General features: G+C 68.6%; 94 protein-coding genes and 6 pseudogenes. 66 read left to right on the plus strand and 34 right to left on the minus strand.

Annotated features, from left to right (window positions below; all coding sequences use genetic code 11):
- From A5709_RS09450 to rplO, 13 genes are all read left to right on the plus strand, one after another.
- The coding region (locus A5709_RS09450; RefSeq protein WP_197520107.1) for an HNH endonuclease signature motif containing protein at nucleotides 1-537 on the plus strand (537 nt) is incomplete at its 5' end.
- A 177-nt stretch (nucleotides 538-714) separates the two neighbouring features.
- On the plus strand, nucleotides 715-1,005 hold the full coding sequence (locus A5709_RS09455; RefSeq protein ID WP_068119631.1) for a hypothetical protein: 291 nt from the start codon (nucleotides 715-717) through the stop codon (nucleotides 1,003-1,005).
- A 71-nt stretch (nucleotides 1,006-1,076) separates the two neighbouring features.
- Nucleotides 1,077-1,613, plus strand: coding sequence for a DinB family protein (locus A5709_RS09460; RefSeq protein ID WP_068010934.1), 537 nt, complete (start codon nucleotides 1,077-1,079; stop codon nucleotides 1,611-1,613).
- A 200-nt stretch (nucleotides 1,614-1,813) separates the two neighbouring features.
- Nucleotides 1,814-2,182: a 50S ribosomal protein L14 gene (gene rplN, locus A5709_RS09465; protein WP_003403649.1), complete on the plus strand. Its 369-nt coding sequence runs from the start codon at nucleotides 1,814-1,816 to the stop codon at nucleotides 2,180-2,182.
- Nucleotides 2,183-2,500, plus strand: coding sequence for a 50S ribosomal protein L24 (rplX, locus tag A5709_RS09470; protein ID WP_066945894.1), 318 nt, complete (start codon nucleotides 2,183-2,185; stop codon nucleotides 2,498-2,500).
- Nucleotides 2,500-3,063 carry a 50S ribosomal protein L5 gene (gene rplE / locus A5709_RS09475; RefSeq protein ID WP_067943625.1) on the plus strand — a complete coding sequence of 188 codons (564 nt, stop codon included), beginning with the start codon at nucleotides 2,500-2,502 and terminating at the stop codon, nucleotides 3,061-3,063. The genes rplX and rplE overlap by 1 nt, the downstream gene beginning before the upstream one ends.
- A gap of 4 nt (nucleotides 3,064-3,067) precedes the next feature.
- Entirely contained in the window at nucleotides 3,068-3,253 is a 186-nt protein-coding gene (locus A5709_RS09480) for a type Z 30S ribosomal protein S14 (RefSeq protein WP_007167851.1), read from the plus strand.
- 134 nt (nucleotides 3,254-3,387) lie between these two features.
- On the plus strand, nucleotides 3,388-3,786 hold the full coding sequence (gene rpsH, locus A5709_RS09485) for a 30S ribosomal protein S8 (RefSeq protein ID WP_008260619.1): 399 nt from the start codon (nucleotides 3,388-3,390) through the stop codon (nucleotides 3,784-3,786).
- A gap of 10 nt (nucleotides 3,787-3,796) precedes the next feature.
- Nucleotides 3,797-4,336, plus strand: a complete 540-nt coding sequence (rplF, locus tag A5709_RS09490; protein WP_067943622.1) for a 50S ribosomal protein L6 — start codon at nucleotides 3,797-3,799, stop codon at nucleotides 4,334-4,336.
- Between the two features lie 41 nt (nucleotides 4,337-4,377).
- A complete protein-coding gene (rplR, locus tag A5709_RS09495) occupies nucleotides 4,378-4,746 on the plus strand; it encodes a 50S ribosomal protein L18 (RefSeq protein ID WP_082948339.1) in 369 nt (122 codons plus the stop codon).
- A 38-nt stretch (nucleotides 4,747-4,784) separates the two neighbouring features.
- On the plus strand, nucleotides 4,785-5,459 hold the full coding sequence (rpsE, locus tag A5709_RS09500) for a 30S ribosomal protein S5 (protein ID WP_066945871.1): 675 nt from the start codon (nucleotides 4,785-4,787) through the stop codon (nucleotides 5,457-5,459).
- Complete coding sequence (rpmD, locus tag A5709_RS09505) at nucleotides 5,456-5,638, plus strand: 50S ribosomal protein L30 (RefSeq protein ID WP_067754267.1); 183 nt, start codon at nucleotides 5,456-5,458, stop codon at nucleotides 5,636-5,638. Before rpsE ends, rpmD begins: the two co-directional genes overlap by 4 nt.
- Complete coding sequence (gene rplO, locus A5709_RS09510; RefSeq protein ID WP_067950619.1) at nucleotides 5,635-6,075, plus strand: 50S ribosomal protein L15; 441 nt, start codon at nucleotides 5,635-5,637, stop codon at nucleotides 6,073-6,075. Before rpmD ends, rplO begins: the two co-directional genes overlap by 4 nt.
- Here the strand turns inward: rplO and A5709_RS09515 are convergent, their stop codons facing one another.
- On the minus strand, nucleotides 6,076-7,002 hold the full coding sequence (locus tag A5709_RS09515) for an LLM class flavin-dependent oxidoreductase (RefSeq protein ID WP_068010919.1): 927 nt from the start codon (nucleotides 7,000-7,002) through the stop codon (nucleotides 6,076-6,078).
- 39 nt (nucleotides 7,003-7,041) lie between these two features.
- Between A5709_RS09515 and sppA the strand changes: the two genes are divergently transcribed.
- Nucleotides 7,042-8,814 carry a signal peptide peptidase SppA gene (gene sppA, locus A5709_RS09520; protein WP_068119633.1) on the plus strand — a complete coding sequence of 591 codons (1,773 nt, stop codon included), beginning with the start codon at nucleotides 7,042-7,044 and terminating at the stop codon, nucleotides 8,812-8,814.
- Between the two features lie 3 nt (nucleotides 8,815-8,817).
- Here the strand turns inward: sppA and A5709_RS09525 are convergent, their stop codons facing one another.
- The 3 genes from A5709_RS09525 to A5709_RS09535 are packed head-to-tail and all read right to left on the minus strand — an operon-like array spanning nucleotide 8,818 to nucleotide 11,630.
- Nucleotides 8,818-9,732, minus strand: coding sequence for a class I SAM-dependent methyltransferase (locus A5709_RS09525; RefSeq protein ID WP_068119635.1), 915 nt, complete (start codon nucleotides 9,730-9,732; stop codon nucleotides 8,818-8,820).
- A 22-nt stretch (nucleotides 9,733-9,754) separates the two neighbouring features.
- Nucleotides 9,755-10,669, minus strand: coding sequence for a class I SAM-dependent methyltransferase (locus A5709_RS09530; protein ID WP_067950628.1), 915 nt, complete (start codon nucleotides 10,667-10,669; stop codon nucleotides 9,755-9,757).
- A 10-nt stretch (nucleotides 10,670-10,679) separates the two neighbouring features.
- The gene (locus A5709_RS09535) at nucleotides 10,680-11,630 is read right to left on the minus strand and encodes a class I SAM-dependent methyltransferase (protein WP_068119637.1); all 951 of its coding nucleotides are present in this window, start codon (nucleotides 11,628-11,630) and stop codon (nucleotides 10,680-10,682) included.
- Between the two features lie 98 nt (nucleotides 11,631-11,728).
- Here A5709_RS09535 and A5709_RS27965 point away from each other — a divergent pair.
- A pseudogene (locus A5709_RS27965) lies at nucleotides 11,729-11,874 on the plus strand (oxidoreductase); the annotation flags it as partial.
- On the opposite strand, the gene A5709_RS09540 reads toward A5709_RS27965, so the two are convergent.
- Complete coding sequence (locus A5709_RS09540) at nucleotides 11,871-12,509, minus strand: class I SAM-dependent methyltransferase (protein WP_369827291.1); 639 nt, start codon at nucleotides 12,507-12,509, stop codon at nucleotides 11,871-11,873. The pseudogene A5709_RS27965 and the gene A5709_RS09540 overlap by 4 nt on opposite strands.
- Before the next feature lie 74 nt (nucleotides 12,510-12,583).
- Here A5709_RS09540 and A5709_RS09545 point away from each other — a divergent pair, with 74 nt between their 5' ends.
- A complete protein-coding gene (locus A5709_RS09545; protein WP_067950634.1) occupies nucleotides 12,584-13,438 on the plus strand; it encodes an AraC family transcriptional regulator in 855 nt (284 codons plus the stop codon).
- 10 nt (nucleotides 13,439-13,448) lie between these two features.
- On the opposite strand, the gene A5709_RS09550 is transcribed toward A5709_RS09545, so the two are convergent.
- Genes A5709_RS09550 through A5709_RS09565 form a run of 4 tightly spaced genes read right to left on the minus strand, consistent with a single transcriptional unit; the run spans nucleotide 13,449 to nucleotide 17,045 of the window.
- Nucleotides 13,449-14,486: a dihydrodipicolinate reductase gene (locus A5709_RS09550; RefSeq protein ID WP_067950636.1), complete on the minus strand. Its 1,038-nt coding sequence runs from the start codon at nucleotides 14,484-14,486 to the stop codon at nucleotides 13,449-13,451.
- Between the two features lie 2 nt (nucleotides 14,487-14,488).
- Nucleotides 14,489-15,406 (minus strand): MBL fold metallo-hydrolase, encoded by a 918-nt coding sequence (locus A5709_RS09555; RefSeq protein ID WP_067950638.1) that lies wholly within the window; start codon nucleotides 15,404-15,406, stop codon nucleotides 14,489-14,491.
- Complete coding sequence (locus tag A5709_RS09560; protein WP_156745037.1) at nucleotides 15,406-16,068, minus strand: L-fuculose-phosphate aldolase; 663 nt, start codon at nucleotides 16,066-16,068, stop codon at nucleotides 15,406-15,408. Before A5709_RS09560 ends, A5709_RS09555 begins: the two co-directional genes overlap by 1 nt.
- A complete protein-coding gene (locus A5709_RS09565) occupies nucleotides 16,065-17,045 on the minus strand; it encodes an NAD(P)-dependent oxidoreductase (RefSeq protein ID WP_067950741.1) in 981 nt (326 codons plus the stop codon). Before A5709_RS09565 ends, A5709_RS09560 begins: the two co-directional genes overlap by 4 nt.
- A gap of 30 nt (nucleotides 17,046-17,075) precedes the next feature.
- Between A5709_RS09565 and A5709_RS09570 the strand changes: the two genes are divergently transcribed.
- Both A5709_RS09570 and A5709_RS09575 read left to right on the plus strand, forming a co-directional pair.
- The gene (locus A5709_RS09570) at nucleotides 17,076-18,437 is read left to right on the plus strand and encodes an FGGY-family carbohydrate kinase (RefSeq protein ID WP_067950744.1); all 1,362 of its coding nucleotides are present in this window, start codon (nucleotides 17,076-17,078) and stop codon (nucleotides 18,435-18,437) included.
- A gap of 9 nt (nucleotides 18,438-18,446) precedes the next feature.
- On the plus strand, nucleotides 18,447-19,112 hold the full coding sequence (locus A5709_RS09575; RefSeq protein WP_067950640.1) for a GNAT family N-acetyltransferase: 666 nt from the start codon (nucleotides 18,447-18,449) through the stop codon (nucleotides 19,110-19,112).
- A gap of 1 nt (nucleotide 19,113) precedes the next feature.
- On the opposite strand, the gene A5709_RS09580 is transcribed toward A5709_RS09575, so the two are convergent.
- The gene (locus tag A5709_RS09580; RefSeq protein ID WP_067950642.1) at nucleotides 19,114-20,019 is read right to left on the minus strand and encodes a class I SAM-dependent methyltransferase; all 906 of its coding nucleotides are present in this window, start codon (nucleotides 20,017-20,019) and stop codon (nucleotides 19,114-19,116) included.
- A 233-nt stretch (nucleotides 20,020-20,252) separates the two neighbouring features.
- On the opposite strand from A5709_RS09580, the gene secY reads away from it, so the two are divergent.
- From secY to A5709_RS09620, 8 genes are all read left to right on the plus strand, one after another.
- Nucleotides 20,253-21,578 carry a preprotein translocase subunit SecY gene (gene secY, locus A5709_RS09585; RefSeq protein ID WP_067950644.1) on the plus strand — a complete coding sequence of 442 codons (1,326 nt, stop codon included), beginning with the start codon at nucleotides 20,253-20,255 and terminating at the stop codon, nucleotides 21,576-21,578.
- Nucleotides 21,575-22,120, plus strand: coding sequence for an adenylate kinase (locus A5709_RS09590; RefSeq protein ID WP_067950646.1), 546 nt, complete (start codon nucleotides 21,575-21,577; stop codon nucleotides 22,118-22,120). Before secY ends, A5709_RS09590 begins: the two co-directional genes overlap by 4 nt.
- Nucleotides 22,121-22,122: 2 nt before the next feature.
- The gene (gene map, locus A5709_RS09595; protein ID WP_067950648.1) at nucleotides 22,123-22,923 is read left to right on the plus strand and encodes a type I methionyl aminopeptidase; all 801 of its coding nucleotides are present in this window, start codon (nucleotides 22,123-22,125) and stop codon (nucleotides 22,921-22,923) included.
- Between the two features lie 74 nt (nucleotides 22,924-22,997).
- The gene (locus A5709_RS09600) at nucleotides 22,998-23,543 is read left to right on the plus strand and encodes a sigma-70 family RNA polymerase sigma factor (RefSeq protein ID WP_082953377.1); all 546 of its coding nucleotides are present in this window, start codon (nucleotides 22,998-23,000) and stop codon (nucleotides 23,541-23,543) included.
- Nucleotides 23,544-23,585: 42 nt separating this feature from the next.
- Nucleotides 23,586-24,314 carry an anti-sigma factor gene (locus A5709_RS09605; RefSeq protein WP_156673286.1) on the plus strand — a complete coding sequence of 243 codons (729 nt, stop codon included), beginning with the start codon at nucleotides 23,586-23,588 and terminating at the stop codon, nucleotides 24,312-24,314.
- A gap of 15 nt (nucleotides 24,315-24,329) precedes the next feature.
- Complete coding sequence (locus tag A5709_RS09610; RefSeq protein ID WP_067950654.1) at nucleotides 24,330-25,541, plus strand: NAD(P)/FAD-dependent oxidoreductase; 1,212 nt, start codon at nucleotides 24,330-24,332, stop codon at nucleotides 25,539-25,541.
- Nucleotides 25,538-26,134 (plus strand): DUF4389 domain-containing protein, encoded by a 597-nt coding sequence (locus tag A5709_RS09615; RefSeq protein ID WP_067950656.1) that lies wholly within the window; start codon nucleotides 25,538-25,540, stop codon nucleotides 26,132-26,134. Before A5709_RS09610 ends, A5709_RS09615 begins: the two co-directional genes overlap by 4 nt.
- Complete coding sequence (locus A5709_RS09620) at nucleotides 26,121-26,747, plus strand: class I SAM-dependent methyltransferase (RefSeq protein ID WP_068119641.1); 627 nt, start codon at nucleotides 26,121-26,123, stop codon at nucleotides 26,745-26,747. Before A5709_RS09615 ends, A5709_RS09620 begins: the two co-directional genes overlap by 14 nt.
- Here the strand turns inward: A5709_RS09620 and A5709_RS09625 are convergent.
- Nucleotides 26,734-29,133, minus strand: coding sequence for an ABC transporter permease (locus A5709_RS09625; RefSeq protein ID WP_231986949.1), 2,400 nt, complete (start codon nucleotides 29,131-29,133; stop codon nucleotides 26,734-26,736). The two genes, A5709_RS09620 and A5709_RS09625, sit on opposite strands and share 14 nt — an antisense overlap.
- A gap of 89 nt (nucleotides 29,134-29,222) precedes the next feature.
- A complete protein-coding gene (locus A5709_RS09630; RefSeq protein ID WP_068119645.1) occupies nucleotides 29,223-29,918 on the minus strand; it encodes an ABC transporter ATP-binding protein in 696 nt (231 codons plus the stop codon).
- 79 nt (nucleotides 29,919-29,997) lie between these two features.
- Between A5709_RS09630 and A5709_RS09635 the strand changes: the two genes are divergently transcribed.
- The 5 genes and pseudogenes from A5709_RS09635 to A5709_RS09655 all read left to right on the plus strand — a co-directional run bounded on the left by A5709_RS09635 (nucleotide 29,998) and on the right by A5709_RS09655 (nucleotide 34,960).
- Nucleotides 29,998-31,740: a thiamine pyrophosphate-binding protein gene (locus tag A5709_RS09635; protein WP_068119647.1), complete on the plus strand. Its 1,743-nt coding sequence runs from the start codon at nucleotides 29,998-30,000 to the stop codon at nucleotides 31,738-31,740.
- Nucleotides 31,721-32,368 carry a hypothetical protein gene (locus A5709_RS09640; RefSeq protein ID WP_068010895.1) on the plus strand — a complete coding sequence of 216 codons (648 nt, stop codon included), beginning with the start codon at nucleotides 31,721-31,723 and terminating at the stop codon, nucleotides 32,366-32,368. The genes A5709_RS09635 and A5709_RS09640 overlap by 20 nt, the downstream gene beginning before the upstream one ends.
- Before the next feature lie 4 nt (nucleotides 32,369-32,372).
- Nucleotides 32,373-33,392, plus strand: a complete 1,020-nt coding sequence (locus A5709_RS09645; protein ID WP_068010893.1) for a 3-oxoacyl-ACP synthase III family protein — start codon at nucleotides 32,373-32,375, stop codon at nucleotides 33,390-33,392.
- Nucleotides 33,392-34,556 (plus strand): annotated as a pseudogene (locus tag A5709_RS09650) (histidinol-phosphate transaminase). Before A5709_RS09645 ends, A5709_RS09650 begins: the two are co-directional and overlap by 1 nt.
- A complete protein-coding gene (locus A5709_RS09655; protein ID WP_067950670.1) occupies nucleotides 34,454-34,960 on the plus strand; it encodes a MarR family transcriptional regulator in 507 nt (168 codons plus the stop codon). The pseudogene A5709_RS09650 and the gene A5709_RS09655 overlap by 103 nt, the downstream one beginning before the upstream one ends.
- A gap of 159 nt (nucleotides 34,961-35,119) precedes the next feature.
- Here A5709_RS09655 and mmsB read toward each other — a convergent pair whose 3' ends face one another.
- The 4 genes from mmsB to A5709_RS09675 all read right to left on the minus strand — a co-directional run bounded on the left by mmsB (nucleotide 35,120) and on the right by A5709_RS09675 (nucleotide 39,658).
- Nucleotides 35,120-35,998 carry a 3-hydroxyisobutyrate dehydrogenase gene (gene mmsB, locus A5709_RS09660; protein ID WP_067950672.1) on the minus strand — a complete coding sequence of 293 codons (879 nt, stop codon included), beginning with the start codon at nucleotides 35,996-35,998 and terminating at the stop codon, nucleotides 35,120-35,122.
- A 10-nt stretch (nucleotides 35,999-36,008) separates the two neighbouring features.
- Entirely contained in the window at nucleotides 36,009-37,169 is a 1,161-nt protein-coding gene (locus A5709_RS09665) for an isobutyryl-CoA dehydrogenase (RefSeq protein WP_067950674.1), read from the minus strand.
- A gap of 6 nt (nucleotides 37,170-37,175) precedes the next feature.
- Nucleotides 37,176-38,696, minus strand: a complete 1,521-nt coding sequence (locus tag A5709_RS09670) for a CoA-acylating methylmalonate-semialdehyde dehydrogenase (protein WP_067950675.1) — start codon at nucleotides 38,694-38,696, stop codon at nucleotides 37,176-37,178.
- 83 nt (nucleotides 38,697-38,779) lie between these two features.
- Entirely contained in the window at nucleotides 38,780-39,658 is an 879-nt protein-coding gene (locus A5709_RS09675; RefSeq protein WP_067950677.1) for an SDR family oxidoreductase, read from the minus strand.
- An 83-nt stretch (nucleotides 39,659-39,741) separates the two neighbouring features.
- Between A5709_RS09675 and A5709_RS09680 the strand changes: the two genes are divergently transcribed.
- The 7 genes and pseudogenes from A5709_RS09680 to A5709_RS29225 form a co-directional block, all read left to right on the plus strand.
- Entirely contained in the window at nucleotides 39,742-40,314 is a 573-nt protein-coding gene (locus A5709_RS09680) for a TetR/AcrR family transcriptional regulator (protein WP_067950679.1), read from the plus strand.
- 20 nt (nucleotides 40,315-40,334) lie between these two features.
- Nucleotides 40,335-41,750 (plus strand): NAD(P)-binding protein, encoded by a 1,416-nt coding sequence (locus A5709_RS09685; RefSeq protein ID WP_068119650.1) that lies wholly within the window; start codon nucleotides 40,335-40,337, stop codon nucleotides 41,748-41,750.
- A gap of 45 nt (nucleotides 41,751-41,795) precedes the next feature.
- Entirely contained in the window at nucleotides 41,796-42,344 is a 549-nt protein-coding gene (locus A5709_RS09690; RefSeq protein ID WP_067950683.1) for an RNA polymerase sigma factor, read from the plus strand.
- Complete coding sequence (locus tag A5709_RS09695) at nucleotides 42,341-43,042, plus strand: Rieske (2Fe-2S) protein (protein WP_067950685.1); 702 nt, start codon at nucleotides 42,341-42,343, stop codon at nucleotides 43,040-43,042. The genes A5709_RS09690 and A5709_RS09695 overlap by 4 nt, the downstream gene beginning before the upstream one ends.
- A gap of 30 nt (nucleotides 43,043-43,072) precedes the next feature.
- Nucleotides 43,073-43,465 (plus strand): cupredoxin family copper-binding protein, encoded by a 393-nt coding sequence (locus A5709_RS09700; protein WP_067950686.1) that lies wholly within the window; start codon nucleotides 43,073-43,075, stop codon nucleotides 43,463-43,465.
- Nucleotides 43,462-44,382 carry a metallophosphoesterase gene (locus A5709_RS09705; RefSeq protein WP_067950688.1) on the plus strand — a complete coding sequence of 307 codons (921 nt, stop codon included), beginning with the start codon at nucleotides 43,462-43,464 and terminating at the stop codon, nucleotides 44,380-44,382. Before A5709_RS09700 ends, A5709_RS09705 begins: the two co-directional genes overlap by 4 nt.
- A pseudogene (locus A5709_RS29225) lies at nucleotides 44,379-44,738 on the plus strand (hypothetical protein); the annotation flags it as partial. The gene A5709_RS09705 and the pseudogene A5709_RS29225, both read left to right, overlap by 4 nt.
- Here the strand turns inward: A5709_RS29225 and A5709_RS09710 are convergent.
- The 10 genes and pseudogenes from A5709_RS09710 to A5709_RS09750 all read right to left on the minus strand — a co-directional run bounded on the left by A5709_RS09710 (nucleotide 44,674) and on the right by A5709_RS09750 (nucleotide 55,117).
- Nucleotides 44,674-45,822: an acyltransferase gene (locus tag A5709_RS09710; RefSeq protein ID WP_067950690.1), complete on the minus strand. Its 1,149-nt coding sequence runs from the start codon at nucleotides 45,820-45,822 to the stop codon at nucleotides 44,674-44,676. The pseudogene A5709_RS29225 and the gene A5709_RS09710 overlap by 65 nt on opposite strands.
- 103 nt (nucleotides 45,823-45,925) lie before the next feature.
- Nucleotides 45,926-47,050: an acyltransferase gene (locus tag A5709_RS09715; protein WP_067950691.1), complete on the minus strand. Its 1,125-nt coding sequence runs from the start codon at nucleotides 47,048-47,050 to the stop codon at nucleotides 45,926-45,928.
- Nucleotides 47,051-47,136: 86 nt separating this feature from the next.
- Nucleotides 47,137-48,315: an acyltransferase gene (locus A5709_RS09720; protein WP_068119652.1), complete on the minus strand. Its 1,179-nt coding sequence runs from the start codon at nucleotides 48,313-48,315 to the stop codon at nucleotides 47,137-47,139.
- Nucleotides 48,316-48,546: 231 nt separating this feature from the next.
- Nucleotides 48,547-49,155: a dTDP-4-dehydrorhamnose 3,5-epimerase gene (gene rfbC, locus A5709_RS09725; RefSeq protein ID WP_067950695.1), complete on the minus strand. Its 609-nt coding sequence runs from the start codon at nucleotides 49,153-49,155 to the stop codon at nucleotides 48,547-48,549.
- On the minus strand, nucleotides 49,156-50,151 hold the full coding sequence (gene rfbB, locus A5709_RS09730; RefSeq protein WP_067950697.1) for a dTDP-glucose 4,6-dehydratase: 996 nt from the start codon (nucleotides 50,149-50,151) through the stop codon (nucleotides 49,156-49,158).
- Between the two features lie 26 nt (nucleotides 50,152-50,177).
- Nucleotides 50,178-51,044: an LLM class F420-dependent oxidoreductase gene (locus A5709_RS09735; RefSeq protein WP_067950699.1), complete on the minus strand. Its 867-nt coding sequence runs from the start codon at nucleotides 51,042-51,044 to the stop codon at nucleotides 50,178-50,180.
- A 25-nt stretch (nucleotides 51,045-51,069) separates the two neighbouring features.
- Nucleotides 51,070-51,912 carry an LLM class F420-dependent oxidoreductase gene (locus A5709_RS09740; RefSeq protein WP_068119655.1) on the minus strand — a complete coding sequence of 281 codons (843 nt, stop codon included), beginning with the start codon at nucleotides 51,910-51,912 and terminating at the stop codon, nucleotides 51,070-51,072.
- Nucleotides 51,913-51,941: 29 nt separating this feature from the next.
- Nucleotides 51,942-52,538, minus strand: coding sequence for a sensor histidine kinase (locus A5709_RS29230; protein WP_369827296.1), 597 nt, complete (start codon nucleotides 52,536-52,538; stop codon nucleotides 51,942-51,944).
- Between the two features lie 537 nt (nucleotides 52,539-53,075).
- Nucleotides 53,076-53,435 (minus strand): annotated as a pseudogene (locus A5709_RS29235) (cyclic nucleotide-binding domain-containing protein); the annotation flags it as partial.
- Entirely contained in the window at nucleotides 53,432-55,117 is a 1,686-nt protein-coding gene (locus tag A5709_RS09750; RefSeq protein WP_068119658.1) for an FAD-dependent oxidoreductase, read from the minus strand. The pseudogene A5709_RS29235 and the gene A5709_RS09750, both read right to left, overlap by 4 nt.
- Before the next feature lie 273 nt (nucleotides 55,118-55,390).
- Between A5709_RS09750 and infA the strand changes: the two genes are divergently transcribed.
- The 8 genes from infA (at nucleotide 55,391) to truA (ending at nucleotide 60,010) form a co-directional block, all read left to right on the plus strand.
- Nucleotides 55,391-55,612: a translation initiation factor IF-1 gene (infA, locus tag A5709_RS09755; RefSeq protein ID WP_003418601.1), complete on the plus strand. Its 222-nt coding sequence runs from the start codon at nucleotides 55,391-55,393 to the stop codon at nucleotides 55,610-55,612.
- Nucleotides 55,613-55,653: 41 nt separating this feature from the next.
- A complete protein-coding gene (gene rpmJ / locus A5709_RS27375; protein WP_003879483.1) occupies nucleotides 55,654-55,767 on the plus strand; it encodes a 50S ribosomal protein L36 in 114 nt (37 codons plus the stop codon).
- Nucleotides 55,768-55,930: 163 nt separating this feature from the next.
- A complete protein-coding gene (gene rpsM, locus A5709_RS09760; protein ID WP_007167900.1) occupies nucleotides 55,931-56,305 on the plus strand; it encodes a 30S ribosomal protein S13 in 375 nt (124 codons plus the stop codon).
- Nucleotides 56,306-56,311: 6 nt separating this feature from the next.
- Nucleotides 56,312-56,728 carry a 30S ribosomal protein S11 gene (rpsK, locus tag A5709_RS09765; RefSeq protein ID WP_046182344.1) on the plus strand — a complete coding sequence of 139 codons (417 nt, stop codon included), beginning with the start codon at nucleotides 56,312-56,314 and terminating at the stop codon, nucleotides 56,726-56,728.
- A 10-nt stretch (nucleotides 56,729-56,738) separates the two neighbouring features.
- On the plus strand, nucleotides 56,739-57,344 hold the full coding sequence (gene rpsD / locus A5709_RS09770) for a 30S ribosomal protein S4 (protein WP_067950708.1): 606 nt from the start codon (nucleotides 56,739-56,741) through the stop codon (nucleotides 57,342-57,344).
- 76 nt (nucleotides 57,345-57,420) lie between these two features.
- The gene (locus A5709_RS09775; RefSeq protein WP_067950710.1) at nucleotides 57,421-58,464 is read left to right on the plus strand and encodes a DNA-directed RNA polymerase subunit alpha; all 1,044 of its coding nucleotides are present in this window, start codon (nucleotides 57,421-57,423) and stop codon (nucleotides 58,462-58,464) included.
- A gap of 60 nt (nucleotides 58,465-58,524) precedes the next feature.
- Entirely contained in the window at nucleotides 58,525-59,172 is a 648-nt protein-coding gene (gene rplQ / locus A5709_RS09780) for a 50S ribosomal protein L17 (RefSeq protein WP_068119659.1), read from the plus strand.
- A complete protein-coding gene (gene truA, locus A5709_RS09785; protein ID WP_082973831.1) occupies nucleotides 59,159-60,010 on the plus strand; it encodes a tRNA pseudouridine(38-40) synthase TruA in 852 nt (283 codons plus the stop codon). Before rplQ ends, truA begins: the two co-directional genes overlap by 14 nt.
- On the opposite strand, the gene A5709_RS09790 is transcribed toward truA, so the two are convergent.
- Nucleotides 60,007-60,627, minus strand: coding sequence for a cutinase family protein (locus tag A5709_RS09790; RefSeq protein WP_067950750.1), 621 nt, complete (start codon nucleotides 60,625-60,627; stop codon nucleotides 60,007-60,009). The two genes, truA and A5709_RS09790, sit on opposite strands and share 4 nt — an antisense overlap.
- A gap of 57 nt (nucleotides 60,628-60,684) precedes the next feature.
- A complete protein-coding gene (locus A5709_RS09795; protein ID WP_068010859.1) occupies nucleotides 60,685-61,542 on the minus strand; it encodes a cutinase family protein in 858 nt (285 codons plus the stop codon).
- Between the two features lie 120 nt (nucleotides 61,543-61,662).
- On the opposite strand from A5709_RS09795, the gene eccB reads away from it, so the two are divergent.
- Nucleotides 61,663-63,024 carry a type VII secretion protein EccB gene (eccB, locus tag A5709_RS09800; RefSeq protein WP_068119662.1) on the plus strand — a complete coding sequence of 454 codons (1,362 nt, stop codon included), beginning with the start codon at nucleotides 61,663-61,665 and terminating at the stop codon, nucleotides 63,022-63,024.
- Here the strand turns inward: eccB and mycP are convergent.
- Complete coding sequence (mycP, locus tag A5709_RS09805) at nucleotides 62,989-64,224, minus strand: type VII secretion-associated serine protease mycosin (RefSeq protein WP_068119694.1); 1,236 nt, start codon at nucleotides 64,222-64,224, stop codon at nucleotides 62,989-62,991. The genes eccB and mycP overlap by 36 nt on opposite strands.
- A gap of 53 nt (nucleotides 64,225-64,277) precedes the next feature.
- Nucleotides 64,278-65,669, minus strand: coding sequence for a type VII secretion integral membrane protein EccD (eccD, locus tag A5709_RS09810; RefSeq protein WP_068119665.1), 1,392 nt, complete (start codon nucleotides 65,667-65,669; stop codon nucleotides 64,278-64,280).
- A gap of 126 nt (nucleotides 65,670-65,795) precedes the next feature.
- On the opposite strand from eccD, the gene eccCa reads away from it, so the two are divergent.
- The 9 genes from eccCa to A5709_RS09855 all read left to right on the plus strand — a co-directional run bounded on the left by eccCa (nucleotide 65,796) and on the right by A5709_RS09855 (nucleotide 75,770).
- The gene (gene eccCa / locus A5709_RS09815; protein ID WP_068119667.1) at nucleotides 65,796-69,482 is read left to right on the plus strand and encodes a type VII secretion protein EccCa; all 3,687 of its coding nucleotides are present in this window, start codon (nucleotides 65,796-65,798) and stop codon (nucleotides 69,480-69,482) included.
- Complete coding sequence (locus A5709_RS09820) at nucleotides 69,479-70,708, plus strand: type VII secretion-associated protein (RefSeq protein ID WP_068119669.1); 1,230 nt, start codon at nucleotides 69,479-69,481, stop codon at nucleotides 70,706-70,708. The genes eccCa and A5709_RS09820 overlap by 4 nt, the downstream gene beginning before the upstream one ends.
- Nucleotides 70,709-70,757: 49 nt before the next feature.
- The gene (locus A5709_RS09825) at nucleotides 70,758-71,075 is read left to right on the plus strand and encodes a WXG100 family type VII secretion target (protein WP_067950754.1); all 318 of its coding nucleotides are present in this window, start codon (nucleotides 70,758-70,760) and stop codon (nucleotides 71,073-71,075) included.
- A 15-nt stretch (nucleotides 71,076-71,090) separates the two neighbouring features.
- Nucleotides 71,091-71,387, plus strand: a complete 297-nt coding sequence (locus A5709_RS09830; RefSeq protein ID WP_068119670.1) for a WXG100 family type VII secretion target — start codon at nucleotides 71,091-71,093, stop codon at nucleotides 71,385-71,387.
- A gap of 221 nt (nucleotides 71,388-71,608) precedes the next feature.
- Nucleotides 71,609-72,052 (plus strand): 50S ribosomal protein L13, encoded by a 444-nt coding sequence (gene rplM, locus A5709_RS09835; RefSeq protein WP_068119671.1) that lies wholly within the window; start codon nucleotides 71,609-71,611, stop codon nucleotides 72,050-72,052.
- Nucleotides 72,049-72,546 (plus strand): 30S ribosomal protein S9, encoded by a 498-nt coding sequence (gene rpsI / locus A5709_RS09840; protein WP_068119673.1) that lies wholly within the window; start codon nucleotides 72,049-72,051, stop codon nucleotides 72,544-72,546. Before rplM ends, rpsI begins: the two co-directional genes overlap by 4 nt.
- Nucleotides 72,547-72,695: 149 nt before the next feature.
- The gene (glmM, locus tag A5709_RS09845; RefSeq protein WP_068119675.1) at nucleotides 72,696-74,042 is read left to right on the plus strand and encodes a phosphoglucosamine mutase; all 1,347 of its coding nucleotides are present in this window, start codon (nucleotides 72,696-72,698) and stop codon (nucleotides 74,040-74,042) included.
- Nucleotides 74,043-74,085: 43 nt separating this feature from the next.
- Nucleotides 74,086-74,418, plus strand: a complete 333-nt coding sequence (locus A5709_RS09850) for a type VII secretion target (protein WP_068010843.1) — start codon at nucleotides 74,086-74,088, stop codon at nucleotides 74,416-74,418.
- 2 nt (nucleotides 74,419-74,420) lie between these two features.
- Nucleotides 74,421-75,770 carry a hypothetical protein gene (locus tag A5709_RS09855; RefSeq protein WP_068119676.1) on the plus strand — a complete coding sequence of 450 codons (1,350 nt, stop codon included), beginning with the start codon at nucleotides 74,421-74,423 and terminating at the stop codon, nucleotides 75,768-75,770.
- Between the two features lie 4 nt (nucleotides 75,771-75,774).
- Here the strand turns inward: A5709_RS09855 and A5709_RS09860 are convergent, their stop codons facing one another.
- From A5709_RS09860 to A5709_RS09870, 3 genes are all read right to left on the minus strand, one after another.
- Nucleotides 75,775-76,818 carry an LLM class F420-dependent oxidoreductase gene (locus tag A5709_RS09860; RefSeq protein ID WP_068119678.1) on the minus strand — a complete coding sequence of 348 codons (1,044 nt, stop codon included), beginning with the start codon at nucleotides 76,816-76,818 and terminating at the stop codon, nucleotides 75,775-75,777.
- Nucleotides 76,819-76,961: 143 nt separating this feature from the next.
- Nucleotides 76,962-77,801 (minus strand): alpha/beta hydrolase, encoded by an 840-nt coding sequence (locus A5709_RS09865; protein WP_068119680.1) that lies wholly within the window; start codon nucleotides 77,799-77,801, stop codon nucleotides 76,962-76,964.
- Nucleotides 77,802-77,824: 23 nt separating this feature from the next.
- Complete coding sequence (locus A5709_RS09870; protein ID WP_068119682.1) at nucleotides 77,825-78,040, minus strand: Rv1535 family protein; 216 nt, start codon at nucleotides 78,038-78,040, stop codon at nucleotides 77,825-77,827.
- Nucleotides 78,041-78,648: 608 nt separating this feature from the next.
- Between A5709_RS09870 and glmS the strand changes: the two genes are divergently transcribed.
- From glmS to tsaE, 10 genes and pseudogenes are all read left to right on the plus strand, one after another.
- Complete coding sequence (glmS, locus tag A5709_RS09875) at nucleotides 78,649-80,514, plus strand: glutamine--fructose-6-phosphate transaminase (isomerizing) (RefSeq protein ID WP_068119684.1); 1,866 nt, start codon at nucleotides 78,649-78,651, stop codon at nucleotides 80,512-80,514.
- 90 nt (nucleotides 80,515-80,604) lie between these two features.
- A complete protein-coding gene (locus tag A5709_RS09880; protein ID WP_068119685.1) occupies nucleotides 80,605-81,507 on the plus strand; it encodes a DUF4436 domain-containing protein in 903 nt (300 codons plus the stop codon).
- A 45-nt stretch (nucleotides 81,508-81,552) separates the two neighbouring features.
- A complete protein-coding gene (locus A5709_RS09885) occupies nucleotides 81,553-82,392 on the plus strand; it encodes a DUF4436 domain-containing protein (RefSeq protein WP_067944735.1) in 840 nt (279 codons plus the stop codon).
- Nucleotides 82,389-83,237, plus strand: coding sequence for a DUF4436 domain-containing protein (locus tag A5709_RS09890; RefSeq protein WP_067944736.1), 849 nt, complete (start codon nucleotides 82,389-82,391; stop codon nucleotides 83,235-83,237). The genes A5709_RS09885 and A5709_RS09890 overlap by 4 nt, the downstream gene beginning before the upstream one ends.
- Nucleotides 83,238-83,305: 68 nt before the next feature.
- Complete coding sequence (locus A5709_RS09895) at nucleotides 83,306-83,983, plus strand: rhomboid-like protein (protein WP_067944737.1); 678 nt, start codon at nucleotides 83,306-83,308, stop codon at nucleotides 83,981-83,983.
- 33 nt (nucleotides 83,984-84,016) lie between these two features.
- On the plus strand, nucleotides 84,017-85,438 hold the full coding sequence (locus A5709_RS09900; protein WP_067944742.1) for a bifunctional ADP-dependent NAD(P)H-hydrate dehydratase/NAD(P)H-hydrate epimerase: 1,422 nt from the start codon (nucleotides 84,017-84,019) through the stop codon (nucleotides 85,436-85,438).
- A 23-nt stretch (nucleotides 85,439-85,461) separates the two neighbouring features.
- On the plus strand, nucleotides 85,462-86,844 hold the full coding sequence (locus A5709_RS09905) for a glutamate decarboxylase (protein WP_067944738.1): 1,383 nt from the start codon (nucleotides 85,462-85,464) through the stop codon (nucleotides 86,842-86,844).
- 84 nt (nucleotides 86,845-86,928) lie between these two features.
- A complete protein-coding gene (gene alr, locus A5709_RS09910) occupies nucleotides 86,929-88,095 on the plus strand; it encodes an alanine racemase (protein WP_197520108.1) in 1,167 nt (388 codons plus the stop codon).
- A gap of 49 nt (nucleotides 88,096-88,144) precedes the next feature.
- On the plus strand, nucleotides 88,145-89,200 hold the full coding sequence (locus tag A5709_RS09915; protein WP_197520109.1) for an alpha/beta fold hydrolase: 1,056 nt from the start codon (nucleotides 88,145-88,147) through the stop codon (nucleotides 89,198-89,200).
- Nucleotides 89,190-89,579, plus strand: a pseudogene (gene tsaE / locus A5709_RS09920) (tRNA (adenosine(37)-N6)-threonylcarbamoyltransferase complex ATPase subunit type 1 TsaE); the annotation flags it as partial. The gene A5709_RS09915 and the pseudogene tsaE, both read left to right, overlap by 11 nt.
- Here the strand turns inward: tsaE and A5709_RS27380 are convergent.
- Nucleotides 89,564-89,739, minus strand: a pseudogene (locus A5709_RS27380) (tRNA (adenosine(37)-N6)-threonylcarbamoyltransferase complex ATPase subunit type 1 TsaE); the annotation flags it as partial. The pseudogenes tsaE and A5709_RS27380 overlap by 16 nt on opposite strands.

Genomic DNA, 89,739 nt, shown 5'->3' on the forward strand with positions numbered 1-89,739 from the left:
CATCCCGGCGATGCGCCGCCCGAGCCGGGTTATGTGCCGTCGCAGGCGTTGGCCGATTTCGTGCGCTGCCGCGATCTGACGTGCCGCTGGCCGGGTTGCGATTGCCCGGCGGTGGCCTGCGACATCGATCACACCATCCCCTACAGCGCTGGCGGGCCCACGCACGCCTCGAATCTCAAATGTTATTGCCGCACACACCATTTGGTGAAAACCTTCTGGGGGTGGCAGGAAAAGCAATTACCCGATGGAACGCTGATCCTGACCTCCCCGGCCGGGCGCACCTACGTCACCACCCCGGGCAGCGCCCTGCTGTTCCCGAGCCTGTGCCGGGCCACCGGGGCGATCGCGGCCGCCGAAGCCGACCCACCCCAGGACTACTGCACCGACCGCACCGCGATGATGCCGAAACGGCGCCGCACCCGCGCCCAGGACCGCACGTACCGGGTGGCCACCGAACGCCGACACAACCGGGACGCCCGACTAGCCCAACGCGCCGGACCCGCAACACCGCCCGACGCCGAACCACCGCCGTTCTGACGGCCGGTAACGGGTTCGGCCCGGTCCCGTGCTCGTCGCAACCCGTCGAATCGGGACCTCAAAGGAAGCGAATACCGCGGGCCTAAGCGGTAGCGTCATTGCTGCTGGCTGGGCCGCCGAGCGAGGTGCACCCCAAGCGCTCGGCGCGCCGCAGCGGCGATGCGACGGGAGGCAAGCATGAAGTGCGGCATCGTCGGGGGATTGGCCGGGCTGCTCCTGGCCGCGGAGCTGATCGCTTCGGCGCCGCCGGCCAGCGCCGGCTGCCAGTACGGAGGAAACGTCCTCAGTAAATGCGACGGACCGGTCCAGCCCGACGGCACCTGGCAGCGTTGCGTGGCGGTTCCGCGCTTGATTCCCAACGGTGCCAGTTCCTACCTGGTGCCCGACGGCCACTGCGAGTCGATGGGCCCCGACCAGCACCCGGCGGATCCCGCCTTCGCCGACCCGCCGATACACATCGACGGCTGAGCCGCGGGGATGTGCCACAGCCCAACAGGTCGTCCGAACGGGTCGCCACCGATCTGATGGAGGATTTGGGCATGCCCGCGTCCCTGCCTCCACTGGCCGCCGAAGACCACGTCTGCGCTGATTGTGGAATGAATTACTCGGATATTCGGCCCAACGACGCGGTCGGTGTCATCGCCGGCCTGCCGGACGCGATTCGGGAGGCGATCTCCGCGATCCCGCCTGGATCGCGACGGTCACGCCCCAGTCCCGAAGTGTGGTCGGTCGCCGAATACCTCTGCCATCTGCGGGACGTCTACGTCTCCTTCACCATTCGGCTGTACCGCGTCCGCACCGAGCGCGAGCCTGCGTGCGAGCCGATGTTCAACGATCTGCGGGCCCGCCGCTTCCGGTACAACGATTGCGACATCGACGCCACGCTCGAGGAGCTGGCGGCCGCCGTTGCGGGCTTCCGCGACGAGGTCGCGCGCATCAAAGACCATGACTGGGACCGCACCGGGACCCGGCTGCCGGGCGAACGGCGCACTGCCCGCTGGTTCGTGCGCCAGGCGATGCACGAAGGCGTGCACCACCTCGGCGATATCCGGAGAATCGGCGGAACGGCTCCTTGAGCCCGCCCGGAAGCCGCCTCGGCCGCGAATTTGGCTCTGAGCTGGTCGTCACCTAGACTCTAGGGGTTGCCTTGGGCAGACCTCGGCCGGTGCGAATCGGCCCCGCGTGCCCTTCGGTGACAAAGACCGCGCATGTCAGGTGATTCGGTGGGCTGTGGCTTGCCTCCTGCCGTGCACACGCAACCAGGTCAGGAGATCGAGTGATTCAGCAGGAATCGCGGCTGAAGGTCGCCGACAACACCGGCGCCAAGGAGATCTTGTGCATCCGGGTGCTCGGCGGTTCGTCGCGACGCTACGCCGGCATCGGGGACGTCATCGTCGCCACCGTCAAGGACGCCATTCCCGGCGGCAACGTCAAGCGCGGGGATGTCGTCAAGGCCGTGGTGGTGCGCACGGTCAAGGAGCGCCGCCGCCCGGACGGCAGCTACATCAAGTTCGACGAGAACGCCGCGGTGATCATCAAGCCCGACAACGACCCGCGCGGCACGCGCATCTTCGGCCCCGTCGGCCGCGAGCTGCGTGAGAAGCGGTTCATGAAGATCATTTCGCTGGCCCCGGAGGTGTTGTAGATGAAAATCAAGAAGGACGACACCGTTCTGGTCATCGCCGGCAAGGACAAGGGCGCCAAGGGCAAGGTGCTCAAGGTTTACCCGGAGCGCAACCGGGTCCTGGTCCAGGGCGTCAACTCAATCAAGAAGCACACCGCGGTTTCGAGCAACCAGCGCGGAGCCCAGTCGGGTGGAATCGTCACCCAGGAGGCGCCGATCGATGCCTCCAACGTGATGGTGGTTGATTCCGACGGTAAGCCCACCCGCGTCGGCTACCGGGTCGACGAGGAGACCGGCAAGCGGGTTCGTATCTCCAAGCGCAACGGCAAGGACATCTGATGACCACTGCAGAGAAGGTGCAGCCGCGCCTGAAAGAGCGCTACCGCAGCGAGATTCGCGATTCGTTGCAGCAGCAGTTCGGCTACGGGAACGTCATGCAGATCCCGACCGTGACGAAAGTCGTTGTCAACATGGGCGTCGGCGATGCGGCGCGGGACGCGAAGCTGATCAACGGCGCGGTCAGCGACCTTGCGCTGATCACCGGGCAGAAGCCCGAGATCCGCAGGGCGCGCAAGTCCATCGCGCAGTTCAAGCTGCGCGAGGGCATGCCGATCGGTGCGCGTGTCACCCTGCGCGGCGACCGGATGTGGGAGTTCCTCGACCGCCTCACCTCGATCGCACTGCCCCGTATCCGTGACTTCCGCGGCCTTTCGCCCAAGCAGTTCGACGGTGTGGGCAACTACACGTTCGGGCTGGCCGAGCAGTCGGTGTTCCACGAGATCGACGTGGACAAGATCGACCGGGTTCGCGGCATGGACATCAACGTCGTCACCTCGGCGACGACCGACGACGAAGGACGAGCGCTGTTGCGGGCCCTCGGCTTTCCCTTCAAGGAGAACTGAGTAGATGGCGAAGAAGGCACTGGTCAATAAGGCCGCACGCAAGCCGAAGTTCGCGGTGCGCGGCTACACGCGCTGCAACAGGTGCGGCCGGCCGCGCGCGGTGTTCCGCAAATTCGGCCTGTGCAGGATCTGCCTGCGCGAGATGGCGCACGCGGGCGAACTGCCCGGCGTGCAGAAGAGCAGCTGGTAAGAGCCAGGACCCCGAGACCAACCCAGAACAGGCACGCGACAGGCCCGGACCGGGAACCACCGCGAGGAAGGTACCAACGCTGTCATGACCGCGATGACGACGCTGAGCGTAGCGATGAAGAGGAGCAGCGCTCGATGACTATGACGGACCCGATCGCAGACTTCTTGACACGTCTGCGCAACGCCAATTCGGCGTATCACGACGAGGTGACGCTGCCGCACTCCAAGCTCAAGGCCAACATCGCCCAGATCCTCAAGAGCGAGGGTTACATCAGCGATTACCGGACCGAAGACGCTCGGGTCGGCAAGTCGCTGATCGTCCAGCTCAAGTACGGACCGAGCAGGGAGCGCAGCATCGCCGGACTGCGGCGCGTGTCCAAGCCCGGTCTGCGGGTGTACGCGAAATCCACCAACCTGCCGCGCGTGCTCGGCGGCCTGGGCGTGGCGATCATCTCGACCTCCTCGGGCCTGCTGACCGATCGTCAGGCAGCCAGACAGGGCGTGGGCGGCGAAGTCCTCGCGTACGTGTGGTGAGGGAGTAGACATGTCGCGCATTGGTAAGCAGCCGGTTCCGGTTCCCAGCGGAGTCGACGTAACGATCGAGGGACAGAACGTCTCCGTGAAGGGGCCCAAGGGCAGCCTGAATTTGACGGTCGCCGAACCGATTACGGTGGCCCGCAACGACGACGGCGCAATCGTGGTCACCCGCCCCAACGACGAGCGGCGCAACCGCTCGCTGCACGGGTTGTCGCGCACCCTGGTGTCCAACCTGGTCACCGGAGTCACCGAGGGTTACACCACCAAGATGGAGATCTTCGGCGTCGGTTACCGCGTGCAGCTCAAGGGCGCCAACCTCGAGTTCGCGCTGGGCTACAGCCACCCCGTGGTCATCGAGGCGCCCGAGGGCATCACCTTCGCGGTCCAGTCCCCGACGAAGTTCTCGATCACCGGCATCGACAAGCAGAAGGTCGGCCAGATCTCGGCGAACATCCGCCGCCTGCGCCGTCCCGACCCGTACAAGGGCAAGGGCGTGCGCTACGAGGGCGAGCAGATCCGCCGCAAGGTCGGAAAGACAGGTAAGTAGTCATGGCGCAAAAACAAGCTGACACCGCCGCGCGAAAGCCGGTGGGGCAGAGCGTATCCGCAACTCGTCGGGTCTCGCGGCTGCGCAGGCACGCCCGGCTTCGCAAGAAGATCGCGGGCACCCCGGAGCGTCCGCGGCTCGTCATCAACCGGTCAGCGCGGCACATTCATGTGCAGCTGGTCAACGACGAGAACGGCACCACGGTGGCCGCGGCGTCGTCGATCGAGGACGACGTGCGCGGCCTGCAGGGCGACAAGAAGGCCCGCAGCGTGCGGGTGGGCCAATTGATCGCCGAGCGCGCCAAGGCCGCCGGCATCGACACCGTGGTGTTCGACCGCGGCGGTTACACCTACGCCGGACGGATCGCGGCGCTGGCCGATGCCGCCCGCGAGAACGGATTGAGTTTCTAGATGATCGAGACCTCGAACAAGACTGGAAGGACCGCATAATGGCGGAACAGTCGGCCGGCGGGCAGGGCGCCCCAGACAGCCGTGACTCGCGCGGTGACCGCGACAGCCGCGGCCGGCGCGATGGCGGCGGGCGGGGTGGCCGCGACCGCGACGGCGACAAGAGCAACTACCTGGAGCGGGTCGTCGCCATCAACCGTGTCTCCAAGGTGGTCAAGGGTGGTAGGCGCTTCAGCTTCACCGCGTTGGTCATCGTCGGCGACGGCAACGGCATGGTTGGCGTCGGCTACGGCAAGGCCAAGGAAGTTCCGGCCGCCATCGCCAAGGGCGTCGAAGAGGCGCGCAAGGGCTTCTTCCGCGTGCCGCTGATCGGCGGCACCATCACGCACCCGGTGCAGGGTGAAGCCGCCGCCGGCGTGGTGCTGCTGCGCCCGGCCAGCCCGGGTACCGGTGTGATCGCCGGCGGCGCGGCGCGTGCGGTGCTGGAATGCGCCGGGGTGCGCGACATCCTGGCCAAGTCGTTGGGCAGCGACAACGCGATCAACGTGGTGCATGCCACCGTCACCGCGCTCAAGCTGCTGCAGCGTCCCGAGGAGGTGGCGGCCCGCCGCGGGCTGCCGATCGAGGACGTCGCCCCGGCCGGAATGCTCAAGGCGCGACGGGAAAGTGAAGCGCTGGCCGCCAGTGCCGCGCGTGAGGGAACGGCACCGCAATGAGCCAACTGAAGATCACCCAGGTGCGCAGCACCATCGGGGCCCGCTGGAAGCAGCGGGAGAGCCTGCGCACCCTGGGCCTGCGACGGATTCGCCATTCGGTGATCCGTGAGGACAACCCACAGACCCGCGGCCTCATCGCGGTGGTCAATCACCTCGTTGAGGTGGAGGAGACACAGTGACCATCAAGCTGCACGATCTGAAGCCCGCGCCCGGGTCCAAGACCGCCCGCACCCGCGTCGGTCGCGGTGAGGGCTCGAAGGGCAAGACCGCCGGCCGCGGCACCAAGGGCACCAAGGCCCGCAAGAACGTGCCGGCCACCTTCGAGGGCGGCCAGATGCCGATTCACATGCGGCTGCCCAAGCTCAAGGGCTTCCGCAACCGGTTCCGCACCGAGTACGAGGTCGTCAACGTCGGCGACCTCAACCGGCTGTTCCCCCAGGGCGGCTCCATCGGTGTCGACGAGCTGGTCGCAAAGGGTGCGGTCCGCAAGAACTCGTTGGTCAAGGTCCTCGGCGACGGCAAGCTGACCGTCAAGCTCGAGGTCTCCGCGCACAAGTTCAGCGGCAGCGCGCGGGAGAAGATCACCGCCGCGGGCGGCTCGGTCACCGAGCTCTGATCAGCCAAGCCGCGGAATCACTTCCGCGGCAAGGCGTTCCATCTGCTCGCGGTTCTCTGGAACGTCGACGCCGACCGGATTGAGCAACAGGTACTCGGCGCCGGCGTCGATCACCTCGCGCAGCCCGCGTGCCACGTCGTCGGGTGTGCCCGACACCGGAACGTCTTCGACGCCGGGCATCTTGCCGTAGATCCGCCGCAGGCCAGCCAGCACGCGCTCGCGCGCCCGCGCCGCGTCGTCGTCGACCATCAGGTAGACGCGCTTGCCGATGGTGAAATGGGTTGGGTCCTTTCGTTGTTCGTCGAGTTCGCGGCGCACCACGGTCACCGCCCCGGCGAACGCCTGGGTGGTCGACGAACCGGCGCCCATGAAGGAGTCGCCGTGGCGCACCGCCCTGGCCAGGGCCTTCGGCGCCAGGCCGCCGAACCAGATGGGCGGGTGCGGCCGCTGTACCGGCTTGGGCGCGATCGGCACGTCGTCGACGTCGCGGAACCGGCCATGGAACGTAACCCGGGGTTCGTCTGACCAGGCGGCCTTCATCAGCTTCAGACCCTCGGTGAAATACGAGATGTACGTTTCCTTTTCGACGCCGAACGCGGCGAACCTGCGAAAACCGCCGCCCGTCCCGACGCCGACGTCCAGCCGGCCGTGGCTGAGCCGGTCGACCGCGGTGACGGAAGAGGCCAGCTGCAGCGGATCGTGCAACGACGTCACCAGCACGGCGACGCCCAGACGCAGCCGCTCGGTGCAGGCCGCGCAGTAGGCCAGCAGCTCCAGCGGCGCCAGCAGCGGTGCGTCCCCGATGATCTGCTCGAGCACCCAACCCCCCTCGAACCCGAGCTCCTCGGCCCGAAGCAGGTACGCCCGCAGCCCTTCGGCGTCGAACCGGTCGTAGTCGAATTGGGGGATGGCGATGGAGAACCTCACCCCATCACCGTACGGCGGCGGTGTCGGTACGCTGCAAACATGTTCGCCTTCCTGCCCTCGATGCCCGGGGTCGACGACGTCCGCGCGTTGGCCGTACGAGTCGACACCGCCCGCCACCACGGCGTACCCAATGGCTGTGTCCTCGAGCTCGACCTGCGGTCGGCGCCGCCGGAGGCGACGGGGTTCGACCCGCTCGCGATCCTCACCGGCGGCAGGCCGATGGCGCTGCGCGACGCGGTCGCCGCCATCCACCGCGCGGCCGAGGACCCGCGGGTCGCCGGGCTGATCGCGCGGGTCCAACTTGCGGCCTCACCGCCGGCGGCGGTGCAGGAGCTGCGTGACGCCATCGCCATGTTCACCGCCGCCAAGCCGTCGCTGGCCTGGGCGGAAACCTACCCGGGCACCCTGTCCTACTACCTGGCCTCGGCGTTCGGCGAGGTCTGGATGCAGCCGTCGGGAAGCGTGGGGCTGATCGGCTTCGCGAGCAACGAAACCTTCCTGCGCGACGCGTTCGACAAGGCGGGGATCGAACCCCAATTCGTCGCGCGCGGCCAATACAAGTCGGCGGCAAACCGTTTCACCGAACACGGCTTCACGACGGCCCACCGCGAGGCCGTCACCCGGATGCTGGAAAGCCTGCAGCAGCAGGCGTGGCAGGCGATCGCCGAATCGCGCAAACTCGACGCCGGCGCGCTCGACGCGCTGGCCGACCGCGCGCCGCTGCTGCGCGACGACGCCGTGTCCGCCGGGCTGCTAGACCGGATCGGATTTCGCGACGAAGCCTACGCCCGCATGGCGGAACTGGTTGGGGTGAAGGATGTTTCGGATGAGACCGACCCGCCGCGGCTGTACCTGGCGCGTTACGCCGGTGCGGCCCGCCCCCGGCTGACTCCGCCCAAGCCGCCGGTGCCCGGCCGCCGGCCCAAGCCGACCCTGGCCGTCATCACCGTCGACGGCATGATCGTCGACGGACGCGGTGGGCCGCAGTTCCTGCCGTTGGGCACTTCGACCGCCGGCGGCGACACCATCGGGGCGGCGCTGCGGGAGGCCGGCGCCGACGACTCGGTGTCCGCGATCGTGCTGCGGGTGAACAGCCCGGGCGGCACCATCACGGCGTCGGAGAGCATCTGGCGCGAGGTGACCCGCGCCCGCAAGCGGGGCAAGCCGGTGGTCGCTTCGATGGGCGCGGTCGCCGCGTCCGGCGGTTACTACGTCTCGATGGGGGCCGACGCGATCGTCGCCAACCCGGCGACGGTCACCGGTTCGATCGGCGTGATCACCGGCAAGCTGGTGATCCGCGATCTGTTGGAGCGGTTGGGGGTCGGGTCGGATACCGTGCGCACCAACGCCAATGCCGACGCCTGGTCGATCGACGCACCGTTCACGCCGGAGCAGCAGGCGCATCGCGAAGCCGAGGCGGACCTGTTCTACGCCGACTTCGTGCAGCGGGTCGCCGAAGCCCGCAACCTGACCGCCGAGGCGGTCGATCGTGTTGCGCAGGGACGGATTTGGACCGGCGCCGACGCGCTGGACCGCGGCCTGGTCGACGAACTCGGCGGGTTCCGCACCGCCGTGCGCCGGGCCAAAGTCCTGGCCGGCCTCGACGAGGACAGCGACGTCCGCATCGTCAGTTATCCGGGCTCGTCGCTGCTGGACATGGTGCGACCGCGCGCCTCGTCGCAACCCGCCGCCGCATCGCTGCCGGACGCGCTGGCCGCCCTGCTGGGCCGCACGGTCACCGGTGTCCTCGACAACGTCGAGCACACGCTGAGCGGCGCCAGCGCGCTGTGGCCGGGGCCGTCGCGGTTCTAAGCGCTAAGCGGTGAGCCCGCCGCTGATGAAGATGATCTCGCCGAGCGGGTCGTCGTTTTGCGGGGGCGGCGCCTCGATGCCCTGGCGGCGGAACAGTTCCGTGCGGGTGGTGCCCTCGACGTCCCACCGCATGGACCGCAGATAGTCCAGGACGTGGTTGCGTTCGCCGGCGTAGACCAGCGACGCCATGTCGATGTCCACGCCGTGGTCGCGGAAGGAACCGGACATCTCCCGCACCCGGTCCGCATCGAAATCGACGATGCCGGGCACGAATTCGGTGGCGATCGTGCTCCCGGGCGCGCTGAGCGCGGTGATGTTGTCGAACAACCGGTCCTGGGCGTCCGGCGGCAGGTAGATCAGCAGACCCTCGGCCAGCCACGCCGTCGGCGCCGTCGTATCGAACCCGGCCGCTTTCAGGGCGGCCGGCCAGTCGGCGCGCAGGTCGATCGGCACGGTGCGCCGCGTCGCGGTCGGTTCGGCACCGATGCCGGCCAACGTGCCCGTCTTGAATTCGATGACGCGGGGCTGGTCGATCTCGTAGACCACCGTGCCGTCCGGCCACGGCAGCCGGTAGGCGCGCGCGTCCAACCCCGATGCGAGGATGACCACCTGCCGGATTCCGCCGCCGGTGGCGTTGACGAAGTAGTCGTCGAAATACTTGGTGCGCACGGCCATTCCGTCGACCATCGCCTGCATGCGCACCTGCGACGCGTTCTCGATCGCGTCGAGGTCGAGCTCGCCGTCCATCATCTTGGTGAAAAAATCGACCCCCACCGCGCGCACCAGCGGCTCGGCGAACGGGTCGTGGATCAGGCCGCGGGGATCCTTCGTCGCCATGGCGCGGCCGGCGGCCACCATGGTCGCGGTCGCGCCCACACTGGACGCCAGATCCCACTCGTCGTCGTGAGCGCGTGACATAGGTGAGACCCTAGCCAACCCGCTACGCCAGCGTCGCGGCGACGTAGCTCAGCTCGCCGAAGGTGGCCGACATCTCGTCCTCGGGAAATTCAAAGCCGTTCTGCGCGTACAATTCCCGGGCCGGGTGGGTCTCCACCTGCCAGCCGTGGGTTTTCAGGTAGTCGACGACGACGTTGCGTTCGCCCCGGTAGAAGAGGTCGGCCGCGTTGAGGTTGAAGCCGAAGCGCTGCCACCTTTCGCTGATGCGCTGCAACCTCTCGTCGGAGAAGGCGTTGGGGTCGGGCACGTGTTCGGTCGCCACCCGGCTGCCCGGCGCGCTGAGCGCGGTGATGTTGTCGAACAACCGGTCCTGCGCCTCGGGCGGGAGGTAGGGCAGCAGGCCCTCCGCGCTCCACGCGGTCGGCCGCGTCACGTCAAACCCGCCTTCGCGCAACGCCGCCGGCCAGTCGTCACGCAGGTCGATGGCGATCGCGCGGCGCTCGGCCGTCGGGGCGGCGCCGAGGCCGGCCAGCGTGTCGGTCTTGAACGCGATGACCTGCGGCTGGTCGATCTCGTAGACAACGGTGCCCGCCGGCCACCGCAACCGGTAGGCGCGGGTGTCGAGGCCGGACGCCAGGATCACCGCCTGCCGCACACCATCTTTGGTGGCGCCGGTGAAGAAGTCGTCGAAAAACCGGGTGCGAACGGTGATCTGCTCGGCCCGGGCCTTGCGGTTGAACAGCGGGTCGTCCTCGAAATCGACCTGTCCGTCGACGATGCGGATGAAGGGCTCCAGGCCGACGGCGCGGACCAGCGGTTCGGCCAGCGGGTCGTCGAGTAATGCGTCGGGTCCCTGTGACGCCACCGCGCGGGATGCGGCGACCATGGTGGCCGTCGCTCCCACGCTGGACCCGGGTCCCCAGCTGTCGCCTTCGGTACGTCCCGATTCCACAGTCATGCAAAGGCTCCTATTTCGTGTCCAGTGTGCCGCTTACGTAAAGCATCTCGCCCATGCGGATGTCGTCGTCCTCGAGCGGCGGAAGCCCGTTGGCCGAGAACAGCTCCCGGATGCTGACGCCGTTCAGCGACCAACCACGCTCGCCGAGGTAGGGGGCGGCCTCGTTGCGTTCCCCGAAGTAGACGAGCCCCGCCATGTCCAGGTCGAAACCGTGCGCACGCCAGCGTTCGGAGATGTGCTGCATGCGTTCCTTCAGCTTGTCCTCATCCCCGGGTTCGGGGTTGGGCGCGCTCTCGACGGCCAACCGGCTGCCCGGCGCGCTGAGTTCGGTGATGGTGTCCAGCAGGCGATCCTGCGCCTCCGGGGGCAGGTACCCCAGCAGGCCCTCGGCGCTCCACGCGGTCGGCTGGGCCGGGTCGAATCCTGCGGCGCGCAACGCGGCCGGCCAGTCGTCGCGCAGGTCGACGGCCACCACTCGCCGGTCGGCGGTGGGCGCGGCGCCCAGGTCGGCCAGCGTGCGCGACTTGAAGTCGATCACCTGGGGCTGGTCGACTTCGTAGACGACGGTCCCGGCGGGCCACGCCAGCCGGTAGGCGCGGGCGTCCAGCCCCGAGGCCAGGATCACCGCCTGCTTGATGCCGGCACGCGTCGCGTCCAGGAAGAACTCGTCGAAAAACTTCGTGCGCACGGCCATGTTGTCGGCCATCCGGGACATCGCGCCGCCGGATCCGGTCGCGCCGTCGTGCGCGTCGTTCAGCTCGTCCGGGTTCACCTCGCCGGTCGCCAGCCGGGTCAGCAGGTCCACGCCCACGGCCCGGACCAACGGCTCGGCGAACGGGTCGTTGATCAGCGGACGGTCGGCGCGGGTCGCCACGGCGCGGGCGGCGGCGACCATCGTCGCGGTCACCCCGACGCTGGACGCCAGATCCCAGGTGTCGCCCTCGTACCTGGTGGAAGTCATGTTCGCCCCTGTTCAGGAATAGTCAATCTAATATTTAGCTGATATAACAAGCCTCCACCACTGTACGCTTCCGCGAATTCGCGGCAACCTTGACGGATCGGGTGCTGCGCTCCCGGGGCACGCTGGTGCAGGCCGGCGTTCACGCGCCGGGCCGTTGGGAGTGGAGCGATGGCGCGACGCGTTCCTCGCGATCGCCAACCAGGGCGAAAGCGGAGCGGTGAAAGTCGCTACCGACCAGCGTTAGGCGGGGCGGGTGGCGCGGTAGTAGTTCAGTCGCCCGAGAACGCGGTGCGGCGTCGATGCGACCTCGGTGCAGTCGAATCCCGCCGCCGTCAGCAGTCGAGGAATCGCATCCCCGAGATTTCCCGCCGCGTGGGGGTTGCGCCTGACGAGCCGCGCCAGCGGGCCGCGGTCGGCGGTCTCCTCGCCGCCGATGTCGACCAGATGCAGCCTGCCGCCGGGGCGCAGGACACGGAAAATCTCTTGAGCCGCAGCGGTTTTCGACTGATCGGCGATATGGTGCAGCATCATCGACGACAGCACTCGGTCGAATTCGCCGTCGGCGTAGGGGAGCCGCTCCGCGTAGCCGTGCTCGAAACGGACGCCGTCCCCTTTGCGTCGCGCCCGATCGAGCGCCCGCGGGTCGGGGTCGCATCCGACCGCCTCCAAGCGGGGATACTCGCGTTTGGCCCGAAGAATCAGATTGCCGGTGCCGCAGCCGATTTCGAGGACGTGATGGCAGTCGGCCAGGTCGGCCTGAGCGATCAGCGCCTGATGGAACCGTTTAACACCAAGCAGGCGTGAGATCAGGTCGTAGCAGGGCAGCAGCGCGTCGTGACCGGCGGCGGGCAAGTAGTCATGTGGATGATGTTTTGTCACGAAATCCATGGTGAATCGATGGAGCCCAGAATAATTGGGTGATTCTCGGGGAAAATTAGACTATTTTCGGTGACATGACGCAACCTGCTCGGATGGTTCGGCGTCGCGCGGGGGTGCCGATCTACGAATACCGCACCGATCCGGACACGCCGCCGGTGTCGGTGGTGAGGTCAGGTCCCGAGGATTTCATCGATCGCGGTCGCCACATTCACGACTTTCCGGCGCTCTGGTACCTGCCCGCGGCCGGACTGGTCTACGTGGCGGCCGCGGGCCGGGTGCTGGAACCCGCACGGCTGGAGCTTCACGACGCCGGAGTGGCGGTGTTCTTCGATCCCGCCGCGCTCGGCGAGGACGCGCGATCGCCGTGGCCGGCGTGGCGGGCGCACCCCCTGCTGTTCCCGTTCCTGCACGGACAGTCCGGCGGAATCCTGCGGCTGGATGTGCCCGCGGACCGACGGGCGGCGTGGGACGCCGCGATCCGGTCGATCGAAACGGAATTGGGTGCGCGGCAGGACGGTTATCGGCAGGCGGTGCTGGCGCACCTGACCCTGTTGTTGATCGACCTCGCGCGCCTGGCCGGCCCGGTGGTCGCCGAGCTGCGGCGCAGCGGTGAACCGCTGCTGGCCGGGGTCTTCGACGTGATCGACCGGCGGCACGCCGAGCCGTTGTCACTGCGCGACGTGGCAGGTGAACTCGGCATCACCCCGGGACACCTGACCACCGTGGTCCGGCGCCGCACCGGACGCACCGTGGGGGAGTGGATCACCGAGCGCCGCATGGCGGAGGCGCGGACGTTGCTCGCCGAAACCGATCTCCCGATCGCCGAGGTCGCCGGGCGGGTCGGGATCGCGGACGCGGGCTATTTCAGCAGGCTGTTCAGCCGGACCCATGGAGTATCGCCACGCGCATGGCGCGGCCGGGCGGCCTGAATGCCGCGACTCAAACGGTGACCGCCCCGTGAGATCCGGTGATGGGCAAGTCGATCGGGGTGATGACGCCCGGTTGCGCGTCGCAGACGAACGGGATGGCGTTGACCGCCGCGACGGCGGTGCTGTCCATCAACACGGTCATCACGTCCTCGCCGGGTTGACCGAATCGGATGGTCGCGTCGACGCGCGGCTGGCCTTCGATCACCACGCTGAAGCCTTTCGGATCGGTCCAGCGCGGGTCGAGCGCGTCGTCGCTCATCGTCCAGCAGATGGCGAGCTCGACGACCGGACGACCGCCGAGATGGCCGCGATAGGTGCGGCGCTGTCCGCCGACGGTGCCGGCGGCGAAGTTCACCCAGCCCAGGTCGAGATCGCGGGTCAACACCGCCGGCTCGACGAACGCGTCCTTGGAGTCGAGCTCGACGCCCAGCATTGTGGCGATCATGTCCAGGGTCTCGAAATAGCCGAGGCCGTAGCGTTGTGTCTCCGGATCGATGTGGGTCACCGGCTCACGGGGTGTTTTGCCGAATCCGAGCACTTTCCACACGTCCCATACGGGATAGGTGGTGCAGTCCAAGGTTTCAACGAGCTTGACGCTGTGGATCTTTCGGCATGCGCCGGTGAGGAAGCCGGCGACGACGTTGATGAAGCCCGGTTCGAATCCGGTGCCCAGGAAGGTCGCCCGTCCCTCCTGCGCCGCCGCTTCGAGCGCGGGGAGTTCGGCCGGGTGATGGGTGCCGGTGAGGAAATCACCCGTCGTGACGACGTTGATGCCGCTGCGCAGCATCCTGGTCACCAGCTCGTAGTCGATGGCGCGGGGCATGTAGCACACGCAATCCGGTCGGAGGTCGATCAGCGCGTCGGCGTCGCCGGTCGCGGCGACGCCGACCGAGGCTTGGCCCGCCAGCTCGCCCGCGTCGCGGCCCACCTTGTCCGAACCGAATGCATGAACGCCCACCACGTCGAAGTCGTCGCGCTCCAGCAGGGCGCCGAGCGCTCGCTTACCGATGTTGCCGGTCGACCATTGGACCACTCGGTAGCGCGCCATGCTCACACCGTATCGATGTCGAGCCAGTGATCGACGTCGAATTGATCGTCGACGGCGCGGATCGTCGCGCCGCCATGGCCGGGGTAGTGCGCGGGTATCACGGCAGCCTTGGCCTGGACCGCCTCGGCGAATATCCTGCGGCGGGTCACCGCGGCGGCCGCCGCGTCGACGTCGAAGGCGCAGGCGTCGCCGGGTCGACGGAGTTGCAGCGGGCTGTGGGTGAGGTCGCCGACGAAGACCGCCGGCTCACCCGCATCCAGCCACAGCACCGAGGAGCCCGGCGTGTGCCCGGGGGCGGGCCGCAGCCGCAGGGACGCACTGATCTGGTAATCGCCGGACCACGGGACGAGCTGGCCCGCCTCGGCGATGGGCGCAACGCTGTCGGCGAACACCAATTGGTCACCGCGCTGCTGGGCCGCTTCCTCTTCGCTGCGCGGCGATCGCCTCGCCGCGGGCCCATCGGGGGCGAAGTGCCGGTAGTCGGCCGCCGGCACCACGTATCGGGCGTTCGGAAAGGTCGGCACCCAGGAATCGTTGTCCAACATGGTGTTCCACCCGACGTGGTCTGAGTGGATGTGGGTGTTGACCACCACGTCGACGGCGGTGCGGTCGACGCCCGCCGATCGCAGGGCGGCCAGGAAGCCGGTGTTCAAATGGTCCAGGGGCGGCATGTGCGGGCGTTGGCGATCGTTGCCGACACCGGTGTCCACGACGACGGTCAACCCGTCCACCTCGATGACCCAGCTCTGGATCGCGATGTGCCACTGATCGGTGGAGGGATCGAAGAAGTCGGGCACCAGCAGGTCGGCGTTGTCTCGCCAGCCCGACGGCGGCGTTTGCGCGAAAAGGCGGGTGTCCAGGTCGAATTGGAGCTCGAGTACCCGCGCGACGGTCGCGTGGCCGAACCGGACCGGGCGCATCAGACGTTCGCGCGCAGGTAGCCGTAGACGCCGGCGAAGTTGCGGTTGACGTCCTCGGGGATGGGCACCGGACCGCCGAGAGCCCTTGCGCCCCAGACGATTTGGGCGGTGCGCTCGACGAGGGCGGTGATGTGCAGCACCTTGTCGGGCCGCGGCCCCACGGCCACCAGTCCGTGGTTGGCGATCAACGCGGCGCCCCGGCCGTCGAGCGCCTTGACGGCGTTGGCGCCGACGTCGGGAGTGCCGGAGGCGGCGTACTCGGTGCAGCGGACGTCGCCGCCGCAGTACACCGCGAACTCGTCGATGCACGCCGGAATCGATTGGTGCGCAATGGCGAACATGGTCGCCCACACCGGGTGGCTGTGAATGACGCTGCCGATGTCGTCGAACGCGCGGTAGCAGGCCAGGTGCAGCTGCATCTCCGAGGACGGCGAGCGGCCATCCGCGGCGTGCAGCACCGCGCCGTCCGGGTCTACGAGCACGAGGTCGTCGAGCTGCATGTCGCGGTAGTCGACCGACGACGGCGTGATGACGATGTTGCCGTCGGAGCGCCGCGCGGAGATGTTGCCCGCGGTTCCCTCGACCAGGCGCCGGCGCAACATGTCCTTGGCCGCGTCCAGCACGGCGGTTTCGGGGTGGGCCACCGATTTCACGGACGTCATGGGCCGAGCACCTCCGGGTTGACGATGTGGGCGGGCGTGCCGCCGGCCAGCAGCGCTTCCAGGTCGTCGGCCACCATCTGCGCCTGCCGAGCCTCAGTGTTCCACGTGGCACCGCCGATGTGGGGCGTCAGCACGACATTGGGCATGCCGACCAGCGGGTGGTCGGTGGGCAGCCACTCGCCGACGAAGTGGTCCAGGCCCGCGGCGGACACCTTGCCGTCGCGCAGCGCGTCGACGAGCGCGTCGGTGTCGTGCAGCTGGGCGCGGGCGGTGTTGAGGAAGACCACGCCGTCGCGCATGGCGGCGAACTGCGGCGCCCCGATCATGCCGACCGTGTCGTCGGTGACGGGCGCATGCAGGGAGATCACGTCGGCCTCGCCCAGCAGCTCGTCCAGGCCGTGCCGGGCGTCGTCGTTGTACGGGTCGTGGGCGATGACCCGCAGGCCCAGCCCGGACAGCCGCCATGCGGTGGCGCGGCCGACCGCGCCGAGACCCACCAGGCCGGCGGTGCGCCCGGCGACCTCCCAGCCGCGGAACCGCTGATAGGGGATGCTGCCGTCGCGAAAGATGTTGCCGCTGCGGACATCCGCGTCGGCGGGCACGAGCTGGCGGGTGGCGGCCAGCAGCAGGGCCACCGTCATCTCGGCGACCGCGTCGGCGTTGCGGCCCGGAGTGTTGAGCACCGGAACCCCGGCCGCGGTGGCCCCCGCGATGTCGACGTTGTTGGGGTCGCCGCGGGTCGAGGCGATCACCCGAAGGCCCAAGTCGAACACCGGCCCGCCCACCGAGTCGCTTTCCACCACAACCACATCGGCGGCCTCCACGGTGATGCGCTCGGCCAGTTGTTCGGCGCTGTAGATCCGCAGGGGGGCCTGCTCGATCCAAGGGTCATAGACCACGTCGGCCAGCTGCTTCAGCTTGGCGAAGCCCGGTCCCCGCAGCGGGGCCGTCACCAACGCGCGCGGTCTTGACGTCACGAACCCCAATGCTGGCGTACGGTGACGCCCGTGTCACGTGAAGTCGTCACAATCGGCGTCGACGTCGGCAGCACCGCGGTCAAAGCGGTCGCCGCGGACGCCGACGGTCGGGTGACGGCGCGGGCGCGGATCCCGCACCAGTTGCGGGTGCCTGCGCCGAACCGGCTCGAGCACGACGCCGACGAGGCGTGGCGGCGGGGACCGGTGGCGGCGCTGGAACGGCTGAACCCCGGGCCGAACGTCCGCGCGGTGGCCGTATCGGCGATGGTGCCGTCGCTGACGGCCGTCGACGCCGAGGGCGTGCCGTTGACGCCGGGACTGTTGTACGGCGACGAACGGGGCCGAACACCGGAACAACCGGTGCAGCCGCTGCCCGCCCTGGGCGAGGCCGCCGAGTTCCTGCGCTGGACGGCGGCGCAGGCACCGGACGCGGCCGGGTACTGGCCGGCGCCGGCGGTGGCCAACCACGCCCTTGCGGGCGAGGCGGTGATCGACTTCGCCACCGCCGCGACGGCGTACCCGCTGTTCGACGGGACGGGCTGGAACCCCGAGGCGTGCGCCGAGCGGGGCGCGCGGCCCGAGCAGATGCCGCGGGTGGAGAGCATGGGGGCCGCCGTGGGGGAGGTGCACGGCAGCGGCGCCGCCCTGGGAATCGGCGCGATCGACGCGTTGTGCGAACAGATCGTGGCCGGCGCCGACCGCGACGGCGACGTGCTGGTGCTGTGCGGCACCACCCTGATCGTGTGGACCACCATCGGAGAGCCCCGGCAGGTGCCGGGCCTGTGGACCATCCCGCATACCGCCGCGGGCAAGAGCCAGATCGGCGGGGCGAGCAATGCCGGCGGGTTGTTCCTCGGCTGGGTGGACCGCGTGGTCGCGCCCGGCGACCCGGCCGCGGCGCGGCCCGGGCGGGTGCCGGTGTGGTCGCCCTACATTCGCGGGGAGCGCACCCCGTTCCATGACCCGGATCGCCGGTCCGTGCTCGACGCGCTGGATCTCACCCACGACGCGGCCGCGCTGCGCCGGGCCGCCTACGAGGCGTCGGGCTTTGTGGTCCGTCAGCTCATCGAGCTGAGCGGGGCACCGGTGGCGCGCATCGTCGCCACGGGCGGCGGCACCCGGGTCGCACCGTGGATGCAGGCCATCGCCGACGCCACCGGGCGGCCGGTGGAGGTGTCGGCGGTGCCTGAGGGGGCGGCGCTGGGCGCGGCCTTCCTCGCGCGCATGGCGGCCGGCCTGGAAACATCGATCGCCGACGCCGCCCGGTGGGTCTCCACCGAGCGCGTCGTCGAACCCGATTCCGCCTGGGCCCCCGCGGTCGAGGACCGCTACCAGCGGTTCCTGGAGCTGGGAAAGAACAGATGTAGCGCGCTCCCTCCGGCGGCGTTCTAGGCTGTTGCAATGACCGACCACGATCGCAAAGCCGCCCGTCGCGAGATTGCCGATGCCCTGCTGAAAGCCCTTGAACGGCGGCATGAAATCGCCGACGTCGTGGTGGAGTCCGAGAACAAGGCGGCCGCGGTCGAGGCGATCGTCCGCCTGCTCGACACCTCGCACGTGGCCGCCGAAGCGGTGATGGGGATGTCGTTCGATCAGCTCACCATCGACTCGCGCCGCAAGATCCTGGCCGAACTCGAGGACCTCAACAAGCAGCTCAGCTTCACCCTCGGCGAGCGTCCGGCGAGCTCGGGGGAGACCCTGGAGCTGCGGCCCTTCTCGGCGGAAACCGACCGCGACATCTTCGCCGCGCGCACCCAGGACATGGGAGCCGCCGGCGACGGGTCCGGCGGCCCGGCCGGCAACCTCGACGACGAGATCAGCGCGGCGCTGGGGCGCCTCGACGACGAGGAGGCGGCGTGGTTCGTGGCCGTCGACTCCGGCGAGAAGGTCGGAATGGTGTTCGGCGAGCTGCTCGGCGGGGAGGTCAACGTGCGCATCTGGATCCACCCCGAGCACCGCAAGAAGGGTTACGGCACGGCCGCGCTGCGCAAGTCGCGCACCGAGATGGCCTGGTGCTTCCCCGCCGTGCCGATGGTGGTGCGCGCGCCGTCCGCCAGGCCCGCCTGAGCTAGCTCAGCGTCGCGGTGACGGCGACGATGTTGCGCAGCTGGGACGTCTCGTCGTCCGGGAAGACGAGGCCGTAGTCGGCGAAGTACTCGCGCCGCTGCCGGGTGCTCACCCGCCAACCGCGGCCGGTCAGGTAGTCCACGACGTTGCTGCGCTCCCCTTCGAAGAACAGCCCCGACAGGTCGATGTCGCAGCCCAGGTTTGCCCACCGGTCGTTGAACTGCTGCGCGCGTTCGGTCATCGTGCGGCCGGAGTCGCCGTGGAATTCGGTGGCCAGCTTGCTCCCGGGCGCGCTGAGCTCGGTGATGTTGTCGAAGAGCCGGTCCTGGGCTTCGGGCGGCAGGTACATGAGCAGGCCCTCGGCGCTCCACGATGTCGGTTGCGACGGGTCGAAACCGCTGCGCCGCAACGCTTCCGGCCAATCGTCGCGCAGATCGACGCTGACGGTGCGCCGCTCGGCGGTCGGGGAGACGCCCAGCTCGGTCATGGCGGCGGTCTTGAACTCGACGACTTTGGGTTGATCCACCTCGTAGACCACGCTCCCGGGCGGCCAGCTCAGCCGGTATGCGCGGGCGTCGAGGCCGGCCGCCAGGATCACCGACTGACGGATCCCGTCCCGGGCCGCATTGAGAAAGAAGTCGTCGAAGAAGCGGGTGCGCACCGCGATGGAATCCGTCTCCAGCTGCAGGTCCCGTTCGCCGTCCTCGGCGTCCGCGGGGGCCACTTCACCGTCGACCAGTTGGCGGAAGAATTCCAGGCCGACAGCTCGCACCAGAGGCGCCGCGAACGGGTCGTCGATGATCGGGTCGGCGCCCTCGCTGGCCAGCGCGCGGGCCGCGGCGACCATCGTGGCGGTGGCACCGACGCTGGAGGCCAAGTCCCAACTGTCTTGGTCAGTGCGTGTCATGCTGCTCCCCATTTACTTAGCAAATGCAACGAACCAAGAGCACTCTACGCCCCACGGCTTGCGGCTTCCTGTGCTTTTTATGGGTCGTCCTTGACGGCCCTGGACGGACTTGCCCAGACCAGCTGTTAGTCTCGTACACGGTTTGACGCGCTGCAGATAAGTCGGCCGTACGTCCTGGCCTGCGGGTGTTGGGCGCGTAATGCAGGAAACCCCCCGGCTGCGCAGGAGGAAGAGTGCTTTCGGCTTTCATCTCATCGCTGCGGACAGTCGACCTGAGACGGAAGATCCTCTTCACGCTGGGAATCGTCGTTCTCTATCGGCTGGGCGCTGCTTTGCCGTCCCCTGGCGTCAATTTCCCGAACGTCCAGCAGTGCATCAAGGAGGCCAGCGGCGGCGCGGCCGGGCAGATCTATTCGCTGATCAACCTGTTCTCCGGCGGTGCGCTGCTGAAGCTGACGGTGTTCGCCGTCGGGGTGATGCCCTACATCACCGCCAGCATCATCGTGCAGCTGCTCACGGTGGTCATCCCGCGGTTCGAGGAACTGCGCAAGGAAGGCCAGTCCGGCCAGGCCAAGATGACGCAGTACACCCGCTATCTGGCGATCGCGCTGGCGATCCTGCAGGCGACCAGCATCGTGGCGCTTGCGGCCAACGGCGGGTTGCTGCAGGGCTGCTCGCTGGACATCATCGCCGACCAGAGCATTTTCACGCTCGTCGTCATCGTGATGGTGATGACGGCCGGCGCGGCGCTGGTCATGTGGATGGGCGAGCTGATCACCGAGCGGGGCATCGGTAACGGCATGTCGTTGCTGATCTTCGTCGGCATCGCGGCCCGCATCCCCTCCGAGGGCAAGACCATCCTGGACAGCCGCGGCGGGATGATCTTCGGCGCCGTGTGCGTCGCCGCCCTCGTCATCATCGTCGGCGTGGTGTTCGTCGAGCAGGGGCAGCGCCGCATCCCGGTGCAATACGCCAAGCGCATGGTGGGCCGGCGCATGTACGGCGGAACGTCGACGTACCTGCCGCTCAAGGTCAACCAGGCCGGCGTCATCCCGGTCATCTTCGCGTCGTCGCTCATCTATATTCCGCACCTGATCACGCAGCTGATCCGCAGCGGCAGTGGTGGAGTGGGCAATAGCTGGTGGGACAAGTTCGTCGGAAGTTACCTGTCCGATCCCAGCGATCCGATTTACATCAGCATCTACTTCGGGCTGATCATCTTCTTCACGTACTTCTACGTGTCCATCACTTTCAACCCCGACGAGCGTGCGGACGAGATGAAGAAGTTCGGCGGGTTCATTCCGGGCATCCGGCCGGGCAAGCCCACCGCCGACTACCTGCGTTATGTGCTGAGCCGGATCACCCTGCCCGGCTCGATCTACCTCGGCGCCATCTCCGTGCTGCCCAACTTGTTCCTGCAAATCGGCAATGGCGGAGCGGTTCAGAATTTGCCGTTCGGCGGTACCGCGGTTTTGATCATGATTGGTGTCGGCTTGGATACGGTCAAGCAGATCGAGAGCCAGCTGATGCAGCGCAACTACGAGGGGTTCCTGAAGTGAGAGTCGTTTTGCTGGGCCCGCCGGGGGCGGGTAAGGGAACGCAGGCCCAGAAGCTCTCCGAGAAGCTCGGGATCCCGCACATCTCCACCGGCGAGCTGTTCCGCAGCAACATCGAGAACGGAACCAAACTCGGTCTCGAGGCCAAGCGCTATCTGGACGCCGGCGACCTGGTGCCCTCGGAGTTGACCAACCAGCTCGTCGACGACCGCCTCAGCGATGCCGACGCCGACGCCGGCTTCGTCCTGGACGGGTATCCGCGGTCGACGGAGCAGGCCAAGGCGCTGCACGAAATGCTCGAACGCCGCGGCACCGACATCGACGCGGTGCTGGAGTTCCGCGTCTCGGAGGACGAGCTGCTGCAACGGCTCAAGGCCCGTGGCCGCGCCGACGACACCGACGACGTCATCCTGAACCGGATGAAGGTGTACCGCGACGAGACCGCGCCGCTGCTCGAGTACTACCGCGACGAACTCAAGACCGTCGACGCGATCGGCACCCTCGACGAAGTGTTCGCCCGCGCCCTGCAAGCGCTGGGCAAGTAACGATGAGCGCGCTGGCGCGGCTGCGGAGACACAAAGTCGTTCCGCAGCGCACCGCCGGTGAGCTCGACGCGATGGCGGCGGCGGGGGCGGTGGTCGCGGCCGCGCTGCATGCGGTGCGGGCGGCGGCGGTGCCCGGGGTGTCGACGCTGGGCCTCGATCAGATCGCCGAGTCGGTGATCCGGGAGGCGGGCGCAGTTCCGTCGTTCCTCGGCTATCACGGTTACCCGGCGTCGATCTGCGCGTCGGTCAACGAGCGGGTGGTCCATGGGATTCCGTCGGCCGCAGAGATCTTGGCGCCCGGCGACCTGGTGTCCATCGACTGCGGCGCGATCTTGGAAGGCTGGCACGGTGACGCCGCGATCACGTTCGGCGTCGGCACCCTCGACGCGGCCGACCAGGCGCTCTGCGACGCCACCAGGGAATCGCTGGAGGCCGGGATCGCGGCAATGGTTCCCGGCAACCGGCTGACCGATGTCTCGCACGCCATCGAAACCGGCACGCGCGCGGCGGCCGACCGGCACGGGCGGGCGTTCGGGATCGTGGAGGGCTACGGCGGCCACGGCATCGGGCGGCAAATGCACATGGACCCGTTCCTGCCCAACGAGGGCGCGCCCGGACGCGGCCCGCTCCTGGCCCCCGGGTCGGTGCTGGCGATCGAACCGATGCTGACCCTCGGGACGGGCAAGACCGTGGTGCTCGACGACGCGTGGACCGTCACCACCTCCGACGGCTCCCGTGCGGCACACTGGGAGCACACCGTCGCGGTCACCGACGCCGGTCCGCGCATCCTGACGCTGGCCTAGCCTGCTGCGTCGGCGGGTCGTGGCGATTGAACCGAGCACCCGTTCGACTCGTTTCAGTAGTCGGAGGTGATGGAGTGGCCCGTGTTGCAGGCAATTCGAGGGCGTCCGGGACCGCCGAAGCCGCCCTGATGAAGGCGCTGTACGACGAACACGCAGCGGTTTTGTGGCGTTACGCGCTCCGGCTCACCGGGGATGCGAGCCAGTCCGAGGACGTCGTGCAGGAGACGTTGCTGCGGGCCTGGCAGCATCCGGAGGTCGTCGGGGACACCGAGCGCTCGGCGCGGGCGTGGCTGTTCACCGTCGCGCGCAACATGATCATCGACGACCGGCGGAGCGCACGGTTCCGCAACGTCGTCGGTTCGACGGACGAGGCGGGGGCGCCCGAACGGTCGACGCCGGACGAGGTGAATGCCGCGCTGGACAAGCTGCTGATCGCCGACGCGATGGCGCAGCTGTCCGCCGAGCACCGGGCCGTGGTCGACCGGTCGTACTACCGCGGCTGGACCACCGCGCAGATTGCTGCAGACCTCGGGATCGCGGAAGGAACGGTGAAGTCGCGATTACACTACGCCGTGCGGGCGTTGCGACTCACTCTGCAGGAACTCGGAGTTACCCGGTGAGGGGCTCCGAATGCTTGAAGGGTGCTGGGGAAAATGGATGACATGAAGACGCCGCTGCGGGGCATCGGGCCGCCGGACGACCCGTACGTGATGTGGGATGCCGCATACGTGTTGGGCTCGTTGTCGGCGGTGGAGCGACGCGAATTCGAGGCGCACCTGGCGCACTGCCCGGCGTGCCGGGAGGCCGTCGCCGACTTGAGCGGCGTGCCTGCGCTGCTCTCGCAGCTCGGCCCGGACGAGGTGGCGGCGATCAACGACTCCGGCCCGGCCGCCGGGTTGTCGGCGACACCGGAGATGTCGCCGGAGCTGCTGACGTCGTTGCTAGCCAAGGTGAGCTGGCGCCGGCGCCGCACGCGGATAGTGACCTGGGTGGCCTCATCGGCCGCGGCGGTGGTGCTGGCGATCGGCGTGTTCGTCGGGGTGCAGGGGTATTCCTCGTCCCCGTCGCAGCAGGTGACCGCGTCATCGGCGCCGATGGCGCAGGTGGGCACCACCCTGCTGGCCTCGACGGTCGAGCTGTCCAGCCAGCACTGGGGGACCTCCATCAACTTGCGGTGCGTGTGCCTGGCCCCGCTCAACGCGCACCACGACACGCTGGCGATGGTCGTGGTGGGCCGCGACGGCAGCCAGACCCGGCTGGCGACCTGGGTGGCCGTACCCGGCCACACCGCGACGCCCGCGGGGAGCATCTCGACACCGGTCGACCAGATCGCGGCCGTTCAGGTGGTGGCCGCCGATAGCGGCCAGGTTCTGTTGCAGCGTTCGCTCTAGGGGTCGGGGGCTGCGGTGTCTGGCCACGGGCGTCCACTGCGGGCGCTGGTGGTGGGCGCCGGCGTCGGCGGGATCGCCGTTGCCCGCGGCTTGTCGCGGGACGGGCACGACGTCACCGTCTTCGAGCGTCGACCCGAAGTGCGGGCGGCCGGCGGTGCCGTGACGATCTGGTCCAACGGCGAGACGGTGCTCCGGCAGCTGGGCGTCGACATGGACCGGGCCGGTCAACTGCTGTCGACCGTACGGGCCGTGACCGCCACGGGCCATCCGCTCGCCACGCTCGACGTGTCCGCGATGGCGGCTCGGCTGGGCGCGCCGGTCCGGATGGTTCCGCGCCGGGTCCTGCTAGAGCGGTTGCTGGACGGCTTTCCGGCCGACCGCATCCGATGCGGGGCCCGCGCGATCTCGTTGGCCGCCACGGGCGACGCCGTGCGGGTCGAGTTCGACGACGGCAGCTGGGCCGAGGGAGACCTGTTGATCGGCGCCGACGGCCTGCACTCGATGGTCCGGGACAACGTCGGCGGGCGGCAGGCCAAACCCACCGGCTGGTGCAGTTGGCAGGGGCTGATTGCCCTTGCGGACATCCCGGACAAGCACACCGCGCTCATGGTCATCGGCGAGCGCGGAAACCTCGGCCTGTGGCCGGCCGGGGGCTCCGAGGTGCAGTGGTGGTTCGACCTGCCGTGGTCGTACGACTTCGTGCGACCGCAACGTCCGATCGAGACGCTCCGGACCCACTTCGCCGGGTGGTCGGAAGCCGTCGACCGGGTGCTGGCGGCCCTGACCGACGATGATCTGGCGCACTCGCCGTATCCGCATTTCCGGCATCCGATGGCCCCGGCGGGCCGGGGCCCGGTGACGTTGCTCGGCGATGCCGCCCACACGATGCCGCCCACCCTGGCGCAGGGGACCAACCAGGCGCTGCTCGACACCATGGTGCTCTGCAAGGCGCTGTCGGCTCTTCGGGGCGGCGCCGCCAAAGGCGACGTGCCGAGCGCGCTGCGCTGGTATGAGAAGACCCGACGGCGCAAGGTGATGGCCGTGTCCAGGGTGGCAGCACTGCCGGTCTCGCACGGCGAGTTGGTGCTGCGGCCCGCCGGCCTGATCCCCGACCGGCTGCAGGCCGGCGCACTGACGATGTTTCTGCGCTGGACGAGTCACCCGCGGATGTGCGCGGAGATCAGCCGGGAACTGCGAGCGGCGACGATCAGCCGGTCCAGTCCATGAACGACGAAATCATCAGGGTCAGAGGCGAATTCGATGCGCCCTCCCGCTGGCTCTGGCTGTTGAAGTGGTGCGTGCTGGCATTCCCGCACTACCCGATCCTGATCGGGCTCTACCTGATATATCCGCTGTCGACCGTCGTGGCCGGCGTCGCCATTCTGTTCACCGGGCGGTATCCGCGGCCCATCTTCGACTTCAATGTCGGCGTGCTGCGCTGGTCGTGGCGCGTGATGAATTTCCGGTTCCCGATGAACAGCACGGACAGGTACCCGCCCTTCACGCTGGCGTCGCGGCCGGACTACCCGGGCGATCTGCAGGTCGACTATCCCGAGCGGCTGAAGAACTGGGCCGTGCTGGTGAAGTGGCTGCTGGCCGTGCCGCAGATCCTGCTCTGCTGGTCGATGGAGCCGCTGCTGCAGCTGCTGTGCGTGATCGCCGCGGTCGGGTTGTTGTGTACGGGGACCATCCCGACGGGCATGTTCGATCTTCTGCTGGGCATCGTTCGATGGCGCTATCGGGTGGCCGTGTACGTGTCCCTGATGCGTGACGAATACCCGCCGTTCCGAATGGATTTGGGCGCCAGTGACGCGTCGTAACCCCTTCTTCCCGTACGTGTACAGATTCGGCCAGCCGGTTTTCGACCGGCTCTTCTATCACCGCTATCGCCGCGAGGCGCTCAGCCACGCAAGGGGCCGGCTGCTGATGCTCGGGTTGGGTCCGGGCACCGACTTGAAATTCCTGCCCGCCGCGGTGACGACGGTCGCCGCCGTGGAGCCGGAGGCGCCGTTCCGGCGGATGGCGTCCCGGCTTGCCCATCGCCGCGGCATCGCCGTCGACATCGTCGAGGGAACCGGCGAATCGATTCCGTTCCCGGACAACGCTTTCGACTCGGTACACATCGGGCTGGTGCTCTGCTCGGTCGACGACGTGGCCGCCACGCTCGGCGAGATCCGCCGCGTGCTCGCTCCCGGGGGCCGGCTGGTGGTGCTCGAGCATGTCCGCGGCGAAGGCGCAATGGGCCGGTTCCAGGACCTGGTGGCCAGGCCGTGGTCGTGGCTGGCCGCCGGCTGCGAGCCGAACCGCCGAACCCTGGATTCCATCGCCGCGGCCGGGTTCGACACGACGGAGCTGCGCACCATTCCGCGCACGCCGGTGCCCTTCCCGTGCAAGCCCCATTTGCAGGGGTTCGCCATCCTCACTCCACGCTGAGTGCCTCGATGATGTTCAGCCGCGCCGCGCGCCGGGCGGGTGGCAGCGAGCCGAGCAGGCAGATCGCCAGCGCACCTGCGGTGAACGCCAGGGGCAGCGGGCTCAGGCGGAAGCCGACCTGGAAATTCATGATCTCCCCGCTGATGAGGCTGAACAGCCACTGGTCGGTCAGGCCGAACAGCAGCCCCAAAACGCCGCCGACGAAACCGATTCCGGCCGCCTCGGCCAGGACCGTCCGCAGGGTGAACCGCCGGCTGGACCCCATGGCCCGCAGCACACCGATCTCGCGGCGGCGTTCCAGCACCGACAGTGTCAGCGTGTTGAGCAGCGCGACGGCCGCCACCGCCACGACGATGACCCACACGGCGTTGGCGATGAACATGCTCTGATGCAGCGGGGCTTCCAGCCCCGCCAGCGCGGTGCGGCCGTCGTACACGTGGTTGGGCGCGGGCACCACGTGGCGCACCTCCGTCAACAGGCGCCGCGGGTCCACCCCCGGGGCCGCGGTGATCTGCAGGGTCGTCGCCGCCGGGCGATCGAACCACGCCCGCATGTGCCCGAGGTCGATTCCGACCGTTCCGATCACTGTCGAGAAGAACGGCACCAGGGCCAGCACCGGCGTCTGCCGCGGACCGTGTGGCGTCTGCAGTTGCAGCCGATCGCCGGTGCGGACGTGCAAAGTGGCGCCCAGATTCTGCGTGAGCACCACGCCGCGGCCGGCCAGAACGTCGGCGCGCACCCGTTCGTCGAGCGCGCGGAACAGCGAATCGTGGGTCCCGTCGGAGAAGCCGTCGAGCAGGACGCGCGTACCCCCGACGACGGCGAACCCGAACGCGCCCTCGGTCACCCGCGCCACCCCGGGCGCCGCGGCCACCTTTTCCGAAAGGCCTTGCGGCAGTGCGTCGGTGGGGTAACTGTCGGGAGGGTTGGCGCTCACCCACACGTCGGCGCCGGCGGCGGGAGCGAATATGGCACGGGCCGAGCGGATCATGTCGGCGTTGGTGCCGGTGATCACCACGGTGGTGACCACCCCGATCAGGACGGTCATCACGGTGGCCCACACGCGCCGCGGGGCGCGTTCGATGGTGGCCGCCGCGAGTGCCCCGAACGGTCCGAAGACGCGAGCCAACGCGGCCGTGGCCGCGACGATGGGTGCGGCGAGCGCGAACCCGAGCGCGATCTCGGCGCTCAGCAGGGCGGCCATCGCGGCGAACGCCAAGGTGCCGCGTTGGCCGAGGACCACCCAGATGGCCACCGCGAAAACCGCGACGGCGCCCACACCGGCGGCGACCCGCAGCCAGCGGGGCACGACGTCCGCCGTGGACGCCCCGACCGGCGCCAGCGCTTCGATCGGCGCGACCTTGTACACCTGCCGCGCGGCCATCGCCGAGGCGACCACGCTGGTAAGCGCCGTGGCCGCGAGCGCCAGTGGGATCGCGTAACCGGGCAGCCAGTACTGGACGCGGGCCTCGAGGCCCTGGGTCATCGCCGGGGGCAAGCGGCCAATGGCCATGCGGCCGGCCAGGATTCCGATGCCCGAGCCGATGGCGCCGCCGAGCAGTCCGAGTATCGCCGCCTCGCCCAGCATGTCGCCGACGATGGTGACGCGCCGGCCGCCGATCGCGCGCAGCATCGAGATGACCGGCCGGCGCTGGGCGATCGCCATGGTCATCGTGGTGTAGATCAGAAACGCGCCGACCACCAACGCGACCGCGGCACCAAGCAGGGCCATGTAATTCATCAACCTGACACCGTCACCGGCCCGGGCCGCCCGCAGGCTCGGAGCGGCGACGATGGCGCGGCCGTGCACCGCGGCGGTGACCGCGGCCCCGACAACGTCCGCGTCGGCGCCCGGTTTGGTGGTGATCAGGATCGAGTCGAGCTGCCCGGGGCGGCCGGTGACGTTCTGCGCCAACGCAAGTGGGGCAAGCACGTAGTGCCCGCCGTTGAGGTCGGCGAACTGCTTGTCCGCGAGCACCTCGCTGACCGTGACCGAGCCCGAGCCCAGTTGCAGCGTCTGGCCTTTCGCATATCCGACCCGCGGCCCGACCTGGACCCCGTTCGGCGTCGAGGACAGCGCCTGCACCGGCCGGGTGACCGCGTCCTTCAGGGCGCCGCCCAGTGCCGCGGTGCTCGCGTCCGCACCGAACAGCAGCACCGGTCCCGTCGCCGTCGACGCGGAGGTCCGGATCATCGGCGCCGCGGTCGCGACGCCGGGAACCGCGGACACGTCGGCCAATATCGTGTCGGGGAATCCGGCGTCGGTGATGCCCGACACCTCGAGCGCGGCCACGCCGGCGACCCCGTCGGCCAGCCGGTTGACCGACCCGCTGATCGAACCGAAGATGCCGAATATCGCGACCAAATACATTGCGGAAACCGCCATTACGGCGATCGACGCGAGCGTGCGGCGGCGATGCACGGCGAGCTCACGCAGGCTGAACACGCGCAGTCGGCTGGCCGCCGCCGAGAGTTTCACGCAGGGACCGCCGGTACGTCCGAACCGACGCGGCCGTCCTGCAGCGTGATCACCCGATCGGTCGCCGCGGCGGCGTCCGCATTGTGGGTCACCATCACCACGAGCCGGCCGCGGCCGGCTTCGTGTGCCACCCCGGCGAGCAGCTCCAGGATCGAGGCGCCGGTCGCGGAGTCGAGGTTGCCGGTGGGCTCGTCGGCGAGGATGAGCGGCGGGTCCATCATCAACGCGCGCGCCACCGCGACGCGCTGCATCTGGCCGCCGGACAGTTCCGCCGGCCGGTGCTCGGTCCGGTCGCCGAGCCCGACGCGGTCCAGCAACCGAATCGCATCCGGTTTGACCCTGCCCAGCCGGACACCGTCGAGCAGTTTGGGCACCGCGACGTTCTCCCACGCCGACAAGGTCGGCAACAGGTTGAAAAACTGGAAGATGAAACCCACCCGATGGTGGCGGAACTCCGACTGCTCCTCGTCGCCCAGGCGGCCGATCTCCTCGCCGTCGAACATGATCGAGCCGGAATCGGGAGAGTCCAGCGCACCGAGCAGGTGAAGCAGCGTGCTCTTACCCGCGCCGGAGGGTCCGACCACCGACACGAACTGACCGTCCCCGAGGCGAAGGCTGATCCCGTCGAGTGCCCGGACCGTTTGACCGCCGACCCGATATTCGCGCACCACGTTGCGCAGTTCGATGGTCATCTAGACACCACGAAGGCCGGCGGCACGCGGTTCACCCGCCGGGGTGAACCGATCAAGTGCCGGCCTCGTGTCTGAAGACATGTCCGGCAAGTACCGGGTGGTCGATCACATCGTCGGGCACCTCGCGTCGCTCGGGGTGGACCACCTCTTCGGCGTCGACGGCGCCAACATCGAGGATCTGTACGACGCCGCGCAGTTCCGGCCGGAACTCACCGCGGTGCTGGCCAAGCATGAGTTCTCGGCGGCCACCATGGCCGACGGGTACAGCCGCAGCGGTGCCGGGCTGGGCGTGGTGGCGGCGACGTCGGGTGGGGGAGCGCTGAACCTCGTCGCCGGTCTGGGCGAGTCGTTCGCGAGCCGGGTTCCGGTGCTGGCCCTGGTCGGCCAGCCCGCGACCACGATGGACGGACAGGGCAGTTTCCAGGACACCAGCGGCCGCAATGGATCGCTGGATGCCCGCGCGCTGTTCTCGGCGGTGTCGGTGTTTTGCGAGCGGCTGGTCTCTCCGACGGACGTCCTGTCGGCGTTGCCCAGGGCGATCCGCGCGGCGCGCGCCGGGGGCCCGGCGGTGTTGTTGCTGCCCAAGGACATTCAGCAGGCTTTCATCGCCGTCGACGGCAGCGCCGAGCAGTTGCATTTCAGCGCGTCGATCGGCGACCCGCATCCCATCGCCCGGGAACTGCGCCGGACGACCGGTCAGGTCACGATCATCGCCGGCGAGCAGGTGGCCCGCGACGACGCCCGGGCCGAACTCGAGGACCTGCGCGCGCTGCTGCGCGCGCGGGTGGCCACCGTCCCAGACGCCAAAGACGTCGCCGGCACGCCGGGTTTCGGCTCGTCGTCGGCCGTCGGCGTGACCGGCGTCATGGGCCACCCGAGCGTGGCCGAAACGCTGGCCGCCAGCGCCCTGTGCCTGATCGTCGGCACCCGGCTCACGGTAACCGCGCGCGGCGGCCTGGACGACGCACTGGCGGCGGTGCGGACGGTATCGATCGGGTCGGCGCGGCCCTATCTGCACTGCACACACGTGCACACCGACGACCTGCGTGGCTCGCTGCGCCTGCTGACCCAGGCACTGCGCGGTCACGGACGCCCGAACGGCGTGCGGGTACCCGATCTGGTGCCGCGCACCGAACTGACGCCCAAGGACTGCGACGGGCCGGGCGTGCGGTACCGCGACGCCATGGCGGTACTGGACCGTGCCCTGCCCGACGGGGCCGACATCGTCGTCGACGCCGGCAACACCGGCGCGGCAGCGATCCACTACCTGCCGGCCCGGCGCGGCGGCAGGTTCGTCGCCGCGCTCGGGATGGGCGGCATGGGCTACAGCTTCGGGGCCGGGATCGGCATGGCGTTCGGACGCGCTAACGGCGGCCGGCAGAGCGGCCGCACCGTGGTGATCGCCGGGGACGGTGCCTTTTTCATGCACGGACTCGAGGTGCACACCGCGCTGCAGTACCGGCTTCCCGTGACGTTCGTGTTGTTCAACAACAACGCCCACGCGATGTGCGTGACCCGTGAACAGCTGTTCTACCAGAACCGCTACAGCTACAACCGTTTCCTGCCCAGCGCGCTGGGAACCGGTCTGGCCGCGATGTTTCCCGGGCTGACATCGGTCGATGTCAGTGACCCCGCCCAACTTGCCGCGGCGCTTCGGGTGGCGCTGGACATCGAGGGCCCGGCGGTCGTCAGCGTCGAATGCGATGCTGACGAAATCCCGCCGTTTGCACCATTTCTCACCGCGCTGTCAGGCAGCGCGGCTGCCACAGAACAGGTTCCGACCGCAAAGGAGAACCGGGCCGATGTCGCTGCCAGCGCTTGAGGACATCCCCACTCCCATCGACGGGGTGGTCCGCATCGAAACCAGCCCGCGGGAGAAGGCGACCCCGATCATCATGGAGATGATGCGGTCGGTCTACCCGCACGACCAGGTCTTCGGGGAGTACTGCACGGTCAACGATTACGTTGCGTGCCCGCCCGATGAGTTGTACGAATACCTGGCCGACACCCGCAGCCTCGAGGAGTGGACGTACAGCCTGCGCGGTTTCACGCCCACCGACTCACCCGGCCTGTGGCTGGCCTACGACCGGCTCGGCTCGGAGACCGAGATCTACACCCGGACCGTCGCCAACGCGGCGGCGCGGACCGTCGACTACCACTGCGCATGGGACCAGGGCAAGCACCTGTGGATGATCTATCTGATGCGCGTCGTCGACGCACAGGTGGTCCTCGACAAGCCGGGATCGGTTGTGCTGTGGACGAACTGCCACCACCCGTTCTATGACAAGAACCCGTACCCGGAGACCGCGCCGGCGCAGCGGCCGGTGTGGGTGGGCGACTTCTGGGACATGTTCGGCGCCGGTCACGCGCTGGAGCTGCAGAACCTCAAGGCGATCGCCGAATACCGGCACCGCAACGGCCTTCCGGTGACGCCGAAATGGATGAGGTAGCAACATGAGCCAACCGAGCGTCAGCCTGATCGACGTTTCCACCTATCTGCCCGGCGAGCCGATCGGCGCCGACTACTACGCGCAATTCGCCGAATCCGACGACCTGCGCGAGAACGTGATGTTCCGCGCCCCGAAGTTCCGCCACCACGTCGGGCCGGACGAGAGTTCGATCGACATGATCGAACACGCGGCGCAGGGCCTGATCGAGCGGCACGGCCAGGACGTGGTCGAGGGAGCCGACGTGCTCATCACCCACACCCAGGTGCCGGACATGGCCTTCTACGGGCAAGGCGGCGGCATCGCGCACCGGCTGGGCATGCGGCCGTCCTGGGTGCTCGACCTCAACAACGGCGGCTGCGCGGCGTTCGTGTTGGCACTCAACGTGGCTCGCAAACTGCTGGCCGCCGGGGACGGGCACACCGCGCTGATCGCCATCGCACAGAACGCGGCCGGACAGTTCTTCGATCAGCCGACCATCCGCCGCAAGGCCCAGTCCGCGGTGCCCGGGGACGGCGCGGCGCTGGGTTTGGTCACGCGGGGCGACCAATCGCCCATCCTCGACGTCGAGTGCCGCACCTACGGTGAATACGCCGGCGAGATGACGCTGTCCTACGACCCGCCCCGCAAGTGGTGGCAGGCCGGGGCCGGCGAGGGCAGCATCGGCTTCACCGAAAGCAAGATCACCAAGGTGCTGGCCCGCGGCAACCGGCAGGTCCCCGAGGTGGCGCTGGCGGTGTGCGATCGAATAGGCCTGCCCGCCAAGGACATCGACCTGCTCGTCACCAACCAACCGAACCGGGTGTTCCTGCGCAACTGGCGTGAGGCCCTCGAGTTGCCCGAGTCGAGACACCGCGACACTTTTGATGAGTGCGGCAACCTGTTCGGCGCCGGCATCCCGATCAACCTGGACCGCGCGATCTCCGATGGGCAGGTCGAGGCCGGGGACGTCATCATGATGGCCGCGTTCGCGCATGCCGGCGACTTCGCCGGTGCGGCGGCGGTACGCTGGGGCGGGCGAGGGTGATGCAGCCCGTCCCTAGCCCGGTGGACGGTGGCGGCTGCGACGCGCTGCCCGACGCGGTGGACCCGTTCGCGTTGTCGCTTAACGAGAATCCATTCCCCCCGCTGTCGGCGGTGCGGTCGGCGTTGATGCGGTCCGTTCACGCCGTCAACCGCTACCCCGAGTTCGTGCCCGAGCGGCTGCGCGGCGTGATCGCCGACCACATCGGGGTTCCCACCGACCGGGTGGTGCCGGGCGCCGGCGCGACGGGCGTCGTGCTGCTGGCCCTGCAGGCGCTGACCACGCCGGGCGACACGGTGGCGATGGCGGCGCCCACCTTTGACGGCTACCCGATCCTCGCGCGGATGGCGCGACTGAAGACGCGGACGGTTCCCCTGGACGCGCAGGGTCACCAGGACCTCGACGGGCTGGCCCGCGCCGCCGCCGATGCCCGGGTCGTCGTCCTGTGCCGGCCGCACAATCCCACCGGGACGATCGAGTCCGCGGCCGCCGTCTCGGCGTTCCTGCGCCGCGTGCCGCGCGAGACCGTCGTGCTGCTCGACGAGGCGTACATCGAGTTCACCGCGCCCGAGCACCGCATCGCGGTGTCGGCGTTGGTCACCCGCTTCCCGAATGTGGTGGTGGTACGGACCTTCTCCAAGGCCTACGGTTTGGCGGGGCTGCGGATCGGTTACGGCGTGGCGGCGCGGGAACTGGCCGCCGCGCTGTGGTCCCATCAGCTGCCGTTCGGCGCCCCGATCACCAGTCTGGTCGCGGTCGCCGCGTCCTACGCCGCGGAAGACCAACTGCTGCACCGGGTCCGGATGATCAACGCCGAACGCTGTTATCTGCGGATGCGCCTCGGCGCGCTGGGGGTCGACACGACGGACGCGCACGCCAACTTCATGTACCTGCCCCCGAGGGGTGGGCCGTGGCATGAGGTTTTCGTCGACGACCGGCTACGGGTGCGGTGCTACCCGGACGGCGGCGCGCGGATCACCGTGGGCAATCGCGCCTCGACACTGGCGGTGCTCGCGGCGCTGGGGAAAGGCCACGCTCGCGCGCCAAGTGCGGTATGAAGGGGCGTGGCCGCCTCACGACCGCCGAAGCGTGATCCGATCGCCGCGGCGCGCGACAACTGGGAGCGCTCCGGTTGGAGCGATGTGGCGCAGGGCATGGTCGCGGTGACCTCGGTGATGCGGGCGCACCAGATCCTGCTGGCCCGCGTCGAGACGGCGTTGCGCCCCTACGACCTGAGTTTCTCCCGCTACGAGTTGCTGCGCCTGCTGGCGTTCAGCCGGACCGGCGCGCTGCCGATCACCAAGGCCTCCGATCGGCTGCAGGTCCACGTCACGAGCGTGACGCATGCGATCCGTCGGCTGGAAGCCGACGGGCTGGTGCAGCGGGTGCCGCACCCCACCGATGGGCGCACCACGCTGGTGCAGATCACCGACCTGGGCCGCTCGACGGTCGAGGACGCCACCGTGACCCTCAACGATCAGGTGTTCGCCGACATCGGGATGTCCGAAGCCGAAGCGCGGGCGCTGGTTTCATCGATCGAAACGCTGCGCCGCGATGCGGGCGACTTCTGAATCGCTCGCCTGGGTCACATCCGTCCCAGCAGTCCCGGCGCGGGCGGGATGCGACATTTTGCCCGCCTCACAGCGACAACGGTTGTCGCTCGGAGGCGGGCAAAACGCGCGGTGAGTCTTCGCAGGTGCCAATGTGAAGGTTGTGAATCCCATTGCCGTTCAGGGGGTTTCGCGCAGCATTTCGATCACCGCGCTGAAGTCCTGGTCGGCGTGGTCGGCCGCGAATTTGGCGTAGATCTCGGCGGCGTGCCTGCCCAGCGGCGCCGCCGACCCGGTCGAGGCCACCGCGTCCATGGCCAGGCCCAGGTCCTTGTTCATCAGTGCGGTCGCGAAACCCGGCTTGAAGTCGTTGTTGGCCGGCGATGTCGGCACCGGGCCCGGCACGGGGCAATTGGTGTGCACGGCCCAGCAGTTGCCGGTCGCGCCGGTGATGACGTCGAACAGGGACTGCGCTGAAAGCCCGAGCTTCTCGGCCAGCACGAAGGCCTCGCCGACGGCGATCTGCTGCACCGCCAGCACCATGTTGTTGCATACCTTGGCGGCCTGCCCGGCTCCAGCCGCGCCGCAGTGAATCACCTTGCCCGCCATGGGTTCCAGCACGGGCCGGGCGCGCTCCAGGGCGCCGTCGTCACCGCCGACCATGAACGCCAGCGTCCCGGCGACGGCGCCCTTCACCCCGCCGGAGACGGGCGCGTCCAGCTGCGAAACCCCGTGCGACTGCGCAAGCGCGTGCACTTCGCGGGCGTCATTGACCGAGATCGTCGAGCTGTCGATGAACAGCGCTCCCGCCTTGGCCGCCGGCAGAACGTCGGCGTAGCACCGCTTCACCAGGTCGCCGTTGGGCAGCATGGTGATCACCACGTCGGCCCCGGCCACCGCCTCGGCCGCGCTGTCGAACGTCGTGACCCCGTTGCCGGCCGCGGCGGCGACCGCCGCGGGCACCGGGTCGAACCCGCGCACGGTGTGGCCGGCGGACACCAGATTCGCCGACATCGGCCCGCCCATGTTCCCCAGCCCCAGGAACGCAATCGAGGTCATGGCTGCCTTTCTAAGCGGTCGCGCGGAATCGTCCGGCCTCGGCGCGGCCGATGACCACCCGCATGATTTCGTTGGTCCCTTCCAGGATTCGATGCACCCGCAGATCGCGGACGATCTTTTCCAGACCATACTCACGCAGATACCCGTAGCCGCCGTGCAGCTGCAGGGCCTTGTCGGCCACCTCGAAGCAGGTGTCGGTGACGTAGCGCTTGGCCATCGCGCACAGCTCGACCTTGTCGGGGTCGTCGTTGTCCAGCGCATCCGCGGCCCGCCACAACATCATTCGCGACGTTTCCAGCCCGGTGGCCATGTCGGCCAGGGTGAACCGGATGGTGGGCTCGTCGAGCAGTGCCTTGCCGAACGCTTGCCGTTCCCGGACGTAGGCGCCCGCCTTGTCGAAGGCGGACTGGGCGCCGCCCAGCGAGCACGCCGCGATGTTGAGCCGGCCGCCGTTTAGGCCGTTCATCGCGATGCCGAATCCGGCGCCCTCGCCGTCCGCGCCGCCCAGCATGGCCTCGGCGGGTACCCGCACGCCCTCCAGGATCACCTGCGCGGTGGGTTGGGCATGCCAGCCCATCTTCTCTTCCAGCGCACCGAAACTGAGCCCCGGAGCGCCCTTTTCGACGACGAAGGCCGAGATGCCGCGCGGGCCGTCACCGCCGGTCCTGGCCATCACCACGTACACGTCGGAGGCGCCGGCGCCGGAGATGAACTGCTTGACGCCGTCGAGCACATAGTCGCCGCCTTCCCGGACGGCCCGGGTGCTCAAGGCGCTGGCGTCGGAGCCGGCACCCGGCTCGGTGAGGCAGTAACTGGCGATGACGTCCATCGCGGCCAGCCGCGGCACCCAGGCCTTGCGCTGTTCGGCGGTGCCGAACTTATCGATCATCCAGGCACACATGTTGTGGATGGACAGGAACGCGGCGGTGGTCGGGTCCGCGATGGCCAGCTGCTCGAAGATGCGGACCCCGTCGAGCCGGCGCAGGCCGCTGCCGCCGACATCCTCGCGGCAGTAGATCGCCGCCATGCCCAGCTCGGCCGACTCGCGCAACACGTCGGTCGGAAAGTGTTTGGCGGCGTCCCATTCCAGGGCGTGCGGGGCGAGGCGCTTGGCGGCGAACGCGGCCGCCGTCTCGGTGATGACCCGCTCGTCGTCGTTGAGGGTGAACATAGAGCCCTAATCCATTGTGGGGATGACGAATTCGGCGCCATCCTTGATGCCGGACGGCCACCTCGACGTCACCGTCTTCGTTTTGGTGTAGAAGATGATGGACGAGGGCCCATGCTGGTTGAGGTCGCCGAAGCCGGAGCGCTTCCAACCGCCGAAGGTGTGGTAGGCCACCGGAACCGGGATCGGCACGTTCACGCCGACCATGCCCACCTGCACCCGGGACACGAAGTCGCGGGCGGCGTCGCCGTCGCGGGTGAAGACGGCCACGCCGTTGCCGTACTCATGTTCCGAAGGCAACCGCAGCGCCTCTTCGTAATCGTGGGCGCGCACGATGCACAGCACCGGCCCGAAGATCTCGTCGGTGTAGATCGACATGTCGGGAGTGACGTGGTCGAACAGCGTTGGGCCGATGAAGAATCCGCCCTCGAGGCTGGCGTCGTCGAATGTCAGGTCGTCGCTGGCGCGCTCGCGGCCGTCGATCACCAATTCGGCGCCGGCCTGGACGCCCTGGCCGATGTAGTCGCGTACCCGCGCCAGCGCGGCCTCGGTGACCAGCGGGCCGTAGTCGGCCTTGGGGTCCAGGCTGTGCCCGACGCGCAGGTTGTTGATCCGGTCAATGAGCCTGGCGCGCAACCGTTCCGCGGTCCGCTCGCCGACGGGCACCGCGACGCTGATCGCCATGCACCGTTCGCCGGCGCTGCCGTACCCGGCCCCGATCAGCGCGTCGACCGCCTGGTCCAGGTCGGCATCGGGCATCACGATCATGTGGTTCTTGGCGCCGCCGAAGCACTGCGACCGCTTGCCGGTGGCCGCGGCCGTCGCATAGATGTACTGGGCGATGTCGGAGCTGCCGACGAAGCCCACCGCCTGGATGTCGGGGTGGTGCAGGATGGCGTCGACGGCCTCCTTGTCTCCGTGCACGACCTGGAACACGCCGGGCGGCAGGCCGGCCTCCAAGAACAGCTCCGCCAGCCGCACCGGAACCGACGGGTCACGCTCGCTGGGCTTGAGCACGAAGGCGTTGCCGCACGCGAGGGCCGGCCCGGCCTTCCACAGCGGGATCATCGCCGGGAAGTTGAACGGGGTGATGCCGGCGACCACTCCCAGCGGCTGGCGCAGCGAGTAGACGTCGATGCCCGGGCCGGCGCCTTCGCTGTACTCGCCCTTGAGCAGGTGGGGGATGCCGATGGCGAACTCGATGACCTCGATGCCGCGCTGGACGTCCCCGCGCGCGTCGGCAACCGTCTTGCCGTGCTCGAGGGACAGTAGCTCGGCGAGCTCGTCCATGTGGTCGTTGACCAGTTCGACGAATCGCATCAGCACACGCGCGCGCCGCTGCGGATTCCACGCCGCCCAACCCTTTTGCGCCTCGACGGCCGAGGCCACCGCGGCGTCGACTTCGGCCTTGCCGGCCATCGGCACCCGCGCCTGCACCTCGCCGGTGCTGGGGTTGAAGACGTCGGCGGTGCGGGTCGATTGGCCGGCGGTGCGCTGCCCATCGATGAAGTGGGGGATTTGGGTTGTCATGGTGTCCTCGAGTTGTACGCGCGTGAGAGGCGGATACTTGGATATCCTAGTAACCGCCGACGGGCGTCGCAAGGACACCGGTTTCACGCCAGGTAGTTGCCCGCTTCCAGGTCTTCCAGGAGGCTCGGGTGGCTGGGTCGCCAACCGAACCTCTGGCGGGTCAGCGCGCTCGAGGCCGGTTGGTCCGCCTCGAAGACGGCGCCGAAGAAGCCGAAATGGTCGGCCGGGACCGGCGTCGTGGGCACGCCGAGTTCCCGCCCGATGGCCTCGGCGAGCGCGCGCATCGGATCCCCCTCATCGGCGACCGCGTGCGCGACCGTACCGGGAGTGGCCTCCTCGAGAACCAAACGAAACAGGCACGCGGCATCGAGGACATGCACGGCCGGCCACCGCTGGCCGCCGTCGCCGACATATCCGGACACCCCGGTGCGTCGAGCCGCCTCGATGAGCAGGGACGCGAACCCGCACGGCCCGCCCGCCCGGTGCACGGACCTGGGGAGGCGGACCACCGCCGACCGGACCCCCTTTGCGGCCAGGTCCAGGGCGGCCTTGGCGTTTCGGCCCCGTCCGCCGATAGATCCATCGGTCGGCATCGGGTCCTCCTCGGTGCAGGCACGGCCGGGCACAACCGGTGTTCCCGAGGCCATGACGAATGGCTTGCCGGTCCCCTCGAGGGCGGCGCCGAATGCCTCGACGGCACCGGCCTCCTGGGTGACCGCCTTTTCGAAGTCGTCGAAGTGCAGGAAGGCGAGGTGAATCACGGCGTCGGACTCCGCGGCGCCCCTGCGCAGGCTGTTCGGGTCGTCGAGATCGCCGCGTAGCACCTCGGCTCCCATGGACTGGGCGGCCAGCGCCGACGCGTCGGAGCGCGCCAGCGCGAGGACCTCGTGGCCCGCGCCGATCAGTTCGGGCACGATGGCCGAGCCGATGCCGCCGGTGGCACCCGTGACGAAAACCCGCATGAGCGTCTCCTCTGAGTGATGGGACTGATGTCTCATCACGCTACCAGGTGATGGGACAAAGGTCTTATCGCTACGATGACGGGATGCCCCGATGGGAACCCGATGCGCGCCTGCGGCTGGTCGAGGCCGCGCTGCATCTGTTCTCCGAACAGGGCTACGACCGAACCACCGTCGCCGAGATCGCCGATCGCGCCGGGCTGACCAAGAGCACCTTCTTCCGGTATTTCCCCGACAAGCGGGAGGTGCTGGCGGCCGGCCAGGAAAGCCTGTCGCGGCTCTTGGTCGACGGCATCTCGTCGGCGCCGGCGGACGCCACCCCGCTCGCCGCCGTCGCGGCCGGGCTGGACCGCGTGGCCGGGTCGATGACGCCGTTCAATCGCGAGCTGGCGCCCCGGCTCAAAGCGGTCATCGCCACCAGCACCGAGCTGCAGGAGCGCGATGCGCTCAAACAGGTCGGCCTGGCCGCGGCCATGGCGGGTGCGTTGCGGGCGCGCGGCGTGCCGCACCGGGCGGCGGCCCTGGCGGCCGAGCTGGGTGGGCTCGCTTTCAAGGAGGCGTTCGCCGAATGGGTCACGGCCGACGGCGATCAGAGCCTGGGCGAATTGGTTCGCACCGCCCTGAACGAGATCCGTGCCGCGGCGGCCGACCTCGGCTGAGCAGGCTAGCCTTCAGGCGTATGCGCACCGTCGAGGCCGATTACCTGGTGGTCGGCGCGGGCGCCATGGGCATGGCGTTCGTCGACACGCTGGTGTCCGAGACGGATGCCCGCGTGGTGTTGGTGGACCGCAATCATCAGCCGGGCGGGCACTGGACCATGGCCTACCCGTTCGTCCGGCTGCACCAGCCCTCGGCGTTCTACGGCGTCAATTCGCTGCGCCTCGGCAGCGACTCCATCGACCAAGTCGGTTGGAACCAAGGGCTTTACGAGTTGGCCACCGCCGGGGAGGTGTGCGCCTACTACGACCATGTGATGCGCCAGCGGCTACTGGCGAGCGGCCGGGTCTCCTACTTCCCGATGAGCGAGTACCGCGGTGACGGCCGCTTCACCACGCTCGCCGGCGCCGACTACACCGTCAGGGTGGCCCGCCGCGTCGTGGACGCCACCTACATGCACGTCACGGTGCCGGCCATGCGCCCGCCGCCCTACGCCGTCGCGCCCGGCATCACCTGCGTGCCGCCGAACGACCTGCCGAAACTGGGTGCGCAGGAACGTTATGTGATCGTCGGCGCGGGAAAGACCGGCATCGACACCTGCCTGTGGCTGCTCGGCCAGGACATCGCGCCGGACCGGCTGACCTGGATCGCGCCCCGCGACTCCTGGCTGCTGGATCGCGCGACGATGCAGCCGGGACCGCTGTTCGCCGACAAGATCAAAGCCGGCTTCATTGCGCAACTGCGCGCGATCAACGACGCCGCGTCAATCGAGGATTTGTTCTGCCGGCTCGAGGACGTCGGCAGTGTGCTGCGGATCGATCCGGCGATCCGGCCGACGATGTATCGCTGCGCGACAGTCACCCGGGCCGAACTCGAACAGCTGCGACGCATCGGCGATGTGGTGCGCATGGGTCACCTGCTGCGGGTCGAGGCCGACCGGATGGTCCTCGAGGGCGGCACGGTGGCGCTCGACGGCGACGCCCTTTTTGTCGATTGCACCGCCGACGGCGCCGAAAAGCGTCCGGCAACAATAATTTTCGATGCCAGCCGAATCACGCTGCAAAGCGTGCGCGGTTGCCAGCAGATCTTCAGCGCCGCGCTGATCGCCCACGTCGAAGCCGCGTATGCCGACGACACCACCAGGAATCAGCTTTGCGTGCCGTTGCCCCATCCGGACACCGATATCGACTGGCTGCGGTTGGCGCTGGCGGATTACAGCAATCAGCTGCGCTGGCTCGACGATCAGGAGCTGACCGCCTGGCTGTCCGCGGCGCGCCTGGACCTGTTCGGCCATCTCGTCGGTCATCTGCTGCCGCCGGCGTCGGCAAAGCCCCGCGTGCGCGACCGGTTGCTGAGCATCGCCAGGTCGGTGTTCTCGGCCACCGCCACCAAACTCGACGCGCTGCTCAGTGAACAAACCTCGGTTGCCGCACCGTGATAACCGGTGTAACCCGGCTCGATATTCATCGGGTGGAGGAGGCACGTGGCGGCACAAAGCGAACCCGTCAAACGGCCGCTGCGGGCGGTGCCCGACAGCGGCTTTGACGATGGCTATCCCGACTGGGAAGCGGTGTACCAGGACAACGCGTCCTGGGTCTACCGCACGCTGTTCGCCCGGGTCGGCAACCGGGCCGACGCCGAGGATCTCACCGCCGAGGTCTTCCTCGCCGCGCTGCGGCCGCTGCGGCTCACCGCGAGCGTCGGCGAGGTGCGCGCCTACCTACGGGTCACCGCGCGAACGGTGCTGGCCGCGCATTGGCGGGAGACCCTGGGCCGGGAGATAACCTCGATCGACGACATCGAGCAACCACCGGAAAGCGAGGAAGCGATCAGCACCGCGCCGCAGCGTGTTGCCCGGGTTCTGGACAATCTGCCGGACCGTTACCGGCATATCCTGGAATTGCGCTTCCTGCAAGGGCATTCGATCAAGGATTCCGCAGCGGAACTCGGGGTCAGCGTCGCCAACGCCAAGGTGCTCCAGCATCGCGCGCTGCGATTGGCGGCGCAGGTCAACGATGGGGGTGCACCATGAACGCGCGAGGGCTCCGCCGATACGTCGACGACCTGTTGCGGGGCCGGCGGCCCAGGCCGTTCGCTCCAGACGACTTCGAGGCGGCGCAGCTGCGCACGGCGATCGAATTGCGCGCGGCCGGACGCCGGGGCGAGGCCCCGCGGCAGGAATTCCTCGACGATCTGCACGGTCGCCTCGCCGAGCAGATGTCCGACGCGCGCCCGCACGCGGCGCCGAAGCGCAGCAGCACCCGCCGCCAGGTCATCGTCGGCACGTCGGCCGCGGCGGCCGCCGCGGTCACCGCGGTCTCCATCGACCGGGCCGTGATCGCCGGCCAATCCGGCGGGGTCCCCGCCGCCGACAACGCGCCGCTCACGCCCAACGCCGGCACCTGGCAGCGGGTGGCGGCCAGTTCGCAGGTAACCGACGGGAACATGCATCCCTTCGATCTCGGTTCGGTCAGCGGATTCGTCCGCCGCGTCGACGGCAAGCCGCAGGCCGTCTCCGGGGTATGCACCCACCAAGGTTGCCGGCTCTGGTTTGACGCGCCCGACGACACGCTGCGCTGTCCCTGCCACTCGACGTCTTTCTCGCCTACCGGTCAGGTGCTCACCCACCAACTGCCGATCGCCCCGAAGCCGTTGCCGGCGTTGCTGGTTCGTGAGGTCGATGGTGTTATCGAGGTGTTCGCGCCCGCGCGTCCCGACCAGCCCGCCTGAGTGGTGTAACCCGCCGCCCTATTCCTGGGCATGACGCTTCGAAAACATTCGGCGGTCGCCCTGGCCGCCGCGGTCCTCCTGGCGGGCTGCTCGGCTTCGCGGCCCGCGACCGGCTCCGGCTCCGGCACCAGCATGCCGATGGGCTCGGTGACGGCGCCCGCGGCTCCGGTGAGCGGCAACCAGGTCACCATCGACGGCTTCGCGTTCGCGCCGGCCACGCTGACCGTCCCCGTGGGCACCACGGTCACCTGGACCAACCGCGACGAGGAGCCGCATACGGTGGCCGCCTCCGACGGTTCGTTCCACTCACCCGGGATGGGGACTGGGGCCACCTTCACCCACACCTTTTCCGAGGCCGGAACGTTCGACTACGTCTGCTCCATCCACCCGATGATGCGCGGGAGCGTGGTGGTGACGCGATGAATCCCAACATGAGTCGCCGCCAGCTGATGCGGCACACGGCGTGGTTCGGGGCGGCCGTGGGCTTCGCCGTGGTTGGTGGCGAGGTGATTTCGCACGTTGCGGGTGCCGAGGCCGCCGAGCGCGCGCACGCCCGGCCCACCCTGCGGTTCGCCCAGATCAGCGACAGCCACATCGGATTCGCCGGGGCGCCCAACCCGGACGTCACCGGCACGTTCAGTCACGCGATCGAGCAGGTCAACAATCTAGGCTACACACCGGATTTCGTCGTGCACACCGGCGACCTGACGCACCTGTCCAGCCCCGAGCAGTTCGACCAGGTGAAGCAGATGATGACGGCCCTGAAGACACCACACGTGTTCACCGTGCCCGGGGAGCACGACTCGGTCGACGATGCGGGGCAGAAGTACCGAAGCGCCTTCGGTGCCGGATCCGTCGGCGACGGCTGGTACAGCTTCGACACCGCGGGCGTGCACGTGATTGCGCTGGTCAACACGCTGAACCTGCACAAGCTCGGGCATCTGGGTGCCGACCAATTGTCTTTCGTGGAAAAGGATGTCGCGCGGCTGTCGAGCGATACCCCCATCATCGTGTTCAGCCACATCCCGTTGTTCGCGATGTACCCCAACTGGGGCTGGGGCACCGACGACGCGGCCCAGGCGCTGAGCTACCTGCGCCGGTTCTCGTCGGTCACCTGCCTCAATGGGCATGTGCACCAATTGTTTTCCAAAACGGACGGCAACGTGACGTTCTACAGCGGGACGACGACCGCGTACCCGCTGCCGCGGCCCGGTGACGGTCCGGCGCCCAAGCCGGTCACCCTGCCCGCAGGCAAGCTCCGCGACGCGCTCGGCATTCGCGAGGTGAGTTACACCCGCGGCGAGGCCGCCCTGGCATTGAAAGAGCAGGCGCTGCAATGACTCTGCTGATTCGCATCGGCCTGGCCATGTCACTGGCGGCCAGCGCGGCCAGCCACGCCTACCTGTATATCCACGGCTACCGACACATCCCGGACGTCGGCGCAGCCTTTCTGGTTCAAGCCAGCGCGTCGTTCGCCATCGCCCTGCTGATCCTCTTCGGCGGTCCGGGCTGGCTCCGCTGGGCCGGCGCGGCCGTGGCGGGTGGCTCGCTGGTGGCCTTCGGCCTATCGAGAACGGTTGGCGTGCTGGGCTTTTCGGAACAGGGCTGGCAGCCCGCGCCGCACGCCGCGATCAGCGTGGGTGCGGAGGTGCTGACGGTGCTGCTGTGGGCGGGGGATCTGATCGTTCGGCGACCACATTGGCTGGCTGGTGGCGTTCACCGGCAGCTTCCTCTTCGGCCGCCCATTTCTTCAGAAGCCGAGACTTGAGCGACATCGAGGGCTTCTCGACCAGGAACCAGCTCAGCGCGGCGACCGGCAGCGTGACGAACGTCGCAACGATTGCGTGCACAACCGGATTCGGACGGTCAGGCCAAGAGATCACCAGCAACTGCTGAATCGGGAACGCGTAGATGTACACGCCGTAGGACAGGTCGGTACGAAGCCTCAGGCGTTTGTTTTTGAGGAGTGCACCGGAGGCGATGATGGCGTACGCGAGCGGAATTCCACCGAGCAGCCGGTAATGCGGAAGCAGGGTGCCGCCCAAGGCGACCACGACCGCGCTCAGCGCGACGAGCGACCACCGGGCGGGTATTTTGTCCCGCCACTGGTAGAGCAACGCGCCGGCCGCAAACATGACCGCGAAGCGCGAGCTCACGGCCGCGAACTGGCCCATGAACGGCTCACCGAGTCTGATCGGCGGAGACAACGCCTCGCCGATCACGGCCAACGCCAATATGGCGGGAGAAACCCATCGGCGGTTAGCCAGCCCGGCCATGCCAAGGGCGGCCACGGCGAAATAGCAACCCAGCTCGAAGATGAGTGTCCACAGCGAACTGTTCCAGCTTCCCGGATAAGGGACCCCGCGCGGTGTCCCGCCGACGTCGGCCTTCAGCATCACCACGGCGCTGTTCATACCGACGTACTCGAGCGGTGCGCTGGACAGCAGGAGCCTGAGCGCCGCGCCGCCCTGAATCGCCAGGCCGATCGGAGCGATGACGAACGCGGTGATGACCAGGCAGACGTAGTAGCCCGGGAGGATCCGGAGGGCCCGGGCGGCAGAGTAGTCGCGGAGGTGCGGGTGGCGAAGCCAGCTCGCGGTGATGAGGAATCCCGAGATGGCGAAGAAGCCATCGACTCCGCCGGCGGCGATGTATGGCGCGCCGGCCCATAGGTGACCGGTGAGGATAAAGGAGTGCCCGACGATGACCGAGGTCGCCAGCGCCAGGCGCCATGCGTTGAGCGCGTTAGCGCGCGGATCGAACGCTTGCCCGAGGGTCATAGGCCTCCGCCCATATCGCCCCCGAAGCCGTCCGCGGCATAGTATGACAAGCCGCCGGGCGTGTTGGGAATTTTGGCTTATTTGACCCGCTTGTGAACCGGGCCTAGCCGGTACCCGGGGCCTGGGGAGCGGTCCGGTCGGCGACGAGCTCCTCGGGTTGTTCGCCGCCCGGCCCTGCGGGCGCGGGTGCGCCCCACTTCTGCTTGAGTCGCCGTTTCAGGGACATCGAGGGCTTTTCGATGACGAACCAGCTAAGGGCGGCCACGGGCAGGGTACTGACCGCGCTGACGACGAAGAACACGACCGGATGCAGAGTCGCGAGCCCGCAGACGGCCAGTATCTTCTGAGTGGGGTACGCGTAGATGTACACCCCGTAGGAGATGTCGGTGCGCAACTGCAGCCGCTTGTGCTGCAGCAGTGCGCCCGACACGATGACCACGTACGCCAGGGGAAGGGCCGCGACCACGCGGTAATCGGGCAGGAACCCAGCCGCAACAACGATGGCCGCGCACACCGCGACCAGCGACCAGCGGGCGGGAATCACGTCCCGCCACTGATACATAACCGCCCCGGCGGCGAACATGATGGCCGAACGCGCGGCGAGCTGGGGGATGGTCCAGACACCGGGGAAAGTCAGCGGGGGAAACACCAACGCCGCACACACGGCCACCACCAGCAGAACCGGAGAAACCCACCGGCGGTTGGCCAGCCCGACGACGCCGATGAAGGCAACGGCGAGGTAGCACAGCAATTCCCAGACGAGGGACCACAGCGATGCGTTCCAGGTGGGCCCACCGGGCGCCTGACTCAATGTGCCGGCGATGTTCGGTTGGAGGTAGGCCACCGCGCTGTTTTTCAAGACGTATTCGATCGGTGCGATGGAGCGCAGCAGCTTGAGAGCCGACCCGCCCTCGATCAGCACACTGATGGGCGCGAACACGAACGCCGTCACCACCAGGCAGATGTAAAAGCCAGGCAGGATGCGCAGGGCTCGCGCGGTGAGGTAGTCACGCACGCGCGGGTCGGTGAGCCAACTCCTGGTGATGAGGAATCCCGAGATCGCGAAGAAGCCGTCGACCCCCACGGAGAAGAAGAGCTGATTGATCGCCGCGGGCGGCGTGCGGCCGGTGATGGGCCAGGAGTGGAAGAGCATCACCTCGGCCGCGAGCACCAACCGCAGCGCGTTCAGAGCATTACTGCGCGGATCGAATACCTGCCCGAGCTTCATCCGCCTCCGACCGTCGTCCCCCATCGAACTGTCCGCGCCATCGTATCGGCCGCACGCCGACGGCGTGGTCGGATGGGGATTGTCGACTAGGCCGTGCCCGGACGTTCCGGGGGAAGCGGGGATCCCGGGACTTCCTGGGCGGGCGGCACCATCACTGTTTGATCTTGAGTTGCATCTTGATCTTGGTCTTGGGGAGCGGACGATTTCTTTCCGAACCGCCGTTTGAGGCGCCGCGCCGGCTTCTCGACCAGGAACCAGCTCGCCGCGGCCAACGGCACCGTGGCGGCGGCGGTAACACCGGTCAACAGCAGCGGGTTAAGGCTGATGAGCCCGCAGACGAGCAGCAGCTGCTGGGTCGGGTAGGCGTAGATGTACATGCCGTAGGACAGGTCGGTACGCAGTTTCAGGTGCTTGTTGCGGATCAGGGCGCCCGATACGACCACGGCGTAAGCCAGGGGCAAGGCGCCGACCACCCGGTAGTCCGGCAGGAAACCCGCGGCCACGACGATGGCCGCGCTCAACGCGACGAGTGACCAGCGGGCGGGGATCACATCTCGCCACTGATAAAGGAACGCGCCGGCCGCGAACATGATGGCGGTGCGGCACGCCAAGAAGAACAGGGCGGTGCGGACGTCGCCCTCGTGTTGGGTCATGACATCGGGGAACTTCAGCCCCGGCAGCATCATCGCGCCGCCCGTCGCCAGCAGCAAGAATGCGAGAGACACCCACCGGTGGGTGGCGAGTCCAACGATGCCGATGATGGCAACGATGAGGTAGCACATCACTTCCCAGATGAGGGACCACAGGGAAGCGTTCCAGACGCCCGCGCTGGGAACCCCGGTCGGAGTACCGCCGATATCGAACTTGACCAGCGCCACGGCGCTGTTCTTCAACACGAAGTCCAGCGGCGCGCCCGAGGTGATGAGCTTGCCCGCCGAGCCGCCTTGAATCGCCACGCTGATGGGGGCGATGACGAAGGCGGTCACCAGCAGGCAGACGTAGAACCCGGGCAGGATGCGCAGCGCGCGGGCGGCGAGGTATTCACGGAGGCGGGGATTGCCGAGCCAACTCGCGGTGATGAGGAATCCGGAGATCGCGAAGAACCCGTCCACCCCGACGCAAAGTAGAAGCTGGAGGACGGCCCGGGCGGACGGGAGGTGGCCCCTGATCGGGAAGGTGTGCCAGAAGATCACCTCGCCCGCCAGCGCCAGCCGCCAGGCATTCAGGGCGTTATTGCGCGGATCGAAGGCCTGCGCGAGTTTCATCCGCCTCCCCCGTGTCCGTACAGGGCCTAATCGGCGTATCGTATCGCGACCAAGCGCCAGAATGGGCCGGTTCACGGTACCTAAGGTATCGCGCAATGGCAAATATGCGGTTGGTCAATATCCGCGCACCGAGCTCGGTCAATTGGTGAATACAATTTGGCGCGCGAAGAGTGGCCAAGTGCCTTGTGGGATAACGACCGTCGCGGTCGGTGAAACAACGCGACCCCGCGGTTATGCGTTGCGCATCCCGTCGATAAACCTCTGCGTCTCCTCCCAGCTGGGCAAAAGCCCTGCGGCTCGCACTTCTTCGAAGCTGGGGGCCGCGGCGTCGCGGTCGGACAGGCTGGGGGCGGCACCGTTCACCAGCGGCCAGTCGACCCCGATCGCCGGATCGGTCGCGCAGATGGTGTGCTCGCGCTGCGGGTTGTACTCGGCCGAGCAGAGATACATCACGGTCGAATCGTCCTGCAAGGCAAGGAAGCCGTGCCCCAGGCCTTCGGAAAGGTAAATCGTCCTGCGGTCCTTGTCGTCGAGCAGCACCGAATCCCACTGCCCGAATGTCGGTGAGCCCTCCCGGATATCCACCACGACGTCGAACACCGAGCCGCGTACGCAGGTCACATATTTGGCCTGGCTCGGCGGCAGCTGGGCGAAGTGCAAGCCGCGCAGCACGCCGGCCGCCGAGACCGAACAGTTCGCTTGGCGGACATCCAAGCGGTGGCCGGCGAATTCGGTGAACCCGTGGTCGGTGAGCCATTCGAAGAACAGTCCGCGGGAATCGCCGTGAATGGTGGGGGTGATCTCCCAGGCGCCGGGGATTGCGAGCTCGCGAACCTTCATCTACTGACCACGCTCTTCGTAACGGGCTTCCGCAGCGTCCTTCAAAGGGCGCCACCATGATTCGTTGGCACGATACCAGTCGATGGTGGCGCTCAACCCCTCTTCGAAATCGGTGTGCTTTGGCGCCCAACATAATTCGTCGTACAACAGCGAAGGGTCGATGGCGTAGCGCAGATCGTGACCGACGCGGTCGGTCACGTGGTCGAAGTCATCTTGTTCGCGCCCCATCATCTTCAGCAGCGTGCGCAGCACACTCAGATTGTCGCGCTCGCCCTCGGAACTGATCAGGTACGTGCGGCCGATCTCGCCCTTTTCCAGGATCCGCCGCACGGCGCTGTTGTGGTCGTCGACGTGGATCCAGTCGCGGACGTTGGCGCCGCTGCCGTACAGCTTGCACCGCCGGCCGGTGAGCACGTTGGTGATCTGGCGCGGGATGAACTTCTCGACGTGCTGATACGGCCCGTAATTGTTGGAGCAGTTCGAGATCGTCGCGCGCACGCCGTACGACCGCACCCAGGCTCGCACCAGCATGTCGGCGCCTGCCTTGGTGGCCGAGTACGGACTCGACGGGTTGTACGGCGTCGACTCGGTGAATCGGTTGGGGTCGTCGAGCTCGAGGTCGCCGTAGACCTCGTCGGTCGAAATGTGGTGCAGCCGCACACCGTGGCGCCGCACCGCTTCCAGGATGGTGAACGTCCCGACGACATTGGTGTGCAGGAACGGGCCCGGGTCGTCCAGCGCGTTGTCCACGTGGCTCTCCGCGGCGAAGTGCACCACCGCGTCGGACTCGGCGACCAGCCGCGAGACCAGCTCGGTGTCGCAGATGTCGCCCACCACCAGCCGGATGGAGTCCTCGACGTCGGCCAGCGACTCCCGCCGGCCGGCGTAGGTCAAGGCGTCGAGCACCGTCACGGAATCTTCGGGGTGCTCCCGGACCGTGCTGTGCACGAAATTCGCGCCGATGAAGCCAGCGCCGCCGGTGACCAGTAACCGCATGCCCAAACCCTAACCGAGCGAGTCGGTCAGCTTGTGCCAGTCAGCCCCAGCGGCCCGGCCAATTCGCTCAGTGCCGAGACGAGCGCGTCGTCGTCCCCGGCGTCCAGCACCTGGACGGCGACGTGATCGGCCCCGGCGTCGCAGTGTTCGCGGAGCCGGTGCGCGATGGCCTCCGGCGTGCCGTAGGCGACCACCGCGTCGATCAGCCGGTCGCTGCCCGGCTTGCGCACGTCGGCTTCGGTGAACCCGAGCCGCAGCCAGTTGTTCACGTAGTTGCTCAGGTCCAGGTAGAAGTTCGCGTACCTGCGGCCGATCTCGCGGGCCTTTTCCGCGTCGGTGGTGAGTACCACCTTGTGTTCCGGCGCCAGGAACACGGAGTTGCCCACCAGTTCGCGTGCTTTGGCCGTGTGTTCCGGCGTGGTCAGGTACGGATGGGCGCCGGCGCTGCGCTGCGCCGCCAGCCGCAATACGCGCGGCCCGAGCGCCGCGAGCACCCGGCGACTGGTGGGCACCACCGCCGCGTCGAGCTCGTCGAGGTAGGAGACCAGCGCGTCGTACGGCTTGACGTACTCCTGGGTGTGCTCGGGGTGTCCCACCCCGACACCCAGCAAAAACCTTCCGGGATGGGCGTTTTCGATGCGCTTGAAGGACTCGGCGACCGCCGGGGCCGGTGCGGTCCAGATGTTGACGATCCCGGTGGCCAGTTGCAGCGACGTCGTCTGCTCCAGGGCCGGTTCCACCCACGACAGCTCGGCATCCGGTGAACCGCCGATCCAGACGGCGCCGTAACCCAGTGACTCGATCCGCGCCGCCAGTTCGGGGGTGATGGAGCGCGACCCCAGCCATACGCCGAACCGGCCCAGGTCGGGTTTGAGTGCTACTGGCTCGGTCATCTACGTCCCCCTCGTGCGTCGTCTGCTAGCTCAGTCCGAGCGGCCCGGCCAATTCGGCCAGAGCCGGAACCAGGTTTTCATCCTTCGTCAGGACCTGCACGGGCACGTGGTCGGCCCCCGCATCGAGGTGCTCCTTCAGCCGCGCCGCGATCGCATCGGGCGTGCCGTAGGCCACCACCGCGTCGACCAGGCGGTCGCTGCCCGGCTTGGTGACCTCCTCGTCGGTGAAACCGAGCCGCTTCCAGCTGTTGCGGTAGTTGGCGAGCTGGAAATAGATGTCGAGCGCCCTGCGGCCGACCGCCCGGGCCTTCTCGGGGTCGGTGGTCAGCACCGCCTTGTGCTCGGGCGCCAGGAATGCCGACGGGCCGATCAACTCGCGCGCCTGAGCGGTGTGCTCGGGCGTGGTGAGGTACGGGTGCGCGCCGGCGGCGCGCTCGGCCGACAGCTTGAGGACGCGCGGACCCAGGGCGGCCACCACCCGTCGGTTGGCGGGCACCCCGTAGTCGTCCAGTTGCTGCAGGTATTCGACGAGCGCGCCGTAGGGCTTGCGGTACTCGGTGTGCGCCTCGGGATGGCCGACGCCGATGCCGAGCAGGAAGCGGCCGGGGTAGGCCTTGTCGATGCGGTGGAACGACTCCGCCACCGGCTTGGCCGCGGCCGTCCAGATGTTGACGATGCCGGTGGCCACCTGCAGGGTGGTCGTCGCTTCGAGGATGGGTTCCACCCAGGCCAGCTCGGCCGGTGGCGAACCGCCCACCCACACGGCCCCGTATCCGAGGGATTCGATGTCTTTGGCTTGCTGTGGCGTCACGCCGCGTCCGAACGATCCGAACCGGCCGAGATTGGGCTTGCTCGCTGCATCGGTCATGGTTGTTCCCAACCGGGGGCGCGGTGCGGCTATTCCGGAACGTCTACATCCACGGGCGGCGGCGTCTCGAGCGGCAGCAGCACGATGAACCGGGTGTCGCCGGGGACCGATTCCACGCGCAGGTCCCCGCGATGCTTCTTGACGACGATGTTGAAGGCCAGATCCAACCCCAGGCCGGTGCCCTCGCCGAACGGCTTGGTGGTGAAGAACGGCTCGAAGATGTGCTCGCGCACCTCCTCGGGCACCCCGGGTCCGGTGTCGCAGATCTCGACGCGGGCCATGTTCTCGCCCTCCCGGCAGGTGCGGACGGTCAGCGTGCCGCCCTCCTCGCGCATCGCGGCGATGGCGTTGTCGATGATGTTGGTCCACACCTGATTGAGATCACCTGGGTAACAAGGGATTTCGGGAAGAGATTGGTCGAAGTCCTTGACCAGGGTGATCACCGGATTCTTGGCGGACTCCTTGCTCGGGTCCTTGGTCAACCGGTCGGCGAACATCACCAGCGTGCTGCGCAGCAACTCGTGCACGTTGGCCACCTGGAACGGGGCCCGATCAAGCTGCGAATACTGCTTGGCGTCGGCGACCAACGCCGAAATCCGTTTGCTCGCTTCCAGAACCTGGTTCATCAGCAGTTCGCTCTCGATGGTGTAGTTGATCCATCGGATCGCCTCCTCCAGCGAGGTCGACGCGAGTTCCTCGCTGACCGTGGAAATCCGCTCCAGCCAGTCGGTGTCGATGCCGCCTTCGACGAACGTCGGCGCGATGTCCCAACCGCCCTCGACGCCGTGTTCTTCCAGCCAGTCGCCGACGGCGTCCTCGCGGTCGGCGGTTTCCATCGCGCTCAGGTGCTCGGACGCCGACTTGGCGACCTGCTCGGCGACCTCCTGCTGCAGGTGGACCAGGGCGCTGAGCGCCTCGGGACTGACCGTGCCGTCGGCGAGCATCGCCAGCTTGCCCCGCATGCCGGCGACCCGGCCGCGCAGGTCGGCCGCCGCACGGGCGATGGCCGCTGCGGGGTTGTTCAGCTGATGCGTCAGCCCGGCCGACAACCGGCCCAGCGCCAACAGCTTCTCCCGGTTGTCGATGATCCGGCGCGTGCGGTCGGTGCCGACGGCGATGCCGTCGAGCAGGTGGACCGCCATCGGGAATTGGTCCTTCATGAACCTGGCGAACACCGGCGCGTCCATCACGAAGAACCGCGACGGCTTGGTCACGTGCACCGAGGCGTCGTAGCTCTTCTGCTTCCCGCCGGTGAACGCCCGCCACGCCCCGCAATAGACGCCGCGCTGCGAGGTGCGGTTGGTTTCGATGTCCTGGCCGCCGGAGAGCTTGGACATCATCAGCTCGCCCTCGATCAGGACGTAGAAGCAGGTCGCCGGCTCGCCCTCGACGCAGATCGGGCCCGGTTCGTAGTTCTCGATGTGCCCGTTGGCGCACAACACCGCCAGCTGCTCGTCGGTGAGGGCCTCGAACAGGAACAGGCTGCGCAGCTCGTCGGGCTCGCACGGCGTCTTGGCGGTCACGATTCCGCCAAGTAGCGGTGCACCAGCATCACGGCCATCGATCCCTCGCCGACGGCGGCCGCGACCCGCTTGGCGGACTCGGCCCGCACGTCGCCGGTGGCGAACACGCCCGGCACGCTCGTCTCGAGGTGGTGGGGCGGGCGGTCCAACGTCCAGCCGCAGACGTTGCGCAGGTCCGGCCCGGTCAGGACGAAGCCGTGGTTGTCGCGGGCGAGCACCCCGTCCAGCCACTCGGTGCGCGGCGCGGCGCCGATGAAGATGAACATCCGGGCGCAGGTGACGTCCTCGGTGTCTCCGGTCCGGTTGTCGACCAGGGTCAGCCGCTCAAGGTGGTCGTCCCCGACGGCGCGGCGCACCTCTGTGCAGGTGCGCACCGTGATGTTGGGTCGTTGCTGGATCTGTTGGATGAGGTAGTAGGACATCGAGGCGTCGAGCGACGGCGCCCGAACCACGATGGTCACCGACTTGGCCTCGCGGGACAGGTACATCGCGGCCTGGCCGGCCGAGTTGGCCCCGCCGACGACGTAGACCTCCTCGCCGGCGCATTCCGACGCGATCGACACGGCGGCCCCGTAGTAGACGCCGCGGCCGGTCAGCTCGCCGCAGCCCTCCGCCGGCAGCTGGCGGTAGGCGACTCCGGTGGCCAGGATGACGGCGTGCGCGTCAATCGATCCGCCGTCGGAGAACCGCACGGTGCGCTTGGGGCCGTTGACCTCGAGCGCCGTGGCGGTGCGGGCGGTGATGAGTTCGGCCCCGAATTTCTCGGCCTGCCTGCGGGCCCGGTCGGCCAGCTGGCCGCCGGACACCCCGTCGGGGAAGCCCAGGTAGTTCTCGATGCGTGAGCTCTGGCCGGCCTGGCCGCCGGTCGCGGTGCGTTCGATGAGCACCGTGCGCAGCCCCTCGGAGGCGCCGTACACGGCGGCGGCCAGGCCCGCCGGCCCGCCGCCGATGACGATCAGGTCGTAGAACTCCTGCGACGGCGTGGTGGTCAGGCCCAGGGTGTCGGCCAGCTGCGCGTCGGTGGGCTCGATCAGGGTGTCGCCGCGTTCGGTGACGACGACGGGCAGCCGCAGGCCGTCCTCGCCGGCGGCCTTCAGCAGCCGCTCGCCGTCGGGGTCGTCGGCCATGAACCACGAGTAGTGCAGCCCGTTGCGGGCGAGGAAGTCGCGCACCTGCCAGGACCGCTCCGACCAGCGGTGCCCGATCACCTTGGTGTGCGGGATGGGATGTTCGGGTGCCGCACGCCAGGCGTCCAGCAGCGCGTCGATGACGGGGTAGAACTTCTCCTGCGGCGGATCCCACGGCTTGAGCAGGTAGTGGTCCAGGTCGACGACGTTGATCGCGTCGATGGCGGCGTGGGTGTCGGCGTAGGCGGTCAACAGCACGCGGCGCGCCGCGGGGTACAGATCCATCGCCTGCTCGAGGAATTCGATGCCGCTCATCTGCGGCATCCGGTAGTCGGCGATCAGCACCGCGACCGTCTCACCCCGCAGCTTGAGCTCCTTGAGCGTGTCCAGGGCGTCGGGGCCCGACTCCGCGCGCACGATCCGGTGCCGGTCTCCGTATTGGCGACGCAGGTCGCGGGCGACCGCGCGGGAAACCGATGGATCGTCGTCGACGGTCAACAGGACCGGCTTGCGAGGCTGAACTGATGGGGTTGCGGGGCTCGCGGGACTCGTCATCGGGGTTAAGTATGCCCTCGTCAGGGCCCCGGCGGCAGGTCGAGGAGGCGGATAATCGGCGGCCCGGATTTCGCCGCCAGCGATTTTGGGTCAGGGCGCTGACCAGGTATCGTGGGACAACGGTGCGTCATCCGCGCCGACTTTTTGCGTGCCCTGTCTTAGGAACTTCCTGGAATTTCCTGCCCTTGGCTCACGTTTCTAGTCGGGCGAATGCTGCGCCGATATGGGCGCACACAAGGATACGAAACCAAAGACGAGGATTGCTGAAAAGTTATGGCCAAGAAGGACGGTGCCATAGAGGTCGAGGGCCGCGTGGTCGAGCCCCTGCCCAATGCGATGTTCCGCATTGAGCTGGAGAACGGTCACAAGGTGCTCGCCCACATCAGCGGCAAGATGCGGCAGCACTACATCCGCATCCTGCCCGAGGACCGGGTGGTGGTGGAGCTGTCTCCCTACGACCTGTCCCGGGGCCGCATCGTGTACCGGTACAAGTAAGCCCGAATTCCGACAACGAGAAAGAACAGGATCGAACAGCCGTGAAGGTGAACCCGAGCGTCAAGCCAATCTGTGACAAGTGCAGGGTGATCCGTCGGCATGGGCGGGTCATGGTGATCTGCTCCGATCCGCGCCACAAGCAGCGCCAGGGCTAGACGCAGCCCCTTACACAACTGAATGCAGACCTCCCAGCACCACTGAGCGGCTCGCATCTTTAGAGATGGGCCAGCTCATCCACGCCCGGACGGAGGCCGGGCCCCGCGAAGCGGGAACGGGCTGGGAAAAGACCTCCGCCGAGAAAAAGAGGAAACGCCACCTATGGCTCGACTAGTAGGCGTCGATCTGCCGCGCGACAAGCGGATGGAGATCGCGCTGACCTATATCTTCGGCGTCGGCCGCACCCGGTCGAACGAGATCCTGGCAGCTACGGGGATCGATAAGGACCTGCGCACCAGGGACCTGACCGACGACCAGCTGACCCACCTGCGTGACTACATCGAAGCGAACCTCAAGGTTGAGGGTGACCTGCGCCGCGAGGTGCAGGCCGACATTCGCCGCAAGATCGAGATCGGCTGCTACCAGGGCCTGCGGCACCGCCGCGGCCTGCCGGTGCGCGGCCAGCGGACCAAGACCAATGCGCGCACCCGCAAGGGCCCCAAGCGCACCATCGCAGGCAAGAAGAAGGCCAGGTAATCGCCCATGCCACCAGCCAAGAAGGCAGCCTCTGCCCCCAAGAAGGGGCAGAAGACCCGCAAGCGGGAAAAGAAGAACATCCCGCACGGTGCCGCGCATATCAAGAGCACGTTCAACAACACGATCGTGAGCATCACCGACCCGCAGGGCAACGTCATCGCCTGGGCGTCGTCGGGTCACGTCGGCTTCAAGGGCTCGCGGAAATCGACCCCGTTCGCCGCGCAGCTCGCCGCCGAGAACGCCGCGCGCAAGGCGCAGGAGCACGGCGTGCGCAAGGTCGACGTGTTCGTCAAGGGCCCGGGCTCGGGCCGGGAGACGGCGATCCGCTCGCTGCAGGCCGCGGGCCTCGAGGTCGGCGCGATCTCCGACGTCACCCCGCAGCCCCACAACGGCTGCCGTCCGCCCAAGCGCAGAAGGGTCTAGGAAGACAATCATGGCTCGTTACACCGGACCCATCACCCGCAAGTCGCGCCGGCTGCGCACCGACCTGATCGGTGGCGACCAGGCCTTCGAGAAGCGTCCCTACCCGCCCGGCCAGCACGGCCGCGCGCGGATCAAGGAGAGCGAATACCTGCAGCAGCTGCAGGAGAAGCAGAAGGCCCGCTTCACCTACGGCGTCATGGAGAAGCAGTTCCGCCGCTACTACGAAGAGGCCACCCGGCAGCCCGGCAAGACGGGTGAGGAGCTGCTCAAGATCCTGGAAAGCCGGCTGGACAACGTCGTGTACCGCGCCGGGCTGGCCCGCACGCGCCGGATGGCCCGCCAGCTGGTGAGCCACGGCCACTTCAGCGTCAACGGCGTGCACGTCAACGTCCCCAGCTACCGGGTGTCGCAGTACGACATCATCGACGTGCGGGACGGCTCGCTGAACACGGTGCCGTTCCAGATCGCGCGGGAGACGGCGGGCGACCGGCCGATCCCGAGCTGGCTACAGGTGGTGGGGGAGCGCCAGCGCATCCTGATCCACCAGCTGCCCGAGCGGGCGCAGATCGACGTGCCGCTCGCCGAGCAGCTGATCGTCGAGTTCTACTCGAAGTAACGGACTTTCGAGCCGCCCGGCTCGAAGCCCCCAACGGCATCAAATAGCGGGTGCCGAGAAGGAGAAGAAGAAACAAATGCTGATTTCTCAGCGACCCACACTGTCGGAGGAAGTCCTCACCGACAGCCGCTCGCAGTTCGTCATCGAGCCCCTGGAGCCCGGATTCGGTTACACCCTGGGCAATTCGCTGCGCCGGACGCTGCTGTCGTCGATTCCCGGCGCGGCCGTCACCAGCATCCGCATCGACGGCGTGCTGCACGAGTTCACCACCGTCGCCGGGGTGAAGGAAGACGTCACCGCGATCATCCTGAACCTCAAGGGCCTGGTCGTCTCCTCCGAGGAGGACGAGCCGGTCACCATGTACCTGCGCAAGCAGGGCCCGGGCGCGGTCACCGCGGGTGACATCGTCCCGCCCGCCGGTGTCACGGTGCACAACCCCGAGATGCACATCGCGACGCTGAACGACAAGGGCAAGCTCGAGGTCGAGCTCGTCGTCGAGCGTGGCCGCGGTTACGTCCCGGCGGTGCAGAACCGGGCCTCCGGCGCCGAAATCGGCCGCATCCCAGTCGATTCCATCTACTCGCCGGTGCTCAAGGTGACCTATAAGGTCGACGCGACCCGTGTCGAGCAGCGCACCGACTTCGACAAGCTGATCCTGGACGTCGAGACCAAGAGCTCGATCACCCCGCGCGACGCGCTGGCGTCGGCCGGTAAGACGCTGGTCGAATTGTTCGGCCTGGCACGCGAACTCAACGTCGAGGCCGAGGGCATCGAGATCGGGCCGTCGCCGGCCGAGGCCGACCACATCGCCTCGTTCGCGCTGCCGATCGACGACCTGGACCTGACGGTGCGCTCGTACAACTGCCTCAAGCGCGAGGGTGTGCACACCGTCGGCGAGCTGGTGAGCCGCACCGAGTCCGACCTGCTCGACATCCGCAACTTCGGTCAGAAGTCCATCGACGAGGTGAAGGTCAAGCTGCACCAGCTGGGCCTGTCGCTCAAGGACAGCCCGCCGAGCTTCGACCCGTCGCAGGTCGCGGGCTACGACGTGGCCACGGGCACGTGGTCCACCGAGGGCGCGTACGACGACCAGGACTACGCGGAAACCGAACAGCTGTAATTGACGTCCGTCCCGGCCCTACCTGATACGGGGGCCGGCCCCCAATGAGGAGATAGTGCAATGCCCAAGCCCACCAAGGGCCCCCGCCTCGGCGGGTCGTCTTCGCACCAGAAGGCCCTGCTGGCCAACCTGGCGACGTCGCTGTTCGAGCACAACCAGATCAAGACGACCGAGCCGAAGGCGCGCGCGCTGCGTCCGTACGCGGAGAAGCTGATCACGCACGCGAAAAAGGGCACGTTGCACAACCGTCGCGAGGTGATGAAGAAGATCCGCGACAAGGACGTCGTGCACAAGCTGTTCGACGAGATCGGGCCGTTCTTCGCCGACCGCAACGGCGGTTACACCCGCATCATCAAGGTCGAGCCGCGCAAGGGCGACAATGCCCCGATGGCGGTGATCCAGCTGGTGCTGGAGAAGACGGTGACCTCGGAGGCCGACCGGGCGCGCCGGGCCAAGACGCCCAAGAAGGCTCCGGTTGCGGCGGCGGCGGCACCTCAGGCGGCGGTCGAGCCTGAGGAAGCCGTCGGCCCGACGGCCGAAGAGGTTACCGAGCCGGCCGAGACGCCGGAAGCCGAAGCCGGCGAGGCCACCGAGTCCGGCGAGGCCACCGAAGCCCAGGCCAAGGCCGAGGAGAAGGCCGACAAGGCCGTCGCCGCGAGGGCCGAGGCCGAGAAGGCCGCCGAGGCCGACGAGGCTGACGAGAGTTAACGACGCCGTCCGTCTGCGGCTCGACATCGCCTATGACGGGACGGATTTCGCCGGCTGGGCACCTCAGTCCGGCCAGCGCACCGTCGCCGGAGTGCTCGACGAGGCGCTGACGACGGTCTTCCGTGCGCCCATGCGGCTGCGGGCCGCCGGGCGCACCGACACCGGGGTGCACGCCACCGGTCAGGTGGCGCACGTCGACGTGCCGCCGGCCGCGCTTCCGCACGCCTACCCGCGCTCGTCACGCGCCGGGGAGGCGGAATTCGAGCCGCTGGCGCGCCGGCTCGGCCGGTTCCTGCCCACCGATGTGCGGGTGCTCGACATCACCCGTGCCCCAGCGGGTTTCGACGCCCGATTCTCGGCGCTGCGGCGTCACTACACCTACCGGCTGTCGACGGCGCCCTACGGGGTGGAACCACAGCAGGCCCGCTACATCACCGCCTGGCCGCGCCCCTTGGACGTGGACGCCATGGCCGCCGCGTCGCGGGAGCTGCTGGGGCTGCACGACTTTGCCGGATTCTGCCGGCACCGGCCCAACGCCACCACGATCCGCGACCTGCAGCGCCTGGAGTGGTCGCGCGACGGCCACCTGATCACCGCGCACGTCACCGCCGACGCGTTCTGCTGGCAGATGGTGCGCTCGTTGGTGGGGGCGCTGCTGGCCGTGGGCGAGCACCGGCGCGAGGCGTCATGGTGTCGCGAATTGCTCACCGCCACAAGCCGTTCCAGTGACTTCGCGGCCGCGCCGGCGCACGGGCTGACGCTGGCGAGCGTCGACTACCCGCCCGATGACCAACTGGAGGCGCGCAACCTGGTCACCCGGGACCTGCGAACCCGCTAAACCTTGGCCGCGACGAAACTGGCGGCCTGGTTGGTCAATCCGGGCACGTAGCTCAGGTGCGATGCCCACCGGGTGCCGCCCGAGCAGATCGGGTCGCCGGGGTTGCACAGGTCGATGGTCTTGCCGGCGAATTCCGGGGTCAGGGCGTTCATCAGTCCGCCCGCCCGGCTGGACGGATTCCCGAAGAGGGCGACGGCGGCGACGTGGTCGGCGGCGGTGGCCGGCAGTGGCTGGCGGAAGCCCAAGCCGGGCAACGGTGCGGCCGTGACGATGTCGACGACGGCGGCCCCCTGCGAGTAGCCGCCGAGCACCAGCTTGGTGTTGGGGCAGTTGCCCGCCATCTGCTGGATGTGGTTGCTGGCGTCGTTGGCGCCGTCCGCCGCGGCCAGGAAGTCCTTATTGGCCGGGTAGTTCACCCCATATGCGCCAACGCTTTTAGAAGTCTGCTGGCGCAGCGAGTTGACGAACGCCCCACCGACCTTGCCGACGCCGGGCGGTTCGTCGGTTCCGCGGGCGAACACCACCTCAACGCCGGGGCAGGAGGCGAAGGCCTGCGGAAGCAGTTGGGGAGCAACCACTATCGCGGCGCCGGCGAGGAGGCCGGCGCCCAGCGTCAGTGGAATGAGCCGCACCCCACGATGTTAGGGGCGCGTTGATCTCGCGCCGGTAACGATTCAGACGAGAGGTGCTTGCGGAGTAACCGTGCTCGGGGTGGCCGGCGCGGGTGCCGGACCGGTTCCGCCATGGATGGAGGGCGGCGACCCGGGCGGGGTCTCCTGCCCGTAGACCGGGGACGGCTGGCCGCCGGGTTGGGTGGGAACGGGGCCCAGCGGCGGCCCGAATCCGGGAACCGATTGACCGGTGCCGGCCAGTAGCTTGCTCGCGACGAACGCCGCGGCCTGGGTGGTGTACACGGGAACGTAACCCTCGGTGTGCCCGGTCCACTCGTTGCCCTGACCCGCGTGGCAGATCGGGTCTTGCGGGTTGCACAGGTCGATCGCCTTGGAGCCCAGCAGCGCGCTCTGGGTGGGCAGGGTGCCGCCGGCGCGGTCGGCTATGTCGCCGAAGGTGGCGACCGCCGCGATGTTGGGGGCGTATTGCGCCGGCAGCGAGTTGCCCCAGCTGATGCCGCCGATGGGCACGCCGGCCACGATGTCCATCACCGACGCGCCCTGGGAGTAGCCGCCCAGCACGATCTTCGTGTTCGGGCAGGTCTCCACGCTCTTCTTGACGCGGTCGATGGTGTCGTTGGCGCCGTCACCGCCGTGCAGCTGCAGCTTGCTGGCGGCGTAGTTCACGCCGTAGGGCAGGATGTTCAGGTTCGTCTGCTTGCGCAGCGAGTCCACGAAGGCGTCGCCGACCCGGCCCAGGCCGGGCGGCTCGTTGGTGCCGCGGGCGAAGATGACCTCGACGTCTGGGCAGTCGAAGGCGGAGGCTGTTGGCGCCGCGGCGGGGGACAGCAGCAGGCCAGAGGCTGTGACCAGTGCAGAGGCCCCGAGCCCGAGGCAGCGACCCACGCGGTGAGAAAACACGCCGTAACTTTACCTACCCTAAGCACGGTTCGAAAGTTCGCTGACCTGTGGATCGATTAAGCGTCTCCGCGGACGGGCGCTCTACCGTATGCGCAACGACTACGCAGGTTGGGGGAATCAGTGCCGCGTCAGCCGACCACGTGGCTGCACATCAGCGGCTACCGATTCCTGCTGCGTCGAGTGGAGTGCGCGTTGCTGGGCGGGGACGTCCGCACCCTCAGCGCCGGCTCGCGCGCGCAGACCGCGGCGCTGACGATCGGGTGCGTGCTGGCGGCGATCGCCGTCGCGGGGGCTGCGTTCCTTGCTTTGCTGCGGCCGCGGGTGGCGCTCGATGGCGCGCAACTGGCGATGGGGCAAGAATCCGGAGCGCTGTACGTACGGGTGGGCGATACCTGGCACCCGGTCATGAACCTCGCGTCGGCCCGGTTGATCGCGGCGGTGGCGGCGAACCCCCGGCCGGTGCGCGAAGCAGACCTGGCCCGCGCCAAACGCGGCCCGCTGCTGGGTATCCCGGGTGCGCCACAGTTCATTGGTGATCCGTTGTCCGCGGACGAAGCGGCCTGGACGATCTGCGACGCCGACGGCGCGACGACGGTCGTCGTGGGACGCACCGAGGACGCGGCGGCAGCACCCCTCAACACCGGGTGGGCGGCACTGGTCGCGCCACCCGAGGGTTCGCCAACCTATCTGCTCTACGACGGGAAGCGGGCCGTGGTGGACGTCGCCGACGCAGGGGTCGTGCGCGCGCTTCGGCTGGAAGGCCGCAAACCGCGACTCGTCTCGCCGGCGTTGCTGAAGGCCGTCCCCGAGGCACCATCGATCAGAACACCCCCCATCCGGGCTGCGGGCGGCAACGCGTCCGCGCTCCCGGGCTTCCCAGTAGGAAGTGTGGTGCGCATCACACGGTCAGGGAGTGACGAGTATTACGCGGTGGTCGCTGCCGGTGTGCAGCGGATCGGAGAGGTGGCCGCTGACCTCTTGCGTTTCAGCAACTCCGAGGGCACCGCGAACGCGGTCACGGTGGCGCCCGATGCGATTCGCGCCGCTCCGATCGTCGACGCGCTGCCGGTGGCCGGCTTCCCCGACCGGCCTCCCACTCTGTCGGACGGCAGCGCGTTGTGCGTCTCGTGGCAGCCGGCGCCGCACGGCCAATCGGCCGTCAGGCTTCTGGCCGGCGGCTGGCTGCCGATACCGGCCGGTCAGGTACCGGCGATGTTGTCCCAGGCCGATGGCCCCGGCCCCGCGCTGGACGCCGTGTACATGCCGCCCGGCCGAAGCGCATACGTGCGAGTCGGCACGCGGTACCTGGTCACCGACAGCGGCGTGAGGTTCGCGATCCACGACGACGACGCCGCACATGATCTCGGGCTACCGGCGGCTAACCCGGCGCCGTGGCCCGTACTGGGCACCCTTCCGGCCGGGCCGGAGCTGAGCAGAGAGAAGGCGTCAATCGCCCGTGACTCTTTCGCGGGGATGCCGTAGTCGCCGCCTGGCCACACCGGCGGCCAGCGCGACCCCCAGCGCGGCGAGACAGAGGGCGACGCCGCGCAATGCGGTGTTCCGCGCGTGGGCGCTCTGCGGTGCGGGTGGTGGTGACGCGGCGATCGGCGCGGGGGCCGGCGTAGACGTGGGTCCCGGTGGACCGATGTCGGTGCTGACTGCCGCCAGCGCGTCGATGGCGCCGTTGCCCACGAGCGGGTCCCAACCGGAGGACGGGTGATGCGCTGTCGACTCGATGCGCTGCATCACTTGCCGCGCGGTCAACACCGGGAACCGCGCCCGGATCAGCGCGGCCAGCCCGCTGACCACGGGCGCGGCATAACTGGTGCCGGACACCGGTTTCGAGCCGAGTGGTGTTACCGCCTCGCCGAGAGCCGCTATGTCCACCCAGGGCCCTGCAAGGGTGAAGCCGGACGGCGCACCTTCAGGACTCACCGAACCGACGGTCAGGACGAAGTCGTCGTACCACGCCGGGCTGACCGCAACCGTGGCGGTCTCCCAGGTGGCATCCGCGCGCTGGGGAGGGCACTGCGCGGCTCCGCCGGTGTTGCCGGCCGCGGCCACGACGACGGCATTCTTGACGTCGACGGCGTAGGCCAGCGCGGCGCCCAGCGCGCGATCGTCGAGCGCCGCCGCGACCGGAACGCAGGCCACCGAGGAAATGTTGATCACCGACGCGCCGAGATCGGCGGCGGTGCGGACGGCTTTCGCCATGGTGTCGACGTCGCCAACGCCTCCGCGGGAGCGGTCGCTCGCAGGGGAGAACTTTCCGCTGGACTGGCGAATGCTGATCACGGTGGCTTCGGGGGCAATGCCGGCTGAGCCTGAATCCGCTGTCGCAGCGATGATTCCGGCGACCAGGGTGCCGTGCGCATCACAATCCTGTGTCCCGTCGCCGCCGGACACATAATCCCCGCCCGGCACCACATCGGCTAGCAGGCGATGCCGCGAGACACCGGTGTCGATGACCGCGACCCGTTGTCCGGTGCCGCGAGTGAGCTGCCAGACCCGCGGCAGGTCGAGGAGGTCCGTTAGCCGGTTAGGCGCCGATCCCGTCGTCATCGTCGCGCAAACCTCGCGTTGCACCGTCGGCCGCGGGGGCGCCGGTCGTGCGGGCTTCGGTAACCACCTGTCGTCGACCTGAGGTGGCGGAACTGCTTGCGCCGGCGGCAGTCCCAGCATTGTCACCCACACCAGCGCGGACACCGACAGGAGGCGGACGGCGGGCGACGGCCTCACTTGAGGTTCAATCCCCGGACGGCGTCATAGAGCCCGCATATCCAACAAGCCAATGGGACCAACGCAACCAGCGCCAGCCACTCCAACGCATCGAAGCTTCGGCGCGCAAGCGGCGAGAGCGACATCGCCGGAGCGGCGAATCCGAGGTAGAGCGCCGCGGCGCTTAGTGTTGCCGCCCCGGCGGCGACCCACGGCCCGTGCCCGGTTGTGCCCAAGACGGCGACGGCGAAAGTCGTCCCAACCACCGACATTCCCGCGATCGCGAACGTTTGCACCCTCGTGCCGGCACCGGAACGCGCACGTAGCAGCAGCAATGCGCCGGTGATGGTGCCGAACGCAATGCAGGACTGGCGTGTTGCACCGGCCAGAACGGTGACGACGGCGCCGACCGCCGCCGAGGCCGAAAACCCCGCAAGCAGGCTCGACAACCAGGCGTCGGCGCGGAGCGCTTGCGCCGTCAGGCGGGCCCGGCTTGCTTCGGCCTCGTCCAAGTCCGAGGGCGGCGACAGTTGAGGCGATAACCCCGCCAACACGATTGACACCCGCGCCGCGGCCCCGAGCAGGCCGAGCGACACCAGCGCGGCGCCCGCGCCCAGGGCCTCCGGCGGGGCGGCGGTCATCACCCCCACCAGTGCGGCCACGGCGACGACCGTCGTGACGCACGATACGGCGGTCAAAGTGACCGCGCCGCAACCCGATGCGCGCATCGCCACCACGCAGGTGACCGTGGCCGCTGTCGCGGCCAGCAATACATTGCAGACGCCAGGCGCGCCCGGCACCGCCAGGAAACCGGCGACCGCTGCAAACGCGGTGGCCATCGCGTTCAGCGCCAGCCCGGCGACCGCATTCCGGCCGGCCCGGTGCACCACCACGGCGGACAGCAGGGCGACCAGGCCCGCGCCTGCCGCCACGCCCACCGTCGTGTGAACTTCGTGGCCGGGGTTGCCGCTGAGCGCATTTCGGACGAGCGCCAGCACGCCGATCGCTGTCGAGCAGCTCGCCGCGACCGTACCGGTGCGCTGGGCCGCCAGCCGCCGTAGAGCAACCGTCCCCGGTTCCGGAGGCGACGTCAGCGCCTCCGCCACGGCCTCCGCGACGTCGTGGTGACGAGCGCCGGGTGGCGGGACGGGCTGCCGGCTCAGTAGGAGAACGGCGCCGTCGGCAATATTGTTCTGCGCCAACGTCTTCGACGGGTCCAGAACGGAGGATCCGGGGAGTGACAGGTGGTAGCGCTTGGCGGTCGGATCGTCGTCGTCGCGGACCTCGAGGAAGTCGACGATCGACGGGGTCAGGATGGCGATGGGAATCTCGGCCGGTAACGACAGGTCGGTGACGGTGGCGCCGGAATGAATCGACACCCGGCGCAGCCCTGGATCAGTCCCTTGCAACGGTGACCCCTTCAGTCAGATTGCCGCGAACATAGCCAGGTTTCGGCCACCGGGTTTCTGGCTGTCCACAGGTGACTTGTCGTGGCTTTCGGTGCTGCCTACGGTCGCGCAAGGGGAGGGGGCAAGATGACCCAAGATTTCGTGCCCGTGGCGCGGCGCCGGCCACCGGAAGTAGCGACAGCGGACCTCGTTGTCGATCCGCCGCCCGGCCCGCCGTCTGCGTCAGCGCCGGGCCTGCTGCGCCTGTTGCCAGTGGTGCTGGCCGTGGCCGGAATGAGTGTTGTGGCGGCGGCATTCGGGTCAGGGCTGGGCGGGAGCCGCACCCCCATGTTCCTGGCGTTCCCGATGATGATGCTGGCCTCGTCGGTGGTGACAGCTCTGGCCGGGCGCGGGCGGCGCCAGGGCGGCGGCATCGAAGCCGAACGCCTCCGCTACCTCGGGTACCTCAGTCAGCTGCGCTCAACCATCGCCGAAACCGCTGCCGCACAGCGCTCCTCACTGACATGGAATCGGCCCGACCCCGACACGCTGTGGACACTGATCGGCGGCCCCCGAATGTGGGAGCGGCGAGGGACCGACCCCGACTTCTGCCTGGTCCGAGTCGGTACCGGGCCCCTGCCTCTGGCCACCCGGCTGGTAGCCCCGCCGACCAGCGAGCCTGCCGACCCGGTCACCACCACCGCCCTGCAACGCTTCCTGCGGACGCATTCCGCGATCGTCGGGCCGGTCGCGATCGCCTTGCGTGGACTCCCGCGTGTGACGATCGACGGAGATGTGACGGCGGCGCGGGAGACGCTGCGGGCGATGATCTGCCAGCTTGCCGTCTTGCACCCTCCCGATCAGTTGCTGATCGTCGCCGCGATCAGCGACCGGAACCTTCGGCACTGGGAGTGGCTGAAATGGCTGCCGCACAACCAACACCCGACCGCGGCCGATGGGTTGGGCGCTGTGCGGATGGTGTATCGGAATGTGAGGGATGCGCGAAGCGCGCTCACCGGCGCGCGGTCGGCGCACGCGGTGGTGATCACCGACCTGAACGGCAGCGTCGACGAGTTCGCGGGTGCGACCGTCGTCGAAATCGGCGGCGGCCGCGATGGCGCACCGGTGACCATTAGCCCGCTAGGTGAATCTCAGACGCTGACGGACCCCGACCGGTTGGGCCCCCTGGATGCGCTGGTATGTGCCCGCCGGTTGGCGATGTACCGGGCTGGCAACGGCCTTCGCGGTGACAACGGCGTGGCTTGGACGAGCCTGGTAGGCATCGACGAGGTGGGCCGTTTCGATCCGATCGCTTTGTGGCACAGCCAAGACCACCGCGATCGACTCTGCGTCCCGATCGGATCCCGGGCCGACGGCACCCGGTTGGAGCTGGATATCAAAGAGGCCGCCGAAAACGGCATGGGTCCACACGGGCTGTGCATCGGCGCCACGGGATCGGGCAAGTCCGAGCTATTGCGCACGATCGCGCTGGGGATGATCGCGCGAAACCCTCCCGATGTGCTCAATCTGCTGCTCGTCGACTTCAAGGGCGGGGCAACGTTTCTCGATTACGCGCGGGCGCCACACGTGGCCGCGGTCATCACGAATCTTGACGACGATGCGCCGCTGGTGGCCCGGATGCGTGATGCCTTGGCCGGTGAAATGAATCGTCGGCAAAGACTGTTGCGCGCGTCGGGCCGAGTCAGCGCCGCGGAGTACGAACGTGCGCGCGGGGAGGGCGCCGCATCGACGGCCCTGCCCACCTTGTTCATCATTGTCGACGAGTTTTCCGAGTTGCTGAGCCAACATCCGGATTTCGCCGACCTGTTCGTGGCGATCGGACGGCTGGGCCGGTCGTTGGGCATGCATCTGCTGCTGGCTAGCCAACGACTCGATGAGGGGCGGCTGCGCGGGCTGGACGCCCACCTGTCCTATCGGCTCTGTTTGAAGACACTGTCAGCCGGTGAATCACGGGCGGTGCTGGGAACTCTCGATGCCCATCAACTGCCGAATACTCCTGGGGTGGGTTACCTGCGCACGAGCGACGGGGAGCTGACCCGATTCCATGCCGCGTACGTCTCGGGATCGCCGCCGGGCGGTACGCCGGTCGCGACGCCCGCGTCCGCGCCGTCCGTGCGCGCGTTCGGGACACAGAGGGTCGGCGCGATCATTCATGCGGTCGAGACCGGTGGGTCGGCCGAGCGCACGGTGCTGCACGCGGTCCTGGACCGGTTGTCCGGCCACGGACCGCCAGCACACCAAGTCTGGCTGCCGCCGCTTGGCCCGGCGCCGGCGTTGCGCACCGTGCTTCGCGACGCTTCTCTCGAGTCGGCAGCCCTGACCGTTCCGCTCGGCATCGTCGACAGGCCCTTCGAGCAGTCCCGAACACCGCTGATGGTCGATTTGCGCGGAGCCGCAGGCAATGTGGCGGTCGTGGGCGCGCCGCAGTCGGGCAAGTCGACGGCTCTGTGCACGCTGATCACGGCTTTGGCGGCCACACACGACCCGCGGCAGGTGCAGTTCTACTGCCTGGACTTCGGCGGCGGGGCGCTGAGGTCGACGCGGATAATCCAGCATGTCGGTGCGGTCGCCGGCCGGGCCGAACAGCGACTCGTCGCGCGGATCGTGGCCGAGTGCGAGTCGGTCATCCGTTCACGGGAGGCCATCTTCAATGAGCACGGGATCGGGTCGATGGCGGAATACCGGCAGCTGCGGGCGCAGCGCAAGCTGCCCGACACCGATACTTTCGGGGACGTCTTCCTTCTGGTCGACGGCTGGGCGACCCTACGTGAGGAATTCGGCACACTGGAGGCATCGATCACCGCCATTGCGATGCAAGGACTTTCGTTCGGCGTGCACGTGGTGTTGTCGGCGTCGCGGTGGGCCGAGATCAGGCCCGCATTGCGGGACCAGATCGGCACCCGCATCGAGCTGAGGTTGGGTGATCCGGCCGATTCCGAGGTGGACCGAAAAGCGGCCCAACACGTGCCCCGGGGCGCACCGGGTCGCGGTCTTTCCAGCGACGGGTCGCACATGATCATCGCCTTGCCCCTGGCCGAGATCGCTCGCACTGAATTTCGTGCGCCCCCAATACTCCTGCTGCCCAGGATGATATCGCGCGAGGCCGTCGTAGCCCGGGCGGGAGGCCGCATCGTCCTGGGCATCGATGAGCATCGGCTGCAGCCGGTGCTGTGTGAATTCGACCGGCACGCTCATCTTCTCGTGCTCGGCGACAAGGGCTGCGGTAAGACCGCGACACTCCGGACGCTGTGCCGCGAGTTGGTCCGGACCAAGACCCACGCGCAGGCCCACCTCGTGATCGTCGATTTTCGGCGCTCACTGCTCAGTGTGGTCGAATCAGATCATCTCGGGGGGTACGCGATGTCGCCGGGTGCGCTGGACGGAATGCTGCCAGACCTGCTCGACCTGTTGCGGCGCCGAATGCCCCCGGTCGACGCGAGCCAGGCCCAATTGCGAACCGGGTCCTGGTGGTCTGGGCCCGACATCTACCTCGTCGTCGACGATTACGATCTGGTCGCCGGCGCAGCAGGCAATCCGCTGGCGCCGATTGTCGAATACCTGCCTTATGCAAGGGATCTAGGGTTGCATCTGGTCATGGCACGACGCAGCGGCGGGGCGGAGCGCGCGTTATTCGAGCCCCTGCTGGCGGCCGTACGTGACCACGGCTGCACGACGCTGATGATGAGCGGATCCCCCGGTGAGCACGCGCCGTTCGGGTCCGCTCGCCCCGCGCGATTGCCGCCCGGCCGTGGTGTCCTGCACACCAGCGCGGGCGACGAACAGCTCGTCCAGGTGGCATGGAGTCAGCCGTGAACGCACATCGCAGCGTCATCGAAGTAGGTCCCGGCACGGTCCGCCGGTTGTGTTGCGGGGCAAGCGCGGTCACTGAGGACGAGAGGTACGAGATCATCGGGGCGGCGCTCGGCGCGATAGACGATCAGGTCACGTTGGTGGGCGAGCGCCCGGTCGCCGTGGCTTCGCTATGGAGGGATGCGCTGCGATCGGTGGCCTGTGCGTGCGGTGAGGGCATCGTCGTGGTGTATCCGTCCTGGTGGTCGTCGTCGCGCGTCGGGGTGGTGAGCGCCGCGGCGGCCACCGTCTTCGGTGGGGTGCGGGCGCGGCCCCGGTCGTGGTTGCTGAGGCGGGCTGCCGGTGCCGACACGGAATCGACGGTGGTCGTGGAGATCACCGAACGGATGGTGGTGATCGGTGGCGCAGAAGCCGTCGCCATACCGCGTCGGCCGCAACCGCGTCCTGTCGCCGACGAGGTGGCGGCCGTCCTCGCGGGCATGCCCGCGGCCACTGTCCTCGTCGACACGCCGGGGACCGTCGCCGGCGCGGCGCCCCTTGCGGCGTCGATCGCTGATGCGGCGCGCGGCAACGGAAAGGCGCTGGTGCCAATCGACGATGCCCGGCTGGTCCGGTTGGCCCGATCGGTGGCGTCCGAATCCGACGAGCCGACTGAGCCACTCCAACCCGGCGCTCGTGTCCGATCGCGCGCGCGGGCACTGAGCGGTCTCTGCGCGGCCACCATGGTGCTGGCCGCGGCCCCGGCGGTCGTCACCGTGAGCCGGCACAGCACCGTGACCCCGCCGCCGGTGGAAGCCGTGCCGACAACATTCCTGGTGGAAGGCCGGGTCGCCCTTACGGTGCCCGCGGATTGGCCCGCTCAACGGGTGGTCTCCGGGGCGGGTTCGGCCCGGGTGCAGCTGACTTCCCCGTCCGATCCGCAAGTGGCGCTCCACGTTACTCAGTCACCGGTCGCGGGCGAGACCTTGAGTGGCACCGCCGAGCGGTTGAAACGCGCGATCGACGCCGAGCCCGCGGGTGTGTTTGTCGACTTCAATCCCTCGGGGACCAGCGCCGGCAGGACGGCGGTGACCTACCGCGAGATCCGCGCCGGCCATCACGTGTGGTGGACGGTGCTGCTCGACGGGCCGGTCCGGATCAGCCTCGGATGCCAGAGCCGGCCCGCGATGGAAGAGGCCGTCCGCATGGTCTGCGAGCAGGCGGTGCGGTCCGCCCACGCCATCGGATGAAGTGCGAATCGAGTGGAACCAAATGCGCGTCGCCGGGGTCGAACTCAATATGGCTGCACCGAACACACTGAACACAGACTTCGACCTGATGCGGTCGGTCGCGGGCATGACGGACGCCCGCAACGACGAAATCCGGGCCATGCTGCAAGCGTTCATCGGCCGCATGAGCGGAGTGCCGCCATCGGTATGGGGTGGGGTCGCGGCCGGGCGCTTCAAAGATGTGGTGGATCGCTGGAACGCCGAGTCGTTGCGGCTCTATCACGTCCTGCACGCGATAGGCGAGACCATTCGGCACAACGCGGCCAGCCTGCAGGAGGCCGGAAACGACCACGCAGGCCACATTGCCGCCGCCGGCGGGCAACTGTGATCGAGAGGATCATCCGTGGAATCTTCGCCCTCCTATGACTTCGGCGAAATCGAGTATTCGGTTCGCCAGGAAATCCACACCACGTCGGCCCGTTTCAATGCGGCGCTGGAAGAACTGAGATCGCAGATCGCCCCGTTGCAGCAGCTCTGGACCCGCGAGGCGGCGGCCGCCTACCAGGTTGAGCAGCAGAAGTGGCACCAGGCGGCGACCGCCCTCAACGAGATATTGGTCGATCTGGGAAACGCGGTGCGCGACGGCGCGGACCAGGTGGCGGACGCCGATCGGCGGGCGGCGCACGTCTGGGGAGGGTAGCCGCGCCCATAGTCGTCTGTGTGGTCCCGGCGGGGGAGAGCCGTCGGGACCACACAGTCGTTTTGACCTGCGGGGACACCCGTCGGTAAGCTGCTCGGTTGGCGTGCGGTACGCCGGGGCCTCGGGTCAATGTCGGTCGCCGAGACTCACCCCAACCGCGAACGCCTGACCGGCACCCGGCTCGACCCGGGATCCACCTCGAGAAAGAAAAGGTAAGCGCTGTGCCCACCTACGCGCCAAAGGCGGGTGACACCACGCGGTCGTGGTACGTCATCGACGCCACGGACGTGGTGCTTGGCCGCCTTGCCGTCGCGGCAGCCACCCTGTTGCGCGGCAAGCACAAGCCGACGTTCGCCCCCAATGTCGATGGCGGTGACTTCGTCATCGTCATCAACGCCGACAAGGTCGCCCTTTCCGGCGACAAACTGCAGAGCAAGCTGGCTTACCGCCACTCGGGGTATCCCGGCGGCCTGCACTCGCGCACGACCGGCGAGCTGATGGAAAAGCACCCCGACCGCGTCGTCGAGAAGGCGATCGTCGGGATGCTGCCCAAGAACAAGCTCAGCCGTCAGGTCCAGCGCAAACTCCACGTCTACGCCGGCCCGGAGCACCCGCACGCCGCTCAGAAGCCGGTTCCGTACGAGATCAAGCAGGTGGCCCAGTGACCGAAACAACCGAGGCCCTGGAGGGTTCAGAAACCACGGCCACCCCGGAAACCCCGGACGTTCCGGCCGAGGCCCCCGCGCCCGCGGCCGCCGAGTCCTTCGTCTTCGACCGGCCCATCCAGACCGTCGGCCGCCGCAAGGAGGCCGTGGTGCGGGTGCGCCTGGTGCCCGGCACCGGCAAGTTCGACCTGAACGGCCGCAGCCTGGAGGACTACTTCCCCAACAAGGTGCACCAGCAGCTCATCAAGGCCCCGCTGGTCACGGTCGACCGGGTGGAGAACTTCGACATCTTCGCCCTCCTGCACGGCGGCGGGCCCTCGGGCCAGGCCGGCGCGCTGCGGCTGGGCATCGCCCGGGCGCTGATCGTGGCGCAGCCGGAGGACCGGCCCGCGCTGAAGAAGGCCGGCTTCCTCACCCGTGACCCGCGCGCCACCGAGCGCAAGAAGTACGGCCTGAAGAAGGCCCGCAAGGCGCCTCAGTACAGCAAGCGCTGATCAACCATCACTTTCTGGCCGCAACGGGGCCTCAAACGGGGAAGTCACGCGCTTTCTTCGGCGTGTCTGCGCGCAAACGCGCCCCGTTTCGGTCAGAAAAGAACGGGCACGTTAGGTGCTGAACCGTCGATTGTGAGAGGTTTGTCCGCATGGGCCGACTATTCGGCACCGATGGTGTCCGCGGGGTCGCCAATCGGGAGTTGACCGCCGAGCTGGCGCTGGCGCTGGGCGCCGCCGCCGCGCGGCACCTGGCGAGCTCGGGTGGACCGGGCCGGCGCGTCGCCGTGATCGGGCGCGACCCGCGGGCCAGCGGCGAGATGCTGGAGGCCGCGGTGATCGCCGGGCTGACCAGCCAGGGCGTCGACGCGCTGCGGGTCGGGGTGCTCCCCACCCCCGCGGTGGCCTACCTGACCGGCGCGTATGACGCCGACTTCGGGGTGATGATCTCGGCGTCGCACAACCCGATGCCCGACAACGGCATCAAGATCTTCGGCCCGGGCGGGCGCAAGCTCGACGACGACACCGAAGATCAAATTGAGGCGCTGGTCGCTGATATCCCTGCCGAACCCGGGCTGCGCCCCGTCGGCGCCGGCATCGATCGCGTCATCGACGCCGAGGACGCCGACGACCGCTACCTGCGCCACCTGAGCAAGGCCAGCACGCTGCGGCTCGACGGCCTGACCGTGGTGGTCGACTGCGCGCACGGCGCGGCGTCGTCGGTGGCGCCGCGCGCCTACCGCGCCGCCGGTGCCCGGGTGATCGCGATCAACGCCGACCCCAACGGCCTGAACATCAACGACAACTGCGGCTCCACCCACCTGGATTCGCTGCGCGCCGCGGTCATCGCGCACCGGGCCGACCTCGGCCTGGCCCACGACGGGGACGCCGACCGCTGCCTGGCCATCGACGCCAACGGCGACCTCGTCGACGGCGACGCCATCATGGTCGTGCTCGCGCTGGCGATGCGGGAGGCCGGCGAGCTGGCCTCCGACACCCTGGTGGCCACCGTGATGAGCAACCTCGGGCTGCACCTGGCCATGCGCTCCGCCGGGATCACCGTGCGCACCACCGGCGTCGGTGACCGCTACGTCCTCGAGGAACTGCGGGCCGGCGACTACAGCCTCGGCGGCGAGCAGTCCGGCCACATCGTGATGCCCGCGCTGGGCTCCACCGGGGACGGCATCGTCACCGGGCTGCGCCTGATGAACCGGATGGTGCAGACCGGCTCGTCACTGACCGCGCTCGCGGCGCCGATGAAGACGCTGCCGCAGGTGCTGATCAACGTGCGCGTGGCCGACAAGGACGTCGCCGCCGCGGCACCCGCGGTGCGCACCGCGGTCGGCGACGCCGAGGCCGAACTCGGCGACACCGGCCGAATCCTGTTGCGCCCCTCCGGAACCGAGCCCGTGATCCGGGTCATGGTGGAAGCGCCCGAGGCGGACGTCGCGCAGCGGGTCGCGAATCGGGTGGCCGAGGCGGTCAGCTCGGCGCGCTGAACGCGGTTGGAACCCCGCCGCGTCGCGCGGCGTCGGATTAGGCATGAGATTCGACAGGGGAGTACGACCGGCCACCGTCGTGGCCCGCACCGAGATCGACGTCGCGGCGACGCACCGCATCGCCGGCCAATTCCGCGCCGCCGCCGACATCATCGACCGCGCCCTCAGTGATCAGCTGGGGCGGTTGGCTTTCGGCGGCCCCAGCGCGGGGCGGGCGCACACCGCGCGCGGCGAGGCGCTGCGGGCCGAGCTGGAGCGGCTGACCGCCGAAGTGGCGCAGTGGTCACGCGCATCGGTCGAGATCGCCGCCGCCCTGCGGGCGAGTGCCGACCGCTATGCCGACGCCGAACTGTATGCCGCAGCACGGATCGCCTGATCGTGGCCGACCGGTTGGACGTCGCGGAGCGCCTCACCGAGGGCCTGCCCGCCGTCGAGCACACCCAGAGTTACGTGCAGGCCTGCCATGCCCTGGGTTACCACCATCCCGAACTGACGGCACACCCTGCCCAGGTTCGCGAGTGGTACGGCACCGAGGACGGCCTGGACCTGCGCGCCCTCGACCGCGACTGCGCGGAACTGCGGGCGGCGGGTGAGGCGGTCATGGAAGCACTGCGGATACAGCGCGCGCAGGCGGCCGAGCTGGCGGCGGCGTGGACCGGGCCGGGCGGGGACGCCGCGGTGCGGTGTCTGGAGCGCCACTGCGACACCGCCAGCGCGGTGGCCACCGAACTGCGCGCGGCGGCCCAACGGTGCGAATCCCTGCGCGACAACCTGTGGTACCTGGTCGACACGAAGGTGGCGACCGCCATGGCCGTCGACGACCGCACACAGGCGCAGCGGCCGGCGTGGTTGGCCGCCGCCGCGGCGGTCACGGCTGGGGTGGGGGATCGGCAGGCCGCCGAAGAGGTCGTGCGCACACAGGTAATGCCGTACGTGGACAACGAGATTCGCGACGATTGGCTGACCACGATGCGCTCGACGCGCGATGGTGTGGCGACCTCCTACGACATGGTCACCGACAGGATGTCCGCCGTGCCGACCGTGCGCTTCGAAGCCCCCGGTGATCTCGGACCCGGCTACCAGCCGTTGCGCCCGTCCCCGCCCAGCGAACCGCCCGTCGCCGTCACACCCGCGGCCGCGGCCCCGGTTCCGTCGGTGGATCCGGTTCCGGGCCCACCGGCGGAACCGGCTCCGACCGCGGCGACGCTCGCGCCGGCTCCGATTGCGGCTGCGCCGCAGCCGGACTGGGGCACGGCGCTGGGGGACGGTGCCGGCATGCCGGCGAGCGATCTGGGCGGTGGGCTCGGCGGCGGTGGTGCCGGTCTCCTCGGGTTGGCCAGCAGGATCGTCGACGCGGTCGGCGGTGTCCTCGGTGCGGCCGGCGACGAGGCGGGCTCCACCGATCCGTTCGGCGACGGAGATACGTTCGGCGAGGACCCTTTTGAGGCCGACGATGAGGACGACGCCGACGAGAAGGACGACGAGCCCGCGAAAACGGAAGACGTCGACGACAGCGAGGAAGCCACGCCCGACGCGGCTCAACCCGTCGACGCGCCGATGCCGGTCGATGCGCCGGAAGTCGCGGAACCGCCACCCCCGGCTGCCGCGCCGGTCGACCCGCCCGCACCGGCGGCCGCTCCAGCGGCGGGCGAGCCGGCACCTCCGCCCACCGATGGGAAGACGCCCTGCGAGATCGCGGCCGACCAGCTGCCGCAGGCGGGGCAGTGACGGCTCAGGCCGGGCGCAGCCGCAGCACGTCCTCGACGAAACGCACGGATTCGGCCCGGTCGGTGGCCAGCGGGCTGAGCAACAGCGTCGTCACCCCGGCCTCGGCGAAGGCGGCCAGACGTTCGGCGACGTACCCGCGCGGGCCGACCAGCGACATGCCCCGCACGAGTTCGTCGGGCACCGCGTCGATGGCCTCCTTTTTGCGGCCGGACAGGTACAGCTCCTGGATGCGGTCGGCGACCTCGCCGAACCCGTAGCGCGTCGCCAGGGCGTGATAGAAATTGCGGCCCTTGGCGCCCATCCCGCCGAGGTACAGGCCCAGCTGCGGCTTGACCCACGCCAGGCGGTCGTCGACGTCGTCGCCGATGGCAACCGACGCGTGCACCATGACGTCCAGCGGCCCGAGCGCCGGATCCCGCTTGGCCGCACCGGCCGCCAGCGCCTCGCCCCACACCGACGCGGCCTTGTCCGGCAGGTAGAAGACGGGCTGCCAGCCTTCGGCGATCTCGGCGGTGAGCTCGACATTCTTTGGCCCCAGCGCGGCGATCGTGATCGGAATCCGTTCGCGCACAGGGTGATTGATGAGCTGCAGGGCCTTGCCCAGGCCCGTTCCACGGTCCGGCGGCAGCGGGATCTGGTAGTGCTTGCCGTTGTACTGCAACCGTTCCCGGCGCCACACCTTGCGGCAGATCTCCACGATCTCGCGGGTGCGGCCCAGCGGCGCGTCGAACTCGACGCCGTGGAAGCCCTCGATCACCTGCGGCCCGGACGTGCCGATCCCCAGCCGGAAGCGCCCGTCGGACACGAAGTCCAGCCCCGCGGCCGTCATCGCCAGCAGCGAGGGCGTTCGGATGTAGATGGGAAACACCCCCGAGGCCAACTCGACGGTGTTCGTCTTGGCGGCCAGGTACCCGAGTTGGCTCACCGCGTCGAAGGCGTACGCCTCGGCCACCACGGCGATGTCGATGCCGGCCTTCTCGAGTTCGACGACGCGGTCCACGGCCTGGTGAAAGCCGCCCGAATAATCCAGAGCGATCCCGATGCGCATCCACGACAGATACCACGGCAGCTACCGGGGGCTGCGAGGGCTCGGGAACTTCAGCCCGCCGAGGTACCCGTCGGCCGTCGTCAGCAGGGCGCAGGATGTCGTTGCCGGAGAAGGAGACCGGGCCGGACTACCCAGTTACCGCATCACTTCAACAGCGCGACGATCTTCTCTTCCAGGGCAACCGGCGCCGCCTCGGGATCGAGCGGATCCGTCTTGGGCAGGTGGGCGTCGGGATCGGCGAAGTCGCGGTAGGTCTTGTCGCCGCCCAACGTATAGAGCAAATAGCCGGTGAGCAGCGCGCGGACCGTGCGCTGCGTGCGCCGGTGCGGGCTGGCCAGTCCGAACACCTTGGTCAACCGCCGGCCCTCCACGAGTCCGCCGGGCTGTGCCTTGCTGACGATGCGCAGCGTGGCCGCGTCCCACGCCCGGGACAGCGACAGGGCATTGGACGTCAGCGACTGCGGATCCCCCGGCGCGGTCAAGATCAACCCGGGCAGCTTCAGCGTCGTCGCCGGGGCCTCGGCCGGGGGGCTGGTGACGGCGGGAAACAGCGCCGCCGCCGCGGCCAGCTTGTTGGGCATGCCGGCGGCGGCGAACACCGCGGCCGAGCCGCCGAGACCGTGTCCGGCCACGCCGAGTTTGGCGGGATGCACGCTGATCTTGCCCGGCCCCAGCCGCACACCGGACACGATGTCCAGCGCGGTGCCGAGGTCGGAGGCGAAGTTCAGGACGGAGGGGGCCAGCCCGCGCTCGGTGTCGGGAGCGCCGGCCACGATGCCCCAGGACGCGAGATGTTCGAGCAGACCCGCGTAGTTGGCGGCCTTGGTGAGCCAGTCGTGACCGAACGCGATCCCGGGCAGATTCAGCCCCTCCTCCGGGGTGTACACCACCCCCGGCAATTCGGCAAATGCCAGGTCACCGCGCAAAACGCGATGCGGGCCACGGCGGCTGAGGGCTGCGACGAGCTTGCGGGTGCGGGCCACGCGTCGACGTTAGCGCATCGCGCTCAGGCCCTGACCTCGATCACGCCGACCCGCCAGAGCACCGCATACACCTGGCGCAGCGGGATGCTCAGCAACCGGGCGGCCGCGTCCACCATGGGGTCGCCTCCGCCGATCGGCTCGCGGCGGCGCCGCTTGGCTGCCGGTTTCGGTGCCGGCGCCAGCGTCAAGCCGGCCGCGGGCGAAGTAGTCACCACATCGTCGAACAGAACCGCAGTCATGAATCTCCCCTTGAAGAAGGCTACAAAAATTTCGGATTAACACTTATGAACGTTTATCTATCCGGCGGTTTACTTGTCTGTGCCCAGCCGAATTAACGGCAGGTTTTCAAACGCGATTACCGGTAGCTGGACTATCGGCTTTGATGTCAGTCATAAACGGTTTTTGGTGAAACGATTTGGTCGCGCTGCGCGCATGAGCACCGGCAAATCAAGCGATTTACCAGCTAGAGGGGATCAAGCGGGCGTCAACAGACTGTCCTTTCTGCTGGCTTCGACGGTTGCCAGTCGTGGCCGATATGCAGAATTTTAGGTAGCTGTATTGCTAGATCGATGGCCCAGATGAAAACGCCGCAAATACATCAGGTGAAAAACGCTTCTACCGTTTATGAAGACGGCATGAAGAGGACGGTCGGCGTTCCTTGCGGTGGAAATCCGGGCGGATTGGTCCACGACGTCCACCCTGGCGGCGGACCGACGTCGCGCGAAGGGGGCGCAGCCGGCGGCGCCCCGCTCTTCGGCCGTCAACGTGGGCCTTTTCCGCAGGTGGGCGCCCTATTGTGAGCGTCGGCATGCCGTGGTGGGCCGACGGCTGCACTACCCTGGTGTGAATGTGCGGAATCGTCGGCTACGTCGGGCAGCAGCCTGCCTGCAAGGTCGTCATGGATGCGCTGCGCCGGATGGAGTACCGGGGCTACGACTCGTCGGGGATCGCACTGGTCAACGGCGCCGGGACGCTCACCGTGTGCCGCCGCGCCGGACGGCTGGCCAACCTGGAGGACGCGGTCGCCCAGATGCCGCCGGAGTCACTCGGCGGCACGACCGGCCTCGGCCACACCCGCTGGGCCACCCACGGGCGCCCCACCGACCGCAACGCGCACCCGCACCGCGACGCCGCCGGCAAGATCGCGGTCGTCCACAACGGCATCATCGAGAACTACCCGAGCCTGCGCCACGAGCTGGAGGCCCTGGGCGTGGAATTCACCAGCGACACCGACACCGAGGTCGCGGTGCATCTGGTGGCGCAGGCCTACCGGCACGGCGACACCGCGGGTGACTTCGCCGCCTCGGTGCTGGCGGTGCTGCGGCGGCTGGAGGGCCACTTCACGCTGGTGTTCACCAACGCCGACGAGCCCGGCACCATCGTGGCGGCCCGCCGCTCCACCCCGCTGGTGATCGGGATCGGCGACGGCGAGATGTTCGTCGGCTCCGATGTGGCCGCGTTCATCCCGCACACCCGCAACGCCATCGAACTCGGGCAGGACCAGGCCGTGGTGATCACCGCCGACGGCTACCGGATCACCGACTTCGACGGCAACGCCGACGTCGAGTACCGCGAATTCCACATCGACTGGGACCTGGCCGCCGCGGAAAAGGGCGGCTACGAGTACTTCATGCTCAAGGAGATCGCCGAGCAGCCCGCCGCGGTGGCCGACACCCTGCTCGGGCACTTCGTCGCCGGCCGGATCGTGCTCGACGAGCAGCGGCTCTCCGACCAGGAGCTCCGCGAGATCGACAAGGTGTTCGTGGTGGCCTGCGGCACCGCGTATCACTCCGGGCTGCTCGCGAAATACGCGATCGAGCACTGGACCCGGCTGCCGGTGGAGGTGGAGCTCGCGAGCGAGTTCCGCTACCGGGATCCGGTGCTGGACCGCAGCACGCTGGTGGTCGCCATCTCGCAATCTGGGGAAACCGCCGACACCCTCGAAGCGGTGCGGCACGCCAAGGAGCAGAAGGCCAAGGTGCTGGCCATCTGCAACACCAACGGCTCGCAGATCCCCCGCGAATGCGACGCGGTGCTCTACACCCGCGCCGGCCCCGAGATCGGCGTCGCCTCGACGAAGACGTTCCTCGCGCAGATCACCGCCAACTACCTGGTGGGTCTGGCGCTGGCGCAGGCCCGCGGCACCAAGTACCCCGACGAGGTGGAGCGGGAGTACCAGGAGCTGGAAGCCATGCCGGACCTGGTCGCGCGGGTGCTGGCGATGATCGAGCCGGTGGCCGCCCTGGCGTATCGGTTCGCGCAGTCCTCGACCGTGCTGTTCCTGGGCCGCCACGTCGGCTACCCGGTGGCGCTGGAAGGCGCGCTGAAACTCAAGGAACTGGCGTACATGCACGCCGAGGGATTCGCCGCCGGTGAACTCAAGCACGGGCCCATCGCGCTGATCGAAGACGACCTGCCCGTCATCGTCGTCATGCCCTCGCCCAAGGGGCAGGCCACGCTGCACTCCAAGCTGCTGTCGAACATCCGCGAGATCCAGGCCCGCGGCGCCGTCACCATCGTGATCGCCGAAGAGGGCGACGACACCGTGCGGCCCTATGCCGACCACCTGATCGAAATCCCATCGGTGTCAACCCTTTTGCAGCCGCTGCTGTCGACCATCCCGCTTCAGGTGTTCGCCGCGTCGGTTGCCCAGGCGCGAGGTTACGACGTTGACAAACCGCGAAACCTCGCCAAGTCCGTCACCGTGGAATAGTTCCGCCGCTTCGGCTGTATCGCCGCCAGACCCGCGGCGGTTCCGTTAGATTGCCTTGGGAAACAAGCCCTCCATAGCGGTAGGAGAAGCATGCGGTCGGCGGCCAGAAGATTCGCCGCGGTGGGCATCGTCGTGCTCATCGTCGGGACCTACGTCGCGTTGGTCGAGCTCTACCAGAACACGGTCGAAGCGGTTGCGGCCGGCACACTGAGCGACAACGCGGAGACGGCCAGCCAGACTATGGCGACTTTGACCGCGGAGGAGATGCAGTCGAACTTCAGCGCGGTGGTCGTCAACGTCGCCGTGGCACCCGGGCCCGCGATGTTGGATCCGGTAACCCACCGTCTGAATGAAGACCTCATGGTGCGCGTCAGATCGTCGGCCCAGCCCAGCCGGCGCGACTACACGAAAGGCATGCTTCCCGGCGTCTTTCCGCTCCCGCTGACCATTGCGGGTCACGTCGAACGCTGGCCGTTCGACACCTACACCTCGGGGCCGATCGAGGTGCAGTTGTTCCACGGCGGCGACACGACGAAACCGCCGGAACTCATTCCGGTGCGACTCGTCGACCACCTGCCCGGATTCAAGGTTTCCGCGGCCAAGTTCGCCGGCCACGAGGGGTACCGCCTGAGCGTGCGCCGCGCGCTGAGTACCGCGGTGTTCGGGATCGTGATTTGCGGCGTGCTCATCGCCATCGCCGGCCTGGGTCTGTTCGTGGCTATTCAGACGATGCGTGACCGGCGGAAGTTCCAGCCGCCGATGACGACGTGGTATGCGGCGATGCTCTTCGCCGTGGTACCCCTGCGCAACGCGCTTCCCGGCTCGCCGCCGTTCGGGGCCTGGATCGACGTGACCATCGTGCTCTGGGTGATCGTCGCGCTGGTGATAGCGATGCTGCTCTACATCGCCTGCTGGTGGCGGCACCTCAGGCCTGAGGTCCCCGTGGTCGCCGCCGCCCCGCCGCCGGATCCGGTCCCGGCGCCATCGGGCTGACACCCCGGTCGCATCAACGCATTTCGTCATCGAGTAGGGGTGGTCATGAAGTTTGGCGTGATAGCACTGATCGTGGGCGTCGTCGGGGCCTACGTCGCCTCGGTCGCGCTGTACGCCAACAGTGGGGGGCACCATAACCACCCGCAGACGGGGGCCGGGGGCGACCGCAGCACGGCGACGTTGGTGGTCGAGGACATCCAGTCGAACTACAGCGTGCTGATGGCCAACCTGTCCATCTCGCCGGGATCGGGTCTGCTCGATCCGCAAACCGGGCATCTCAACCAAGACCTCGGCCTCCGCGTGCGATCCGTGGCGACGCCGACCCGCCGCACCTGGACCAAGGGCATGCTGCCCGGCGTCTTCCCCGTCCCGCTGACCATCGCGGGGGAAATCGAGAATTGGCCCTTCGACCGCTACGGTTCGGGGCCGATAGAGATCGAGCTCATGCGCGGCGGCAGCGACACCGTCGCCGAGCGGCTACCGGTGACCTTCGTCAACCACCTTTCGGGTTGGCAGGTATCCACCGACGGGTCCGGCCCCTACCGCGTCAGCGTGCACCGCTCGCTGAGCGCCGCGGCGTTCGGCATCGTGATCTGCGCCGTGCTGATCGCCATCGCCGCACTGGGCCTCTTCGTCGCCGTTCAGACGCTGCGCAACCGCCGGAAGTTTCAGCCCCCGATGACGACGTGGTACGCGGCGATGCTGTTCGCGGTGGTGCCGTTGCGCAATGCGCTTCCCGGCTCGCCGCCATTCGGCGGCTGGATCGACGTCACCCTCGTGCTGTGGGTGCTTGTCGTCTTGGTGGTGTCCATGCTGCTCTACATCGCCTGCTGGTGGCGGCATCTGAGGCCCGAGGTGACTGCGGCGCCGGCGAACCCCGTATGAGGTTCGCAGTCGTAGGTCTCGTCGTGTCCATCCTTGCGGCATACGTCGCGTCGGTTGCGCTGTACGCCCAAAGCCGGACGGCGCATCACCGGGCGGAAGTCGCGGCCGGGGGCAATACGAGTACGGCGACATTTTCGGTCGAAGACATTCAGTCGAATTACAGCGTTCTTGTTGTCAACCTCGCGATTTCACCCGGATCGGCACTGCTTGATCCGCAGACCCAGCACCTCAACGAAGACCTCAGCCTCTGGGTCAGGTCCGCGGCGACGCCCACCCGTCGTACCTGGACGAAGGGCATGCTGCCCGGCGTATTTCCGGTCCCGGTGACCATCGCGGGTGAAATCGAACGGTGGCCCTTCGATCACTACGATTCGGGGCCGATCGAGGTTGAACTCTTGCACGGGGGCGAAGGCGGCGTTCCCGAGCGCTTGCCCGCCACGTTCGTCAACCACCTTCCCGGCTGGCAGGTCACCGCCAGCAACGGCGGTGGGCTCGGTCCGTACCGCGTGACTCTGCAGCGGTCGCTGAGCGCGGCGGCGTTCGGCATCGTCATCTGCGGTGTGCTCATCGCCATTGCCGGGCTCGGTCTCTTCGTTGCGGTCCAGACGCTGCGTGATCGGCGCAAGTTTCAGCCGCCGATGACGACCTGGTACGCGGCAATGCTTTTCGCGGTGGTGCCGTTGCGCAACGCGCTTCCCGGTTCGCCGCCGTTCGGTGGCTGGATCGACATCACCATCGTGCTCTGGGTGCTCGTCGTGCTGGTGATCTCGATGCTGCTCTACATCGCCTGCTGGTGGCGGCACTTGCGACCCGACGCCCAACAGCCCGGCGTGCCCGCCGCTTAGGTGCAGCAACTCAACCGTGCGAAGGTAATGACGTGACGAAAGCACCGGTGCGGTCCCGACTGCGCAGCATGGGACTCGCCGTCTGGCACTACGTCAGCCAGGCGCCGCTGACGTACGGGTGGTTGCTCGTCCTGCTGATCACGACGCTCGTGCAGCACTGGCTGCCCCAGCGGCAACTGCACTCGATGCTGATGCACCATTCCACCAACATCCACGGGCTGGCGCGGGACCCGCTCGACGTACTCTTTTCCAGCCTGCTGTGGATCGACGGCGACAACCTGGCCCCGTACCTGATCCTCTTCTCGTTGTTCCTGGCCCCGGCCGAACACTGGCTGGGCCAGTTACGCTGGCTCACAGTGGGATTGAGCGCCCACATCCTGTCCACCTACTTCAGCGAGGGGCTGCTCTACTTCGCGATCGAGCAACACGACGCGTCGGAACGGCTGGTGCACGCCCGCGACATCGGCGTGAGCTACTTCCTGGTCGGGGTGATGGCCGTGCTGGCCTATCACATCGCCCGCCCGTGGCGCTGGGGCTACCTGGGCGTCCTGTTCATCATCTTCGGCTTCCCGTTGATCGCGATGGACCGTATTGAGCTGAACTTCACCGCGATCGGGCACTTCACCTCGATCCTCGTCGGGCTCTGCTTCTACCCGATGACACGGCACCAGGACCCCCGGCAGCTGAGCCCGGCGCGCCTGCGGGCCATGGGGCGCCGCCGCCGCTCGCCCGAGCCATCGGCCTGAGCCGCGCGGCCGCTGACCCGTAATGTGGCACTGGTGCGGCACTACTACTCCGTAGACGCGATCCGCCAGGCCGAGGCGCCGCTGCTGGCCAGCCTGCCCGACGGAGCCTTGATGCGGCGCGCGGCCTTCGGGCTGGCCGCCGAGATCCTCGCCGAACTGCGGGCCCGCACCGGCGGGGTGGCCGGGCGCCGGGTGTGCGCGGTCGTCGGCTCGGGCGACAACGGCGGTGACGCGCTGTGGGCCGCCACCTTCGTGCGCCGGCGCGGCGCGGCCGCCGACGCGGTGCTGCTCAACCCGGAACGCACGCACCGCAAGGGGCTGGCGGCGTTCACCAAGGCAGGCGGACGCATCGTCGAAAGTGTCTCGCCGACAACCGATCTCGTCATCGACGGGGTGGTGGGCATTTCCGGATCCGGCCCGCTGCGTCCGGCCGCGGCCGACGTTTTCGCCGCGGTGAATGACGCGGGCATCCCGGTGGTCGCCGTCGACATCCCCAGCGGCATCGACGTGGCCACCGGGGCGATCACCGGCCCCGCGGTGCGGGCGGCCCTGACGGTCACCTTCGGCGGGCTCAAACCCGTGCACGCGCTCGCCGACTGCGGCCGGGTGAAGCTGATCGACATCGGGCTCGACCTGCCGGACACCGACCTGCTGGGTTTCGAGGCCGCCGACGTGGCCGCCCGCTGGCCGGTGCCCGGGCCGCACGACGACAAGTACACCCAGGGCGTGACCGGTGTGATGGCCGGCTCGTCGACGTATCCGGGCGCGGCCGTGCTGTGCACCGGCGCCGCCGTCGCGGCGACGTCCGGCATGGTCCGCTACGCCGGCAGCGCGCACCGGGAGGTGCTCGCGCACTGGCCTGAGGTGATCGCGTCGCCCACCCCCGCGTCGGCCGGCAAGGTCCAATCCTGGGTCGTCGGGCCGGGATTGGGCACCGACGACACCGGGGCCGCCGCCTTGTGGTTCGCGCTGGAGACCGACCTGCCGGTGATCGTGGACGCCGACGGGCTGACGATCCTGGCCGCCCACCCCGAGCTGGCCGCCAACCGGAACGCGCCGACGGTGCTCACCCCGCACGCCGGGGAATTCGCTCGCCTGGCGGGCAGCCCACCGGGGGACGACCGGGTCGGCGCGTGCCAGAAGCTGGCCGACACCTTCGGCGCCACCGTGCTGCTGAAGGGCAACGTCACCGTCATCGCCGAACCGGGCGGCCCGGTGTACCTCAACCCGGCCGGGCAATCCTGGGCGGCCACCGCCGGTTCCGGCGACGTGCTGTCCGGCATGATCGGCGCGCTGCTCGCCGCGGGACTGCCGGCGGTCGAGGCCGCCGCGGCGGCCGCTTTCGTCCACGCGCGGGCCGCGGCGCTGTCGGCCGCCGATCCGGGCCCCGGTGACGCGCCGACGTCGGCGTCGCGCATCGTGCCGCACATCAGGGCCGCCCTGGCCGCCATATAGCGCCTTATCGAGAGGATTCCGCCGTGCCCCAACACCCGTCTCTGCCCGCCCACGCCATCGCCCCGGCCTACACCGGCCGCCTGTTCACCGCCCCGGTGCCCGCGTTGCGGCTGCCCGACGAATCGATGGACCCCGAGGCCGCCTACCGCTTCATCCACGACGAGCTGATGCTCGACGGCAGTTCGCGGCTGAACCTGGCCACGTTCGTCACCACGTGGATGGACCCGGAGGCCGGCCGGCTGATGGCCGAGACGTTCGATAAGAACATGATCGACAAGGACGAGTACCCGGCGACCGCGGCCATCGAGCAGCGCTGCGTGTGCATGGTGGCCGACCTGTTCCACGCCGAGGACCTGAACGACGCCGACCCCTACAGCGCGTGCGGGGTTTCCACGATCGGCTCCAGCGAGGCGGTCATGCTGGGCGGGCTGGCCATGAAATGGCGGTGGCGCCAGAAGGTCGGCAAGGACTGGAAGGGCCGCACTCCCAACCTGGTGATGGGCTCCAACGTCCAGGTGGTGTGGGAGAAGTTCTGTCGCTACTTCGACGTCGAGCCCCGCTATTTGCCGATGGAGGAGGGCCGCTACGTCATCACCCCGGAACAGGTCGTCGACGCCGTCGACGAGGACACCATCGGCGTGGTGGCGATCCTGGGCACCACCTACACCGGTGAACTGGAACCGGTCGCCGACATCTGCGGCGCGCTGGACAAGCTCGCGGCCGGCGGCGGGGTGGACGTCCCGGTGCACGTCGACGCCGCGAGCGGCGGGTTCGTGGTGCCCTTCCTGCACCCCGAACTGAAGTGGGACTTCCGGCTGCCCCGGGTGGTGTCGATCAACGTCAGCGGCCACAAGTACGGGCTGACGTACCCGGGTGTCGGCTTCGTGGTGTGGCGCAGCAAGGAGTATCTGCCCGACGAGCTGGTGTTCCGGGTCAACTACCTCGGCGGCGACATGCCGACCTTCACGCTGAACTTCTCCCGCCCGGGCAACCAGGTGGTCGGCCAGTACTACAACTTCCTGCGGCTGGGCCGCGACGGCTACACCAAGGTGATGCAGGCGCTGTCCGGGACGGCGCGGTGGCTGGGCGAGCAGCTGCGGGTCAGTGACCATTGCGAGCTCATCTCGGACGGTTCGGCAATTCCGGTGGTCGCCTTCCGGCTCGCCGGCGACCGCGGCTACACGGAGTTCGACGTCTCGCACGAGCTGCGCACCTACGGCTGGCAGGTGCCCGCGTACACCATGCCCGACAACGCCACCCATGTCTCGGTGCTGCGCATCGTGGTGCGCGAAGGGCTCTCGGCCGACCTGGCCCGCGCGCTGCACGACGATGCCGTTTCCGCCCTGACCTCGCTGGACAAGATCAAGCCCGGCGGCCACTACGACGCGCAGCACTTCGCGCACTGAGCCATCGGCCACACAAATGTGGCAGTTGTGACCATTGCGACGAGGCGGGGCGGTGGGCGGGCTGGTTCTGGGACAATGGCGGCTGTGGCCGTTACGCCGATATCGCTGACACCGGGCCTCCTCGGGGAGGCCGCGGTGGACCTGCGCGCCATCGAGCACAACGTGCGGTTGTTGTGTGAGCACGCCGGCTGCGCGCAGGTGATGGCCGTCGTCAAGGCCGACGGCTACGGGCACGGTGCCACCCCGTCCGCGCGGGCGGCGTTGGCCGGCGGGGCGGCCGAGCTGGGCGTGGCCACCGTCGCAGAAGCGCTGGCCCTGCGCGCCGACGGGATCACCGCGCCGGTGCTGGCCTGGCTGCACCCGCCCGGCATCGACTTCGGGCCCGCGCTGCTGGCCGACGTGGAGATCGCAGTCTCTTCGGAGCGTCAACTGGACGAGCTGCTGGATGCGGCGCACCGGACGGGCCGGACCGCCACGGTCACGCTCAAGGTCGACACCGGGCTGAACCGCAACGGCGTCCACCCCGCCAGGTATCCCTCGATGCTGACCGCGCTGCGCCGGGCCGTCGCCGAGGAAGCCGTCCGCCTGCGCGGGTTGATGTCGCACATGGTGTTCGCGGATCAACCGGCCAACCCCATCAACGACCTTCAGGCCCAACGCTTTAGCGACATGCTGACACAGGCGAGCGATCAGGGGGTGCGGTTCGAGGTCGCGCACCTGGCGAACTCGTCGGCCACCATGTCGCGTCCCGATCTGGCCTTCGACCTGGTGCGGCCCGGCGTCGCGGTGTACGGCCTGAGTCCGGTGCCCGAACTCGGGGACATGGGGTTGGTGCCGGCCATGACGGTGAAATGCCCTGTGGCGCTGGTCAAGTCGATTCGCGCGGGCGAGAGCGTGTCGTATGGGCACACCTGGACCGCGGAGCAGGACACGAATTTGGCCCTGCTGCCGATCGGCTACGCCGACGGTGTGTTCCGATCGCTGGGAGGACGATTGGACGTGCTGATCAACGGCAAGCGGCGGCGAGGGGTCGGGCGGATCTGCATGGACCAGTTCGTCGTCGACCTGGGGCCCGGCCGGACCGACGTGGCCGAGGGTGACGAGGCGATCCTGTTCGGGCCCGGCAGCAGCGGGGAACCCACCGCGCAGGACTGGGCCGACCTGCTCGGCACCATCCACTACGAAGTGGTGACCAGCCCGCGCGGGCGCATCACCAGGACCTATCGCGAGGCGCAAACCATTGAGCCCTGAGAGAACCCGCAGGCGCCAGAAGGGGGCTTGGCTTGCGGGAGGCGCGGGGGTGACTGCCCTCGCCACCATCGTTGGAGCCTCGGCCCGCCGTTCTATGATCCAGCGCAGCCGCGGCACCGACGATCCCTATGCCGACGAGGATTTCGAGACGATCGACGACGATCGCCGCTCCGTGGTAACCACCCCCGACGGCGTGTCGTTGGCGATCCGGGAAGCCGGCCCGGCGGATGCCCCGTTGACCATGGTCTTCGTTCACGGATTCTGTCTACGCATGGGCGCCTTCCATTTTCAGCGGATCCGGCTGCCCGAACAGGTGGGCCCGGGCGTCCGAATGGTCTTCTACGACCAGCGCGGGCACGGGCAATCCGGCGAGGCCGGGCCCGAAACCTACACACTGACCCAGCTCGGCCAGGACCTGGAGAGTGTGCTTGCGGTCGTCGCGCCGCGCGGGATGGTCGTGCTGGTCGGGCACTCCATGGGCGGCATGACGGTGTTGTCACACGCTCGCCAATTCCCCGGCCAGTATGGGCGCCGAATCGTCGGCGCCGCGCTGATTTCCTCCGCGGCGGAAGGCGTTGCCAGGTCGCCGCTGGGCGAGATCTTGAAAAACCCTGCGCTGGAAGCGTTCCGATTCACCGCGCGGTCCGCGCCGAAGCTGATGCACCGCGGCCGCAACGTGTCCCGCTCGTTGATCGGCCCGGTCCTGCGGGCGGCCTCCTTCAGCGACTTGCAGGTCAGCCGGAGCCTGGACGCCTTCTCGCAGCGGATGATGAACGGCACCCCGATCCCCACCATGGTGGAGTTCCTGGATGCCTTGGAACACCATGACGAGACCGCCGGCCTGTGGACCCTACTGCGCATCCCCACCCTGATCGCCTGCGGTGACCACGACCTGCTGACCCCGGATGAATACTCGCGCAAGATGGCGGCCTCCCTGCCGCAGTCCGAGCTCGTCATCGTTGAGGGCGCCAGTCACCTTGCGCTGCTGGACAAGCCGGAGGCGATCAACGACGGGCTGGTCCGGCTGGTCAAGCGGGCCACCCCGGGCCGTGCCGCGCAGGCGGCCCGGTGGATGCGGGAAAGGCTGCCGCGCCGTGGGGGGTGAGGGCACGGCCACGCTGGAGCGCGTCGAGGACACCATCGCACTGGGCTCGCGGCTGGCCGAGGGGCTGCGCGCGGGTGACGTGGTGGTGCTCACCGGTCCGTTAGGCGCGGGAAAGACCGTGCTGGCCAAGGGGATTGCCGCGGCGATGGACGTCGACGGTCCGGTCACCTCGCCGTCGTACGTGCTGGCGCGGGTGCACCCGCCGCGGCGGACCGGCGCACCGGCGATGATCCACGTCGACATGTACCGGCTGTTGGACCAGGACCGCGCCGACCTGATGGGCGAGCTCGACTCGCTGGACCTGGACACCGATCTCGACGATGCGGTCGTGGTCGTGGAGTGGGGCGAGGGCAAGCAGGAGGCTCATGAACGCACCCACTGCCACGAAGCGATCCGCACGTCGGATCCGCTGAGGCGTTCCAGCCGAATGTCGAGGTGCCGCTCGGCGAGGCGTTCGACGAGGCCCTCGCCCCACTCCACGACCACGACCGCATCGTCGAGATCGGTGTCCAGGTCCAGCGAGTCGAGCTCGCCCATCA

It is taken from the genome of Mycobacterium sp. E1386, from assembly GCF_001672745.1.
In the GTDB taxonomy this organism is placed as follows: domain Bacteria; phylum Actinomycetota; class Actinomycetes; order Mycobacteriales; family Mycobacteriaceae; genus Mycobacterium.

Excerpts from the sequence above, each read along its gene's own strand:
- A5709_RS09455 (WP_068119631.1), top strand. The coding sequence starts at position 715 with ATGAAGTGCGGCATCGTCGGGGGATTGGCCGGGCTGCTCCTGGCCGCG.
- A5709_RS09460 (WP_068010934.1), top strand. The coding sequence starts at position 1,077 with ATGCCCGCGTCCCTGCCTCCACTGGCCGCCGAAGACCACGTCTGCGCT.
- rplX (WP_066945894.1), top strand. The coding sequence starts at position 2,183 with ATGAAAATCAAGAAGGACGACACCGTTCTGGTCATCGCCGGCAAGGAC.
- rplE (WP_067943625.1), top strand. The coding sequence starts at position 2,500 with ATGACCACTGCAGAGAAGGTGCAGCCGCGCCTGAAAGAGCGCTACCGC.
- A5709_RS09480 (WP_007167851.1), top strand. The coding sequence starts at position 3,068 with ATGGCGAAGAAGGCACTGGTCAATAAGGCCGCACGCAAGCCGAAGTTC.
- rpsH (WP_008260619.1), top strand. The coding sequence starts at position 3,388 with ATGACTATGACGGACCCGATCGCAGACTTCTTGACACGTCTGCGCAAC.
- rplF (WP_067943622.1), top strand. The coding sequence starts at position 3,797 with ATGTCGCGCATTGGTAAGCAGCCGGTTCCGGTTCCCAGCGGAGTCGAC.
- rpsE (WP_066945871.1), top strand. The coding sequence starts at position 4,785 with ATGGCGGAACAGTCGGCCGGCGGGCAGGGCGCCCCAGACAGCCGTGAC.
- rpmD (WP_067754267.1), top strand. The coding sequence starts at position 5,456 with ATGAGCCAACTGAAGATCACCCAGGTGCGCAGCACCATCGGGGCCCGC.
- sppA (WP_068119633.1), top strand. The coding sequence starts at position 7,042 with ATGTTCGCCTTCCTGCCCTCGATGCCCGGGGTCGACGACGTCCGCGCG.
- A5709_RS09525 (WP_068119635.1), bottom strand. The coding sequence starts at position 9,732 with ATGTCACGCGCTCACGACGACGAGTGGGATCTGGCGTCCAGTGTGGGC.
- A5709_RS09530 (WP_067950628.1), bottom strand. The coding sequence starts at position 10,669 with ATGACTGTGGAATCGGGACGTACCGAAGGCGACAGCTGGGGACCCGGG.
- A5709_RS09535 (WP_068119637.1), bottom strand. The coding sequence starts at position 11,630 with ATGACTTCCACCAGGTACGAGGGCGACACCTGGGATCTGGCGTCCAGC.
- A5709_RS09545 (WP_067950634.1), top strand. The coding sequence starts at position 12,584 with ATGACGCAACCTGCTCGGATGGTTCGGCGTCGCGCGGGGGTGCCGATC.
- A5709_RS09550 (WP_067950636.1), bottom strand. The coding sequence starts at position 14,486 with ATGGCGCGCTACCGAGTGGTCCAATGGTCGACCGGCAACATCGGTAAG.
- A5709_RS09555 (WP_067950638.1), bottom strand. The coding sequence starts at position 15,406 with ATGCGCCCGGTCCGGTTCGGCCACGCGACCGTCGCGCGGGTACTCGAG.
- A5709_RS09560 (WP_156745037.1), bottom strand. The coding sequence starts at position 16,068 with ATGACGTCCGTGAAATCGGTGGCCCACCCCGAAACCGCCGTGCTGGAC.
- A5709_RS09575 (WP_067950640.1), top strand. The coding sequence starts at position 18,447 with ATGACCGACCACGATCGCAAAGCCGCCCGTCGCGAGATTGCCGATGCC.
- A5709_RS09580 (WP_067950642.1), bottom strand. The coding sequence starts at position 20,019 with ATGACACGCACTGACCAAGACAGTTGGGACTTGGCCTCCAGCGTCGGT.
- map (WP_067950648.1), top strand. The coding sequence starts at position 22,123 with ATGAGCGCGCTGGCGCGGCTGCGGAGACACAAAGTCGTTCCGCAGCGC.
- A5709_RS09605 (WP_156673286.1), top strand. The coding sequence starts at position 23,586 with ATGAAGACGCCGCTGCGGGGCATCGGGCCGCCGGACGACCCGTACGTG.
- A5709_RS09615 (WP_067950656.1), top strand. The coding sequence starts at position 25,538 with ATGAACGACGAAATCATCAGGGTCAGAGGCGAATTCGATGCGCCCTCC.
- A5709_RS09625 (WP_231986949.1), bottom strand. The coding sequence starts at position 29,133 with ATGGCGGTTTCCGCAATGTATTTGGTCGCGATATTCGGCATCTTCGGT.
- A5709_RS09630 (WP_068119645.1), bottom strand. The coding sequence starts at position 29,918 with ATGACCATCGAACTGCGCAACGTGGTGCGCGAATATCGGGTCGGCGGT.
- A5709_RS09635 (WP_068119647.1), top strand. The coding sequence starts at position 29,998 with ATGTCCGGCAAGTACCGGGTGGTCGATCACATCGTCGGGCACCTCGCG.
- A5709_RS09640 (WP_068010895.1), top strand. The coding sequence starts at position 31,721 with ATGTCGCTGCCAGCGCTTGAGGACATCCCCACTCCCATCGACGGGGTG.
- A5709_RS09645 (WP_068010893.1), top strand. The coding sequence starts at position 32,373 with ATGAGCCAACCGAGCGTCAGCCTGATCGACGTTTCCACCTATCTGCCC.
- mmsB (WP_067950672.1), bottom strand. The coding sequence starts at position 35,998 with ATGACCTCGATTGCGTTCCTGGGGCTGGGGAACATGGGCGGGCCGATG.
- A5709_RS09665 (WP_067950674.1), bottom strand. The coding sequence starts at position 37,169 with ATGTTCACCCTCAACGACGACGAGCGGGTCATCACCGAGACGGCGGCC.
- A5709_RS09670 (WP_067950675.1), bottom strand. The coding sequence starts at position 38,696 with ATGACAACCCAAATCCCCCACTTCATCGATGGGCAGCGCACCGCCGGC.
- A5709_RS09675 (WP_067950677.1), bottom strand. The coding sequence starts at position 39,658 with ATGCGGGTTTTCGTCACGGGTGCCACCGGCGGCATCGGCTCGGCCATC.
- A5709_RS09680 (WP_067950679.1), top strand. The coding sequence starts at position 39,742 with ATGCCCCGATGGGAACCCGATGCGCGCCTGCGGCTGGTCGAGGCCGCG.
- A5709_RS09685 (WP_068119650.1), top strand. The coding sequence starts at position 40,335 with ATGCGCACCGTCGAGGCCGATTACCTGGTGGTCGGCGCGGGCGCCATG.
- A5709_RS09695 (WP_067950685.1), top strand. The coding sequence starts at position 42,341 with ATGAACGCGCGAGGGCTCCGCCGATACGTCGACGACCTGTTGCGGGGC.
- A5709_RS09700 (WP_067950686.1), top strand. The coding sequence starts at position 43,073 with ATGACGCTTCGAAAACATTCGGCGGTCGCCCTGGCCGCCGCGGTCCTC.
- A5709_RS09705 (WP_067950688.1), top strand. The coding sequence starts at position 43,462 with ATGAATCCCAACATGAGTCGCCGCCAGCTGATGCGGCACACGGCGTGG.
- A5709_RS09710 (WP_067950690.1), bottom strand. The coding sequence starts at position 45,822 with ATGACCCTCGGGCAAGCGTTCGATCCGCGCGCTAACGCGCTCAACGCA.
- A5709_RS09715 (WP_067950691.1), bottom strand. The coding sequence starts at position 47,050 with ATGAAGCTCGGGCAGGTATTCGATCCGCGCAGTAATGCTCTGAACGCG.
- A5709_RS09720 (WP_068119652.1), bottom strand. The coding sequence starts at position 48,315 with ATGAAACTCGCGCAGGCCTTCGATCCGCGCAATAACGCCCTGAATGCC.
- rfbC (WP_067950695.1), bottom strand. The coding sequence starts at position 49,155 with ATGAAGGTTCGCGAGCTCGCAATCCCCGGCGCCTGGGAGATCACCCCC.
- rfbB (WP_067950697.1), bottom strand. The coding sequence starts at position 50,151 with ATGCGGTTACTGGTCACCGGCGGCGCTGGCTTCATCGGCGCGAATTTC.
- A5709_RS09735 (WP_067950699.1), bottom strand. The coding sequence starts at position 51,044 with ATGACCGAGCCAGTAGCACTCAAACCCGACCTGGGCCGGTTCGGCGTA.
- A5709_RS09740 (WP_068119655.1), bottom strand. The coding sequence starts at position 51,912 with ATGACCGATGCAGCGAGCAAGCCCAATCTCGGCCGGTTCGGATCGTTC.
- A5709_RS29230 (WP_369827296.1), bottom strand. The coding sequence starts at position 52,538 with ATGAACCAGGTTCTGGAAGCGAGCAAACGGATTTCGGCGTTGGTCGCC.
- A5709_RS09750 (WP_068119658.1), bottom strand. The coding sequence starts at position 55,117 with ATGACGAGTCCCGCGAGCCCCGCAACCCCATCAGTTCAGCCTCGCAAG.
- infA (WP_003418601.1), top strand. The coding sequence starts at position 55,391 with ATGGCCAAGAAGGACGGTGCCATAGAGGTCGAGGGCCGCGTGGTCGAG.
- rpsM (WP_007167900.1), top strand. The coding sequence starts at position 55,931 with ATGGCTCGACTAGTAGGCGTCGATCTGCCGCGCGACAAGCGGATGGAG.
- rpsK (WP_046182344.1), top strand. The coding sequence starts at position 56,312 with ATGCCACCAGCCAAGAAGGCAGCCTCTGCCCCCAAGAAGGGGCAGAAG.
- rpsD (WP_067950708.1), top strand. The coding sequence starts at position 56,739 with ATGGCTCGTTACACCGGACCCATCACCCGCAAGTCGCGCCGGCTGCGC.
- A5709_RS09775 (WP_067950710.1), top strand. The coding sequence starts at position 57,421 with ATGCTGATTTCTCAGCGACCCACACTGTCGGAGGAAGTCCTCACCGAC.
- rplQ (WP_068119659.1), top strand. The coding sequence starts at position 58,525 with ATGCCCAAGCCCACCAAGGGCCCCCGCCTCGGCGGGTCGTCTTCGCAC.
- mycP (WP_068119694.1), bottom strand. The coding sequence starts at position 64,224 with ATGCTGGGACTGCCGCCGGCGCAAGCAGTTCCGCCACCTCAGGTCGAC.
- eccCa (WP_068119667.1), top strand. The coding sequence starts at position 65,796 with ATGACCCAAGATTTCGTGCCCGTGGCGCGGCGCCGGCCACCGGAAGTA.
- A5709_RS09825 (WP_067950754.1), top strand. The coding sequence starts at position 70,758 with ATGGCTGCACCGAACACACTGAACACAGACTTCGACCTGATGCGGTCG.
- glmM (WP_068119675.1), top strand. The coding sequence starts at position 72,696 with ATGGGCCGACTATTCGGCACCGATGGTGTCCGCGGGGTCGCCAATCGG.
- A5709_RS09850 (WP_068010843.1), top strand. The coding sequence starts at position 74,086 with ATGAGATTCGACAGGGGAGTACGACCGGCCACCGTCGTGGCCCGCACC.
- A5709_RS09860 (WP_068119678.1), bottom strand. The coding sequence starts at position 76,818 with ATGCGCATCGGGATCGCTCTGGATTATTCGGGCGGCTTTCACCAGGCC.
- A5709_RS09870 (WP_068119682.1), bottom strand. The coding sequence starts at position 78,040 with ATGACTGCGGTTCTGTTCGACGATGTGGTGACTACTTCGCCCGCGGCC.
- glmS (WP_068119684.1), top strand. The coding sequence starts at position 78,649 with ATGTGCGGAATCGTCGGCTACGTCGGGCAGCAGCCTGCCTGCAAGGTC.
- A5709_RS09880 (WP_068119685.1), top strand. The coding sequence starts at position 80,605 with ATGCGGTCGGCGGCCAGAAGATTCGCCGCGGTGGGCATCGTCGTGCTC.
- A5709_RS09885 (WP_067944735.1), top strand. The coding sequence starts at position 81,553 with ATGAAGTTTGGCGTGATAGCACTGATCGTGGGCGTCGTCGGGGCCTAC.
- A5709_RS09890 (WP_067944736.1), top strand. The coding sequence starts at position 82,389 with ATGAGGTTCGCAGTCGTAGGTCTCGTCGTGTCCATCCTTGCGGCATAC.
- A5709_RS09895 (WP_067944737.1), top strand. The coding sequence starts at position 83,306 with ATGGGACTCGCCGTCTGGCACTACGTCAGCCAGGCGCCGCTGACGTAC.